Here is a 111,980-nt window from a genome sequence, read left to right as displayed (position 1 = left end):
CCCGGCCGGGACGTTGGCGGCGGCGGAAAGAGGAGCAGCGTATGGCCGATGCCGAGCATGATCAGGTCTGGAAAGAATTCAGCGAGGCGGTCAACATGACCCCGTTCGAGCTGGAGAAGTGGCTCAAGACCGACGAGAGCAAGGAGTCCGGAACGGGCGTCGGCCATGACTCGGGCGAACGCATCGTCGCGATCAAGCACAAGAAGAAGGCAGAGCTGACCGACGACGACTATGCACATATGAAAAAGGTGGTCGGCTATGTGCATCGCCACCTCGCCCAGGGTGGGCCGGACGAGGACAAGGCGCAGTCCGCCTGGCGCTATTCACTGATGAATTGGGGGCATGACCCGCTGAAATAGGCGGGCTTCCGCCCCGGTCGATGCCGGGGCGGGGGGATGGCGATCGCCCTCAGGCGGCGATGTCGTAGGGCTTGATCTCGCCGGCGAGGTAGAGGTTGCGCGCCTTGGCGCGGCTCAGCTTGCCCGAGGAAGTGCGCGGCAGCGTGCGCGGCGGGATCAGTTCGATCACGCAGTTCATGCCGGTGACCGAGCGCACCCGCTCCCGGATCGCGTCGCGCAGCCGGCCCCGCTCGGCATCGTCGCTGCTCCGGCACTGGACCAGCACCGCTGGCGTCTCCTCGCCGCCCGGCGTGGTGATCGCGAAGGCGGCGATGTCGCCGGCCTTGAACCCGGGCAGCTGCTCCACCGCCCATTCGATGTCCTGCGGCCAGTGGTTCTTGCCGTTGACGATGATCATGTCCTTGGCGCGGCCGACGATGTAGATGTAGCCGTCCGACATATAGCCCATGTCGCCGGTATCCAGCCAACCATCGGCCATGCACGCCTCGGTCGCGGCGGGATCGCGGAAATAGCCGACCATCACCGACGGGCCCTTGCACCAGACCTTGCCGATCGCGCGCTCGGGCAGCGGCGTGCCGTCCTCCTCGCGGATCTCGACGGTCATGTCGCGCACCGGCTTGCCGCAGTTGACGATCGCGCGGAAACGCTGGGGCCGGTTGCCGTCGCGGTCGGCGCCCGACAATTCGGTCTCCTCGACCAGTTCGACGCGGATGCCCTCGCCCGGCGGCATCAGCGATACCGCCAGCGTCGCCTCGGCCAGGCCATAGGAGGGCAGGAAGGCGCTGGCCTGGAAGCCGGCATCGGCGAAGGCGTCGACGAACTTCTGCATGACGTCGGGGCGGATCATGTCCGCGCCATTGCCGGCGACGCGCCAGCGCGACAGATCGAAGCGCTCCGACGCCTTGGTCTGCGACGACATGCGGCGCGCGCAAATGTCATAGCCGAAGGTCGGCGAATAGGAGAGGGTGGTCCCCTGGTTGCGGCTGATCAGGTCGAGCCAGGCGAGCGGCCGGCGCGCGAAATCCTCGGTCTTCAGATAATCGGTCGAGACCTGGTTGGCGACCGGCGACAGGAAGCAGCCGACCAGCCCCATGTCGTGATACCAGGGCAGCCAGGACACGCAGCGGTCGGTCGGACCGATCGCCATGCCATGGCTGTGCGCCGCCAGGTTGTTGAGCAGCGCCTCGTGCGTGATCGCGACGCCGTGCGGGAAGCGGGTCGAGCCGCTGGAATATTGCAGATAGGCGATCTCGTCCGCCGTCGCTTGCGGAAGCGCGACGTTGGGCGCGGGCTGTTCGGCGAAGCTGGTCCAGTCGGTTCCCGCGACGCCGCAGGCCTCGGCCGCCGCCTTCGCCATATCGGCGAGCTCGGGCGGGTAGATCAGCATCTTGGGGTTGCAGCTGCCGAGCTGGACGCGCAACTGGTCGATGTACGAGTCGCGGCCGCCGAACGAGGTCGGCAGCGGCAGCGGAACCGGCCAGGCGCCGGCATAGACCACGCCGAAGAACAGCGCGGCGAACTCGGCCGAGGTCTCGGCGACGAGCGCGATCCGGTCCTGGGGAGCGACGCCCGCCGCGATCAGCCGGCGCGCCATGGTCATCGCGTCGTCACGCAATTCTGCAAAAGGATAGGGGCGGACCAGCGTGCCCCGCGCGTCGTGGAAGTTCAGTCCGCGCACGCCCGTGGCGGCATAGTCGAGCGCCTCGCCCAGCGTCGCGAAATTCGCATAGCGACGCGGCAGCGCGTCCTCGGTCGGCGTCGCAATCGGCGCGGACTGGGGGTTGGGAGCGGTCGTCATCTAGGCCAAGGTCCTTCGGGGGCAATTCGTCACGCTATCTCTTCCTTAGGCTATGTGGCACAATCAAGGCGAATGCCGCCAAGAGGGTCCCGAACGCGTACGCCACCGCCGCCGCTCGACGCGGCGGCGCTCGATCGCCTGGCGCTCCGCTATGTCGAGCGGTTCGCCACGACCCGCGGGAAACTGGCCGATTATCTGCGCCGCAAGATTCGCGAGCGGGGCTGGCAGGGCGATCCGGTCGACCCGGCGGCGGTGGCCGAGCGGATGGCGGGGCTGGGCTATGTCGACGATCGCCTCTACGCCGAGAGCAAGGCGGCGGCGCTGACCCGACGGGGGTTCGGCGCGAATCGCGTCGCCGATGCGCTGCGCCAGGCGCGGGTCGACGAAGCCGATGCCGCTCCCGCCCGGAGCATCGCCGCCGAAGGGGAGGGGGCAAGTGCGCTGGCCTTCGCGCGGCGCAAGCGGATCGGTCCCTTCGCCGCCGAACCCCCCGACCCCGCCCGCCGGCAGAAGCAGATCGCCGCAATGGTGCGGGCAGGCCACGGCTTCGCGCTTGCCCGCCGGATCGTCGAGACGCCGCCCGGCGCGCTGCCGGAAATTAACGATCTCGCAACGCTTGTGCATTGCGACGAAGGCGAACCATGGTAGCAAGGCACCGTCAGGGGTGACTTATGCAATTGGACACGCAAGGTGGGAGCGTGCCCGACAGGGGCAACGTAGCGAGTGACGGATCGGCCAGCGCTCCGGTCGAGGATGACGGGGTCGCGATCAGCGGCGTCATCAAATGGTTCGACGTGACGCGCGGGTTCGGCTTCGCCGTGTCCGACGATCCGTCGATCGGAGACGTGCTGGTCCATTTCAGCGTCCTGCAGGCGCATGGCCGCCGCAGCCTGCCCGAGGGGGCGCGGGTCGAGGCGCGGGCGGTGCAGCGCGGGCGCGGCTATCAGGCGCGGGAGGTGCTGGCGATCGACCTGTCCGAGGCGGTGGAGGAGCCCGCCGCGCCGCGGCCGCGCGCGGGCACGGACCGGGTCGATCCGGTCGGGCTGATCGACCGCGCCGGGCCGTTCGAGGCTACAATAGTCAAATGGTTCAACCGGTTGAAGGGCTACGGCTTTCTTGTCCGGGCCAGCGACGGCGCGGATGTCTTCGTGCACATGGAGACGTTGCGGCGCGGCGGCGTGATGATGGTGGAGCCGGACCAGCCGCTGCGCGCGCGCGTGGTCGATGGCCGCAAGGGACCGCTCGCCGTGCTGGTCGAACCGGTCGAGGCGTGATCCGACCTCGTCGGCATCCACGCCACGTGGGGCTGGCGCTGGCGGCGGCGCTGCTCGGCCCGTCGGCCTGTCGCGGGACTACGGGCGCGCAGGAGGCGGGCGCGCAGGAGGACGCCACGCTCGCGACGATCCCCGTCACCATCACGGGTTCGGGCGGCCGTCATGTCTTCCGGGCCGAACTCGCGCGCACGGCGGCGCAGCAGGAGCAGGGGCTGATGTACCGCACCGGCCTCGGCCCGGACTTCGCGATGCTGTTCTCGCCCTATCCGCCGGATGGCGGCCCGCCGGTTCCGACCAGCTTTTGGATGAAGAACACGCCATCGTCGCTGGACATCGTGTTCATCCGGCCCGACGGCACCATCGCCAGAATCGCGGAGAACACCGTGCCGCTCAGCGAAGCGCCGATCTCGTCGGGCGAGCCGGTGGCGGCGGTGCTGGAAGTGCGCGGCGGTCGCATGGGCGAGCTCGGCCTGGGTGAAGGCGACCGGGTGGAGTGGACGCTGCCGGCTTCGGCGCATGCTGGTGGTTGAAGCGGCGGGCTGGGCGCGGTAAGCGCGTGGCATGGGCATCAACCTCAATCCCTTCACCTGGTGGAACGGCGCCTCCTGGGGCACCATGCTTTACGGCCTGCGCGGCAAGGCGCGCGTCGGCGAGGACGAGCTGGGCAACGTCTATTACGAAGGCGGCACGGACACCGCCGGCAATCCGCGCCGCTGGGTGATCTACCAGGGCTCCAACGATGCCAGCCGGGTGCCGCCCGACTGGTTCAGCTGGCTGCACCACCAGATTGACGACGTGCCGTCCAAGGCGCTGCCGCCGATCCGCCCGTGGCAGAAGCCGGCGCTGCCGAACCTGACCGGGACGCCGCTCGCCTATCGTCCGTCGGGCGCGCTGGAAAAGGGCGGCGTTCGCGCCGCTGCCACCGGCGACTATGAAGCTTGGACGCCGGAGGGATGATTCGCTGGATCGCCGCGGCCCTGGTGGCTGTGGCGCTGGCGATTGGCGGCTGGTTCGGCTGGCGCGCCTATCAGGACCGTCGCACGCCCCTGCCTGGCGGTCACCGGATCGAGCAGATCCTGCCCGAATCAACCCGTAGCGACATCGAGACGGTCGACGCCGCCGGCAAGGATGCCGCCGCGTCGGGCGTCACGCCGATGGCGCAGCGGGTGGCGGTGATCGGCCTGCTCAACAAGCGCAACGGCGAGAGCCGCGACGTGACGATGCGGCCGGGCGACGCCAAGCGGACCGGTGACGTGGTGCTGCGTCTGCGAGCCTGCGAGCGCACCGCGCCTTGGGAGCAGGACCAGCTCACCGGCGCGTTCATGCAGGTGGATGTGCGCGGCGCCGACAAGGTCTGGCGGCGGCATTTCTCCGGCTGGCTGTTCAAGGAACGGCCGGCGCTCAACGTCGTCCAGCACCCCGTCTACGATGTCTGGGTCAAGAGTTGCACGATGTCCTTCCCCGAGACGGGCGCGGAGACCGATACCCCGTCGGCGCCGGACAAGCGGTCGAGCGCGCCGAAATCGCCACCGCCGGCTGCCGAGCCGGACGAATCGGCCGGCGAGGATCGTGGCACGTCGCCCAGCGCGGTGCCCAGCAACGCCATATAGTCGGCGCGGTCGATCTCCACCGCGCCCATTGAGGCGAGGTGGGTGGTCTGGAACTGGCAGTCGAGCAGGGTGAAGCCGCCGACGCGCAGCCGCGCGACCAGCCAGGCGAGCGCGACCTTGGACGCGTCGGTCGCGCGGCTGACCATGCTTTCGCCGAAAAAGGCGCGACCCAGCGCCAGGCCGTACAGGCCGCCAACCAGCCGGTCGTCAAGCCAGCATTCGATCGAATGCGCCAGCCCACGCTGGTGCAGGTCCAGGAACACCTGCTCGATCGGATGGCTGATCCAGGTCTCCGGGCGATCCGCCGCGCTTTCGGCGCAGAGCCGGATCATCCGCTCGAACACAGTGTCGGCGGTAACGCGAAACCGGTCCTGCGCGATCGTCTTGCGCAGCGAGCGGGACAGATGGAAGCCGTCCAGCGGCAGGATCGCACGCCGCTTGGGCTCGACCCAATAGCATTGGTCCGCCTCGCGATCGTCCGCCATCGGGAAAACGCCCACCGCGTAGGCGCTGAGCACGAGAAGCGGGTCGAGGCGGTCCATGGTTCGGTCCATGGTGGCGCTATCGACCCGCTCTTTCAAGCATTCGAACCGGATAGCACCCGCCGGAGACGCAAAGCACGAGTGGCAAAAGGCCGGCGGTTCGCACCGCCGGCCCGGACAGGATCGACTCTAGGCCGTCCTCAGACGTGGCAGGACAGACCCTTCTTGCCCGGCGCGGTCAGCGTGACGGTCTTCTCGTCGCCGCTCAGCGTCCAGCCGCCCTCGGCGGTGTAGGGCTTGCCGGCTTCCGGCGCGGTCAGGCGGGTGGCCGTCGCGGTCGACGGTGCGCGGACCAGCACCTGCTTGTCGCCCTGGAAGAAGGTGACGCCGACGAGCGAGCCGTCCGAGCAGCGGAAGGTCTTGTCGGCGCGGATCGCGGGCGGCAGCTCGACCGGCGCGGCGTTGGCGATCTGGTTCGCCATGGGATCGGGGTTGGCATCGATCACTTCCGGCTTGGTCGGCTGCGAGTTGCAGGCGGCGAGAGCCATCAGCGGGGCGGCGAGAAGGGGAAGGAAGCTTTTCATAGCGGCCTGCGCTTCGCCAATGCAGCACGACGCGTCAAGTATTGTTGCGTCGGCAATCGTTATTCCCTCCCGAAGCTGGGCGGCCGGGCCCGAGTCGCTGTTTCGTACGGGATACGACTCGGTGCGGCGGCGGTGGGCGTGCGGCATTAGCCTTGCTTGTCCGCGACAAAGCCGCCCTCGCTTGGCCCGGTCACGTGGGGAGCCTATGGCGCGGCATGGCCATTATTCCTGACACGCTGTCCCTTATCGGCAATACCCCGCTCGTCCGGCTGAAGGGCCCGAGCGAGGCGGCCGGCGGCGAGATCTTCGGCAAGTGCGAATATGCCAATCCCGGCGCGTCGGTGAAGGATCGCGCCGCGCTGGCGATCATCGAGGATGCCGAGGAGCGCGGCGCCCTGCTACCCGGCGGGACCATTGTGGAGGGCACGGCGGGCAATACCGGCATCGGCCTGGCGCTGGTCGCCAATGCCAAGGGCTATCGCACCGTCATCGTCATGCCCGAAACGCAGAGCCGCGAGAAGATGGACACGCTGCGCGCGCTCGGGGCGGAGCTGGTGCTGGTCCCGGCCGCGCCCTATTCGTCGCCGTGCCATTTCGTTCATACCTCGCGCCGGCTGGCGGAGGAGACGCCCGGCGCGGTCTGGGCCAACCAGTTCGACAACATCGCCAACCGGCGTGCGCACATCACCGGCACCGCCGAGGAGATCTGGGCGCAGATGGATGGCCGCATCGATGGCTTCACCTGCGCGGCGGGCACCGGCGGCACGCTCGCCGGGGTCGGCATGGGGCTGAAGGCGCATGACGAGGGCATCCGGATCGCGCTGACCGACCCTCACGGCGCGGCGCTCTACGAATATTATGCCTGTGGCGAGCTGAAGGCGGAAGGCTCGTCGGTGGCGGAGGGGATCGGGCAGGGCCGGATCACCGCCAATCTCGAAGGCGCGCCGGTCGACACGCAGTTCCGCGTCTCGGACGCCGAGGGGTATCACTGGGTGCGCCGGTTGCTGGACGAGGAGGGGCTGTGCCTGGGCCTGTCCTCGGGCATCAACGTGGCTGGCGCCATCCTGCTGGCCAGGCAGATCGGGCCGGGGGCGCGAGTCGCGACGATCCTGTGCGACACCGGGTTCCGCTATCTGTCGACCCTTCACAATCCCGAATGGCGCGCGATCAAGGGATTGGCTTAGGACGGAATTGAGCCATCCGGTCGCGGCGGGTTGAGAATCGCCGCCTGAGACACTAGGTTGCACTGATACGATGAATGGTGCTCCCGAACCCTCGCAGACGGTGCAGCGCGTCAAGGTCGGCATGATCGGCCTGGCGGCGGTCGTCCTGCTCATCGCGCTGGCCAGTGCGATCATCGGCTCGGTGACGCGCGAGCGGCCGGTGCCCGGCGCGGCCCAGGCCAATCTGGTCGCCGAGATCGCCGCCGGCAACAGCGTCGCCGCAGCGCCCGCGACCGGCGAACCGCTCGCCGAGATGGGCGTCGCTCCCTCCACCGCCAACAGCCAGGCCGCCGCGCAATAGCCGCGGCTGGGCGACCCGGTCCGGGTCGATCCGGGGATTTCACGGGAACGTCCGCTCCAGCCAGTCTGGGGCGGGCGTTTTCGCATGGGCTCGGCTGCCAAGCCGGGACCTACGCATTTTCCCGTAGTTCGTCTTATTTCAACGATATGCGGGTAGCTTCCCCGGATTTCCCCAAAAATCCCGTTGCGGCCCCGCGACCGGCTTGGTACGTCGAGTCTCATTCAGGGGCATGCTCACCGCCGATGCGGAAGCACTGGAGAGGGGTGGTGATTCCCCTTTCCGGCGCGGCGGGGTCGTGCGCGCCAGAAGTGCGGAGTTGGCGTGTTGGACAGGGGGCGTTATCAGGGCGATGGCATCGGCCTTGTCGATGACAAGGGGCGGGTAGCCATACCTGCCGCGCTCCGCGCCACGCTCGCCGCCAACGCGCCCAAGGCCGACGGCAAGACCGGCGGCACCGTCATCATCGGCGCCCATCAGAAGAATCGCTGCCTGGTCGCCTACGACCCTGGCTATGTCGACATCCTGGCCGCGCGCCTCGACGCGCGCGAGGCGGCGAACACCGGCCCCGACGGCGAATATGACTATAACATCAAGCGCCGCGCCGCCGCCGGCGAGGCGGTGCCGTTCGACGGCTCCGGCCGCTTCATCATGCCGGCCTTTCCGCGCTTCTATGCCGGGATCGGCGAGCATGCCTTCTTCTACGGCGTGCTCGACTATGTCGAGATCTGGGACCCTAAGACGCTGATCGAGACCGAGGACATGCCACCCGTCGTCAAGGAGATGGCGCGTTTCTACATGATGCAGAAGGGAGTGACGCTGTGAGCGACGCCCCGCACGTCCCCGTTTTGCTCGACGAGGTGATCGCGGCGCTGGCCCCGGCACCCGGCGAGACCATGGTCGACGCGACCTTCGGCGCCGGCGGCTATACGCGGGCGCTGCTGGCACGGGGCGCGAGCGTCATCGCCTTCGACCGCGATCCCGACGCGATCACCGCCGGCCGCGCCGCCGCGATCGACGGGCTGACGCTCGTCCACGCCGATTTCTCGACCATGGAGCGGGCGATCGCCGCGCCGGTCGACGGCGTGACCATGGATATCGGCGTGTCGTCGATGCAGCTCGACCAGGCGGGGCGCGGCTTCTCCTTCCAGGCGGATGGCCCACTCGACATGCGGATGAGCCAGGACGGGATGAGCGCGGCCGACTTCCTCAACACCGCCGAGGAAGAGGCGATCGCCGACGTCATCTATCGCTATGGCGACGAGCCCAAGTCGCGCCGGGTGGCGCGCGCGATCGTCGCGGCGCGGCCCTTGTCGCGCACCGCGGAGCTGGCAGCGGTCGTGCGCCGCGCGCTGGGCCACAAGCCCCACGACAAGAAGGACCCGGCCACCCGGACCTTCCAGGCGATCCGCATCCATGTGAATCGCGAGCTGCACGAGCTGGTCGAGGGACTGGCGGCGGCGGAGCGGCTTCTGAAGCCCGGCGGCCGGCTGGCCGTCGTGACCTTCCACAGCCTGGAGGATCGGCTGGTCAAGCGCTTCCTGCGCGACCGGTCGGGCGGCGCGCCAGCGGGGTCGCGGCACTTGCCGCAAGCGGCGGCGGGCGCGGCACCCAGTTTCGAGGCGGTCGGCCGCGCGGTGCGTGCGGGCGACGAAGAACTGGCGCGCAACCCGCGCGCTCGGTCGGCAACATTGCGGATAGCCAGGCGGACGGCGGCGCCCGCCTGGAATGAGGAGATGAGCGTATGACGGCGGCCTATCGGTTGAAGGGCTTCGCCTGGTTCGGGGTCTCGGTCGCCGTGGTCCTGGGCTTCTACCTCGTGTCGCTGCAGGTGGCGAACGAGCGCAAGAAGCTGGAGCAGGTGAACCGCCGCATCGCCACGGCCGAGCGCGACATCCGCGCGTTGGAGACCGAGTTCGACACGCGCGCCAATCTGGCGCAGCTCGAACGCTGGAACGGCGATACGCTGGCCCTGTCGGCGCCGACCGCGCAGCAGTTCGTCGGCGACGAGGCCGCGCTCGCCGCGATCGACGTCCATGCCGCGCCGGCGCCGGGCGGGGACGGCGCGCCGGTCCGCACCGCCGCGCTGCTCGTCCCATCGGGCGTGCCGCCGCAGCCGGCGATGACGCTGGTCGCCGCCAATGCGCCCGCCCCGGTCGCGCCGGCCGCCGCGGCGCCGGTTCGCGGCACCGTCCGCGCCGCGACCGCCGGCAAGGGCCTTGACGTCGGCCTGGTGCGCACCGCCGCGGTGGCAGCCGCCACGACGGCCGCCGCCAAGGTCAAGCCGGACGCGGTGGCGCTGCTCGACCGCAAGCTGCTCTCCGAGCGGACGCTGGGCGACATCCTGTCGCGCGCGCGCACCGAGGCGAGCGGCAAACGGTGACCGCCCTGGTCGCCCGGACGACGGCGCAGCGCCGCAGCGCCAAGCAGCGCCACCAGCTCGTGGCGACCGCGCATACGCGGTTGATGATGCTGCTGTTCCTGTTCGGCGCGGCGGTGCTGCTGGTGATCGGCCGGCTGGGGATGCTGGCCGCCTTTTCGGGCAGCGAGGCGCGCGCCGCCGTCGCATCGCTGGCGGCGCGCGGCGACATCGTCGACCGCAACGGCGCGCCGCTCGCCCGCACGATCGACGCTTGGACGATCGGCGTCCATCCGAAGAAGATCATGGGCGACCGGATGGAGATCGCCGCGCGCCTTGCCGCGCTGATGCCCGATCGCGGCGACCAGGCCTGGTTCTACGCGCAGCTGACCAAGAACGCCTCCTTCGCCTATCTGCAACGCCGCGCCTCGCCGGCGCTGGTCGAGCAGGTCAATGCCATCGGCGAGCCGGCGCTGGTCTTCGCACGCGAGACGCAGCGCCTCTATCCGCAATCGACCATGGCCGCGCATGCGCTCGGCTTCCTGTCGACCGACGGGCGCGGGATGAGCGGCATGGAGCGCGTGCTCGACGCACGCCTGACCGACCCGACGCTGGCCAAGACGCCGGTCGCCTTGTCGATCGACGCCCGCGTCCAGGCGGCGATGGAAAGTGAACTGGGCCGCGCAATGACCACCTTCTCCGCGCGCGGCGGCGGCGGCATCGTGCTCGACGTCGCGACCGGCGAGGTGATCGCGATGGTGTCGCTGCCCACCTTCAACCCCAATCGGGTCGGCATGGCGGGCAGCGAGGAGCTGCGCAACATCACCACGCAAAGCGTGTTCGAGCTGGGCTCGACCTTCAAGCCGATCACCATGGCGACGGCGATCGACACGGGCGTCGTCACCTCGATGAACCGCCGGTTCGACGCGACGCACCCGCTGAAGGTCGGCGGCTATACGATCCATGACGAGCGCGGCGACCCGAAGCGCTGGCTCAACATGGCCGAGACGCTGATCTATTCCTCCAACATCGCCACCGCCCGCGTCGCCGACGAAGTCGGGCCGCAGCGGATGCAGGCGATGTTCAAGAAGCTCGGCTTCGACACCAAGCCGGATATCGAGCTGCGCGAGAAGGGCCGGCCACTGCTGCCGACCTATTGGGCGCGGACCACGACGATGACCACCGCCTATGGCCATGGCATCGCGGTGACGCCGCTGCATCTGGCCAGCGCCTATGCCGCGCTGGTCAATGGCGGCATCTGGCGCCCGGCGACCCTGCTCAAGGTCGAGCCCGGCCATGCCGCGGTCGGCCGTCGCGTCATCAGCGAGGCGACGAGCGCGCGGATGCGCCAGATGCTGCGATTGATCGTGCTGCGCGGCACGGGCCGCAAGGGCGATGCGCCGGGCTATCGCGTCGGCGGCAAGACGGGTACGGCGGAAGCGGCGGTCGCGGGCGGCTATGACCATAGTCGCAACGTCGCCACCTTCGCCGCGGCCTTCCCGATGGATGCGCCGCGCTATGTCGTCCTGGCGATGCTCGATTCGCCGCTCGGTACCAAGGAGACCTACGGTTGGAAGACCGCTGCCTGGAACACTGCCCCGGTCGTCGGCCGTACGATCGCGCGCGTCGGGTCGATGCTGGGCGTGGTGCCCGACGAGCATCGGGACATCGATGTGTCCGACATCACGCCAACCTTGTGGCAGGACCCATCCGTGAAGACCGCGAGCGGCGGACATTGAGGACCGGCCGATGAAGCTGGGCCAGTTGACCGGCGGGACGGAGGAGGCGAGCGTCACCGGCTTCGCGATCGATCATCGCAAGGTGGCGCCGGGCACGGTGTTCGGCGCATTCCAGGGGGCGCGGGTGAATGGCGAGGATTATATCGCCGACGCGATCCGGTCGGGCGCAGTCGCGGTCGTCACCCGGCCGGGAGTCGCGGTCGAGGGCGCGGTGCATATCGTCCATGACGAGCCGCGCGCCTGCTTCGCCCGGCTTGCGGCCCGCTTCTTCGGACCGTTCCCGCCTGTCGCGGTCGCCGTCACCGGCACCAATGGCAAGACCTCGACGGTCGAGATGACCCGTCAGCTCTGGCGGATGGCGGGCGAACATGCCGCCTCGATCGGCACGCTGGGCGTCACCACCGCCGACGACCGCACCTATACCGGACTGACCACGCCCGATGTCGTCACCTTCCTGTCGAATGTCGCCGGGCTGGCGCGCGAGGGGGTGACCCATGTCGCGTTCGAGGCGTCGAGCCACGGACTGACGCAGTATCGGACCGAGGGGCTGCGGGTGGCGGCGGCGGCCTTCACCAACCTGTCGCGCGACCATCTCGACTATCACGGGGACATGGGCGCGTATCTAACCGCCAAGATGCGCCTCTTCTCCGAGGTGCTGGCGCCGGACGGCACGGCGGTGGTCTGGGCCGACGATGCCGAGAGCGCGCGGGTGATCGACCTGGCGCGGGCGCGCGGCAATGCGCTGATCACGGTCGGCGAGCGCGGCGCGACGCTGAGGTTGGTCGGGCGGGACCCGACGCTGCTGGGCCAGGGGCTGGCGATCGAGGCGGAGGGACAGGTCCACCGCGTCCAGCTGCCGCTGATCGGCGGATATCAGGCGGCGAACGCGCTGGTCGCGGCTGGTCTGGTGATCGCCACGGGGGCGCCCGTCGCGCCGACGCTTCAGGCGCTGGCACGGCTGCAACCCGTGCGCGGACGGCTGGAACGGGCGGTGATCGCGCGCAGCGGCGCGCCCGTCTATGTCGACTATGCCCATACGCCCGACGCGCTGGAAGCGGCGATCGCCGCGCTCAAGCCGCATGCGGGCGGGCGGCTGATCGTGGTGTTCGGCGCGGGCGGCGACCGCGACGCGGGCAAGCGCGAGCCGATGGGCCAGGTCGCGCAACTCTATGCCGACCGGGTGATCGTGACCGACGACAATCCGCGCAGCGAGGACCCGGCGGCGATCCGTCGCGCGGTGCTGGCCGGCGCGCCCAATGCGATCGAGATCGGCGACCGCCGCGCCGCGATCGCCGCCGCCATCGCCGAGGCGGGGCCGGAGGATATCGTGCTGATCGCCGGCAAGGGCCATGAACAGGGCCAGATCGTCGGCACGCTGGAGCTGCCGTTCGACGACGTCACCGTGGCGCGGGAATGCGCCGCATGAAGCGCCGGATCGTCGTTCCGCCCGAGAAGCGGCCGGTCGCACCCGCCGCCGGCGCCGATCCCCAGCCGCGCGAGCGGCGCAAGCTGGGGCTGAAATATGGCGGCGACGCGCCGGCCGGGGAGCATGTGTCGTGAGCCTCTGGACCGCCGAGGCGATCGCCGCCGCGACCGGCGGCGCCGCCAGCGCCGGCTTCGCCGTCTCCGGCGTCGCCTTCGACAGCCGCGAGGTGGGCGCTGGCGACCTGTTCGTCGCGCTGTCGGGCGAGGCGACCGACGGCCATCGCTTCCTCGATCAGGCCTATGCACAGGGCGCCGCCGGCGCGCTGGTGTCGCAGGCCGAGGAGCGGTCCCATGTCCGCGTCGCCGACACCTTCGCGGCGCTGGAGGATCTCGGCCGCGCCGCCCGCGCGCGCACCGCCGCGCGGATCGTCGGCATTACCGGTTCGGTCGGCAAGACCAGCGCCAAGGAGGCGCTCTACGCCTGTCTGGAACGCGGCTGGCGCGGCGCGGTGCATCGTTCGGTCAAGAGCTACAACAACCATACCGGCGTCCCGCTCAGTCTCGCGCGGATGCCGGCCGAGGTGCGGGCCGGCGTGTTCGAGATGGGGATGAACCATCCGGGCGAACTGGCGCATCTGACCACGCTGGTCCGCCCGCACGTCGCCCTCATCACCGCCATCGCGCCCGCGCATACCGAATTCTTCCCCGACGAGTCGGCGATCGCCGATGCCAAGGGCGAGATCTTCCAGGGGCTGGAGCCGGGCGGCGTGGCGATCGTGCCCTTCGACAGCCCGCATCGCGACCGACTGATCGCGGCGGCGCGCCCCCATGCGGAGCGGATCGTCACCTTCGGGCTCGACAAGGCGGCGGACGTCCATGCGCTGGAGATGATGCGCGTCGCCGCCGGCACCTATGTGACGGCGCGGCTCGGCGGCCGCGAGCTGAGCTTCACCCTGTCGCAGCCGGGTCTGCACTGGGTCTCGAACGCGCTGGGCGTGCTGGCGGCGGTGGACGCCGTCGGCGGCGACCTGGGGCTCGCTGGCCTGGCGCTCGCCGACCTGGGCGGCCTCGCCGGACGCGGCGCGCGGTTCACGGTCGCGGCGGGCGAGGGCCAGGCGACGGTGATCGACGAGAGCTACAACGCCAATCCGGCCTCGATGCGCGCGACCCTGGCGGTGCTGGCGCAGGAGCCGGGCCGGCACCTGGCGGTGCTGGGCGAGATGCGCGAGCTGGGCGAGGGATCGGCCGGCTATCATGCCGGGCTGGCCGAGCCGGTGCGGGCGGCGAAGGTCGAAACGGCCATATTGGTCGGCGAAGCGATGCGGCCGCTGGCCGAGGCTCTTGCCGCACAGGTGGACATCGTCCATGTGCCCGACGCTTCGACGGCCCTCGACACGCTGCGCGCGACGATCGCGCCGGGCGATGTGGTGCTGGTCAAGGGTTCCAACGGCGTAGGGCTGTCGCGACTGGTCGCGGCGCTCAGGGGCGGCTGAATGCTATACTGGCTTGCGGAGCAGCTTGGATTTCCCGGGCTGCTCAATCTTATCCGTTATCAGTCGTTCCGGACGGGCGCGACGGTGGCGACGGCGCTGTTCATCGGCCTGCTGATCGGCCCGCGCTTCATCGGCTGGCTGCGCGTCCGCCAGGGCAAGGGGCAGCCGATCCGTGCCGACGGGCCGCAGACGCACTTGGCCAAGCGCGGCACCCCGACCATGGGCGGGCTGATGATCCTGACCAGCATGGTGCTGGCGGTGATCGTCTGGATGAACGTCTTCAACCCTTATGTCTGGGCGTGCCTGTTCGTGACGCTGGGGTTCGGCGCGATCGGCTTCCTCGACGATTACGACAAGGTGCGGAAGGCCTCGACCGCGGGCGTCTCCGGGCGCACCCGGCTGCTGCTGGAATTCGCCATCGCGGGCGTCGCCGCCTGGATCATCATGGGGCAGAACGGGCCGCACCTCTACCTGCCCTTCACTTCGCGCATGTATATCGACCTGGGCTATTTCTATCCCGTGTTCGCCGCCTTCACGATCGTCGCCTTCGGCAACGCCGTGAACCTGACCGACGGGCTGGATGGCCTCGCGACGATGCCGGTGATCATCGCCAGCGTGGCGTTCATGGTGATCGTCTACCTGGTCGGCAATTTCAAATTCGCCGAATATCTGGGCATCGCGCATGTGCCGGGCGCGGGCGAGCTGGCGATCTTCTGCGGCGCGGTGGTCGGGGCGGGGCTTGCCTTCCTGTGGTTCAACGCGCCGCCGGCAGCGGTGTTCATGGGCGATACCGGCAGCCTGGCGCTGGGCGGCGCGCTCGGCACCATCGCGGTGGTCGCGCATCACGAGATCGTGCTGGGCATCATCGGCGGCCTGTTCGTGGTCGAGGCGATGTCGGTCATCATCCAGGTGTTCTTCTACAAGCGCACCGGCAAGCGGGTGTTTCGCATGGCCCCCATCCATCATCATTTCGAGCAGCTCGGCTGGTCGGAGCCGACCGTCGTGATCCGCTTCTGGATCATCGCCTTCGTGCTGGCGCTCGCCGGCCTGTCGACGTTGAAGCTGCGATGATCGTCGCGCGCGCCTGGGGCGGGAAACGCTATGCGGTGCTGGGGCTGGCGCGGTCGGGCCTGGCGACCGTCAAGGCGCTGGCGGCGGCCGGTGCTCATGTCGTCGCATGGGATAGTGACGAAGCGGCGCGGGACGCCGCCGACGCGATCGATGGCGTGATCGTCCATGATCCGATGCTGCTCGACCTGACGGGCGCGGCCGGGCTGGTCGTGTCGCCGGGCGTGCCGCTGAACACGCATCCGCTGGTCGCCCGCGCGCGTGAGGCGAAGGTGCCGGTGATCGGCGATATCGAGCTGTTCGCCGAGGCCCGCGCCGAGCTGCCGCCGCACCACGTCGTCGGCATCACCGGCACCAACGGCAAGTCGACCACCACCGCGCTGGTCCGCCACCTGTGCGAGACGGCGGGGCGGCCGAACCTCATGGGTGGCAATATCGGCTTGCCGATCCTGGGGCAGGACCCCTTGCCGGAGGGCGGGGTCTATGTGCTGGAGCTGTCCAGCTACCAGATCGACCTGACGCACAGCCTGGACTGCGACGTGGCGGTGCTGCTCAACGTCACGCCCGACCATCTCGACCGCTATGACGGGTTCGACGCCTATGCCGCCTCCAAGGCGCGGCTGTTCGCGATGCAGTCGGCCGGCCATGACGCGGTGATCGGCATCGGCGACGCGCCCTCGGCGGCGATCGCGCGCGGCCTGTCCGCGAAGGGCGAACATCTGACCAAGATCGCGCCGGGCGTCTGCATGGACCAATCGCGCTGGCCGTCGCTGCAAGGCCCGCACAATGCGCAGAACGCGCTGGCGGCGATCGCCGTGGCGCGGGCGCTCGGACTGAGCGAAGCCGATATCGGTCGCGGGCTGGAAAGCTTCACCGGTCTGCCGCACCGCATGGAGCGGGTGGCGGAGCGGAACGGCGTCGCCTTTGTCGACGACAGCAAGGCGACCAATCCCGAAAGCGCCGCGCCGGCGCTGGGGGCGTTCGCGCGCATCCACTGGATCGTCGGGGGACGGGCCAAGGGCGACGATCTGGACGCCTGCGCGCCCTGGTTCGGCCATGTCGTCCGCGCCTATACGATCGGCGAAGCGGGAGCCCGCTTCGCCGCGGTGCTGTCCGGCAAGGTGCCGGTCGAGGAAGCCGGTACGCTGGAGGTGGCGGTCGCGCGCGCGGCGGCGGCGGCCGGGCCCGGCGAGGTGGTCCTGTTGTCGCCCGCCTGCGCCAGCTTCGACCAGTTCCGCGACTATGAGGATCGCGGCCGGGCGTTCCGCCGCGCGGTGGAGGCGCTGGCATGACCGACGCACGGGCGACCGACGCGGTGGAAGCGAAACGCTCCGCCCGGCTGATCGCGCAGATGAAGAAGCGCGGCGGCCGCGGCGACCGGTCGCCGCTGGGCACCTGGTTCTGGGACATTGACCGGATGCTGCTGCTGCTGACGCTGTGCCTGATCGCAATCGGGCTGATCGCGGTCGCGGCGGCGAGCCCGGCGACCGCGGTCCGCTATTCGGGCGAGCATCACAAGCTGACCCCGCTCTATTATTTCTGGCGGCAGGTGATGTGGGTCGGCGTTTCGCTGCCCGTGCTGTTCGGCGTGTCGATGTTGCCGGTGCCGGTCGCCAGGCGGCTGGCGCTGACCGGGGCGGGCGTGCTGGTCGTGCTGCTGGCGCTGACCCCGCTGATCGGCGTGAACGTCAACGGCGCGAAGCGCTGGATCGGCTACGGCTTCGCGCAGTTCCAGCCCTCCGAGTTCCTGAAGCCGATGTTCATCGTGACCGTCGCCTGGCTCCTGTCGCTGAAGGGCAAGGACGAGAGCCTGCCGACCGTGCTCATCACCGGCGCGCTGACCGGCGGGATCGCGGTGCTGCTGATGCTCCAGCCGGATTTCGGGCAGACGGTGATCTTCTGCACCGTGTGGATGGCGCTGCTGATGATCGCGGGCACGCCGATGCGCGTGCTGGGCGCGATCGTCGGCATGGTGCCGGTGGGGCTGGTCGCCGCCTATCTGTTCTATGGCACGGCGCGGGCGCGGATCGATGCCTTCCTGTTTCCCGATGTCGAGGGCGAGGGGGCGGCAGACCATTTCCAGGTCGACGCCGCGCACCGCACGCTGACCGCCGGCGGCTGGACCGGCACCGGCCCCGGTGGCGGCTCGGCCAAGTTCGGCCTGCCCGAAGCGCATACCGATTACATCTTCTCGGTGATCGGCGAGGAGTTCGGGCTGATCGCGTGCATGATCATCGCGCTCGTCTTCCTGGCGATCGTGGTGCGGGTGTTCGTCAAGCTGCTGGACGAGCAGGACGAGTTCAAGCTGCTCGCCGCCTCCGGCCTGGCGGTGCAGTTCGGCGCGCAGGCGCTGGTGTCGATGGCGGTGAATACCGGCCTGGCTCCCTCCAAGGGCATGACGCTGCCGTTCATCAGCTATGGCGGGTCGTCGATGATCGCGCTCTCGATCGGCATGGGCTTGCTCCTGGCGTTCACGCGGCGCAATCCGTTCCTGACGCGGAGCCCTTACGTCGTCCGCTGGAGCGGTGAGTGATGAAACATTACGTCCTGGCGGCCGGCGGCACCGGCGGCCACATGGTGCCCGCCGCCGCGCTGGCGGCCGAGCTGATGCGGCGCGGCCACCGGGTGGCGTTGGTGTCCGACGCGCGCGGCGTGCGCTTTCCCGGCCTGTTCGACGGGGTGCAGACGCATGTCCTGCCGGCCGGCCGCTTCCAGGTGAAGAAGCCGCAGGGCTGGGCCTCGGCGGTGCGCGAGATGTGGCGCGGCCGGGCGATGGCGCGGCAGCTCTATCAAACCTTCAAGCCGGCGGCGGTGATCGGTTTCGGCGGCTATCCGGCCTTTCCGGCGTTGCTTGCCGCCTTCGCCGACGGGATTCCGACCGCCGTGCACGAGCAGAATGCGGTGCTCGGCCGGGTCAACCGCGTCGTCGCGCGGCGGGTCGATGCGATCGCCACCTCCTATGAGGAAACGGCGCGCCTGTCGCCGCGCCATGCCGACAAGACGCACTTGGTCGGCAATCCGGTGCGCGAGGCGGTGCTGGCGCTGCGGGCGCGACCCTATCCGCTGCTGGAGGAGGACGGCATCTTCCGCGTGCTGGTGACCGGCGGCAGCCAGGGCGCCAACATCCTGAGCCGGGTGGTGCCCGACGGGCTGGCGATGCTGCCGCCCAATTTCCGCCGCCGTCTGCAGGTGACGCATCAGGCGCGGGTCGAGGATATCGATGCGGCGCGCGCGCAATATGCCGCGCACGACATCCCCGCCGAACTCGCCACCTATCTGCCCGACATGCCCGAACAGCTCGCCTGGGCGCATCTGGTGATCGGACGGGCGGGGGCCTCGACCATCGCCGAGCTGACCGCCGCCGGCCGCCCCGCGATCCTGGTGCCGCTGCCCAGCGCCACCGACGATCACCAGACCGCGAACGCGCGCGAGATGACGAAGGCGGGCGGCGCGCGGACGATCGCGCAAGGCGATTTCACCGCGGTCGAACTGGCCAAGCAGATGCAGAAGCTGGGGCTGGACCCGGCGGCGATGGAGAATGCGGCGGGTCGCGCGCGCAGCGTGGGTCGCCCCAATGCGGTCAGCGATCTCGCCGACCTGGTCGAGAGCCTGGATGCGCCGCGCGTCCGCCTGCCCAAGGTGCAGAAGGCGTCCAAACCGGCATTCGCATGACGATGATGAGGAAGTATCAGGCATGAAGGGTGTCGCCACCGATATCGGCACGATCCATTTCGTCGGCATCGGCGGGATCGGCATGTCGGGCATCGCCGAGGTGATGAAGAATCTGGGCTACCGGGTGCAGGGGTCCGACGTGGCGGAGGGCTATGTCGTGCAGGGGTTGCGCGACAAGGGGATCCCGGTCGCGATCGGCCATGCCGCCGCCAATATCGGCGACGCGGCGGTGGTGGTCGTCTCGACCGCAATCACCCGCACCAACCCGGAGGTCGAGGCGGCGCTGGAACGGCGCGTGCCGGTGGTGCGCCGGGCCGAGATGCTGGCCGAGCTGATGCGGCTCAAATCGACCGTCGCGGTCGCCGGCACGCATGGCAAGACAACGACGACCTCGATGGTCGCGGCGTTGCTGGATGCCGGCGGCGTCGACCCCACCGTGATCAATGGCGGCATCATCAACAGCTACGGCTCCAACGCGCGTCTCGGCGCGAGCGACTGGATGGTGGTGGAAGCGGACGAGAGCGACGGCAGCTTCCTGCGGCTGGACGGCACGATCGCGGTCGTCACGAATATCGATCCCGAGCATCTCGACCATTATGGATCGTTCGAGGCGGTGAAGGACGCGTTCGTCGAGTTCGTCGAGAACGTGCCCTTCTACGGCGCGGCCCTGCTCTGCCTCGACCATCCGGAAGTGCAGAACGTCCTGCCACGCGTTCGCGACCGGCGCGTCGTCACCTATGGCTTTTCGGCCCAAGCCGATGTGCGCGGCGTCAACGTCACCCCGATCCCCGGCGGCAACCGGTTCGAATGCATCGTTCGCCAGCGCGATGGATCGACCCGCTCGATCGAGGGGATCGAATTGCCGATGCCCGGCCGCCACAATGTCCAGAACGCGCTGGCCGCGATCGGCGTGGCGCTGGAAATGGGCATCCCGGATGCCACGATCCAGAAGGGGTTCGAGGCGTTCGGCGGCGTCAAGCGGCGCTTCACCAAGGTCGGCGCGGTGCCGGTCGATGGCGGCGCGGCGACGATCATCGACGATTACGGCCATCATCCGGTCGAGATCCGCGCCGTGCTGGCGGCGGCGCGCGAAGGTGCGCGCGGGCGGGTGATCGCGGTCGTTCAGCCGCACCGTTATTCGCGGCTGGGCAATCTGATGGAGGATTTCCAGACCGCCTTCAACGATGCCGACCGGGTGCTGGTCACGCCGGTCTATGCGGCCGGCGAGGCGCCGGTCGAGGGGGTCGATGCGGATGCGCTGGTCGCCGGTCTCAAGCGGCGCGGCCATCGCCATGCGGCAACGGTCGCCGATGCCGGGGCGTTGGCGCGGGAGCTGGCCGGCGACCTGCGGCCGGACGACATGGTGGTCTGCTTGGGCGCGGGCGACATCACCAAATGGGCCGCCGGCCTGGCCAGCGCCATCGGAGACGTGACGTGACCGATTGGTTCAAATCCTCGATCGACCTACAGAAGCAGATGCTCGACGCGCAGCGTCAGGCGCTCGGCGTCGGCCAGAAGATGGTCGATTCGGGCGAGGCCTTGGCCAAGGCGCAGGATGCCTCGATCAAGGCCGCGCAGGCCAATGCCGAGGCGTGGCAGGCCTGGATGCGGATTTGGGGCGTCGGTCCGTGGTGACGGCGGCGGCCGCGGCCGACCTGCCGGCGGTGCGCGGCCGGCTTACCCCGGCCGCGCCGCTGGCCCCGCTCGTCTGGTTCAAGAGTGGCGGCGCGGCGGACTGGCTGTTCGAGCCGGCCGACCGCGACGACCTGTCCGCCTTTCTGGCGGCGCTCGATCCCGCCATGCCCGTTTATCCCTTGGGTCTCGGCTCCAACCTGATCGTGCGCGACGGCGGCATGCCGGGCGTGGTGATCCGGCTGGGCAAGCCCTTCGCCCGGGTCGAGCGGGCGGATGCGGTGACGCTGCGCTGCGGCGGCGGGGCGAGCGGCATCCTGGTCTCGTCCACCGCGCGCGACGCGGGGATCGCCGGCACCGAATTCCTCCGCTCGATCCCCGGCACGGTCGGCGGCTTCGTACGGATGAACGGCGGGGCCTATGGCCGGGAGGTGTCGGACATCCTGGTCGAGGCGACGGTGGTGCGGCGCGACGGCGCGGTCGAGGTCTGGCCCGCCGCGCGGCTCCACTACCGCTACCGACATTCCGACCTGCCCGAGGGGGTGGTCGTGGTCGAGGCGCTGTTCCGCGGGCATCCGGGCGAACCCGCCGCGATCGGCGCGGAGATGGACCGGATCGCCGCCGAGCGCGAGGCGTCGCAACCCTTGCGCAGCCGCACCGGCGGTTCGACCTTCAAGAACCCGGAAGGGCACAAGGCGTGGGCGCTGGTCGATGCGGCGGGCTGTCGCGGCCTGACCCGGGGCGACGCGCAGGTGTCGGAGAAGCATTGCAATTTCCTGCTCAACCTGGGGCAGGCCAGCAGCGCCGAGATCGAGGCGTTGGGCGAAGAGGTGAGGGCGAGAGTGAAGGCGCAGTCGGGCGTGAGCCTGGAATGGGAGATCCAGCGCGTGGGAGTGGCGAAATGACGGATGGCACGACCCCTCTCCATGTCGCGGTGCTGATGGGCGGCTGGTCGGCGGAGCGACCGGTGTCGCTGATGTCGGGCGCGGGCGTCGCCCAGGCGCTCGAGTCGCTCGGCCATCGGGTGACCCGGATCGACATGGACCGCGACGTCGCCGCGCGGCTGGCCGAGGCGCGGCCCGACCTGGTGTTCAACGCCCTGCACGGCTCGCCCGGGGAGGATGGCACGGTGCAGGGGCTGATGGACCTGATGGGGCTGCGCTACACGCATAGCGGCCTCGCCACCTCGGTCATCGCGATCGACAAGGTGCTGACCAAGCAGGCGCTGGTGCCGCACGGCGTGCCGATGCCCGGTGGTCGCATCGTGCGCTCCGCCGACATCCACCAGGCCGACCCGCTGGCGCGCCCCTATGTGCTGAAGCCGGTCAACGAGGGGTCGTCGGTCGGCGTCGCGATCATCACCGAGGAGGGCAATTACGGCAATCCGATCGCGCCCGATGCCAAGGGCCCGTGGCAGGAATTCGAGGAACTGCTCGCCGAGCCATATATCCGCGGGCGCGAACTGACCACGGCGGTGCTGGGCGACCGGGCGCTGGGCGTGACCGAGCTGATCCCGAAGAACGGCTGGTATGATTTCGACGCCAAGTACACCGACGGGCTGACCGAGCATGTCTGCCCGGCGCGCATTCCGGACGAGATCGCCGAAGCGTGCAAGGCGCTGGCGCTGGAGGCGCATCGACTGCTCGGATGCCAGGGCACCAGTCGCTCCGACTTCCGCTGGGACGACGAGCGCGGCGTCGACGGGCTGTTCCTGCTGGAGGTCAACACCCAGCCGGGCATGACCCCGCTCAGCCTGGTGCCGGAACAGGCGCGCCACATCGGCATGGGCTATGCCGAACTGGTCCAGGCGATCGTCGACGAGGCGTTGCGGCGTCCGCACGGGGAGCGGCCGGGATGAGTCGCACGATCAAGCGCGGGCCGCCGCCCAAGCGGCCGGCCCCGCGCCGCCGCCAGCCGGTGAAGAAGGTATCGATCGGCGAGAAGCTGGTCGCGCGCCTGCCGGTCAGCGAGGCGACGGTGAAGAAGGCTGTCACCTGGTCGATCACCGGGCTGGCGGGCGGGGCGATCATCGGCATCGCCACCTGGATCGGCGTGCCCGGCATGATCGGCGCGGCGGTGGCCAGCACCGCCGGCCAGGCTGGCCTGCGCGTCGAGCAGGTCGAGATCACCGGGCTGAAGCGGATGGACCGGATGACGGTCTATGCGATCGCGCTAGAGGACAAGCAGAACCGCACCTCGATGCTGGCGGTCGACCTCCCCGCGATCCGCGACCGGCTGCTCCGCTACGGCTGGATCGCGGATGCGCATGTCTCGCGCCGGCTGCCCGACACGTTGCTGATCGACATCGTCGAGCGCACGCCGGCGGCGGTGTGGCAGGATCGCGGCGAGCTGACGTTGATCGACAAGGACGGCGTGCTGCTGGAGCCGGTGCAGCCCAATGCGATCCCCAATCTGCCGCTGGTGATCGGGCCCGGCGCGGACCGGCAGGAGGCGGGCTATCAGGCGCTGCTCGCCGCCGCCCCCCAGCTTCGCCCCAAGATCAAGGCGGCGACCTGGATCGGCAATCGTCGCTGGGACCTGACCTTCGCGACCGGCGAGGTGCTGGCGCTGCCCGAGGACGGGGCGGGGCGGGCGCTGGCGCGCTTCGCGGAGCTGGACGGCAACCGGCCGCTCCTGGGCCGGGGCTGGATGCGGTTCGACATGCGCGACCCTGCGAAGCTGGTTGCGCGCAAGCCCGGCATGAACCAGAACCATGCGCTGGCCGATCCCGCGCAAATGGGGGCGGCCGTCGCGCCCGAGACCGACGGCGCGGCGAACGCGGTCGCAGGCGATGGCGGCCCGGAGTCCGGGGCGGCAGCCGACGCTGCGCCGGGCGGGGGCGAGGGGTGAAGTAATGGCGAAAGTGGCACCGGAAGGTCTGATCACCGCGCTCGACATCGGGTCGTCCAAGGTGTCGGCGATGATCGCGCAGAAGGGCGATGGCGGCGAGCTGATCGTGCTGGGAACCGGCCAGCGCGAGAGCCGTGGCGTGAAGCGCGGCTATATCGCCGACATGGGGGCAACCGAGGCGGCGGTGCGCGAGGCGGTGGAGCAGGCCGAGCGGATCGCCGGGTTGAACATCGAGAATGTCTGGGTCGGCTTCTCGGCCGGCGGGCTGGTGTCCGACGTGGCCGAAGTCGAGTTCGAGCTGGGCGGGCACCAGGTCGAGCAGCAGGACATCGACGCGCTGCTGGCGGCGGGCCGCCAGTCGATCGACCCGCAGGGGCGGATGGTCCTGCACGCGCAGCCGGCGCTCTACACGCTGGATGGGCTGACCGGCGTCAAGAAGCCGCTCGGCCTTCACGCCGACAAGCTGGGCGTGCACATCCATGTCGTCGCGGCCGACGGATCGCCGGTGCGCAACCTGGACCTGTGCGTCCGCTCGGCGCACCTGGAGGTGAAGTCGATCATCGCGGCACCGGTCGCGACGGGGCTCGCCTGCCTGTCCGAGGAAGAGCGCGAGCTCGGCGTCGCGCTGGTCGAGATCGGCGCGGGCATCACCAATGTCTCGCTCTTCGCGGGCGGGATGCTGGTCGGCCTGTGCTCGATCCCGGTGGGCGCGCAGGACATCACCGACGACATCGCCTCCGCCTTCGGCACGCGCCGGGCGCTGGCCGAGCGGATGAAGTGCTTCCACGGATCGGCCAATGCGAGCCCTCGCGACAATCACGACATGATCCCGGTCACGCCGGTCGGCGCGGAAGATGATGTCCATGGCGGCACCCAGATCACCAAGGCCCAATTGATCGCGGTGATTCGCCAAAGACTGGAACATCAAATGAACGAGGTCCGTAAGGCCTTGACCCAGTTGAAGTTTGAAGGTCCGGTCGGGCGACAGGTCGTGCTCACAGGCGGCGGGGCCGAGTTGAAGGGGATTGCAGACTATGCGCAGCAGGCTCTAGGGCGTTCGGTACGACTGGGAAGGCCGCGCGGGTTGACGGGTTTGCCCGAGGCGCATGCCGGACCGGCGTTCGCGACGCTGGCGGGCCTGGCCTTCTACGCCGCGACCGATCCGATCGACCTGCGCGCCGTCGCCCCCAGCGGGCAGACGGTCCACCGGCCGAGCGGTCTGGGGCTGTTTCGCAAGCTTCTTCAAGCGGCGCGGGCAAATTACTGACGTTTTTCGGTGGCGGTCGGCGGATCGTCGCGTACATAGCAATAATCGATACCTGGGCGGGCGGTCACAAGGCTCGGGTGCGGCGGAGTAACATTGGCGATGAGCATCGAATTTCTGGCACCCGAGGTGGATGAGCTGACCCCGCGAATCGCGGTGATCGGCGTGGGCGGCGCCGGCGGCAACGCCATCGCCAACATGATGCGGGCCGATGTGCAGGGCGTCGACTTCCTGGTCGCCAACACCGACGCGCAGGCGCTGAAGCAGTCGACCGCGCCCAACCGCATCCAGCTCGGCGCGAAGATCACGCAAGGGCTGGGCGCGGGCGCCCGGCCGGAGATCGGTCGCGCCGCCGCCGAGGAGACGATCGAGAGCCTCGCCAAGCAGCTCGAGGGCTGCCACATGGTCTTCATCGCCGCCGGCATGGGCGGCGGCACCGGCACCGGCGCCGCGCCCGTCATCGCCAAGGCCGCACGCGACATGGGCATCCTGACCGTCGGCGTCGTCACCAAGCCGTTCGCGTTCGAGGGCAATCGCCGCTCCAAGGCGGCCGATGGCGGCATCGAGGAACTGCAGAAGTTCGTCGACACGCTGATCGTGATCCCGAACCAGAACCTGTTTCTGATCGCCAATGCCAACACCACCTTCAAGGAAGCGTTCGCGATGGCGGACGAGGTGCTGCAGCAGGGTGTGCGCGGCATCACTGACCTGATGGTCATGCCCGGCCTCATCAACCTCGACTTCGCCGACGTCCGTTCGGTGATGCAGGAGATGGGCAAGGCGATGATGGGCACCGGCGAAGCGTCGGGCGACAATCGCGCGCTGGAAGCGGCGCAGAAGGCGATCGCCAACCCGCTGCTCGACGGCGTGTCGATGCAGGGCGCCAAGGGCGTCATCATTTCGATCACCGGCGGCGACGACATGCGCCTGCTGGAGGTGGACGAGGCGGCGAACCACATCCGCGACCTGGTCGATCCCGACGCCAACATCATCTGGGGCTCGGCGTTCAACCCGGAACTGGAAGGCCGCATCCGCGTGTCGGTGGTCGCCACCGGCATAGAGGCGGTCGAGCGCGTGGTGCCCAGCCCGTCGCAGGGCGGCGACTCGGCGCGCTCCTTCTCCTTCGGCCTGGGCCGCAAGACCGACGAGACCACCTCCTTCCGCCCGACCGAAACGCCGGCCGCGTCGCAGCCTGCACCTGCGCCCGCCCCGCAACAGGCCGCGCCGGCGCCTGCGCCCCAGGCCGCCACGCCGCATTATGCCGCCCCGCAGCCGGCGGCCCAGCCGGCCGCGTCCGCGCCGGCCGCTCCCCAGGCGGCGGTGCCGCCGGCTCCCGCGACGCCCGCCGCCGATGACGAGCTGGTCCTCGGCGCCGACACGATGGTGAGCCCGCCGGTCACCCCGCGCGCGCCGGCCCAGCCGGCCCCCTATGCCGCGCCCGCGACCGGCTATGCGGCGCCGACTCCCGCCCCCGCGCCGGCGGCGGACGAGGGCGGCGCGCGGCGTCGCTGGCTGGCACCAGGCAGCGATACCGGCGCGGTCGAGCCGCCAGCCCCCGCACCGCGCGTGAAGCTGGGCGGCACCTTGTTCGAGCGCATGTCCAACGCCGCGCGCGGCACGCCGCGCGAGGAAGAGGCGAAGCCGGCCGATCCGCTCGACATCCCGCGTTTCCTGCACCGCCAGAACAACCAGTAAGGACATTGGGCGGGGAGGGCATGATCCTCTTCCCGTCCGTCCTCCCGCCCGTCGGACAGGCCCGCCGCCCGGCCAGGTCCGTGGCCGGGCGACGTGCGCCTGCAAAAGGCGTCGCCCGCCTGGTCGTCATCCCGGCCCGTTTCGTCGCGCCGGCGGGCCCATCGACATTGCCGGTTCATCCCGGCTGGGCTGTAGCCGGATCGATCCCATGAAGCCGCTTTTCCTCTCCACCGCCGCGCTTGCGCTTGCTGCCGCCCTCGCGCCCCTTCCCCTGGCCGCGCAGGCGGTGGTGCAGCCGCTGCACCGAACGCTGGCCGACGATCTCGGCGACGTGATGCGCCGGCTCGCCAGCAACCCGCGCGACCTGAACGCGCTGATCGAGGCGGGGGACCTGTCGATCCGCATGGGCGACCTGTCCGCCGCCGCCTCGCTGTTCGCCCGGGCCGACAAGATCGCCCCACGCGACGGCCGGGTGAAGGCCGGCATGGGTTCGGTGCTGGTCCGGTCGGAACGGCCGGGCGAGGCGCTGCGCTTCTTCCAGCAGGCCGAAAGCTTCGGCGTGTCGCCGTCGCGCTTCGCGGCCGATCGCGGTCTCGCCTATGACCTGATCGGCGAGCAGGCGCGCGCCCAGGCGGATTATCGGCTGGCCCTGGCCCAGGAGCGCGACGACGAGACGCTACGCCGCTATGCGCTGTCGCTCGGCATCTCGGGCCAGCAGGCGCAGGCGTTGGAGCAACTCGACCCGCTCGTCCGCCGCCAGGATCGCGCCGCTTGGCGCGCACGGGCGTTCGTAATGGCGATGAGCGGCGATACGGGCGGCGCGAACAAGATCGCGACGACGATGATGCCGGCGACGATGGCGCAAGGCCTTGGGGCGTTCTTCCAGCGGCTGCCGACCTTGCCCGCCGCCGACCGCGCGTTCGCGGTGCATTTCGGCGAGATCTTCGCGACGCCGGAGCGGGTCGCGGATGCTCGCCTGGTTCCGCCATTGCCGCCGATGCCGCGCGACACCAGCGCCCCGGTGCAGGTCGCCGCGACCAGCACGGTCCAGCCGGTCGAGAGCAGCCGCCGCCAGACCCGCCGTCGCGAACCGGTGGCAGGCCGGACCACCGCCAGCCGTCCCGTCTCGGTCGCCGCGGCGCCGGTGGTGACGATGGCGCCGGCGCGCGAGGTCGTGCAGCCGGTGCCAGCCCAGCCTGTCGTGCAGCCGATCGTGCCGCCCGTCGTCCGGTCCGCCCCCGTCACGGTCGCGGCGGTGCAGCCGGTCGCGCCGCCCCGGCCGAGCTTCGCGCCACGGTCGCCGGTCGTACAGCCCGTGCCGGTTCAGCCGGACCCCGTCGAGACCGCCGCCACGCCGCCCACGCGGGTCGCGCCGGTCGAATCGAGCGCGTCGACGCGGCGGACCGATGCGGTGCTTGCGCGGATCGTCGCAAGCCTGTCGATCCCCGCATCGGAGCTGGGGGTGGAGGAGCCGGTCCGGGCCGTCACCCAGACGCCCCGGCCGGAAGAGCCCGTCAACCTGGCGAAGGCGCCGGCCTCGGCGATCGGTCACCGCGTGGTCACCGAAGCGGTCGCCAAGGAGGCGCGCGATACCGCCGTCCGCCGCGTGGTCGCGGCACGGCTGACCGGCGACGCCGCCGCCGATGATGCGGCCCCCGCCAAGCCGCGCACGGCGGCGGAACGGCGGGCGGCGGAACGGCTGGCCAGGGCGGAGGCCGCGAAGACCCCGGCGGAACGTCGGGCCGCCGCGCGCCTCGCCAAGGCGGACGCGGATGCAGAGGCGGAGCCCGCGCCCAGGACGCCGGCCGAGCGCCGCGCCGCAGCACGCAAGGCGGAAGCGGAGAAGAAGGCGGCGGCTGAAAAGAAGGCGCTTGCCGACAAGGAGGCCGCCGAGAAGAAGGCGGCGCGCGCCAACCCGTCGCGCATCTGGGTGCAGGTGGCCGGCGGCGCGAATGCCGACGATCTGCCCAAGGCGTGGAAGGGCGCGCAGGGCAAGGCGTCGGCGCTGAAGAGCCGGACGGCTTATGCGACCAGGAACCGCGCCAGCAATCGCGTTTTGACCGGCCCCTTCAAGACCGAGGCGGAGGCGCGCGCCTTCGTGAATCAGCTTGCCAAGCAGGGTGTCTCGGCCTTTTCCTTCACCAGCGATGCCGGCCAGCCGGTGACCAAGCTGCCGGCGAAGTAAGCGCCGGCATCAACGGGGGACTGCAAGCGTGACGATCGCACCTTGGGCGTCGGACCCGGCGCGGAGCCGGGGGCGGCGGCATGACGAGCAGCGCGACGGCCAGGTGCGGGGCCCCCGCGATGCATTCCAGCGCGACCGCGACCGGATCATCCATTCGATCAGCTTTCGCCGGCTGCGCCACAAGACCCAGGTCTTCATGGCGCCGGACGGCGATCATTTCCGCGTCCGCCTGACCCACAGCATCGAGGTGGCGCAGATCGGCCGCACCATCGCGCGCGCGCTGGGCCTGAACGAGGATCTGACCGAGGCCTTGTGCCTCGCGCATGATATCGGTCACCCGCCATTCGGCCATGCCGGCGAGGACGCGCTGAAGGAAGCGATGTCGGGTGCGGGCGGCTTCGACCATAATGGCCATGTGCTGCGGGTCCTGACCGAGCTGGAAAGCCCCTATCCCTTGTGGAACGGGCTCAATCTCAGTTGGGAGACGCTGGAGGGGCTGGCCAAGCACAATGGCCCGGTCCGCCATCCCGGCTGGGCGCTGGCGCAGGCGGATGCGGACTTCCCGCTCGAACTGGCGCAGCATGCCTCGCTGGAGGCACAGGTCGCGGCGATCGCCGACGACATCGCCTATGACAATCACGACATTGACGACGGCCTGCGCGCCGGCCTGTTGACGCTGGATCAATTGCTGGCGGTGCCGGTGGTGGCGCAGACCTGGGACGGGGTGCGGCGGCGTTTTCCGGACGGGCATCCGGTGCGTCTGGCGCGCGAGCTGGTCCGTACGCAGATCGGCGCGATGGTCACCGACCTGCTCGCCGAGACCCAGGCGCGGATCGCCGATAGCGGCGTCGGCGACGTGGCGGACGTGCGCGCGGCGGGCCGGACGCTGGTCGGCTTCTCCGAGGCGATGCGGACGGCGGAGCGCGACCTGAAGCGCTTCATGTATGCCAATCTTTATCACCATCCGGTCCAGCTCGCCGCGGCGGACGCGGCGCGGGCGGTGGTGAGCGGGTTGTTCGCGACCTATTCGGCCGATCCCGCCGCCATGCCGCCCGAATGGCGCGAACGTCTGCCGGTCGAGGAGCCGGCGCGCAGCCGCCATATCGCCGACTTCATAGCCGGTATGACCGACCGTTACGCGATCACCCGCTATCGTGCGCTGGTCGGGCCGATCGACCTGCCGGAGGGTTTCTGAGCGACGCGCTGCTTGTGGTCGCGGGAAGGCGCGACGACGTGAAAAGCATCGGAACCGTGCAGAGGCCGCGCAGGGAGCCATCCGGCGGCACGGCGGCACCATCGGGCCGGCCTGGAAGACGATCCGGCGCGAGCGCGCCTGACTTCTACTCGTGATGTGCGCCGGTATGCGCGCCATCCCCCGTCTGCGTCGCGACCCGACGCTGGATAGCACGTCAACGGGACGAAGAAGGGGCGGCCAGTCACCCGGCAGCCCCTTGTGATCAAGCCGCCGGGTGCGCCGGCGGCCTGCGATGGGAGAAGGTCGACCTCAGAGCGCCGAGGTCGCATCCTTGGCGGCACCGGCGGCGTCGGCGACGCGGAAGGCGACCGGGGCCTCGCCCGACCGGCCGGTCACGCGGCCGTTGCGGACGACGAGGCGGAACGACTTGCCGTCCTCGACGCGGTGGCCCGAGATCACCTTGGCGCCATGCGCTTCGTCGGCGGTGTACACATAGGTCTGACCTTCATGCGTGAAGCGGTGCTCCAGCGGCGCGGCCGTCGCGACCGTGGCGGTGAAGGTGGCCGCAACCGCGGCGACGATGCTGATCTTGCGCATGATGTCTGTCCCCATGAAGAGAAGCGGGAAGGAGTGGCTGCCCGCCTCGTGACCGTTGCGGCCATGAATATTGCACCGCAGCAATCGCGCAACTGCAAAGGGTCCGAGCAAGATTGCAGGAAACGCAAGCGCGTTTGAGCCGCCGCCGCTTTGGCGCTAAGGGGCCAGGCTTCCACCCAGTATCGGACGACCATGACGCTCTACACCCGCTTCGCCGCCCATATCGATGCCGCGCTCGACACCCTGACCGATGGTGGCGTGCTGCCCGGCGGGATCGACCGCCGCAACGTGACGGTGGAGCCGCCGCGCGACGCGTCGCACGGCGATCTCGCGACCAATGCGGCGATGGTGCTGGCCAAGGCGGCGGGCGCCAAGCCGCGCGCGCTGGCGGAGGCGCTGGCGGCCGAGCTGGCCAAGCTGCCCGAGGTGGCGCGCGTCGACATCGCCGGTCCCGGCTTCATCAACATGGTGCTGACCGACGACAGCTGGCGCGGCGAACTGGCGGCGGTGCATGCGGCTGGGGCCGATTATGGCCGTTCGACGACGGGCAACGGCATCACCGTCAACATCGAATATGTCTCCGCCAATCCGACCGGGCCGATGCATATGGGCCATTGCCGGGGCGCGGTGGTGGGCGATGCGCTCGCCAGCCTGCTGGAGTTCGCCGGACACAGGGTGATCCGCGAATATTACGTCAACGATGCCGGCGGCCAGGTCGATGTGCTCGCCCGTTCGGTCCATTGCCGCTACCGCGAGGCGCTGGGTGAGACGGTGACCATCCCGGAGGGCCTGTATCCCGGCGACTATCTGGTGCCCGTGGGGCAGGCGCTGGCCGCCGAATATGGCGAGCGCTACGCCGCTGCGCCCGAGGGCGAATGGCTGGCGCTGTTCCGCACCCGCGCGGTCGCGGCGATGATGGACCTGATCAAGGCCGATCTGGCCTTGCTCGGAATCCATCACGACCTCTTCTCGTCCGAGGCCGAGTTGCAGGCGGCCGGCAAGCCCGAGGCGGCCGAGGCCGAACTGCGCGCGCGCGACCTGGTCTATGACGGCGTGCTGGAGGCCCCCAAGGGCGAGACGCCCGAGGATTGGGAGCCGGTGGAGCTGCCGTTGTTCCGTTCCACCGCCTTTGGCGACGATCAGGACCGGCCGATCAAGAAGTCGAACGGCAGCTGGACCTATTTCGGCGCCGACCTGGCCTATCACTACCAGAAGGCGCAGGGTGCCGACCAGCTCATCGACATCTGGGGCGCGGACCATGCCGGCACGGTCAAGCGCATCCAAGCGGCGGTCGCGGCGCTGACCGGCGGCAAGACGCGCTTCGACGTCAAGCTGATCCAGATGGTGCGGCTGCTGCGCGGCGGCGAGCCGGTCAAGATGTCCAAGCGCGCCGGCAATTTCGTCACGCTGGCGGATGTAGTGCGCGAGGTCGGCAAGGACGTGGTGCGCTTCACCATGCTGACCCGCCGCGCCGACGCCCAGATGGATTTCGACTTCGCCAAGGTGGTCGAGGCGTCGAAGGACAATCCGGTCTTCTACGTCCATTATGCCCATGCGCGCATCGCCTCGCTGCATCGTCGCGCCGCCGAGGCGGGGATCGGCGAGGGCGAGCCCGATCTCGCCCGGCTGGACGCGGAGGAACTGGCGCTGGTCAAGCTCGCGGCGCAATTCCCGCGCACCGTCGAGACGGCGGCGGCGACGCGCGAGCCGCATCGCATCGCCTTCTACCTCTACGACCTGGCCGCCGCCTTCCATGCGGCCTGGAATGTCGGCAACGACCGGCCGGACCGCCGCTTCCTGGTGGTGGAGGATGCCGAGGCGACGCGCGCGCGGCTTTTCCTGGCGGCCGGAATCGGGCAGATCATCCGCAATGGCCTGGCGATCATGGGCGTCGAGGCCGTCTCGGAGATGAACTGACTTATGGTCGACCACCTATCGCTGCGCGACGAGGACCGGCTGCCCTGGCTGGAGACCGTCGATCCCGACGAGGAGGAGGGATCGTCGATCTTGCGCTTCGTCGCCTATGTGGTGCTGGTGCTGGTGGTGGTCGCCGGCATCGCCTTCGCGGCGCTCAATATCTGGCACCGCACGGCGGGCGGCAATGGCGAGCTGATCGCGGCCGATCCCAACCCCTATAAGGTCAAGCCGGTCGAACCCGGCGGCCTGAAGGTGGAGGGCGAGGGCGATGCAGCGGTCGCGACCAGCGACGGCAAGGCCGCGGGCACCGGCGCGATCGACCTGAGCGCGATCCCGGAGGCGCCGGTCACCGCGACCCCCGCCGCGCAGGCCAGCCCGGCGTCCGGGGTGACGGCCGGCCGCAGCGCCAGCGCCGCGATCCCCGCGCCCGCCGGCAAGCTGGTCGCCGCCACGCCGATGAGCGAGCGTCCCGCTCCCGCCGGCCCCGCGCCCGGCGGATCGCTGGTCCAGCTCGGCGCCTATCCGTCGGAGAGCCTGACCAACGCCGCCTGGGACCGGTTCACCAAGCGGTTCGGCTATCTGGCGCAGATGGGCAAGGTGGTGCAGCCGGTGGCGAAGGACGGCAAGACGCTCTACCGCCTGCGGGTCAATGCCGGCAGCGCGAACCAGGCGGCGCAGCTCTGCGGCCGGTTGAAGGTCGCGGGCGAAAGCTGCTTCGTGGCGAGCTGATCCGGCCGGTTCGATGACGCCGATCATCGTCGGCCTGTCCGGCTCGCAGGTGACGCCTGACGAGCGCGCGGCCCTCCAGCGGGTCGCGCCGGCCGGGTTCATCCTGTTTGCACGCAATATTGTCGATCCCGTGCAGCTTCGCGCGCTGACCGACGATCTGCGTGACGCGAGCGGGCGCGATGACCTGCCGATCCTGACCGACCAGGAGGGGGGGGCGGTCGCGCGGCTCCGGCCGCCGCACTGGCCGGCGACGCTGGCGGCCGCCCGCTTCGCCGCCGCCTATGATCGTGCGCCGATGACTGCGATCCGCGCGATGCGCGCCCAGGGACAGGCGGTAGGACGGATGCTGGCGGCGGGGGGCATCACCATGAACGCCGCGCCGGTGCTCGACCTCGCTTGGCCCGGTGCGACGCCGGCGTTGGCGCAGCGATGCCTGGGCGCGACGCCGATGGCAGTGGCGGCGCTCGGTCGCGCGATGCTGGAGGGGCTGGCGGCGGGTGGCGTGACCGGCATCGTCAAGCACTGGCCGGGCCATGGCCGCGCGACGTCGGACCCGCATCAGGCGTTGCCGGTCGTCGACGCCGACGAAGGGGCACTGGCCGCCGACCTGTCGCCCTTCCACACGCTGGCCGGATCGGCGAAAGCCGGGATGACCGCCCACGTCCTCTATCCGGTCTGGGATATCGCGCGGCCGGCGACGCTGTCGCCGCTGATCGTGCAGCGGGTGATCCGTGAGCGGCTGGGATTCGACGGCCTGTTGCTGTCGGACGACCTGCACATGGGCGCGCTCGACGGGAATCTCCCGGCTCGGGCCCAGGGAGCGGTCGCCGCGGGTTGCGACCTGGCGCTGTGCTGCGCGGCGACGCCGGAGCAATGGACGATGCTGGCGGAGCGCCTGCCGCCCGTCGGCTCTGCGACGATGCGCCGCCTCGCGGCGGCCATGCCGCCGGCGGGGCAGGGCGAGGTGGCGGCGCTGATCGCCGAACGCGACGCGCTTCTCGCGGCGGCGTGACCGGGCCGTGGCCGAACCCGAGCAACTGACCCTCGACCTGGATGGATGGGAGGGGCCGCTCGACCTGCTGCTCAATCTTGCCCGGTCGCAGAAGGTCGATCTGCGCCGCATCTCGATCCTGGCGCTGGTGGAGCAATATCTCGCCTTCGTCGCGCGTGCGGCGGCGCTGCGGCTGGAGCTGGCGGCCGATTACCTCGTGATGGCGGCGTGGCTCGCCTATCTCAAGTCGGCGCTGCTGCTGCCGCGCGAGGCCGAGCCGGACCCCGATCCCGAGTTGCTGGCCCTGCAACTCCAGCTGCGGCTCGAACGGCTGGACGCGATGCGCGAAGCGGGCGCTCGGCTGGTCGCGCGGGACCGGCTGGGCCGCGACGTCTTCCCGCGCGGGATGCCGGAGGGGCTGCGCGCCGATCGCCGCGCCGACTGGCAGGTCGGCCTCTACCAACTGATCGCCGCCTATGGCGAGGTCTCGGTCCGCACGTGCCCGGTCTTCCATGTCGTTGCCGACCGGCAGGTGATGACGCTGGAGGCGGCGCTGGCGCGGGTGTCGACGCTGCTCGGCGTGACGCTCGACTGGCGCGCGCTGGACCAGTTCCTGCCGCCATCGGCCGGGGCGCTGCGGCGGTCGGCGGTCGCCTCCAGCTTCCTGGCGGCGCTGGAACTGGCGCGGCAGGGGCGGGTCGAGCTGCGCCAGGCGGGGCCGTTCGCGCCGCTCTATCTCCGCCGGCCGGCATGACCCCGCCCGATGATCTGGTCCGCGCGGTCGAGGCGGTGCTGTTCGCGGCCGAAGCGCCGCTGACGGTCGACGCGATCCGCGCGCATGTCGGGGCGGACCCGCGCCCGGCATTGGCCCGGTTGCAGGCGGATTATGCCGGGCGCGGCGTCCAGCTCGTCCGGCGCGGCGATCGCTGGCTGTTCCAGACCGCCGCCGACCTCGCGCATCTGCTCCGCCGCACCAGCGAGGAGCGGCGGTCGCTGTCGCGCGCGGCCGTCGAGACGCTGGCGATCATCGCCTATCACGAGCCCGTGACCCGCGCCGAGATCGAGGCGATCCGCGGCGTCCAGATCTCCCGGGGCACGCTCGACGTGCTGCTGGAGGCGGGCTGGATCCGGCCGGCCGGTCGCCGCGAGGTGCCGGGCCGGCCGCTCACCTATGCCACCACGCCCGGCTTCCTGACCCATTTCGGCCTCGCCAGCCGGCGCGACCTGCCGGGGATCGACGACCTGCGCGCCGCCGGCCTGCTCGATCCGGTCGATCTTTCGTCGGAGCGGCTGGAAAAGCCCGGCGATAGCGCGTAGATGCATTGCGTCTTCAGGAGTCACGCCAATGGGCAGCTTCAGCCCGATCCATCTGCTCGTCCTTGCCGTCGTTGCCATCCTGCTCTTGGGCGGCGGGCGATTCTCGAACCTGATGGGCGACGTCGCCAAGGGTGTGAAGAATTTCAAGAAAGGCATGGCCGAGGAGGACGAACCCGCCAAGCCGAGCAAGCGCATCGAGGCGCAGAGCAAGGCGGAGCCCGCCTTCGATCCCGACGGCAATCGCACCCGCGATACGCTGCGCGACGACCGCTGATATTGTCCTCTCCGCTGGGGCGCGGCTGAATGTTCGATATCGCGCCGACCGAGCTGATGCTCGTGGCCATCGTGGCGCTGGTGGTGATCGGTCCCAAGGACCTGCCCAAGGCGATGCGCGTGGTCGGCTATTGGGTCGGCCGCGCGCGCGGCGTCGCCCGCCAGTTCCGCTCCGGTTTCGACCAGATGGTCCGCGAGGCCGAGCTGGAGGAAATGGAGAAGCGCTGGGCGGCGGAGAATGAGCGGATCATGCGCGAACATCCCGCGCCGCCCGCCGCCGACCCCGTGTCGCCCGAGCCGGGGCATGGCGCCGTTCCGCACGACGATGGGTCCGGCCACCCCGCACCGGTGATGGTCGAGAAGCCCGAGGTCGCGCCGGCCGAAACGTCCGTGCCCGGCAAGTCCGAGGGGGCGGCGTCGTGAGCGACCATCTCGACGAGATCGACGCCAGCCGCGCCCCCCTGCTCGACCATCTAATCGAGCTGCGCCGCCGCCTGCTCTATTGCATCGCTGCGCTGGCGGTGGCCTTTGCCATCTCCTTCTATTTCGCCGACCGCATCTTCGCCTTCCTGGTCCAGCCGCTGCTGCGCGCCGGGCAGGGGACGGTGATCTATACGGAGATCTTCGAGGCGTTCTTCGTCCAGGTGAAGGTCGCCTTCTTCGCGGCGATGATGATCGCCTTCCCGATCATCGCCAACCAGCTCTGGCAATTCGTCGCGCCCGGCCTCTACCGCAAAGAACGGCGGGCGCTGCTGCCTTTCCTGTTCGCGACGCCGGTGCTGTTCGCGCTGGGCGCAGCGCTGGCCTATTACGTCGCCATCCCGATGGCGCTGCATTTTCTGCTGGGGTTCGACGGCGTGGTCGGGGGGGTGAAGCGCGAGGCGCTGCCGGCGATCGGCAACTACCTGTCGTTCATCATGCAGTTCCTGTTCGGCTTCGGCCTGTCCTTCCTGTTGCCGGTGCTGCTGATGCTGCTGGAGCGGGCCGGGATCGTCACGCGCCAGGGCCTGATCAAGGCGCGGCGCTATGCGATCGTCGGCGCGACCGCGATCGCGGCGGTGCTGACCCCGCCCGACCTGATGAGCCAGGTGCTGCTCGCGGTGCCCCTCATCCTGCTCTACGAGCTGGCGATAATCGGCATCTGGTTTACCGAACGTCGCCGCGCCCGGGAAAGCGGAACGGAGCTGGCGGAGGACTGAGACGGGTCGATATCCGATGCGGATGGGTGGACCTCCCTCGTGTCGGATATCCGTCGCAGAAGGCTGGCGGACGACCGGGCCAGCGGGACGCTCGCCCAACGAACCCGTGAACGACCAGGAACGGTGGGTCCCCGAACGGCCTGCCGTCGGGTGCGCCGGTCAGCCGCCCGCCTGGCTGTCGACCCGCACCGGTTCGGCGCGGCGTTCCTCGGTCAGAATCTGCCAGCCCGTCAGGAACAGCGCGCCGGCCAGCGGCCCGACCACGATGCCGCTCAGCCCGATCAGGTCAATGCCGCCCAGCGTCGTTACCAGCACCAGCCAGTCGGGCAGGCCGGTATCGCGCCCGACCAGCATCGGGCGCAGGATATTATCGGCCAGGCCGATCACGAACACGCCCGACAGCACGACCACCACCGCCTGCCAGACCGCGCCGGTGGCGAGCAGATAGATGGCGACGGGGGTCCAGATGATCGCCGGACCCACCGCCGGCAGCAGCGCCGCGATCGCCATTAGCACGCCCCACAGCAAGGCAGCCGGCACGCCGACGATCCAGAAGGTCGCCGCGCCCAATGCACCCTGCACCAGCGCGACGACGCCCGAACCCTTGATCGTGGCGCGGACGACGGCGACGAACTTGTCGCTCAGCCGCTCCGCGATGTCGCGGCGGAGCGGCAGGGCGCGGACGACGGCCGGCCCGATCGACTCGCCGTCGCGGAGCAGGAAGAAGGTGACATAGAGACCGACGCCGAACGCCAGCAGGAAGGAGGCGGCATTGGCACCGATCGACAGCGCCTGGCGCGCGATCGTGCTGACGCTGCTGCTCACCGCCTGGGTCAGCTTGGCCTGGACGCGTTCGAAGCTGTCGAAGCCCGACCGGTCGACCAGTTGCTGGATGCGGTTGGGCAGCCCGTCATGGACCTGGTGGAAGTAGCGCGCGAAGTCGATATTGCCCGTACGCATCTGCGCATAGACGCCGACCGACTGGTCGACGACCAGGCTGGCGACGATGATCGCCGGGATGACGACCGCCACGGTGATGACGAGCAGCGTCACCGCCGCCGCCAGCGTCCGCCGATCCGGCCAGCGGCGCAGCAGGCGCTGGAAAAGGGGCTGGAAGAGCAGGGCCGCCAGCGCCGCCCAGAGCAGCGCGCCGATGAAGCTGGAGACGATCAGCAGCAACCCGATGCTGGCTAGCACCAGGAAGAGGATCAGTCCGCCATGTTCGATCCGGCGTCCGTCGGTGGTCATTCGGCAGGGCCTTTCCAATAGGATTTGCGGGCGTCGGCAATCTGGCCCGGAAACGCAAGGAGCCTCCGGACCCCTACGGGCACGGAGGCTCCGGTCGTGGCGCTTGGGCGCTTACTTGGCGTCGTCGGCCGTCTTGGCAACGGTGCGGCCCGCCGAGCTCACATCCTTGCCTGCGCCCTCAATCGTGTTGCAGGCCGAGACGAGCAGGGCGCTGGCGACGAAAGCGAGACCAACCAGTTTACGCATAAGAACCTCCAGTATGTAGATGCCAGTAACGCAATGATCCGCCGACAATTTCGTTCCGCAGCCGATATGGGCAATACGGTGCGACGAGGCTTTGCGAAGGATTTGGAGGGCTGCCCAAACGTTAAAGGCCCGAAGGCATCACCGGGGGGGGGAGGGGTGATGCCTTCGGGCCTATGTCGTGGACCGCGAGAGCGGGGGGGGCATAAGGTCGCGATCCGGACTGTAGAACCCGCCTCGCTGCGGGTGGTTCCGCTACGTCGCGAAGTTTTTTTCAGTCCCGTCCGGTCACTGGGAAGGCGATCTCATAAGCGCCGGTCAGTGGATCGTGATGCAGCTTGGAGCGGAGCTGGCGCGACAGGCCCTCCATCACCCGACCATAGCGGGTGCCCGCCAGCTCGCGGAGCTGGTCGCCATCCACCAGCGCCCGAGACACCACGCGCAGCACCGCGCGCTCGGGCTGTTCGTCGGGCTTGATCGAGACGCGAATCTGCGCCGCCGGATCGCAGCTGGTCGCCAACTCGATCGTCTCGGTGATGAGGAAGGCAAGCGCCACCGCCACGTCCTGGTTGACCAGAAAGGCGTCGACATCCAGCGTGATGCCGATCGCATGCGCGCGTTCCGAGGCGGTGGCGCGGATATTGGACGCCAGCTCGCCGACCATGGTGCGTAAATTGAGGCCGCGATTGACCTCCATCTCCGCGAAATGGTGGCGGTGGACCACGGCCAGCGCGTCGACCCGGCGCTGGATCGACGCATAGGCGGCGGTGGCGTCCGGGCTGCGCGCGCCCCGCGCATGGAAGGCGATCAGGCTGGAGATCACCTGGAGGTTGTTCTTCACCCGGTGATGAACCTCGCGCGTCAGCTTGGTCTGGCGGCGCAATCCCTCCTCCAGCCCGGCCTCGTGATCGGCCACGGTCTGGCTGATCGAGCGGAAGGTCTCGCCAAGCTCGCGGATTTCCGGCGCGGGCAGGCTGGTCGCACGCGAATCTATCACCTCGCCGGGCACGTAGGCGGCGACGCTGGCGCGTAGCTGGCGCAGCGGACGCAGCAGCAGCCGGTCGACGACCAGCCACGCGATACCCGCCGCCGCCGCCCACATCAGCAACGGCAGCAGCAGGGCGACGATCAGCGACGAGGTGACTGGAGCGCTGGGCATTTCGGTGTGCAACTGCAAGTCGGCGATGCCGAGCGGTGTGCGCAGCTCTTCCCGCCGATGAAGCGCGCCGATGCCGGACGCCGGCTCCAGCGACAGAGTCTGGTCGTCGAGCAGCAGCTCGCTCGAGAAGATGGTTGCGCGGCTGGTCGGGCGGCCGAGCCGGCGCAGAAAGCTTTGCGGGAAGAAGGCGCGCGCGGTGATGTCCGACCGGCCGCCCGTCAGCGACAGGATCAGCCCCTTCCCGGGCAGGACGGCGGCGTTGACCGGGTCGTCGGCCTCCATGTCGACCGGTTGCGGCATACGGACGCCGCAAAGCAGGCGACCCTGTCGATCGGCGATCTCGAAGCGCGCGCCGGCGGATGCCTGTTGCGCGAAGACGCCCTGGGCGCGGGCGCAGCTCGGCGCGTCGGCCGGGTCGGTGCCCAGCGCGTTCACCGCCACCCGCAGAGCGTTCATGTCGCCGACCAACTCGATCGCGATCGCCCGCGCGCTCTCGTTGGCGGCGATGCGCAGGCGCGAGCGCGCCTCGGCATCCGTCACCCGCGTGATCTGAAGGGTCGCCACGATCGCGATCAGCACCAACGGCAGGAGCGCGCCGCTGAGGATCAGGAACAGCTTGGCCCCGGTCGGCAATCGACCCAGCCAATGGCCTTCCCCGGTCGCGCCGGGCTCGGCTGCGACGATCGGGGGCGTATCGGACTGGGGCGCCGTCAGGGAAGGGGCCGTAAGTATCTGGTCGGGCATCGCCCGGCGTTAGGACAGCTTGCCGAGCAGGTCGAGCAGGTCGTCTGGAATCTGTTCCTCCACGGTCTGCTGGTAGACGGAGCGCAGTGCCGTGCCCATCTCGCGATCCTTGGTATCGTCCGACTGCGCGATCCGGCCCGTCGTCCGACCGGTTCCAGGCGCATCGGCAGTCCTATCCCGCCCATCCTGTCGCTGGCTGGCTTCGCGCATCTCAGCCGGTTTCTCGCTATCCTGACCCAAACCGAAAACTTCCCCCTTGGCCCGCTCTGACCGAGGGGCATGCAGCGACGTGCCGAAATGTCGGCAATGGTCCGATATCGCCGTGAAACCAAACATGGTCTCGATGGTTCCAACAGCGTTCCGAAAAAGTCGGACGTTCGCAGACCCATTGCCACGGCATATCCTTCATGCACAGAAGGGCCGACCAGTCTCCAGGGAGTTTTTACCGCTCATGTCGCTTGGACAGCAACTCGCACCGCATCTTCCTTTCCTGCGGCGCTACGGCCGGGCGCTGACCGGCAGCCAGACCCATGGCGACCAATATGTCCGCGCCACGCTGGAGGCCATCGTCGCTGCGCCCGACCAGTTTCCGCGCGACGTTGATCCGCGCCTGGGCCTCTATCGCATGTTCCAGGGCATCTGGTCCTCCGCCAATTATGACGAGTTGGGTGACGAGCCAGAGGCGATCGGCGCCGAGGCGGTGACGCGCGCGCGTCTCGCCCGGATGACGCCGCTGTCGCGTCAGGCGCTGCTGCTGACCGCCATGGAGGGCTTCACGCCCGAGGACGCGGCCTATCTGATCGATGTCGAGACCGACGAGGTCGAGCGGCTGGTGTCCGAGGCACTGGCCGAGATCGAGCAGCAGACCCGCGCCCGCGTCCTGATCATCGAGGACGAGCCGATCATCGCCATGGATATCGAGACGATCGTCCGCGATCTCGGCCATGACGTGACCGGCGTCGCGGTGACCCGCGACGAAGCGGTCGGTCTGGCGATGGAGGATCGACCCGGCCTGGTGCTGGCCGACATCCAGCTGGCCGACGACAGTTCGGGCATCGATGCGGTCAAGGACATCCTGGCCGAGTTCGAGGTGCCGGTGATCTTCATCACCGCCTTCCCAGAGCGCCTGCTCACGGGCGAGCGGCCGGAGCCGACCTTCCTCATCACCAAGCCGTTCCAGCGTTCGACCGTCAAGGCGGCGATCAGCCAGGCGCTGTTCTTCGACCAGTCGACGGTGCCGGCCTGACTCCTGTCGGCCGGGGGCGGGCGATGAAGTCCGCCCCCGGCCCCATGGAAAAGGTGAAAGGGTTACGGAGCCAAAACGATATCGAGGGGTTTTATCATCATGGCCGATCCCGAAGACCGCATCCACGTAACCACCGAAGAGGCGCGCGCCGGGTCCACCCCGCATATGACGCGCTTCATCCTGCCGATTTCGCTGGCCTTGGTGATCGTGATCTTCGCGGTGATCGTCTTCCGCTAAACACGGATGCCGGCTGGTAAAGTCGGATCATGGTGACTATTTTCTGCCGGGGCGGTGAACCGTGCCGAGCTTTAAGATCGGATACGAATGACTCAAGCGATGCTGCGCGATGACGATGCCCATGAGCCGGTCGAGGCGCCGGTCGAGCATGTTTCGTTGTCCGACCCCGAGTTCAAGACGCAGTTGGCGCAGGTCATCCCGCACCTTCGCGCCTTTGGACGATCGCTGTCGGGTAGTCGCGATCTCGCCGACGACCTGGTGCAGGAAACGCTGCTGAAGGCCTGGGCGGCCCGCAAGCGGTTCCAGGCCGGCACCAACATGCGCGCCTGGACCTTCATCATCCTGCGCAACCTCTATCTGTCGCAGATGCGGCGTGCGCGCTTCAAGGGCGAGTGGGACGATCTGGTCGCCGACCGCATCCTCGCCGCGCCCGCCAGCCAGGATCGCCATGTCGAACTGGGCGACATGCAGCGTGCGCTGATGCATCTGCCGCAGCCCCAGCGCGAGGCGCTGATCCTCGTCGGCGCGGGCGGCTTCGCCTATGAAGAGGCAGCGGAAATCTGCCAGGTCGCGGTCGGCACGATCAAGAGCCGCGTGGCGCGCGGCCGCGTCGCCCTGGAAGCCCTGCTCAGCGAGGGCGCCCTGCCGTCGCGGCGCGATCATGACAGCGATCCGAACAAGACGGCGCTCGATTCGATCATGGGCGATGTGGACCATCTCAGCCGCGGGCGATAAGCGGCGCCCGACCCGTGCCGTCCACCTGGCATGGGTCGGTCGGGTGGGACTCTTGAAGCTCCATTCCCCTTACGTTCGCACCAACAAAGGACACCCTGAACAAGCGCCGTCGGCTCTAGGCCACCTCAATAGAGTGGCGATCACCGCAGCGATCGTCCTTGCATTCCGGCACTTGGTGCAAGTTCAATAGCGCCGGCATGTCGCGCCGGATGTTCCAAGACCCCGGCGTGGCCTGCCCCTGGCGGCGCGCGCTGACGATGCAAGGCTGACTATTGTAAGTCTGTGGCTCCGGTTGAGCGGTGTGCGGTCATCTTCCCGAAGGGCTTAAGGCTGCCCGAGGCTATCCACGGTCCTGGACGTCATCGATTAAGATGCAACGCCCAACACGATCGGCATCCGCAACCTGATTTCAGCTATTGAGCCGCACGCCGTTCATTCGTCGCAGCAGCCGCAACATGTCCTCGGGCGTCGCGACCGTTCCGCCATAGGCGTCGCGCAGCGCCGCGCCGATCGCATCGGCCGGACGTGGCCGGCGAACGATCTGTTCGCCGCCGCTGGTCTCCGCGAGCAAGGAACTGGTGGACATCATGGCGTCATAACGTGCGGAGTGGGTCTTCGTTGCGATCTGTGTCAGGTCGGGTGCGATGTTCGAATCGCTGCCGCCGGTCCTCGACGATCCCCGCCTGCCGCTCGCCCTGGCGCGGGCGCGCCGTCACTCACCCTTCCTCGCACTGCTCGCCGACCGGGAGCCTGCGATTGCGGAGGCCGCCTCGGCCGGTCGGCTCGATCCGGCGCTGCTGGTCTATGATCCGGACGCTCCGGTGGCGCAGGCGCTGCGACGCCAACGGCGGGCGCTGGCCCTGCACGTGGCGCTGGGCGACCTGGCGGGCGTGCTGGACCTCACCGCTGTCACCGCGGCGCTGACCGCTTTCGCCGATGCCGCGCTCGACCGCGCGATTCGCGCTGCGATCGCGGAACGCTATCCGGATGCCGAACCCGCCGGCTTCGCCGCCATCGCGCTCGGCAAGCAGGGGAGCGGCGAGCTGAACTATTCGTCCGATATCGATCCGATCCTGATTTTCGATCCTGCCACGCTGCCGCGCCGGGCGCGCGAGGAGCCGGAGGAGGCTGCGGTGCGGATTGCGCGGCGCGCGGTCGAGCTGCTCCAAGCGCGCGACGGCGATGGCTATGTCCTGCGCGTCGACCTGCGGCTTCGGCCCTCGCCGGAGGTGACGCCGATCGCGTTGCCGGTCGGCGGCGCGATCGCCTATTATGAAAGCCAGGCGCTGACCTGGGAACGCGCCGCCTTCATCCGCGCCCGGGCGGCGGCGGGGGATATCGCGCTGGGCCGGCGCTTCCTCGACGCGATCCGGCCTTTCGTCTGGCGGCGGACGCTCGACTTCGGCGCGGTGGGGGAAATCCGAGCGCTGTCGCATCGCATCCGCGACCACCATGCGCAGGGACAGGCGTTCGGCCCCGGCTATGACCTCAAGCGCGGGCGCGGCGGCATCCGCGAGATCGAGTTCTTCGCGCAGATCCACCAGCTCATCCATGGCGGCCGCGATCCCGTGCTGCGCGCGCCCGCGACGCGCGATGCGCTGACCGAACTGGCGATCGCCGGCTGGATCGAGGTGACCGATGCCGAGGCCCTGACCGAGGCCTATACGCTGCTGCGCACGATCGAACACCGCGTCCAGATGATCGACGATCGCCAGACCCATCGCCTGCCCATGGGCGAGGGGTTGGACGCGGTCGCGCGGCTGCACGGGCTGGTGGACGGCGCGGCGCTGCTCGACCGGCTGCGCCCGGCGGTGGAGCGGGTGGGCCGGGTCTATGACGCGCTGGACGACAGCAAGCGCGCCGGCCTGTCGCGCGATCCGCTGGCCCTGGGCGAAGCGCTGGCGGCGCGCGGCTTCGGCGACGGCGCGGTGGCGGCGGCGCAACGGATCGCGGCCTGGCGCGCCGGCCTCTACCCCGCGCTGCGCAGCGCCCCCGCGCGCGACGCCCTGGAGGCGGTGCTGCCGACCCTGGTCGAGGCGATCGGCCATGCCCCCGATCCGCAGGCCGCGATCACCAGGCTGGACGGCATGTTCGAACATATGCCGAGCGCGATCAACATCTTCCGCCTGCTGGAGGCGCGGCCCGGTCTTGCCGACCTGCTCGCCCGCATCCTCGCCCATGCGCCGCCGCTGGCGGACGAGCTGGCGCGCCGCCCGGCCTTGATCGACGGGCTGATCGACGCCTCCGCGCTGGACGATGTCGGCGATGGCGAGGCGCTGGTGGCGGCGATGCGCGGCGGCGACGTCGGCGATTACCAGCAGCGCCTGGACCATGTCCGCCGGGTGGTCGGCGAGACGCGCTTCGCCCTGGGCGCGCAGATCGTCGCGGGCGCGGCCGATCCGCTGGCCGTCGGCGCCGGTTATGCGCGCGTCGCGGAGGCGGCGGTGCGGGTGCTCGCGGAGGCGACGATCGCCGAGTTCGCACGCGCGCACGGGACCGTGCCGAACAGCGAATTCGTGGTGCTGGCGCTCGGCCGGCTGGGCGGCGGCGTGCTGACCCATGCCTCGGACCTCGACCTGGTCTATCTGTTCACCGGCGATTTCCATGCCGAGTCCGATGGACCGAAGCCGCTCGGCGCGACGCTTTATTATAATCGCCTGGCCAGCCGGATGACGGCGGCGCTGTCGGTGCCGACGGCGGCGGGACCGCTCTATCCGGTCGATACGCGGCTGCGGCCTTCGGGCGGGCAGGGGCCGCTCGCGGTCTCGCTCGACAGCTTCGCCCGCTACCAGCGCGAGGATGCCTGGACCTGGGAGCATATGGCGCTGACCCGCGCCCGGCCGGTCTTCGGCTCGGAGGCGGCGTGCGCCGCGACGCAAGCCATCATCGACGCGGTGCTGGCGGGGGACCGGCGGCCGCGCGACGTGATCGGCGATGCCCGCGCGATGCGGGCGGAGATGACGCGGCACAAGCCGGCCGCCGGGCCGCTCGACGTCAAGCTGCTGCCGGGTGGGCTGGTCGACCTGGAATTCGCCCTCCATGTCCGCCAGCTCGTCCATCACGCCGGACTCGACCCCAATCTCGGTCGCGCGGTGGAGCGGCTGGTGCCGGCCGGCCTGGCGCCGCCGGGATTGCCGGCCGCCTATCGCCTGCTCGCGCGGCTGCTGATCGCGATGCGACTGGTCGCCTCCGACGCGGCGGAGCCAGCGGAGGCGACGCGCGCGCTCATCGCCCGGGCGGTCGGCTGCGCGGATTGGGCGGCGGTAGTTGCGGAGCTGACGGTCGCGCGGCAGGAGGTCGCGACCTGGTGGGAGACGATCGCATGACCAAGATTCCGGCGCTGACGGTGGAGGGGCAGGACGGGCCGATCGCGCTCGACCGGATCGGCGCGCCGCTCGTCGTCTATTTCTACCCCAAGGACGATACGTCCGGCTGCACGCGCGAGGCGCTGGACTTCACGGCGCTGGCGGCCGAGTTCGTCGAGGCGGGCGTCCGCGTAATCGGCGTGTCGAAGGACAGTCTGGCGGCGCATGCGAAGTTCACCGCCAAGCACGGCCTGGCGGTAGAGCTGGCCAGCGATCCCGACGGCGCGGCGTGCGAGGCATTCGGCGTCTGGGGCGAGAAGAAGCTGTACGGCAAGACCTATATAGGGATCGAGCGCGCGACCTTCCTGTTCGATGCAAATGGCGATCTGGTGCGCGAATGGCGCAAGGTGAAGGTGTTGGGCCATGCCGAGGCGGTGCTGGCCGCGGCGCGCGAGCAGGACGCGTCGGCATGACGACGATCGCCGCCGCCTGCCGCCAGGTGCTAGACGCGGCCGAGCCGCGCGAGAAGGTGCGGCTGGCGCGCGCGGCGGCGCGGGCGTGGAAGCGGGGCGAGCTGGCCGCGCGGTTCGACGTGGCGATGCCCGACCAGCCGGCGCGGCCCGAGCGCCCTGAACTGCTGCCGCCCAACCGGATGCCCAAGCGCGGGCGCGGCGGGTCGGAGCGGGGGCGGATCGCGCTGCTCCACGCGCTGGCCCATATCGAATTCTCGGCGATCGATCTCGCCTTCGACGCGGCGGGGCGGTTCGGTGCGCAGTTCCCACGCCGCTATATCGATGACTGGCTGTCGGTCGGCGCCGACGAGGCGATGCATTTCGCGATCCTGGACCGTCGGCTGAAGGTGCTGGGCAGCCATTATGGCGCGCTGCCCGCCCATGCCGGGCTGTGGGAGTCGGCGGCGGAGACGGCGCACGACCCGGCGGCGCGGCTGGCGGTGGTGCCGATGGTGCTGGAGGCGCGTGGACTCGATGTCACGCCCGAGACGGTCGCGCGATTCGAGATGGCGGGCGACGTTGCCTCGGCCCGGATCCTTCACCGCATCTATACGGACGAGATCCGCCATGTCGGATTCGGGGCCAAGTGGTTCGGCTATCTCTGCGCGAATGCCGGGATTCTTCCCGCGCCGGAATGGCAAAGGCTGGTCGGCAGATTTTTCCGCGGCGTGATTAAGCCGCCGTTCAACGACTCGGCGCGCCAGTCTGCCGGTCTGACGCGGGACTTCTACGGCCCTATTGCCGCGAGCTGACACATCGGGTCACAAGGCGGGCGTTCGGCGAGCGGTGGGGCTGCAAGTCGATCAGGTGTTCCGAGCCGGTTCGCGGGAAGACGCGGACGCGGCGCTTCGCATTGGGGTTCGATGACCAATTCGTTTATGTCGGCCGCCGTTCTTCGCGCCGGTGTCCGTCGTTCGATGATGATCGCGGCGCTGTTCGGCGTCTCTGCTACCGGCGCCGCCCGCGCCGCCGAAGCGCCCGCCGCGCCGCCGCCGCCGTCGGGCGGCACCTTCATCCCCGCCGCCAGTGCCGAGGCCCTCGCCGACCTCAAGGCGGACGCCCAGTTCAAGTCGTTGTTCCAGACCTGGAAGAAGCTGGACCAGGGTGGCAACGGCGTCATCGCCATCCCCTCGGTCCAGCCGGTCAGCAGCCTGAAGTTCACCAGCAATTTCGGCATCCGCAGCGATCCGTTCCGGGGTACTGCGGCGATGCATGCCGGCGTCGACATTCCGGGCCCGACCGGCACCCCGATCTACGCCACCGCCGACGGCATCGTCGATCATGCCGACCGGCTGGGCGGGTACGGCAACATGGTCGAGATCAACCATGGCAAGGGCATCGCCACCCGCTATGGCCATCTCTCGAAAATCATCGTGCAGAACGGTGCCCGCGTCCACCGCGGCCAGCTGATCGCGCTGATGGGCTCGACCGGTCGTTCGACCGGCCCACACCTCCATTACGAGGTCCGCATCGACGGGCATGCGGTCAACCCGATCCCGTTCCTGACCACCGCCGACTATCTGCTGGCCTCGCAATCGGCGAGCGTGCATCAAATCCCGGTGTCGACTGACGGCCCGGCGGCGCAGGACTAATCTCGCCGTTTGGATGACGTCGCCGGCGATCGCGTCTGTCGTCTAGAAAGCGCCATCCACCCTGGCCTGTGGCGAGGCGAAGCACCCGGCGGGCGACCCCCTCGGCCCGGTTGCCCGATCGTTGGCCAAGTCTCACAAACGATCAGCCACACCGGCCGTCAGGTCGCGCCAGCCGCTGGTGATCCCGCCCGGATTCGAACCGGGGGCCTTCCGCTTAGGAGGCGGACGCTCTATCCTGCTGAGCTACGGGATCCGTGCCGGACGGCGCTCGGATTAGGCCCGCCGGGAGGTGAAATCAACCGGCTTGGCGCGGCCGCCACGGCGGTCGTTACCCCAGCGGAACAGAAGCGGGCACTTCGCCGTTTGCCATGTCGGAGCAGCGGAGGCGTGACGGCGTTGGTGGACGGGCAGGTAACGGCGAAATTCCTTCTCGGCCGACGCCGGGACCAGATGGACCCCGACGATATCGCAGCGCTCGAACGCTCGGTCAGCGCCATTCGCGACTTGCCGACCCGGCGGACGCTGATCCGCGCCGGCGAACCGGTCGTCGAAAGCACCTTGCTGCTCGAAGGTATATTGTGCCGCTACATGGACGACCGCGCCGGGCATCGGCAACTCGTCGCCATCCACGTGCCCGGCGACTTCGTCGATTTGCACGGCTTCCCCATGGGACGGCTGGATCATGACATCGCGACGATCGGCCCCGTCAAGGTGGCGGTGTGGAAGCACGGCGCGCTGGAGGACATCCTCGCGCCCCGTCCGAAGCTGCAACGGATGCTCTGGTTTTCCACCCTGCTCGACGCGGCGATGCACCGCGAGTGGATCTTCCGATTGGGGCGGCTGGGGGCCGATGGCCGCGTCGCGCACCTGATCTGCGAGTTGGAGGAGCGTCTTGCGATGGTCGGGCTGAGCCGCGGCGGCACCTATGGGCTGCCGTTGATCCAGGCCGATCTGGCGGAGGCGTGCGGGCTGACCAACGTCCATGTCAATCGCGTGCTGCGCGCCTTGCGCGAACAGGAGCTGATGACGTTCAGGGATGGCCGGGTGACGATCCTCAATCGTCCCCAGCTTCGCGTGCTCGGCGAGTTCGAGCCGGGCTATCTCTATGGCAATCATCCGGAAAAGGTGGCGGAGGCGCTGGCCGGAGCGGCGTAAGAGGCTTTCCCGGCGCGTTTCCGTCCCTATGCTGGCGGCGTGTACAGTCCGGGAGTGTCTGACCGACGATGCGTAATTTTCTGACGGTGGCAGGTGCCGCCACCCTGATGGCCTCTTCCGCCCTGGCCCAGGCGCCGGGAGCCCGAACCGCCCCGGCCCCGGCCGATGCCCCACCCAACGCTCGTGCCGATGCCGCCGCCAATCCGCTGCTCGCCGACTGGACCGGCCCCTATGGCGGGGTGCCGCCCTGGGACAAGGTGAAGCCGGAGTTGTTCCCCGGCGCCTTCACCGCGGCGCTGGCCGAGCGGCGCGCGGAATATCGCCGCATCGCCGACGACCCGGCCGCGCCGACCTTCGCCAACACCTTCGTGCCGATGCAACTCGCCGGGCAGCGGCTGAGCCGGGTCATGACGCTGTTCGGCGTGATGACCGGCAACATGAACAATCCCGCCTATCAGGCGCTGGATCGGGAGTGGTCGCCCAAGCTGGCGGCCGCGTCGGACGAGATCACCTTCAACCCCAAGCTGTTCGCGCGGATCGAGACGATCTGGAAGGCGCGGGCGACCAGCGGCCTGGACGCGCAGCAGCAGCGGCTGGTCACCCGCACCTATGACAGCTTCGTCCGCCAGGGTGCGAAGCTGAACGCCGCGCAGAAGACGGCGCTTTCCGCCTTCAACCAGGATCTGGCGGTCGCCTTCTCCGAATTCTCGCGGCGCCTGCTGGCGGACGAGGGCACGGCGACAATCGTCACCGACGAGGCACGGCTGGCCGGCTTGCCCGATAGTGTCCGGGCAGTGGCCCGCGCCGCGGCGCAGGAGCGCGGGCAGCAGGGGTGGGCGATCGTCAACACCCGTTCGGCGGTCGATCCGGTGCTGACCTTCGCGCAGGATCGGACCTTGCGCGAGCAGGTGTGGCGCGCCTTCGTGAAGCGCGGCGACAATGGCGACTCGAACGATACCAAGGCGACGATCGCGCGCATCGTCCGGCTGCGCGCCGACCGTGCCCATCTGCTCGGCTTCAAGACCCATGCCGACTGGCGGATGCAGGACACGATGGCCAAGTCGCCCGCCGCCGCCATGGCGCTGATGATGCGCGTCTGGCCCTATGCCAAGGCGCGCGTCGCCGAGGAGGTCCGCGACATGCAGGCGATCGCCGACAGGGAAGCTGCGGGCAAGAAGGGGGCCGGGATCCGCATCGAACCCTGGGACTATCGCTTCTACCAGGAGAAGGTGCGCAAGGCGCGCTACGACCTCGATCAGGCGCAGTTGAAACCGTATTTCGAGCTCAACAACATCATCCAGGGATCGCTCTACGCCGCCAACCGGCTCTATGGGTTGGAGTTCAAGGAGATCACCGGGACGGTGCCGGTGTTCGAGCCGAACATGCGCGTCTGGCACGTCACGCGGAACGGGCAGGAGGTCGGCCTGTTCTACCGCGACGATTTCGCGCGCACCGGCAAGCGGTCCGGCGCATGGGCGAATACCTATCGCGGCCAGCGCGGGCTGGCGCCGGCGCAGATGGTGCTGTCGTCCAACAACAACAATTTCGCCAAGGGCGCGCCCGGCGAGCCGATCCTGATCAGCCTGGACGATGCGCAGACGCTGTTTCACGAGTTCGGCCATGCCATCCATGCGATGTTGCAGAACGTCTATTATCCCGGTCTGGCCGGCACGCCGCGCGACTTCGTGGAATATCCCAGCCAGGTGAACGAGCATTGGCTGCTGACCCGCGACGTGCTGGACAAGTACGCGCGCCACTATCAGACCAAGCAGCCGATGCCGCAGGCCTTGCTCGACAAGATCGAGGCGTCGAAGACCTTCAACCAGGGCTTCGCCACGACCGAATATCTGTCCTCGGCGATCGTCGACATGAAGCTGCACACGCTGCCCGACGGCATCGTCGACCCGGCCAAGTTCGAGTCGACCACGCTGAAGGACATCGGCATGCCGACTGAGCTGGTGATGCGGCACCGCCTGCCGCAGTTCAATCACCTCTTCTCCTCCGACTCCTATTCGGCCGGCTACTACAGCTACCTGTGGTCGGAGACGATGGACGCGGACACCTTCGCCGCGTTCGAGGAGGCGGGCAGCCCCTGGGACAAGGCAACGGCGGACCGCTTCGCGCGCATCCTGCTGTCGACCGGCAACGAAACCGACCGGGCCGAGGCGTATCGCGCCTTCCGGGGCCGCGATCCGGCGATCGAGGCCCTGCTGGCCAAGCGCGGCTTCACGGCGAACTGATGGACGAGGGGGCGTCGCTCGCTGCGGACGCTCCCGGCTTGGATCAGGCGAAGGCGACGCTGGTCGCGCGACGACGATAGCGGCCCGCGCTCGCCACCATGGCGAAGCCGACCAGCATCATCGCCCAGGTCGCCGGCTCCGGCACGGCGGCGGCCGAGAAGCTGACGGCGGTCGGCCCGCCGGTCACCGAGGTGGTGAACCATTGATTGCCCGTCAACTGGTAGGTGAAGGCCTCGAAGTCATAGCTGCCGGCCGCGAGGTAGAGCGAGGCGGTGGAAGGCAGGCGGATGGTTGGGTAGTTATGGAAGGTCGCTTCGACAATGGCGCGGCCATCGATGCTGATCCGGGCCGCATCGTCGCCGCGAACCGCGAAGGTATATGTGCCGGATTGATCGATATTAATCTTACCGGAGTAAATTGCGGCCTCGAAAAGGTTCAGGTTTGTACTGAAGCCACTGGCGGGTACGATGATTTCGCTGACGGATGCCGGTCGCATCGCGGCGATCAAAGCACGCTCTCGCGTGATGGTATCCGAACTTGGAAAATAATCGTTGTCTGGGATGTTCGTATAGCGCGCAAGGCGGAGTGAAGATGCGGCCGTGGCGTCGCTGCTGATGCCCATGACAGTCAATGCAATTGCGACGGCATAGATTAATCTCTTCATGATCGCTACCTATATCTCCGGTGATTGATAGGGCGACCAATATTTGGTTAATCAAAGGCCGACTATACGTACAACCCCGCAGATGCCTCCATTTGCCACTGTGATTGTTCGCGAAGTCGTAGGTTGCGGTCGATAGCTGTCGTAGACGAATTGCCCATGATCCTGATATCGAAAGAGAAGATATACGGGCGGAAAAGCAAAAATATTTTCGCTTGCTGCCAAAGGCGGCATTCGCTGTGGCCTCCTTATCGCGCCGAACACATTGCATAACCGAAGGCCGGCAACGTCACGGTCAGACTGCCCGGCGCGGCTGCCGTCGCCGGGCATGCGCCGGCCAGCGTCGCGAAGCGGGTGGAGGCCGTCTCGATCTGCACCGCCTGGCTGATCGGCGTGGGGGCGGTGTTGAAGGCGATCACCACCTCGTGCCCGTCGCGTGGATCGAAGCGTGAGACGGCGAACAGGCCGGGGCCGTCGCCGCGCTGGCGCGTCACCTGGCGGCCGCGGGTCAGCGCCGGGGTGGCGGTGCGGAGGCGCGCAAGGATCGCAATGGCCCGGTAGAGCGGATGGTCGGGGTGGAAATTGTCCTCGGCGGTCGTGCGCGTCGTGCCGACCAGGCGATTGTCGTTGTAGCTGGCGACCCGGCTGGCGAACAGGTCCTCGCGCGCATCCTGGTCGTTGCCGTCGCCGGCGAACCCCTGTTCGTCGCCCGAATAGAGCGTCGGCACGCCACGCAAGGTCAGCAGCATGGCATGGCCCAGTTCGACGCGCTTCAGCACCTCCGCGTCCGACGCGGCGGGATTGGCCAGCCGTACCCAGCGCGCGAAGCGACCCTGGTCGTGGTTGCCGAGGAAGGTCGGCAGGATCTCGGCGGTCGCCTCGCCCTTGGCGTAGAGCACGTCGCCCTCGAACAGGTCGGCCATGACGCTGGTCGGCTTGTTCTCCGCCACGACCTGCATGACCGCATTCTGGAAGGCGAAGTCGAGCACCGCCGGATAGCCGGCGATCTTCGTCCAGCGGGCCAGATAGCCCGGCTCCATCCCCGCCGTGACCTCGCCGAAGATGTGGAAGTGGGGAATGCCGCGCGCGGCAGCGCGCGCCTGCATCGCTGGCACGAAGCTCCGCCAGAATTCGGGGTTCACATGCTTGGCGGTGTCGATGCGGAAGCCGTCGATGCCGAACCGGTCGATCCACCCGCCATAGATGTCGATCATCCCCGCGATGACGCGCGGATTCTCGGTCATCAGGTCGTCCAGCCCAGAGAAATCGCCGCTTTGCGAGCTTTCGGTGCGGAACAGCGAGTCGCCGCGATTATGATAATAGATCGGGTCGTTGAGCCAGGCCGGCACCTTCACCTGCCGCTCGGCGGCGGGGACGTAGGGGGTGTAGGCCCAGGTCGGATCGGTCAGCCGCGCGAAATTCTCCGGCGTCTGCACATCGTCACCCCGGAAGCCGGGGTTGATCGGCCGGCCGGCCACGCCGCCTTTCCGTTGATAGGGATAGGTGGCGCGGTCCCGGTACGGGCACGGCTTGCCCTCACCGCACTCGCGATACTGGATCACGTCGGCGGTGTGGTTGGCGATGATGTCCATATAGACCTTCATCCCCCGCGCATGGGCCGCATCGACCAGCGCGCGGAAATCGGCCTCGGTACCGAAATGCGGGTCGACGCGGGTGAAGTCGGTGATCCAATAGCCATGATAGCCGGCGGATTCCTGCCCCTTGGCGCCTTGCACCGGCTTGTTCCGGAAGATCGGCCCGACCCAGAGCGCGGTCGCGCCCAGGCCCTGGATATAGTCGAGCCGGCGGATCAGCCCCTTCAGGTCGCCGCCATGGTAGAAGCCCTTGGCGGTCGGATCGAAGCCGGTCGCCAGCCGGTCGCCGGACAGGCCGCCGCGATCGTTGCCGGGATCGCCATTGTCGAACCGGTCGGGCAGCACGAAATAGATGACCTCGTCCTGCGGCAGGCGCTGGCGATACTCCTGCGCGATGGCGGGAGCGACCCAGCTTGCAAGGGCAGCGGCGGCGGCGAGCAGGGCGGTCTTCATGCGGTTCGGCTTTCGGTAGGGGGCGGGGCGGCGCAGTGGCGCGCCACGAAGTCGGCATGGTCGGGCAGGCGGGCGGCGACCGCCTCGGCATGGCGGGCGGCGATCGCGACCAGCGCCTCGCGCTCGGCCAGGGGCAGGGCGGCGACCAGCGGCGAATGGGCCTGCGGCACCACGCCTTGCCCGATCAGGATCTGGAGCCAGCCGATTTCGGTGAACAGCTCGTCGCCATGGCGCAGGATGCGGCCGGACTCGCGGAACAGCGCGATCCGCTCGGCCAGGCTGTCGGGGATCGCGGCTGCGCGGCGTTCGCGCCAAAAGGCTTCGTCGCGCGCATTGGCGTGGTAGTGGAGGATCAGCGCGTCGCGGATCGCCAGCCATTCGGCTTCGCTGCGCTGGTTGAAGGCGGCGATGCCCTGCGGCGCGAAGCGGCGGTCGGGCCAGAATTCCAGCAGCCGCGCGATGCCCGACTGGACCAGATGGATGCTGGTCGATTCCAGCGGCTCCATGAAGCCGGCGGCGAGCCCCAGGGCGACGCAATTGCCCATCCAGGCTCGGCGGCGCCGGCCGGTGGTGAAGCGTAGCGGTCGGGGATCGGCGAGCGGCCGGCCGTCCAGATGCGCGAGCAGCAGCGCGGCCGCGGCATCGTCGGACAGATGGTTGGATGCATAGACCAGTCCGTTGCCGGTGCGATGCTGGAGCGGGATGCGCCATTGCCAGCCGGCCTCGCGGGCGGTGGCGCAGGTGAAGGGATGGAGCGGTGCGGTGCGTTCGGTCGGCACCGCCAGCGCCCGGTCGCAGGGCAGGTGCGCCGACCAGTTGTCGAAGCCGCTGCCCAACGTCTCCTCGATCAGGAGGCCGCGAAAGCCGGAACAGTCGATGAAGAGGTCGCCTGCGACCGCTCGCTCGCCCGCCAGCCGGACGGCGGCGACATGGCCGGTTTCGCCGTCGCGCTCGACGCCGACGACGCGCCCCTCGATCCGTTCGACCCCGCGCGCCTCGGCGTGGCGGCGCAGAAAGGCCGCATAGAGGCCCGCGTCGAAATGATAGGCCCAGGCGAGGCCGCTCGGCAGGTTGGGGCGGCCGGGATCGGGGGCGAACCGGTCCGCCCGCGCCGCGCGCGCGCTTGCCGAACACTCCCAGAGGTCGGTCGTGCCGCCGCTTTGATGATGCGCGAGCCAGTAATGATGGAAGGGGAGCAGCCCTGCAGCCCGGCCGATCGTGCCGAAGGCGTGAATGTAGCGGCTGCCCGGCCCGGACCAGCCGTCGAAGCGGATGCCCAGCTTGAAGCTGCCGCCCGTCGCGCGGACGAAGGCGGCCTCGTCGATCCCCAACGACTGGTTGAACAGGCGGAGCTGGGGGATCGTCGCCTCCCCGACGCCGACCGTGCCGATCGCGTCGGACTCGATCAGCCGGATCGCGGTGCCCGGCGGCAGGAAGCGCGACAGCGCCGCCGCCGCCATCCAGCCGGCGCTGCCGCCGCCGACGATGACGACGCTCCGGATGGCGGCGGCGGTCATGATGCGCTCCGCAACCGGGCCGCCCGCAGACGAGGACGGGCGGCCGGCATGGATCAGAACTTCATCGTGAAGCCGGCCAGATAGCGGCGGCCGTAGCGCTGATAGTCGATGATCTGGAGATCCTGTCCGGGGTTCTGCGTCACGAACGGCGTGTTGGTCAGGTTCTGTCCCTGGAGGTAGACGGACAGGCCCTGGAGGAAGCCGTTGGTGAAGTCATAGCCGATCTGACCATCGACGATCAGCTCGCCGCGCGCATTGCGGTTGACCCGGTTGGCGGCAAGCCCCGACACCTCGCCCACGAAGCTCGACCGGTAGCGGACCGAGCCGCGCGCCGAGAAGCCCCATTTCTCGAAGAAGGCGGTGCCGTTCGCCACCCAGCGCGAATAGCCCGGCAGGTCGGTGGCGGTCGCGCCCGGATAGGCCACGATCTCCGACTTGGTGTAGGAGCCGCCACCCGTCAGGCCGAAGCCGTCGAGGAAACCGACCACCTCGCCGAGCGGCAGCGTGCCGGCCAGCTCGACGCCGTAGAGCTGCCCGCCCTTGACGTTGTAGGGCTGGGTGATGACGCCGATCGGCGAGACGTAATTGGCCGCGTTCGGGTTGCTGGTCTGGAACCCGCCGCTCAGCGGCAGGCCGGTATAGTCATAGACCTGGTCCTGGAGATTGCGGTCCACGACATAGTTGATCAGCTTCTTGTAGAAGAACTGCGCCGCCAGATAGCCCTTGTTGCCGAAATACTTTTCGAACGTCAGGTCGGCGGCGTTGGCGCGGAACGGCCGCAGGAAGGGGTTGCCGCTGCTGCCCGCGATGATGCCGCGGGTCTGGTCGACGCCGTAGGACAGGCCGAGCCGCATCGAGTCCATGCGCGGCCGCATCACCTGCCGCGCCAGGGCGGCGCGGATGACGAAGTCGTTGGCGGTGCGCAGCGACAGGTTGAGCGACGGCATCACGTCCCAGTAATCCGCACCCTGCCGGATCGGTACGATCCCGCTGTTGGTCGGATTGATGTAATAGCCGCTGGTATGCTGCGAGGTGTTGACGGCCTGCACGCCGATATTGCCGGTCAACTGCGCGCTGCCGATGTCCTGACGAATGTTCGTCTGCAGGTACATCGTCATCAGGTCTTCGCTGATCGCATAGGCCTTGGCGCGGACATCGTTGTTCGCGTTGTTCGACGACAGCCGATAGACGCCGCCGTTCAGCAGGTCATAGGGATCGTAGCTGATGACCGGACCCAGCCCCAGATAGGTCTGGTCGCTCGGCGTCTTCAGATACTGGCTGGGCACCGGCTCGATCACCTTGCCGCTGGCGAGCTGGACGAGCGCCTCGTTCGGGGTCAGCGACTTGTCGTGGTTGGTGTAGTTCACGCCCGCCTGTACGCTGGAGAAGACGCTGTCCTCGATCTCCTTCTCCACCTCGGCGCGGTACTGCCAGATCCGGTCAGAGATGGCGCGGTCGTTGAAATAGCCGGCCTGCACGTTCGATCCGCCCCAGCCGAGCGGGTCGGTGAGCTGGATCAGGCCCGGGTCGGAATAGTTGAGCGTCGGGCTGAACACCGTGCCCTTGGACGAGGAGACGAAGCCGATCGTATCGGTGACCCCCAGCGCCCGGCCATAACCGGTGCCGGCATAGGTCTCGAAGATCGTCTCGTTCCGCTTCGTCTTGGAATAGCTGAGGTCGAAGGTCGCGTTCCAGCCGTCATCGCCCTTATACTGGTTGTTCCAGCCAAAGGCGTAGAGCTTGGCGTCGCGACGCTCGCTGTTGTTGCGGATCACGCCCTGCACGTTGGTGAAGGTGCCCGACACATAGGTGCCGTTTGCGATCTGCCCGGCGGCGGGGTTGAAGCGCGCGCCGTTGTTCGCCGGATCGGTGACGCTGAGGCCGTTCTGCCCGTCGAAGCCGAGCGGCAGCTCGATGCCGCGCTTGATCGCGTGATCCTTGAAGTCGGAATAGAAGCCGTCGAACGTCGTGGTGAAATTCTCTACCGGGCGGAACTCGACCGTGCCGGTCACGCCCAGCCGGCGCAGCGAGTTGGAGGTGATGTACGACTTCGACCCGCCGATCAGCGCGGCGTTGCTGGGACCGGCATTGGCATAGCCCCAGGCGTTGAACTCCTGCGTCTGGTACGGCTCGTCGGTATAGCTGGCGGACAACGCCACGCCCAACCGCTTGTCGAGGAACTGGTCCACATAGGTGCCGTTGACGCGATAACCATATTGCTTGGAATCGGCGTTCAGCTTGCCGATATCGGCGTCCACGCCCCGCGCGCCGACCGAGATGACGCGGCGGCCGAATTCCAGCGGGCGGATGGTGCGCAGGTCGACCGTGCCCGACAGACCCTGGCCGATCACCGAGGCCGTGCCCGTCTTGTACACCACGACCTGGTTCACGACCTCGGACGGATACTGGTCATATTCGACCGCGCGATTGTCGCCGGTCGAGGTCTGCTCGCGGCCGTTGAGCAGGGTGGTCGAGAAATCGGGCGCGAAACCGCGGATTGAGATCGAGTTGGAGCGGCCCTGGATCCGCTGCGAGGTCAGGCCGGGCAGGCGCGCGATCGATTCCGCGATCGAGGCGTCGGGCAGCTTGCCGATGTCCTCTGCCGAAACCGACTCCACGATCTGGTCGCGGTTCTTCTTCTCGGCGACGGCATTTTCCAGGCTGCGGCGGAAGCCGGTGACGACGATGTCGGCCTGTTCGGGCGATGCGCCCGCATCCTGCGCGGCGGCGCCGGCGGACTGGGCAACCGCTTCGTTGGCGGCGGGCGTGATGTCGCCGGTCTGGGCGGCGTTGCTCGCCTTGGCATCCTCGGCGCTGCCGGCCTCATTCGGGTTGGCGGCGGTGGAGGAGCTGGCGGCGGGATCGGGCACCTTGCTGCCGGCGGACACCTGAGCCGCATCGGGCACGCTGGTCTGCGCCATCGCGCCGGTGGTGCCGATCAGCAACAGGCCTGCGCCCAGCGCCGCGCCGCTGGCCGACAGCTTCAGGATGGTGCGCGCCGACACGGCCGGCGCACGGTCGGAACCGTACATGAATCTCTCCCCAAAAAGCCCCGTTTGCGTCTGCCGCGCCGTGGGCCGGATTTCTGTTTGCGTAATGAAATCAATTGCGCGCCACGCCAATCGATCGACATACGTATTCAAATCGTGAACAAACCGATTGTGGCTTTCCGGTGACAATCGCCGCGCCCGCACCACCGCCGTTGACGCTGGCGGAGGATTGGAGTTTGTCGTTTCCAGGCATCCGCCATGGTGGCGTGGGCGGCGGGAGAGTGGTGGCACGTGGCGGGGCAGCGCAAGGCGACTTCGTTTGATATCGCCCATCTCGCCGGCGTGTCGCAGCCGACCGTGTCGCGCGCGCTGCGCGGCAGCCCGACGGTCAGCCCGGCGACGCGCCAGCGGATCGAGGCGATCGCCAAGCAGCTCAACTATACGGTCGACCGTGCCGCCTCCGGCTTGCGCTCCGGGCAGACCCGCACGCTGGCCCTGCTGCTGTTCCGCGATCCCAGTCCGGACGACACGCTGATCAACCCCTTCTTCCTGGCGATGCTGGGCTCGATGATGAGCGCCTGCGCCGAGGCCGGCTACGACCTGCTCGTCTCCTTCCAGCAGCCGTCATCCGACTGGCAGACCGATTACGAGAAGAGCCACCGCGCCGATGGGCTGATCCTGCTCGGCTATGGTGACTATGCCGATTATCGCCAGCGGCTGGTCGACATGGTCGATCGCGGCACCCATTTCGTCCGCTGGGGCCATGTCCAGGCCGGCCAGCCGGGCCTGACGATCGGCTGCGACAATGTCGCGGGCGGCCGGTCGGCGGCGGAGCATCTGGTCGCGCAAGGGCGGCGACGCATCGCGTTCCTGGGCGATGCGACCGATCATTATCCGGAGTTCCACGACCGTTACCGTGGCTATGTCGCGGCGCTGGAGGCAGCGGGCCTCGCGATCGAACCGCGCCTGCAGGTGCCGGCGATCTCGACCGAGGAGGCGGGGACGCGCGCGGCGGAGGATCTGCTCGACCGGGGTGATCCGTTCGACGCCATCGTCGCCGCCAGCGACCTGATCGCGCTGGCGGCGATGCGCGTCTTGGTCAATGTCGGCCTGCGCGTGCCCGAGGACGTCGCCATCGTCGGCTTCGACGACATTCCGGCCGCCAGCCTCGCCAACCCGCCGCTGACCACCGTGGTGCAGGATGCCGGCGCGGCGGGGCGTCGCCTGATCGACACGCTGCTGGCGCGGATTCGCGGCGAGCCGACGCAAAGCGTGGTCCTGCCCACCCGTTTGGTGGTACGTCGCTCCTCGGTCTGACCCGCGACAGGCCCGAAATCAACGACATGCGGGCGAGAGAGGATAAGGGATGCGGGACAAGCCCCGTCAGAATTTCGCCGGACTGTGGAACATCTCCTTCGGCTTCTTCGGCATCCAGATTGGCTTCGCGCTCCAGAATGCCAATATGAGCCGCATCTTCCAGTCGCTGGGCGAGCGGGTCGACGACCTCGCCATCTTGTGGATCGCGGCGCCGCTGACCGGCCTCCTGGTGCAGCCGGTGATCGGCTATTTCTCCGACCGGACCTGGGGCCGGTTCGGGCGGCGGCGGCCTTATTTCTTCGGCGGCGCGGTGCTGGCGACGCTGGCGCTGTTCGGCATGCCCAATGCGCCGGGCCTGTTCGCGGCGGCCATGCTGCTGTGGATGCTCGACGCCTCGCTCAATATCGCGATGGAGCCGTTCCGCGCCTTCGTCGGCGACATGCTGCGCCGCGACCAGCATACCGCCGGCTATGCACTCCAGACCGCGTTCATCGGCGCGGGCGCGGTGATCGGGTCGGCGACCCCCTTCCTCCTCGACCGGCTGGGCATCGCCAATGTGGCCGGCGGCGGCGGGGTGCCGGACACGGTGCGCTATTCCTTCTATCTCGGCGGCGCGGTGCTGTTCGCGGCGGTCGCCTGGACGGTGCTGACGACGCGCGAATACAGTCCGGCCGAACTCGCGGCGTTCGACGGCCTGGCGGCCGCGCCGCACGACCCGCCGCCGGCGCCGCCCGCCTCGACGCTGGGCGGGCTGGCCTGGATCGGGGCGGGCGGGGGCATCGCGCTGCTCGTGCTGCTGCTGCGGCTGGAGAAGGAGCTGGCGCTGCTCGGCGCCCTGGTCGCCCTCTATGGCGTGGCGCGGCTGGCGGCGGGGTGGCTCCATGCACGGGGGGCGAGCGACAATGTCCTGACCCATATCGTCGGCGACTTCGCCGGGATGCCGCCGATCATGAAGCGGTTGGCGCTGACCCAGTTCTTCACCTGGTCGGCCTTGTTCATCATGTGGATCTACACGACCCCCGTCGTGGCCCAATATGCCTTCGGCTCGGCCGATCCGGCGAGCGCGGCCTATAACGCCGGCGGCAACTGGGTCGGCATCCTGTTCGCCATGTACAATCTGGTCGCAGCGCTGACCGCCGCTTTCCTCCTCCAGCCGATGGCGCGACGATTCGGCAAGGGGCGGACCCATGCCGGCGCGCTGGTGATCGGGGCGATCGGCTTCCTGTCCTTCTTCGGCTTGCGCGATCCCTATGCGCTGCTGCTGGCGGAGGTGGCGATCGGCATCGCCTGGGCGTCGATCCTGGCCATGCCCTATGCGATCCTGGCCTCCAGCCTGCCGCAGCGGAAGCTGGGCATCTATATGGGCCTGTTCAACATCTTCATCGTCGTGCCGCAGCTCCTGGTGGCGACCGTGATGGGTACGATCGTCCGCCACTTTTTCCCGACCGAGCCGATCTGGACCATGGCCTTCGCCGCCGCGGTGATGCTGCTTGCGGCGCTGTCGATGCTGCGCGTGCGGGAAGGCGACGGGGGCGAGGGAGTCAGCGTGGCAGGATGATGGTCGCGACCAGCCCGCCGTCCGGCCGGTTCGCCAGCGTCACCTCGCCGCCCGCCTCGTTCGCGATCGCGCGCGCCAGCGCCAGGCCAAGGCCGATGCCGCCGGTGTCGCGGTTGCGGGAATGCTCCAGCCGGGTGAAGGGGTCGAACACATCCTCCAGCCGATCCGCCGGGATGCCGGGGCCCCTATCCTCGACCAGGATGGCGACCTGCCCGCCCGCGGGCGCAATCCGCACCGTTGCCGACACGCCGTACTTCACCGCGTTCTCGATCAGGTTCCGCACCGCCCGCCGCATCAGCGAAGGCCGGAGCCTCAGCGTGACCCGGTTCCCCTCGACATAATCGACCGGTGCGCCCAGGTCGCGGAAATCCTCCACCACCGCATCGACCAGCGCGCCCAGATCGACCTCGATCCGCGGTTCGGAGGGCCGGCCCAGCCGCGCCAGCGACAGGATGTCGTCCAGCGTCCGGTTCATCTCGGCGATCGTCTCCGCCATGCGCTGGCGGTCCGTCTCGTCCTCGACCGACTCGATGCGGACGCGCAGGGCCGCCAGCGGGGTGCGCAGGTCGTGGCCGATCGCGCCGAGCATCCGGTCCTTTTCGTCGAGCATCCCCGACACGCGCAGGCTGAGCCGGTGGAAAGCGGTGATCAGCGCCGCGACATCCTCCGGCCCCTCCGCCGACAGCGGCACCGGCTGTGCGCCCGGCCGGAATTGCTCGGCGGCGCGGGTCAGGTCACGCAACGGCCGCAGCATCCGCCGCACCGCCCAGAGCACCGGCAGCAGCACGACGATGTAGAGGATGAGCGTCTGCCCCACGAGCGCCCAGAAGATGCGCTTCTCCGGCCGGGGCCACGGCGCGACGATGGTCAGCCAGCCGCGCCCGGGCTGCTCGATCGCGATCAGCAAGGTCTCAAAGCTCGGCGGATCACGGAACCGTTCGGGCCTGGGGCCGGGCGGCGCATCCAGGTCGCCGGTTCGCAGGCCCGTATCGATCCGGCCGACCCGGATGCCCAGTTCGGCGAGCTGGCGGCGCAGTTCGGTCGCGACCTCGGGATGGCGTTCCGCCGGGGTGGCGGCGATCGGGTCGACGGGCAGGCGGCGCACCCGGCCGCGATCCGGGGCGAGCGCACGCTTGCCCTGCACCTCGCGGTCGAGCGCGTCGGCGATCCGCACCGCGACCGGCCGGGTCGCCTGCTCGAGGCGGAACTGCGCCCGGTCGCGCAGCACCAGCCCGAAATTGATCGCCTGGGCGACGAACAGCGCCAGAGCGATCAGCAACGCCATCTGTCCGGCGAAGCGGCGCGGCCAGATCCGCGTCAAAGCCGCGTGACCTCCGCCGCCAGCGTATAGCCGCCGCCCCACACGGTCTTGATGATCTCGGGCGCCTTGGGATCGGCCTCGATCTTCTTGCGCAGCCGGCTGATCTGGTTGTCGATCGCCCGGTCGAAGGCGGCGGCCTCGCGCCCTTGCGTCAGGTCGAGCAGCTGATCGCGGGTCAGCACCTGGCGGGGCCGGGCGACCAGCGCCTGGAGCAGGTTGAACTCGCCGCTCGACAGGGCGACCGACACGCCGTCGCGGTCGACCAGCGCCCGCTCGCCCGCGCGCAGCACCCAGCCGGCAAAGGCGTAGGACCCGCCATCCGGTGCATGATGACGCGCGCCACCGCCGCGCAGGCGCCGGAGCACCACCTTGGCCCGCGTCGCCAGTTCGCGCGGTGAGAAGGGCTTCACGACATAATCGTCCGCGCCCATCTCCAGCCCGACGATGCGATCGGTCTCCTCCGCCTTGGCGGTGAGCAGGATCACGGGCACGTCGCTGGTCGCGGCGATGTGTCGGCAGAGCGACAGCCCGTCCTCGCCGGGCATCATGATGTCGACGATCGCCAGGTCGATCGCATAGGCGGCCAGCCGCGTCCGCGCGGAAGCGGCGTCGCCGACCTGGGTGACGCGAAAGCCCTGGCGGACCAGATATTGCGCCAGCGGCTCGCGGATCGATCGCTCGTCATCGACCAGCAGCAGGTGCGGCACGTCTCCCATCGGCTCGGCTTCTAGCATGGCAGGCGGCGCGGGGAAGGGGCCAGCGTCAGCGATCGGCCGGCGGGGTGCGCGCCTCGGTCGGCGGCAGGTCGCGCTTCCACGCGCGCCGCGCGACGCGCAGCTTCGCAATCTCGGCATTGTCGAGCCGGCCGTCATGATCGCTGTCCATCCGGTCGAACCGGGCGGCGGCGCGGGCGCGGAACTGCTCCGGCGTCATCGGCTGACTTTCCTCCTGGCGGCGGGGCGGGCCGCGCCGGCCAAGCCCCTGTGGATCGCGGGCCTGCGCGACATAGGCGCGGCGCTCGGCAGGGATGACCTGCCCGTCATGATCGGCGTCCATCTTCGCAAAGTCGAGATCGGCGGCGGTCAACGCTTCCTGGCGGGTGACGATGCCGTCGCCATCGGCATCGGCGCGCATCATCTGCTGGAGCGGCGGCGCGGATGGCGGCGGGGGCGGGGGCGGAGCATCCGCGCTGGTCTGGGCCAGCACGGCGGCGAGGATCAGGGCGAAGGGTTCCATCGGCGCATCTCCGGTCGGTGGGGGCGATCCCCGTCCAAGGTCCGATTCCTATCGCGCGCCCCTGTCGCGCAGCTATGTCGGCGGGCGGCGAAACTGTCGCAAAGCGTAACAATCGCCGCCCGGCCGGTGCAGCCTATCGCGCGTTCTGCCCGAACAGCATCTTGCGCGCTTCCTCGTCGGTGGCGAGGTTGCGCGTCTTCAGTCCCTCGGCCCGCGCATAGGCGGCGGCCGTCGCCGGACGCGCGGCGATCCGGTCGAACCAGCGGTGCAGATGCGGGAAATCCGTCAGCGCCTGACCCTGCGCCTCATGCGGCACGATCCAGGGATAGCAGGCCATGTCGGCGATCGAATAATCGCCCGCCACATAGTCCCGGTCGGCCAGCCGGCTGTTCAGCACGCCGTAAAGCCGCGCCGTCTCGCGCCGGTAGCGATCCTGCGCATAGGGAATCTTCTCCGGCGCATAGATGTTGAAATGATGGTTCTGGCCCAGCATCGGACCCAGCCCGCCCATCTGCCACATCAACCACTGCACCACCTCGGCCCGGCCGCGCGTGTCGGCGGGCAGGAACCGCCCGGTCTTCTCGGCCAGGTAGAGCAGGATCGCACCCGATTCGAACAGGCTGATCGGCGCACCGCCATCGGCCGGTTCATGGTCGACGATCGCCGGCATGCGGTTGTTGGGCGCGATCTTCAGGAAATCGGGCGCGAACTGGTCGCCCTTGCCGATATCGACCGGTACGATGCGGTAATCGAGTCCGGCCTCCTCCAGGAACAGCGTGATCTTGTGGCCGTTCGGGGTGGGCCAGTAATAGAGGTCGATCATCGGAAGGGGTCCTTGTCAGCGTCCGCCCGCGATGTAGGAGCGTGGGCCGCCACCGCAACGCCGCCGGGACGACGCGCTGTCGCGATCGTGTGGAGGCAGGACCATGGTGGCGCCGGGTCGAACCGCCGTCAGCCCGGTGGCGTGACGGCCATCCGGTCGTCGAACATGCCGTAGAGCAAGGTCGAGGCATACATGGCGATGGCGGTGGCGCGGGGCATGGTGGTGGCCCATTTGCGCATGTCGAACGCCGCGTTCTGGAGCGAGGTGAGCGCCTGCGCCGCGACCAGCGCGTCGACCGGGCGGCACGATCCTTCCGCTACGCCGTCCATCATCATGCCGGCATAGCGGCGCGCGATCCGGTTGGAGCGATCCACCATCGCCTCGCGCTCGCCCGCCGGCAGGCCGCTGAGCGCCGTGGTGCGCAGCAAGGGCGCGGCCTCGGCGAACTGCACGTCGAGCAGCGTGGCGATGCTGCTCGACAGCCGCTGCCAGTGGCTGCCGCCCAGCGCATCGGCGCGCGCCTGTCCTTGCGCGATGGTGTCGAAGCTGCGGCGATAGCAGGCCAGCACCAGCTCGTCCTTGGCGTCGAGATGGTGGTAGAAACTGCCCTTGGTCACGTTCAGCTCGGATGCGATCCGCTGCACCGACGCGCCGCGATAGCCGAGCTCGTTGATCAGCCGGGTGGCGGCGAGCAGGAAGGCGGCGCGGCCCGGTTCGGCCTCGTCATGCGCCAGGTCGAGCATCACCGGGCTCCACGGCGCGCCCGGCGCAGCGATGCCGTGCGCGAACACGTCCATCAGCCGCGCCTCGACCCGGTCATATTGGTCGAGATCGTAGCGCTGGAGCCAGATCGGCAGCCAGAAGGTGTTCTCCAGCAGCACATGCGCGCGGGCGCCGGCGAGGTCCTTGTGCGCGCGGCTGGCGGGCGGGCCCCAAAGTGCGCGGGTGTCGCGGAACACGCGCTGCCATCCGGTCATCAGCCGGGTGCGGATCGGGTCCTCGGTGGCGCGCAGGTCGGACAGGACGGCGAAGGCCTTCTCCTCGCCTGCCGCGATCCGCGCCAGCCGCGCCATGTTGAGCCGCAGGTAGCGGGCGACGCGCGCTTGCGGCGTCGGTTCACGCATCGCCTCCGCCAGCATCTCGCCCAGCCGGTCGAGCGTGTTCTCGAACGCGGCGGCGGCCAGATCCTCCTTGCGTTTGAAGTAATAGGTGACGCTGGTCGTGTTCAGCCCGACGCGGCGCGCCACGTCGGCGAAGGTCATGCCCTTGGCCGACTGCTCGTTGATCGCCTCCGCCGCCGCCGCCAGGATCGCGTCGCGCTTGGCGCGGAAACGGCGGGTGCCGCTCTCCTCGGCGGCCGGGGTCGGGGGGGTGTCCTGCTCCATCGCGATCTGTGTAGCAGCTTGAATTCGAAGAACCAGTCGCTTTGTTCAATCAGGCGATGACGGCTTTACCGAAGATACGGTACGGTATACCTCTCCCGTCGAATCACGGGATGGAGAGGTGCCATGGACTTCACGCTGACCGATCGCCAGGCGCACTTCCGCGACCGCGTCCGCGCCTTCATCGCGGCCGAGATCCTGCCCCGACACCCCGAGTACCTCGCGCAGAGCCACACCGGCGAACGATGGAAGGTGCTGCCGGTGATTGAGGAGGTGAAGGCGATCGCCAAGGCGCAAGGGCTGTGGAACTTCTTCATGCCGCCGCGCGCCGGCCGCGCCCATGTCGACGACAGCTTCCGGTTCGAGGGCGAGCAACTTTCCAATCTGGAGTATGCCCTGTGCGCCGAGGAGATGGGGCGGATCGGCTGGGCGTCGGAATGTTTCAACTGCTCCGCGCCCGACACCGGCAACATGGAGGTGTTCGAACGCTATGGCACCGTCGAGCAGAAGGAACGCTGGCTGCGGCCGCTGATGAACGGCGAAATCCGCTCCGCCTTCCTGATGACCGAGCCGCAGGTCGCCTCGTCGGATGCGACCAACATCCAGACCGCGATGGTGCGCGACGGCGACCATTATGTCGTCAACGGTCGCAAATGGTGGTCGTCGGGCGTCGGCGATCCGCGCTGCAAGGTCGCGATCCTGATGGGCAAGACCGATTTCGGCGCGGAGCGGCACCGCCAGCAGTCGATGATGATCCTCGACATGGACACGCCCGGCGTGACGATCGAGCGGATGCTGTCGGTCTATGGCTATGATCATGCGCCGCATGGCCATGGCGAGGTGACGCTGACCAATGTCCGCGTGCCCGTGGAGAACATGCTGCTGGGTGAGGGACGCGGGTTCGAGATCGCCCAGGGGCGGCTCGGGCCGGGGCGTATCCACCACTGTATGCGCACCATCGGCGTGGCCGAGGCGGGGATCGAGGCCATGGCCAAGCGGCTGCTGTCGCGAGTCGCCTTCGGCAAGCGGATCGCCGACCACAGCGTCTGGGAACAGCGGATCGCCAGGGCGCGGATCGATATCGAGATGACGCGCCTGCTCTGCCTGAAGGCCGCCGACATGATGGACAAGGCGGGCAACAAGGCGGCGCAGCTGGAGATCGCGATGATCAAGGTCGCCGCGCCGACCATGGCGCTCCAGGTGCTGGACGACGCGATCCAGGCGCATGGCGGCGGCGGCGTCAGCGCGGATTTCGCCCTGGCGCATGACTGGGCGAGCTTGCGCACGTTGCGCTTCGCCGACGGGCCCGACGAGGTCCACAACCGCGCCATCGCCCGCGCCGAGTTCGGCAAATATGGCGACTGGAAAGCCGAGCTGCCCGCGCGCTGATCCCGTATTCCCAAGGAGAACCCCATGAAGGCCGCCGTTCTGTTCGAAGCCAAGCAACCGCTGAGCATCGAGGAGGTGACCATCGCCAAGCCCGCCGCGCACGAGGTGCTGATCCGCACCGTCGCGGTCGGGGTGTGCCGGTCGGACCTGCATTTCGTCGACGGCGCTTATCCGCACGCCATGCCGACCATCCCTGGTCACGAGGCGGCCGGCGTGGTCGAGGCGGTGGGCGAGGAGGTGCGCTGCGTGAAGGTGGGTGACCATGTCGTCACCTGCCTGTCCGCTTATTGCGGGCAGTGTGAATATTGCGTCACCGGCCGCATGTCGCTGTGCATCGACGCCGCTGTCCGCCGGCCCAAGGGGGCGCCGCCGCGCCTGATGCTGGGTGACGTGCCGGTCGCGCAGATGCTCAACCTGTCCGCCTATGCCGAGCTGATGCTGGTTCATGAACATGCCTGCGTCGCGATCGACCGGGACATGCCGCTGGACCGCGCGGCCCTGCTGGGGTGCGCGGTGACGACCGGGGCGGGCGCGGTGTTCAACACCACCGACGTGACGCCCGGCGAGACGGTGTGCGTCGTCGGCTGCGGGGGCATCGGGCTGGCGGCGGTCAATGCCGCGAAGATCGCGGGGGCGGGCCGCATCATCGCGCTCGATCCCGTCCCCGAGAAGCGCGCGATGGCGGAGAAGCTGGGCGCGACGCACAGTTTCGACAGCGCGGCGGAGACGGTGGCCGATGAAGTGGTCGCGCTGACCCGGGGCGGAGTGCATCATGCGATCGAGGCGGTCGGCCGGCCGCAATCCGCCGCCACCGCGGTCAAGGTGTTGCGGCGCGGCGGCACCGCGACGATCCTGGGCATGATGCCGCTGGGCGAGAAGGTTGGCCTGTCGGCGATGGACCTGCTGGCGGGCAAGCGCTTGCAGGGCGGGCTGATGGGGTCGAATCGTTTTCCGGTCGATATCCCCCGCCTGGTCGATTTCTACCTGCGCGGGCTGCTCGACCTCGACACGATCATCGCGGACCGGCTGCCGCTCGACCGGATCAACGAGGCGTTCGACGAACTCCGCCGGGGCGAGACGACGCGTAGCGTGGTGACCTTCGGATGACCGTGGCGGAGAAGGATCGGCTTGATCTCGACCGGCTCGGCGATTGGATGGCCGGCGCGGTGCCGGGCTTTGCCGGGCCGATCCGGTACGACAAGTTCGCGGGAGGGCAGTCCAACCCGACCTATCGCCTGGATACGCCGGATCGCGCCTATGTGCTCCGGCGCAAGCCGTTCGGGCCGATCCTGCCTTCCGCCCATGCGGTGGAGCGCGAGTATCGCGTGATCGCCGGCTTGCATCCCACCGGCTTCCCCGTGCCGCGACCCTATGGTCTGTGCGAGGACGCCGGAGTGATCGGCGCGCCCTTCTACGTCATGGAGATGGTGGAGGGCCGGACGATCTGGGACGGCGCGATGCCGGGCGCGTCGCCGGTTGAGCGCCGCGCCCATTATGACGCGATGATCGACACGCTCGCTCGCCTCCACCAGGTCGATTACGCCGCGGCCGGCCTGTCCGACTATGGCAGGCCGGGCAATTATTTCGAGCGGCAGGTCGCGCGCTGGACGAAGCAATATCGCGCGTCGGAGACGGAGGTGATGCCGGCGGTCGATCGCCTGATCGACTGGCTGCCCCGGACCCTGCCCGAGCAGACGCGCACGTCGATCGTGCATGGCGACTACCGGATCGACAACATGATCTTCGCTGGCGGCGAGGCGCGGGTGGTGGCGGTGCTCGACTGGGAGCTGTCGACGCTGGGCGATCCGCTGGCCGATTTCTCCTATTTCCTGATGAACTGGGTGACGGAGCCGGAGGGGCGGTCGGGCGTCCGGGGCCTGACCGGGCCCGAGACGGGAATTCCGACGATCGAGGAGGTGGTGACCCGCTATTGCACGGCGACGGGCCGTGACGGGGTGCCGCAGCTCGACTGGTATTTCGCCTATAACCTCTTCCGACTGACCGGCATCGTCCAGGGCATCAAGAAGCGGATCATCGACGGCAACGCGTCGAGCGCACGCGCGGCGGAGACGGCGGCGCGCGTCCACGGCCTGGCGGACGCCGCCTGGGCCTTTGCGGAAAGGGCAGGAGCATGACCGACCTCTTCGACCTCACGGACAAGGTGGCGATCGTCACCGGATCGTCGCGCGGCATCGGCCGCGCCTCGGCGATCGAACTGGCCCGGCACGGCGCCCGCGTCGTCATCTCCAGCCGAAAGCAGGAGGCCTGCGACACGGTGGCGGCGGAGATCAACGGGCAGTTCGGCGAAGGCCGCGCGATCGCCATCGCCGCCTCCATCTCCGACAAGGCGCAGCTCGAAGCCTTGGTCGCGCGGACGCGCGATGCGTTCGGACGGATCGACATATTGGTCTGCAACGCCGCCTCCAATCCCTATTACGGGCCGCTCGCCGGCATCGCCGACGACCAGTTCCGCAAGATCTTGGACAACAATGTCCTGTCCAACCACTGGCTGATCCAGCTCGTCGCGCCCGAGATGCGCGAGCGCAAGCAGGGCTCGATCATCATCGTCTCCTCGATCGGCGGCCTGCGCGGCTCGCCGACGATCGGCGCGTACAACGTGTCCAAGGCCGCCGACTTCCAGCTCGCGCGCAACTATGCGGTCGAATATGGGCCGGACGGGGTGCGGGTGAACTGTATCGCGCCGGGCCTGATCAAGACCGATTTCGCCCGCGCGCTCTGGGAAGATCCGGAGCAGATCCGCCGTGCGAACCAGATGGTGCCGCTGCGCCGCATCGGCGAGCCGGAGGAGATCGCCGGCGCGGTCGTCTATCTCGCCAGCCGCGCGTCGGCCTTCATGACGGGGCAGGCGATGGTGATCGATGGCGGCGTGACGATCTGAAAGGAGCGGGATGATGGAGCAGCGGTTCCGGGACAAGTCGGTGATCGTGACCGGCGCGGGGTCGGGCATCGGCCGCGCCGCCGCCATCGCCTTCGCAGGCGAAGGCGCGCGCGTGATCGTCGCCGATATCAGCGGCGCGGAGGAGGAAACAGCGGCGGCGATCGGCCCGGCCGCGCGGGCGATCCGCGTCGATGCCGGCCACGAACCCGATGTCGCGCGCATGGTCGCGCTGGCGGAGGAAGCGCATGGCGGGATCGACGTGGTGTTCGCCAATGCCGGCATCTCGGGTGGCATGGCCAATATTTTCGACACCGATCCCGGGCTGTTCGCGGAGGTGCTGCGCGTCAACCTGATCGGCCCGTTCCTGGCGATCCGCCATGCCGCGCCGCGCATCGCCGCGCGCGGCGGCGGCGCGATCGTGCTGACCGCCAGCGTCGCAGGGCTACGTTCGGGCGCGGGGTCGCCGGCCTATTCGGCGTCCAAGGCCGGCGTGATCAACCTGGCGCAGGTCGCCGCGCAGCAGCTCACCGGATCGAAGGTGCGGGTCAACGCGGTGTTGCCCGGCCTGACCGAGACCGGCATGACACAGCCGGTGTTCGACCACGCCCGCGCCGTCGACAAGCTCGACCGGATCGGCCGGCTCAACCCGTTGCAGCGTGCCGCCCAGCCGGCGGAACTGGCGGCGGCGGTGCTGTTCCTGGCGTCGGACGATGCCAGCTATGTCAACGGACAGGCGTTGGCGGTCGATGGCGGCCTGTCGTCCAGCCATCCGGTGACCCGGCAGGCTTATGGAACCACTGCCGCGTGAGGATATGATTAGCTAAACGTTCACCGAATCTTAGCGGACGAAGCTCAAACGTTTCTCATGTCCGCCAGCCTGTTCCGCCACTCCTCGACCCATGCCGATCTCGCTGCCTTGTGGCGGGCGGTCGACGTCGCCCAGGTTGTGATCCGTTTCGCCACCGACGGCACCATCGTCTCCGTCAATCAACAGGCATGTGCATTGCTGCACGTCACGCCGGAGCAGCTGGTCGGCCGGCATTGCGGACATTTGTCGCCCGACCTGGAGGTCGGCAGCCCAGGCTTCCTGCGCATGTGGCAGTCGGTGCTGGCCGGCCGGGCGCTGAGCGGCGTGCATCGCGGCGTCGGCGGCGATGGCCGCAACGTCTGGGTGCGCGCCTCCTTCCAGCCGATCCTGGGCGAGGACGGCACGGCGGAGGGGGTGCTGCTGGTCGGCTCGGACATCACCGCTGCCACGCTCGCCGCCGAGGAAGCCGACCGGCGCATGGCGGCGATCGAGCTGACGCATCTGGTGGTCGAGTTCGACCTGGACGGACGGGTTCGCGATGCCAACGACCTGTTCCTCGAACGCATGGGCTATGCGCGCAGCGAGGCGATCGGCCTGCCGCATCACCGCTTCTGCGATGCGGACTTCGTCGCGTCGGACGGCTATGCCGATCTGTGGGCGAAGCTGCGCAACGGGCTGCACAGCGCCGGCCGCTTCCGCCGTGTCGCGCGCGATGGCACGCCGGTCTGGCTCCAGGCGACCTATACGCCGATCCTCGACGACCAGAAGCGGCCGTGGAAGGTGGTGAAGTTCGCCAGCGACGTGACCGACGAAGTGCATCTGCAGGAGGAGGTGCGGCTGCGCCTGGCCGAAACCCGCGCCTTCAGCGAGGAGGCGGCGGCGCGGCGGGCGGAGGCGGACCAGCTTGTCCTGCGGCTGGGCGAGATCGTCGAGACGATCGCCGGCATCGCCTCGCAGACCAACATGCTGGCGCTCAACGCCACGATCGAGGCGGCGCGGGCGGGCGACGCCGGCCGCGGCTTCGGCGTGGTCGCCGCGGAGGTGAAGAAGCTGGCGGACGGGACGCGCGCGGCGACCAATATGGCGCGCAAGATGATGGCGGGACGGTAGGTGCTGCTGGTCCTGTGGGTCGCGTGGCGGCTGAGGAAGCGTCGCGCGGGGATGCATGACGCGGTCACTCGCGACGCCGGATCAGCCCCTCCTGCGCGGAGCTGGCGACCAGCCGCCCGGCTCGCGTGAACACCCGCCCCCGGTTGAAGCCGCGCGCATGGCCGGCCCAGGGGCTGTCCATCGTGTAGAGCAGCCATTCGTCGGCACGGAACGGTTCGTGCAGCCAGAGCGCGTGGTCGAGGCTGGCGGTCTGCATCCCGGGCGTCATGAAGCCGACGCCGTGCGGCAGCATCGCCGTGCCGAGCAGCGCCATGTCCGACGCATAGGCCAGCACCGCGCGGTGCAGCGCCGGATCGTCGGCGATCGGCGCGCAGATGCGGAACCACAGATGCTGGACCGGCGCGTCGTGGCCCGGCTTGATCCAGCTGCGCGGGCCGACCGGGCGGATGTCGATCGGGCGGGGCCGGAGCAGCCAGGCGCGATGCCGCTCCGGCACCTGCGCCGCCATCGCGTGGCGCAGGTCGCGTTCGCTGACCAGCGTTTCGGGCGCCGGCACGTCGGGCATCGCATCCTGATGCGCCAGTCCGTCCTCCGGCGTCTGGAAGGAGCAGGCCATGTTGAGGATCGGCTGGCCCTGCTGCATCGCGATCACCCGGCGGGTGGCGAAGCTGCGCCCCTCGAAATCGCGCACCACGCGGTAGATGATCGGATGCGCCTCGTCGCCCGGCCGCATGAAATAGGCATGGAGCGAGTGCGCGACCTTGGGTGCGTCGGTCGAGCGCTGCGCCGCCTGCAACGCTTGGGCGATCACCTGTCCGCCGAAGACGCGGCCCTCGCCGCCGGGCTGGCGCGCGCCCCGGAACAGGTCGGTGTCGATCCGCTCGATATCGAGCAGGGCGACCAGCGTCTGGGCGAGCTGTTCGGGCATCGCGTCATGGGGCGTATCGGAATCCATGGCGCGTCTCTGCGGAAAAAGCCGCGCCCCCGCAATGCCCCCCGACCCGGTCAGCGCGCGGCGACCGCTTGGCGTCCCTCCTCACGCTCCAGCGCCGCGCCCGCATTGGCGAGGGCGATGTACATCGCCCCTTCCGGCACGACATATTCATTCTCGCCCCAGAAGAAGGGCCAGTCGTCGCGGTTCTCGGGATAGTCGGGCTTCAGCAGCAGCACGCCAGGGACCACGCCGCCGGGGATGAAGGTGAAGTCGGCCCGGTTGTTGCCATAGGCGACCTCCTTCGACAGCGCGCCGACCCCGGAGACGAAGGACCGGTCCGAGGCGGGATGATGGCCGTGCAGATAGTCGAGCGCGCGGCCGACGGCCGCTCCGTCGACCAGTTCCGGAAAGGCGCGGTGCAGCGCATAGCCGGTCAGGCCGAAGTTCAGCACCGCGCCATTGCCCGCCCAGCCGCCGGTGGTGATCGGCACGCCGAAGGGATTAGCCTTCTCGGTCGCGGCGGCTTCCGCCACCCAGGCCCGCACCGCCGGGACCAGCGCCGCGCGATATTCGGGCGGCATCGCCGGCAGCGCCTTGACCATGGTGGTGGCGCTGAATGCGAAGCCTTTCAGCATCGCCGGGGTCAGCGCCGTGACGCGTTCGGCATATTGGCGGTCGCCGGTCGCGAGCAGCAGCTCGACCGCGGCGCCGAACTCCTCCGCCTCCAGCGGGCCGCCGGTGGTGTTGCCGTGGCGGAACAGGTCGGGGGCGTGGCTGTGCTCGTCCTTCCAGACCTTCACCGCCCGGTCGAGGCACAGCTTCGCGAAGGCGTCGTCGCGGCCTTTCCATGCCCGGTAGGTCGCCGCCAGCGCCGCGGCCGAGCCATAGTCCAGCGCCGTCGCCTTGCTGGTGAAGGCCCAGCGATCGTCCGGCGTGCCGCTGCGCCCGCCATCCCGGTCATAGGCGCGCGCATAGGGCTTGAGGCTTGGGTCGTAGACCAGCCCGTCGGTCTTGCTCGCCGCGTCGCCCAGATGCGTGTACTGGCCGACATCGGGCTCGACGATGCCATGGATGGCATGGCCGACCGCGTCATATTGCGCCAGCAACTGCACGCTGCCGTGGCGGATCTGCTGGAGGATGTCGGGGGTGCCGTCGGGCACATGGATCTCGACGCGCCGCGTCGTCCAGTCGACCGCCACCGTATCGCGTTCCGGCCTATACTGTTCCCAGATGTCGACCAGTTCGCGCACGACCTGATATTGGGTCTGGGTGCGGATGTCGAAATCGCCCGCGTCCAGCCAGCCGCCGACCGCCAGGCCGGGGATATGCTCGCCGGGCTTGAACCGGGTGTCGGTGGTCGGCCCCTGGCGATAGAGGTCGATATGCTCGTGGTTGATCGGGGCCTGACGCGCATCGTCGCGATGGGGGTCGCCATGCCAGGTGCGATAGCCCTCGTTGACCGCCATATGGTCCATCGCGATCGGCAGGTAGACGTCGCTGCTCAGATGCCACGAGGTGTCGGTCAGCCCGGCGGCGATCGGGAAGGGGGCGGTGCGCGTGTCGCCATATTGCAGCACATAGGTGCCGGGCGTCTTCACCCCGCTGAAGTCGAAGCGGACATAGCGATAGCGCAGGTAGCGACCCCAGTCGCGCGCGGCCGGCGTGGCGACGGGCGTCATCCGGCCATCCCCGCCGACCCGCAGCAGGCGCGGCTGCTGGCTGCGGCGATCGTCGCGGTCCAGCTCGATCGTCGCCAGCTTGGGCGCGTCCGGCGCATAGCCGAGCTGCGAGTGGCCGATGACCGGCGGCCGGAGCCAGCCGGGCACGCTCGCCGCCTCCAGCGTCCACTCGACCACCTTTCCGGTCCGCCCGCCGGGCAGGAGCTGGCGGACGACATACCAGCCATTCTGCGCCTGGTTGCGGCCGTCATAGAGCGACAGGCTGCCGCTCGCCGTGGCGATGCCGACGCGGCGCGACGCATCCTCGGGCGAGAGCACCAGCCGCTGGCCGCTGGCGAAGGGCAGCGGCTCGGCGCCGGGCCCGTCGCTGCGGCCGCTGGCGGCATTGCGCTCGGGCGTCAGCGTCATCGCGTCGGCGGGGTGACGCGGGAACAGGCCGGGCTTGCCGTCGCTGGTGAAGGACCGGTGGAAATAGGCCGACGGCACGAATTCCAGGTTCAGCCCCGCCTTGCCCACCAGCTCCGCAGGCAGCGGTTGGTCGAGCAGCACCGACAGCACCACCGCGCTGCCCCGCCGCTCGGCGCGGACGGTGTAGCGGAAACCGGGATATTCCATCACCGCCTCGATCACCCCGGCCGCCTTGTCGACGCGGCGGCTGACGAACTGCGCCGCCGGGTCCCACTGGCCTGGCGTCGCGGACAGGCGCACATCGCCATTGGTGGCGGTGCGCAGGCCCTGCTGGATCAGCTCGACGCCGCTGATCTTGGCATCGGCGAACAGCCCTTCGTTGACATTGGAGAAGATCAGCCAGTCGACGCCCGGCGCCTCGAAATAATCGGCGCGATCGAGGCGGAGGGGCGTCTGCGCCGCAGCGGGGAGCGGCAGGCTGCCGAGCAGCGCGGCGAGCAGGATGCTGCGGCGAGGGGACATGGACATTCTCCTGAAGGCGCGAAGATGGGGAGGGCGGGTCACAGCGCGGCGTTGCGGGTGATCGTCAGGCGCCGGTCGCCGCACCAGCCGCAGTCCGGGCCGGCGAAGCGGGCGCGGGCGCTGGCGTCGCCCTTCAACTGCCAGTCGAGCCACTGGGTCACGACCTCCGCCGCCAGCCCGCCATGCGGCTGCATGTACGTGCCGCCATGGCCGACCGGGATGTCGACCAGGGCGGCGGGCACGCTCCGCAGCCGGCGAAAATCGTCGCTGCCATTGGCATGGGCGATGTCGTCCGGCCCGCCCAGTACGTAGAGGACCGGCGTGTGGAGCCGGCCGAGCAGCGCCTTGTCGGAGACGATGCCGGGGATCGGACTCTGGCCGTCATTGAAGAAGCCGGTGTTCATCGCCACCACCGTGCGGACGCGCGGGTCGGACCCGACCGCCAGCGCCTGGAGGCCGCCGCAGCTCCAGCCGGACACCGCGATGCGGTCCGTGGCGATGCGGCCCCGCAAGGGGCTGCCCGGCCGGACATTCTCCCGCGCCGCCCAGTCGATCGCGTCGGTCAACAGATGCGTCGCGGTCTGCGCCTGGAGTGGGCCGCCGGCCGCGCCGGCCTTCGGCTGGGCCTTGGGGATGGTGCCCGAGGCGATCACCAGATAGCCGTGCGAGGCGATCTCGAGCAGGTGGTTGCGCGAGCTGGTGCCGTCGGCGCTGCATCCGCCATTGCCGAAGATGTAGACGGGCAGGGCCGCGGGACCCGGCTTGGCGGGGCGATAGACGACATGATCGGGAAGCGTGGCGCGCTCCTCGAAGAGCGCGGGGAGGGGGCCGCTGCCTCGCTCGATCGGCGTGTAGGCCGCCATGGTCATGGTAGCGCTCACGAAGAGCGACACGCCTGTCAGGATCGTCATGCCGGAACGTGCCATCCGCCCCCTCCCATATTTATTGTCGGAGCATTATGCTGCTCCCTTGAGGCTGATCCTGCATGAGAAGCTGTTCAGGATCAACGGGGTAACGGGTAATTGCGATCAATCGGCCATGCGCGCCCCGGATGCGGATGGCGGCCGGGGGTCATCTGTTGTTGGACAAGTTGACGGCGAGCCGCGACCATGCCTAGGTTGCGCTACCACGGCTCAGGACCGGCGCGGGACAGCGTCGGCCTGGCACAGGGAGGATGAGAGGATGGCCAGGATCCTGATTGGAGGCGCGGTGCTGGCGGCGATGACCGTTCCGGCGGCGGCGCAGGACGCGCGGATGACGGTGATGGCCCCGCCCGCCGAGCCGGCGGCGATCCCGCTCGGCACCGGCCCCGGCCAGAGCGCTACGGCACCGGCGGAAAGCTGGTTCCGCCAGTATGGCGTGGCGATGACGCGCAACGTGTCGGTTGCGACGCTGACCCCGGTGCTACCCGATCCAGCGAAGGCGACGGGCGCGGCGGCGATCGTCGCGCCCGGCGGCGGCTTCCTGATGCTGTCGATGGAGAATGAGGGCTGGCGGGTCGCCCGCGCGCTCGCCGATCGCGGCATCGCCGCCTTCGTCCTCAAATACCGGTTGAAGCCGACCCCGGCCGACCTGCCCGGCTTCGAACGCGCGGTGAATGCGATGTTCGCCAGCGTCGGCCGCCCACGCACCCGGCTCGGCCCGGACGCGGCGGCGGCGGGACTGGCCGACCAGGTCGCCGATGCGCGGGCCGCCGTCCGGCTGGTGCGGGCCCGCGCCGCCGAATGGCAGGTCGCCCCCAACCGGATTGGCATGATCGGCTTTTCGGTCGGCGCGATGACGACGATGGTCACGGCCCTGTCGGCCCCCGACACCAAGCTGGCCTTCATCGCGCCCATCTATGGTTCGATGGAAGCGGTGATGGTGCCGAAGGCCGCGCCGCCGCTGTTCGCGGTGCTCGCCGCCGACGATCCGCTGTTCGCGCGCAAAGGCCTGGGCCTGATCGATTCCTGGCAGCAGGCCGGGCGGCCGGTCGAATTCCACCTCTACCAGGGCGGCGGCCATGGCTTCGGTCTGGGCAAGCCCGGCACCACCAGCCCCGGCTGGTTCGACGCCTTCACCCGCTGGCTGACGGTCAGCGGCATCACCCCCTCGGCCCCAACCGGCCAATCCTCGGGAGCAGCAGGATGAAGCGACGCGCCTTGTTACCGGGCCTGATCATGGCCCTGACCCCGGTCGCGGCGACCGCGCAGGCGCCGGCGGCCGGCCCCACGGCGGTGCCGCCGCTCGCCGATTTCTTCCAGCCCGCCACCGGCGGCGCGGTCGCGACGGACGAGGACGGCTTTCTCCGGCGCTGGCTGCTGCTCGAGCCGATCGCCAAACCCAATCCCACCAATGCCGTCTTCACCGGCACCTATGTCCGTCAGGCATTGTCGCCGCAAACCTATCCCGGTCGCTTCGCCGCCGTGCCGCGTGACGGGCAGATGGTGCGGGTCGACCGGCCGCTGCGCTGGCATGCGCTCGACTCGCGGCTCTGGGACGTCAAGCTGTTCAACTTCGCCCAGGCGCTCGGCCAACCCAAATATGGCGTGATCTTCTGGGCGGTGACGGTGGTGAACAGCCCGCGCGAGATGCGCGACGTGCGCCTTGCGGTCGGCTCCAACTCGGCGTCGCGCTGGTGGCTGAACGGCGATCTCGCGGTCGAGGCGTTCGACGACCGGCGGATGGTGATGGACGATGTCCTGTCCGACCGCATCACCCTGAAGAAGGGACGCAACGTGCTGCGCGGCGCGGTGATCAACGGGCCTGGCCTCAGCGATTTCGCGATCCGCTTCGTCGATGCGGCCGGCCAGCCGATCCGCGACATCACCAACGACGTGAAGTGAGGAAGCTCGTCATGACCAGGACCCTTGCCCTGCTGGCGGCCGGCGCCGCCGCGCTCGTCGCCGTGTCGCCCGCGCCCGCGCCCGCGCAGCTCGCCGGCAACGTCTTCATCCACGATCCCTCAACCGTCACCGAGTCGGACGGCAAGTGGTTCACCTTCGGCACGCGCGGCGGCGGGCTGATCTCAGACGACGGCTGGACCTGGCGGGGCGGCGCGGAGCGGCCCGGCGGCGGCGTCGCGCCCGACATCATCCATATCGGCGACCGCTATTATGTCGCCTATGCGGTCGGCGGCGGCGGCATGTCGGGCGGCCATGCCAGCCAGGTCAAGATCATGTGGACCAAGTCGCTCGATCCCCAGTCGCGCGACTTCGGCTATCACGATGTCGGCGTCGTCGCGGCGAGCGACGGGGTGGAGAACCAGGACGCGATCGACCCCGCCTTCCTCTATGTCGATGGCCGGCTGTGGCTGAGCTACGGCACCTATTTCGGCTCGATCCGCATCATCGAGCTCGACCCCAAGACGGGCCTGCGCGTCGCGGGCAACCAGCCGGTCGACATCGCCATCGACATGGAGGCGACCGCGTTGATGCACCGCGACGGCTGGTATTATCTGCTCGGCACGCACGGCACCTGCTGCGACGGGCCGAATTCGACCTACAATATCCGGGTCGGCCGGTCACGGAACGTGCTCGGGCCCTATGTCGATGCAATGGGCCAGCCGTTGCTGAAGGGCGGCGGCAAGCTGGTCGCCGGTGCCTATGGCCGGGTGCAGGGGCCGGGCCATTTCGGGCTGATCGACCTGGGCGGCGACACCCAGAAATTCTCGATGCATTACGAATCCGACCTCGACCGCGGTGGCCGCAGCGTCCTGGCGATCGAGCCCCTGCTCTGGCGCGACGGCTGGCCGGTGGCGGGCAGCAACGTGCGCGCCGGCGATTACGAGATCCAGTCCGAGCGGAGCGGCAATGCGCTGCAGCTCAAGGTCGATTTCGTCCGCATCCCCTTCGACGTGCGCGCCAGTTTCATGGCCAAGCCGACCGACCCGACCAGCCCGTTGCCCGATCAGCGGCTGGCGGACGTCGAGGGCCAGTGGCCGGCGGGGGCGACGCGGGTCGAGCTGGCGGCGCATATGAACCGTCCGAACCAGCGCTGGACGGTGACGCCGATGCCCGACAAGGGCGGCTGGTTCGGCGCGCCTTATTATCGGATCGGCATCACCGGCACCCAGCGCGTGCTGGCCACGACCCCGGCGGGCGAGGTGGAGGCGGCACCGGGCTATACGGGGGCGGATGCGCAGCTGTGGCGGATCGACCAGCTGACCGATGGCAGCTATCGGATCACGCCCAAGGTTCGCGCCAAGGGGCAGGACAGCGCCTTGATGGCGATCGGTACCAGTACCGTGTCGCTCGCGGCGTTCGATCCGCGTAGCGATGCCGGGCGGTGGCGGTTCCAGATGCCTTGAGCGGTTTCGAACGTAGCTGTTCCCCGGCGAAGGCCGGGGCCCAGTTGGGAAGGTCGATGTAACGGAGCGATGCCCTTCATCACCAGCGTCCCCAACTGGGGCCTGGCCTTCGCCGGGGAACGGAGACGTGAAACGCGACCTCTTCGCGCCTTCGCTGAACCAACGTCGATTCCGATACCGAAAAGGCCGCAACCCTTCACAGGATCGCGGCCTTTCGCTTGCTACCTCGGGCGTCGAAACGCCCGAAATGATCCCCTTACGCCGCCAGCTTGCGCAGCACGTACTGGAGGATGCCGCCGTTCAGGAAATATTCCAGCTCGTTGACGGTGTCGATCCGGCACCGGGTCTGGAACGTCTCGCTGCTGCCATCGGCGCGGGTCAGCGTCACCTCGACCTCCTGGCGCGGGCGCAGGCCAGCGACATTATGGATGGTGAAGGTCTCGGACCCGTCCAGCTTCAGCGACTTGCGATCGATCCCGGCCGCGAACTGGAGCGGCAGCACGCCCATGCCGACCAGGTTCGAGCGGTGGATGCGCTCGAAGCTCTCGGCGATCACCGCGCGCACGCCGAGCAGGTTGGTGCCCTTCGCCGCCCAGTCGCGCGACGAGCCAGTGCCATATTCCTTGCCCGCGACCACGACCAGCGGCGTGCCGTCGGCCTTGTAGCGCATCGCCGCGTCGTAGATCGGCATCACCTCGCCGTCATACTTGGACATGCCGCCCTCGACGCCCGGCACCATCTCGTTCTTGATGCGGATGTTGGCGAAGGTGCCGCGCATCATCACCTCGTGGTGACCGCGGCGCGCGCCATAGCTGTTGAAGTCGGCGCGGCTGACCTGATGCTCCTGCAGGTACTTGCCCGCCGGGCTGTCCGCCTTGATCGAGCCGGCCGGCGAGATGTGGTCGGTGGTGATCGAGTCGCCCAGGATCGCCAGCGGCTTCGCCTCGATGATGTCCGACACCGGCGCCGGAGTCATCTCCAGCCCGTCGAAATAGGGCGGGTTGGCGACATAGGTCGAACCGGCGCGCCACTGATAGGTGTCCGAGCCGGTCACGTCGATGCCCGACCATTTCGCGTCGCCCTGGTAGACATTGCCATAGCGGTTGCGGAACATCGCATCGTCGATGTTCGCGTTCATCAGCGAGGTGACTTCGTCGTTGGTCGGCCAGATGTCCTTCAGATACACGTCCTGACCATCCGACCCCTGGCCGATCGGCGTCGTGTTCATGTCGGTGGTGACCGTGCCCTTCAGCGCATAGGCGACGACCAGCGGCGGCGAGGCGAGGAAGTTGGCGCGCACGTCGGGCGACACGCGGCCCTCGAAGTTGCGGTTGCCCGACAGGACCGAGGCGGCAACCAGGTCGTTCTCGTTGATCGCGGCGCTGATCGGCGCGGGCAGCGGGCCCGAATTGCCGATGCAGGTGGTGCAGCCATAGCCGACCAGGTTGAAGCCCATGGCATCAAGGTCCTCGGTCAAGCCCGCCTTGTCGAGATAGTCGGTGACCACCTGCGATCCGGGAGCGAGCGAGGTCTTCACCCAGGGCTTGGGGGTCAGGCCGAGCGCCCGCGCCTTGCGCGCGACCAGACCGGCGGCGACCAGCACCGACGGGTTGGAGGTGTTGGTGCAGGAGGTGATCGCCGCGATCACCACGTCGCCGTCGCCGATGTCATGGTCGCGCTCGGCGACCGGCGCACGGACCGGGCGCTCCTTGTGGTACACCTTGAACAGGTCGCCGTTGAACACCTCGTCCACCTTGCCCAGCGACACGCGGTCCTGCGGACGCTTCGGCCCGGCGAGCGACGCGGTAACGGTGCCCATGTCGAGCTCCAGCGTGTCGGTGAAGATCGGGTCCGGGCTGTCGGCATGACGCCAGAAGCCGTTCTCCTTGGCATAGGCCTCGACCAGCGCGATATTTTCCTCCGACCGCGCGGTCAGGCGCATATAGTCGATGGTGCGCTCGTCGATCGGGAAGAAGCCGCAGGTCGCGCCATATTCCGGCGCCATGTTGGCGATCGTCGCCCGGTCAGCCAGCGTCATGCTGGCGAGGCCGGGGCCGAAGAACTCGACGAAGCGGCCGACCACGCCCTTGGCGCGCAGCATCTGGGTGACGGTCAGCACCAGGTCGGTGGCGGTGATGCCCTCGTTCAGCGCGCCGGTCAGCTTGAAGCCGACGACCTCGGGGATCAGCATCGACACCGGCTGGCCGAGCATCGCCGCCTCCGCCTCGATGCCGCCGACGCCCCAGCCCAGCACGCCCAGACCGTTGATCATCGTGGTGTGGCTGTCGGTGCCGACCAGCGTGTCGGGATAGGCGATCGCCGCCTCGCCCTTGGCATGCTCGCCGATCTCCTTGGACGACCAGACCGCCTGGCCGATATATTCCAGGTTCACCTGGTGGCAGATGCCGGTGCCCGGCGGCACGACCTGGAAGTTATCCAGCGCCTTGCTGCCCCATTTCAGGAACTCGTAGCGCTCGCCGTTGCGCTGATATTCCAGGTCGACATTGTCCTGGAACGCCTGGGGCGTGCCGAACTCGTCGACCATGACCGAATGGTCGATGACGAGGTGGACGGGGACCTGCGGATTGATCTTCTCGGCGTCGCCGCCCAGCTTGGTCATCGCGTCGCGCATCGCGGCGAGGTCGACGACGCAGGGCACGCCGGTGAAATCCTGCATCAGCACACGCGCGGGGCGATACTGGATCTCGCGGTTGGAGCGCGCGTCCTTCTGCCAGTCGACGATCGCCTGGATGTCGTCGCGCGTGACGGTGACGCCGTCCTCGAAGCGCAGCAGGTTCTCCAGCAGCACCTTCATCGAGAAGGGCAGGCGCGACACGTCGCCCAGCTGCTCCGCCGCCTTGGCGAGCGAGTAATAGTCATAGCTCTTGCCACCGACCGACAGGGTCGTGCGGGTGTTGAGCGTGTCCTGGCCGATGGCGGTCATAAGGATCCTTCTGCCTGTCTATGCCCCAGCGCGCCGGGGACGCGGGCGCAAGGACCGCAGGGGGCGCGAAGGGCAGGGGTGTGGCGCGCGATAGCAGCGCACCGGCTGGGGGGAAAGGGGGCGGCGCGGGGATTCTCCCTCGGGCCGCCCGGTGACGATGGTCTTCATCATAGCGGGTTTGCGCCTCGCGCGGGCGATGGTGCGCCATGCATCGCCCTAACCATTCCGGCGGCGGCAGGCGAAAATATAGACGCAAACATAATCAGCCGGATAGCCGGAGATCGTATAATATTCCTCTCTCCAGTGCTCGCGTCGCGCTGGTCGCCGCCTATGATGCATCCATTCTCCTCAAGATGCGGCGGACCAGTATAGATGACGATCCGGGCCAAGCTGATTGTGTGTCTGTCGTTGCTGGCGCTGGCCTTCGCCGGATTGACGCTGACGCTGCATCTGTCGCTTCACGCCAACCGGCAGGCGCTCGGACGCTTGATGACCGGACGGATCGCGCCCCTGCGCGACTTGAAGGTGGTCGCCGATAAATATGCGGTCGATATCGTCGACGCGGCGCACAAGGCGCGCAACGGCAACGTCACCATGGCCCAGTCGCTGGCGCACGTGCGCGATGGCCGGGCCGAGCTCGCCGCGCATTGGCGCGCCTATGCCGCGACCCGGCCGAGCGGGCATGAGGCGATCCTGGCGGCGATCGCCGAGCGGCGGATGCGGGCGGCGGACCGTCATGTCGCGACGCTGGAGGCGATCCTTGGCCGGGGCGACCGGCCGGCGCTCGACCGGTTCGTCACCGACACGCTGTACGGAACGATCGACCCCGTCTCGGCGGCGATGAGCGACCTGATCGACGAGCAGATCCGGCAGGCCGATGTGCAGGTCGCGTGGATCAGCACGGTGGACCGGGGCGCTGCGGTCACCGCCTGGGTGCTGGCGGCGGCCGCCGCGATCGTCTGGCTGGTGTCGCAGCGCGTGACGCAGCGCGGCGTTGTTCACCGCATCGACCGGCTCGCCGGGACCATGGAGGATCTGGCGGCCGAGCGTCCCGTCGACATTCCTGGTGTCGAGGATGCGGACGAGCTGGGCCGCATGGCGCGCGCCTGCGAGGTGTTCCGGGCTCGCGGCGCGGCGCGGATCGCGGCGGACCAGGTCCAGGCGGCGACGCAGGCACGAGTGACGCACGACCTGCAGCGGACGATCGCCGCGGTGTCGGAGGGCGACCTGACCTGCGAGATCCCGCCCGACTTCCCCGCCGACTATGCCGCGGTCGGGCGCGACTTCAACGCCGGGCTGGCGCATCTGCGCGGGCTGATCGGATCGGTGCGGATGAGCGCAGCCTCGATCCGGACCGGATCGAGCGAGATCGCGCTCGCCTCCGAGGACCTGGCGCGTCGCACCGAGCAGAGTGCCGCGAACCTGGAATCGACCGCCGCCGAGATCGGCCGGATCGAGGCGCGCGTCGTCGCGTCCGAACGGTCGGCCGAGGAGATGGTGACCAAGGCCGGCGACGCGATCGCAACCGTCGGCAATGGCCGCGCCGTCGCCGACGAGGCGGTTGCGGCGATGCAGCGGGTTTCGGCCAGCGCGCGCGGCATCGACATGGTGATCGAGGGGCTCGACAAGATCGCCTTCCAGACCCGCGTGCTGGCGATGAACGCCGCGGTCGAGGCGGGGCGCGCCGGCGAGGCGGGGCGGGGTTTCGCCGTGGTCGCCGACCTCGTCTCCGCCCTGGCGATGCGCGCCGAAGAAGAGGCGAAGCGGGCGCGCTCGCAGCTCTCCGTCACCCAGAGCGAGATCGTATCCGCCGTCGATCTGGTGCAGCGGGTCGACGGCGCGTTGTCCGACATCGCCGGCGATGTCGGTCTGGTGCATGGTCTGGTCGGCCGGATGGCGGCGGACAATCAGGCGCAGGCCACCGCGATCGGCCAGATCGCGCGCAACGTCACGGCGATGGACGGCGCGACGCAGCAGAATGCGGCGATGGTCGAGCAGACGTCGGCCGCCGCGCGGACCCTCTCGCACGAAGTGGAAGGGCTGGCGCGGCAGGCGGAGAGCTTCGCTGTCGAGATGCCGCAGCGGCCGGGCGCGGCGAACGCGACTCCGGCCGGCATGATGCTGGAACTCACCTGACAGCCAGCAAAAAACGGCGTCGGTCGAGAGGATCGACCGACGCCGCCAGGGCAGGGGAATGCCACCCCGGAAGGGGTCCGGGGCAACCTGGGAAAAGGGTCAGAAGCGCGCGCGCACGCCGACGCGGTAGAAGCGGCCCAGCGTGTCGTAGAGCGCCGGATTGACGTCGAGCCCGGTGTTGGTCTGCGGCGACGGGGTCGGGTCGCGGTCGAACAGATTATCGACCTTGAAGAACATCGCCACTTCCTTGGTCACATTCACCGACCCGCCGATATCGACATAGAAGGCGCCCTTCATCCGGTTATAGTCGATCGTCGGGTTGTTGGCGGTCGAGACCGGGCAGTTGCCGGCCGAGCAGACGACATATTGGTTGCCGAACACGCCGTCGCTGAACCAGCGCTCCTGGACCAGCAGGCTGAACCGGTCATTGTCATAGGTCTGGATGGCCAGCCACTTCCAGTCGGGCGTGGCGCCCGAATTGGCGCCGGCCGAGTCGACCGGGATGGTGCCGGGCAGGCCGGGATCGGTGATGAAGTCGATCACGTGCGTGCCGAGACCGCGCAGCGTGAAGTTGCCGTCCAGGCCCAGCGGGTTGCGCCACTGGTAGCTGGCCTCGATGTCGAAGCCGCGGGTCCGGATCGAGGCGAGGTTGAACGACTGAACGTTGACGAACTTGAAGTCGCTGTCGAGGTCGAACGCGCCGCAGGTGGCCGGGATGTTTTGGACCACGCACAGATTGACGATCTGCTGCGCCGACAGGCTGGAGACGACGTCCTTCACCTTGATGTTGTAATAGTCGAACGACAGGCTGAGCCCGGGCAGCCAGGACGGCCGCGCATAGACCACGCCCGCCTCGGTGCTGCGCGCAGTTTCCGGGCGGAGCTGCGAATTGCCGATCGTGTTCTGGATGATCAGCACCTGCCGCCCATTGGGGAACTGCGCCGAGGTGCGCGGATCGGTGAAGTTGGGCACGGTGGTGGTGGTCGGCGCGGCGAACAGCTCCGACAGGTTGGGTGCGCGCACGTCGCGCGAGGTGACGGCGCGCAGGCGCAGCCCGTCGAGCGGCGTCTCCCAGGTGCCGCCGACCTTCCAGGCATAGATCAGGCCCGAGGTCGAATAGCGGGTGGCGCGGCCGGCGAGATTGACGTTGGCCTTGCCCAGGACTTCCGAGTCGAGCACCGGCAGGTTGAGTTCCAGGAAGCTTTCCAGGACGTGGTACTTGCCCGACCCGTTCTTGTAGTTGCCGGCGTACCAATTGCTGCCGGTCGCCGAATTGAGGATCGGGTCGACCGGGTACAGGTCCGAATTCGGGCTGATCGCGGAGACGCCCGCACCGTAAGGGTCGGCGTTCACGCGGTAGAATTCACGGCGATATTCCGCACCGAAGGCGACCGCGAGCGGCCCGGCCCACAGCTCCAGCGGCGTTCCCGACACGCTGATCGCGGCGGCGTCCTGGGTCTGCTTAGTATGCTGGAAGGGACCGTTCTCCGGAACGATATACGACAGTGCGCCGGCCGACGGCGTGAAGCCGCCGAAGATGTTGATCGGTTGGCAGCCATTCGCCCGCGCGACGGCGTCGGCGCAGACGATCTGGCCGTTGATCCGGGTCGCATTGATCGCCTGGTCGTAGCGGCGGGTCAGCAGGATGTTGTCGACATTGATGTCGGTGATGTTGATGCCATGTTCGTAATAGGCGTCATAGGACCAGTTGGTCCCGCCCAGATCGGCCTTGCCCTTCAGCCCGCCGACGAAGCGATACTGGCGACGATCGGTATGGACCTTGATGTTGGGCAGGATCGCGCTGCTCAGGCCATATTGGAACGAGGTGATGCCGTTCGCCGCGCAGGCCGCGGTGATCGACTCGGGCAGATAGGGATTGGCGCATTGGATGGTCAGGCCGCTGCGTGCCGCGCCCGGATTGGGCTGGTTGCTCGACTTGACCTGCGCGACGTTGACGGTGGCGTAGATCTCGGTGTCGGGCGCGATGTCATAGCCGATCCGCGTATAGCCGTTCAGCCGCTGGAGCGCGGATTGCAGCGAGGTGCCCGAGCCGACATGGCCCGACTGGTCGCCGCCGACGCAGAAGCCGACATAGCAGCCGATCACGCTGCCGCCGGCGTTCTTGGCGGGCACGCCGTTCGAGCCGTAGTTGAACTGGAAGGGGACGCCGTTCACGTCGAACGCGGTGCCCTGCAACGGTCCGTTGCTGATCAGGCCGTAGCGGGTGTATTGATACGCCTGCGCATGGTCGCGGTAGTTGAACTGGGGCGATCCGTTGTTGCGGATGCCGGTGTCGACCAACGTGCTGGCGCGATACCAGTCGCGGCTGCCGGCCAGGTCCTCGCCGAAAAAGCCCGGGCCGACGCCCTGGTCCTTGGCATATTCGCCGCTCAGGATGACGTGCAGCTTGTCGTCGGCGAATGCCTTGCCGACCGCGGCTTGGGCCAGCACCTGCCCGCCATCGCCGTAATTGGTGACGCCGGTCTGGAGGTTCCCCTTGAACCCGGTGAAGCGCGTATCGGTGATGAAGTTGATGACGCCGCCGACCGCGTCCGATCCATAGGAGGCGGAAGCGCCGCCGGTGACGATGTCGACCCGCTTGATCAGCAGCTGCGGGAACTGGCTGATGTCGGGCACGCCGGTCACATTCGCGCCGACCACGCGTTGCCCGTCGAGCAGCGTCAGGGTGCGGATCGTGCCCAGGCCGCGCAGCGAGAAGGAGCTGAGGCCCTGGGTGCCGCTCGACGTGCTGAACGTGCCGGTCTGCGCGCCGGTCGAGCCCTGGAGCGATGGCAGCTGCGCGACCGTGTTGAAGATGTTGGGCTGCGCGTTCTTGAGGATCTGGTCCTCGCCGATCACCGTGGTCGGCGTCGGCGCGTTGAAGCCGGTGGCGGTGATGCGCGTGCCCGTGACGACGATGTCCGCGCCGGTGGTCGGCGCCTGTTGCGGCTCGGCGGTGCCGTCGGTGGTGGTCTCGGGCGCGATCAGCTGGTCCGGCGCGGCAGGATCGGCGGAGCGGGTCGAGTCCGGAACGCCGGCCTGGTTCTGCGGCGCGGCCGGTGCCGCCTCCTGCGCCAAGGCCGGGCTGGCGATCAGCGCGGCGGCCAGCACGATCAGGCTGGTAGCGTTATCATAAACCCGCGAACCTCGTGTCCGCCCGCGACTGCCCTTCGTCATCATCCATCCCCTTGGTCGTTGGGGCCGCCCGTTCGATCGGACCGGTCCCCTGGTCGGTGGCGATCCTTTTACGCCAACCGGGCGCGCCGGGCATCTACGACCAAAGTCGCAGCGGTCGACGTCGCTTCGGGGAAGGGGCGGGCAACGGCTGCGCCAGCCGCGCTTACAGGAGGGAAGACCTCGCCCCGATCGTGCACACGCCTACCTGGCGCGGCCGGCGAAGCGCGTGGAGCGGATCGAGGAATGCAATGGGCCGTGCCAAGCCGCGCCCCCGCGACCGGTACACCCCTGTGCCGCACCGTCGGCCTGCTACCGCTCCGTGTAGGAGGGGATTGGAGCGAGGCCGATTGGCTGGAGAATCACCGCGCCGCCGACACCCGCCAGATCGCGTTGCCGACATCGTCCGCCACCAGCAGCGCGCCGCTGCGATCGGTGATGACGCCGACCGGCCGGCCCATCGCGTCGCCCTTGGCGTCGAGGAAGCCGGTCAGCACGTCGACCGGCTTGGCCCCTTTCACCGGATAGCCGGTCGGGCCGAACGGGACATAGACGACCTTGTAGCCCGACACCGGCTTGCGGTTCCACGAGCCATGCTCGCCGACGAACGCGCCGTTCGCCCAGGCGTCGCCCAGCCGGGCGCTGTCGGCGAAGGTCAGGCCGAGCGCGGCGACATGCGGTCCCAGCGCATAATCGGGACGCTTGGAATATTCCTGCAATTGCGGGTTCTTGGGCTCGACCCGGTTGTCGGGATAGCCGCCCCAATAATACCAGGGCCAGCCGAACTGATCGCCGAATTCGACCTGGGTCAGGTAATCGGGCGCGAGGTCGGAGCCGAGCATGTCGCGCTCGTTGACCACGGTCCAGAGCTGCTTGTTGATCGGGTTGATCGCCATGCCGTTGGGGTTGCGCAGGCCGGCGGCATAGATGCGCCAGTTGCCGTTCGGCCAGACCTGGAGGATGTTGGCGCGGTACTTCTCGCGCTCGATCCCCTCGTCGGCGATGTTGGTGCGCGATCCGACCGAGACGAACAGCGTCTTGCCGTCGCCCGACACGATCACGTTGCGCGCCCAGTGATTGCCGCCGCCCGACAGCGCCATGACCTTCACGGGTCGGGCGGTGATCCGCGTCTCGCCGTCGCGATAGGGGACGCGGACCAACGCATCGGTGTTGGCGACATAGAGCTGCCCGTTCAGCAGCGCCATGCCGAAGGGCGAGTTGAGCCCCTGCATGAAGACGTGACGCTCCTCCGCGATCCCGTCGCCATTGGCGTCGCGCAGCAGCGTGATCCGGTTGGCCGAGGGCACGCCCGCGCCGACCTTGCCGAACAGGTGGCGCATCACCCAGCCCTGGAGGCCGCCGCCCGAGCGCGGCGGCGAGTTGGTCTCGGCGACCAGCACGTCGCCATTGGGCAGGCGATAGAGCCAGCGCGGATGATCGAGCCCGGTGGCGAAGGCCGCCACCGCCAGTCCGGGCGCGGGCTTCGGCGTCACGCCCTTGGGCCAGCCGACCGCGTCGGCGACCTTGACGGTCGGGATGGTCTGGACGCGCGGCGCGGTGATGTCGGGGCGGGCCCCCGCCACCTGATCGACCGACAGCTTCGCCTCGTCGGGCCAGGCAATATAGACGACGAACCCGATCGCCACGACGAGGACAAGCGCGAGGACGCGCAGGACGTGCTTCAACATGCCGGCAAGTTAGGCGCTCCGCTCGCCGAACGGAAGGGCCGATGGCATGGCCATCGACCCATCCGGACCCTCAGGCCTCTTCCAGCGTCGCCTGTTCGGCGGGCGGGTGGAGGCGCAGCCGGTGGATGCGGCGTTCGTCGGCGTCGATGATCTCGAACGTCCAGCCCGAGGGGTGGACGACGCATTCGCCGATCGCCGGGACATGGCCGGCCAGCACCGCCGCGAGGCCGCCCAGCGTATCGACATCGCTGTCCGCCTCGCCCAGCCGTTCGTCGATCGCCTCGGCGGCGTCCTCCAGTTCGGCGCGCGCGTCGGCGTCCCATCCGCCATTGTCGAGCGGGATCAGCAGCGCCTGGGGCGCCTCGTCATGCTCGTCCTCGATCTCGCCGACGATCTCCTCGACCAGGTCCTCGATCGTCACCAGGCCCTCGGTGCCCGAATATTCGTCGAGCACGATCGCCAGATGAACGCGCTTCGAGCGCATGTCGGCGAGCACGTCGAGTGCGCCGCGGCTCATCGGTACATAGAGCGGTTCGCGGATCAGCGACGCGATCGAGGCGGGCTGCGGCCCGCCCCGCGCCAGGATCGCGAACACGTCCTTGATATGGACCATGCCGATGATCGTATCGAGCTTCTCGCGATAGACGGGCAGGCGGCTGTGGCCGGCCTCCGCGAAGATCTGGACCAGATGCGCGAAGCTGGTCCGCTCCTCCACGGCGACGATATCGGCGCGCGGTACGCCGACATCGCCGGCGTCGCGCTCGCCGAAATGCAGCAGGTTGCGCACCATCTGCCGCTCCAGCGGCGACAGATCCCCCTTGGCGTCCGGCGCGGGATCGTCCTCGTGCCGGTCGATCGCCTCTTCCAGCTGCTCGCGCAGCGATTCCTCGGCCCCGTTGCCGAAGATGAGGCTTTTCAGGCCGCGCCAGATGCTTTCATCGTGCGCGGCGCTACTTCGGTCGTCGGCCACGGTCAGTCCTCACGTATCAGATAGGGATCGGCGATGCCGAGCGTGGCGAGCGCCTGGCGCTCCAGTTCCTCCATCGCCTCGGCCGCCTCGTCGTCGTCGACATGGTCATAGCCTAGCAGATGGAGCACGCCGTGCACCATGAGATGGGTGGCATGGTCGGTCACCGGGATGCCGCGCTCCGCCGCCTCGGCCGCGCACACGCCATGCGCCAGCACGATGTCGCCCAGCAGCAGCTCGCCATCGTCGCTGTTCTGGCTGACCGTGTCGATCAGGTCGGGCTGCACCATCGGGAAGGACAGGACGTTGGTCGGCTTGTCCTTCTGCCGGTACTGGCGGTTGAGCGCCTGGACCTCGGCATCGTCGGTCAGCCGGACGCTGATCTCGACCAGCGCGGGCGTGGTGATGAGCGGCCCCTGCGGCGTCCGCTCGATCGCGGCGCGGGCGGCGCGCTCGGCGATCGCCTGCCAGTCGCCGTCCGGCCATGGCTCTTCGCGGGAAAGTTCGATCTGGATCATGCCCGGTCCTTAGCCGAGATGGGGAGGGGGGAACAGCACGCCCGTGGTGACCGGGCGTGCCGCGCGTCAGGCGTTCGGGCCCTCATAGGCCTCGACGATGCGGCCGACGATCGGATGGCGGACGACATCGGCGGCGGTGAATCGGCTCATCGCGATCCCCTCCAGCCCTTCCAGACGGCGCACCGCGTCCGCCAGGCCGGAAGCGGCGACGCCGCCGGGCAGATCGACCTGGTTGGGATCGCCACAGATCACCATCCGGCTGTTCTGGCCGAAGCGGGTCAGGAACATCTTCATCTGCGCCGGCGTGGTGTTCTGCGCCTCGTCCAGGATGACGAAGGCGTCGCCCAGCGTCCGGCCGCGCATGAAGGCGATCGGCGCGATCTCGATCTCGCCGCTGGCGATCCGCCGCTCGACCTGTTCGGCCGGCAGGCAGTCGTAGAGCGCGTCGTAGAGCGGGCGAAGGTAGGGATCCACCTTCTCCTTCATGTCGCCGGGCAGGAAGCCCAGCCGCTCGCCCGCCTCGACCGCCGGGCGCGACAGGATCAGCCGCTGCACCGACCCGGTGATCAGCTGCGCCACCGCCTGGGCCACCGCCAAATAGGTCTTGCCGGTGCCCGCCGGCCCCAGCGCAAAGATCATGTCGTTGGCGACCAGTTCCCGCATGTAATGCGCCTGGGCCGGGGTGCGCGGCACGATCGTCTTCTTGCGCGTGCGGATCATCACGCCGGGGCCGCGCTGTCCCTCGGCTGAGACGATGCCGTCGAGCGTCGGCTCGGCCGCCATCGCGATCGCGGCGTCGACCAGCCCGGTATCCACCGGCTCGCCGCGCTCGACCCGGTTATAGAGATCTTGGAGCACGTCACGGGCCAGCGCCACCTGCTCGGCGGTGCCCTCCAGCCCGATGCGGTTGCCCCGCGCGGTGATGTACACTCCCAGCCTGTTCTCCAGCGCGACCAGATTCTGGTCGTACTGGCCGAACAGCAACGCCAACGCCTGTGGGCGGTCGAACACCAATTCGGTGCGGGAACGCTCGCCCAGGCGGGCGGGGACGGGCTTGCGGCTCATGCGGTCCTTTCAGTGTCAGCGAGTCGAGGGTGAATGTGGGACGCCGACGCCCGAAAGGAAAGATGTCATGCGGCCTCGGCCATTTGCACCACGCCGGACAGGGAGACCGGGCCGGCGGCGGTAAGCGTCACCTCGACCAGGTCGCCGATCGCATGGTCGCCCATGAAATGGACCGATTGCAGCCAGGGCGACTTGCCGAGCATCTGCCCGGGCAGCTTGCCGCGCCGCTCGACCAGCACCTGGCAGCGGCGGCCGACGGTCGCGGCGTTGAACGCCTGCTGGTCGCGGCCGAGCGCGGCCTGGAGGCGCTGGAGCCGATCGTCCATCACCGCCGCCGGCACCTCGTCGGTCAGGCCCGCGGCGGGGGTGCCGGGGCGCGGGCTGTATTTGAACGAGAAGGCCTGGGCATAGCCGACCTCGCCGACCAGGCTCAGCGTGTCCCGGAAATCCGCCTCGGTCTCCCCTGGAAAACCGACGATGAAGTCGCCCGACAGCGCAATGTCGGGCCGCACCGCGCGCACCCGGTCGAGCAGGCGGAGATAGTCGTCGCGGCCATGGCTGCGGTTCATCGCCTTCAGGATGCGGGTCGCGCCGGATTGCACGGGCAGGTGCAGGTAGGGCATCAGGCTCTCCACATCGCCATGCGCGTCGATCAGGCCCTGTCGCATGTCGTTGGGATGGCTGGTGGTGTAGCGGATCCGGGCCAGGCCGGGGATGCGGTCGAGCGTGCGGATCAGGTCGTGGAGCCCACGACCATCATCGTCCCAGGCGTTGACGTTCTGGCCGAGCAGCGTGATCTCGCGCGCACCCGCCTCGACCAGCGCCCGCGCCTCGACGACCAGATCGTCGAAGCCGCGCGAGACCTCGGCGCCGCGGGTGTAGGGCACGACGCAATAGGTGCAGAACTTGTCGCAGCCCTCCTGCACGGTCAGGAAGGCCGAGGGGCCGACCTTCCGCCGCGCGGGCAGCTTGCCGAACTTGGAGGCGAGCGGCATGTCGGTGTCGAGCGCGGGCGCGCCCGCCGCCGCCCTGGCGACCAGGTCGGGCAGGTTGTGATAGGCTTGCGGCCCGACCACCACATCGACCTTGGCGCGCGCGACGATCTCCTCGCCCTCGGCCTGGGCGACGCAGCCGGCGACCGCGATCATCGGCTTGCGGCCGTGCTTGCGCAGGCGGCCGATGTCCGAATAGACCTTCTCCGTCGCCTTCTCGCGGATGTGGCAGGTGTTGAGCACGACCAGATCGGCGCTGTCCGCATCGGCGGCGGTCAGCCCCTGCGCGGCCATGAGTTCGGCCATGCGCTCGCCGTCATAGACGTTCATCTGGCAGCCGAACGACTTGACGTGGAAGGTCTTCGGGAGGGAGTGGGGGAGGTCTTTGCTGGGCGCGGTCATCCCGCGCCGTTACCAGAAGCCGGCGCGAAAGGGGAGGGGGCCGCCATGTCGTCCGCCGCCCTCAGCGCCGCGACCGCCGCCTGGGCCTCAGCGGCGATGGTCTTGCGATGGCCCTGTGGCAGAAAGGGCGCGCCGAAGCGCAGGGTCGGGCGGAAGCGGCCGGGCCGGCGCAGCACGCGCAGCGCATGGGTCAGGCCGGTTTCGTCACCCCAGATCAGGTCGCGCGCCGCGCCATAGTCGATCCGCACCGGCTGCACGCACAGCCCCCGCGGCGGCGGGGCGAGCGCGCCGAGCAAGGCGGGCTTGAACGGCAGCAGCGTGATGCCGTCGCCCGTCGTCCCCTCCGGGAAGATCACGATCGGCCAGGGGCGGGCGAGCGCTCCGCGCAGCCGCTCGACCTGGTCGGCGACGCCCAGCCGGTCGGCCCGGTCGACGAAGAGCGTGTGGTTGAGGCTCGCCAGCCAGCCGACCAGCGGCGTGGCCTGCAACTCGGCCTTGGCGACGAAGGCCGCCCCGGTCTCGCCCGCGAGCAGCAAGATGTCGATCCAGCTCAGGTGGTTGGCCAGCATCACCGTCTGCGCGCCGGCCGGCGTGCCGATCACGACCGGACTCGCCCCGATGATCCGCGCGCAGCGCCGCAGGAAGCGACGCGGCCAGGGCGAAGGGCGGCCCGCCAGTCGCCACAGACCGTGGAGCGGCAGCGCGACCAGCAAGGCGCCAGCCATCCCGGCGACGCGCGTCGCGAGCCGGAGATCGGCGATCACGCGCGCCGCCCCGTCCGGATCACGGCTTACGGTCGAGGCGGACCCCGTAGAGTTCCATGCGATGGTCGACCAGGCGGAAGCCCATCCGCTCGGCGATGGCCTTTTGCAGCAGTTCCAGCTCGGGATCGACGAATTCCAGGACGTTGCCGGTCTCGACATCGATCAGGTGGTCATGATGCGCCTCGGGCGACGGTTCGTAGCGCGCGCGCCCGTCGCCGAAATCGTGGCGGTCAAGGATGCCGGCCTCCTCGAACAGCCGCACCGTGCGATAGACGGTGGCGATCGAGATGCCCTTGTCGATGGCGGAGGCGCGCTCATACACCTTCTCGACATCCGGATGGTCCTCCGCCTCGGACAGGACGCGGGCGATGATCCGGCGCTGTTCGGTGATGCGCAGCCCTTTTTGCTGGCACAGGGCTTCCAGGTCGATCTTGCGCGCCATCTTGTCACTCCTTGATGAGGACGCATTAGGCGCGTTCGCTTGTTGCGAAAAGAGGATACCGACTCGCAATAAGCTAGATGTACGAATCAGATGGCGCGCGAATAGGTGTGCGCGTCGAATGCCTCGCCGTCCCGGCCACGATAATAGGCGCGGCGTTCGCCTACTTTGGCGAAGCCCGACTGGCCGTAGAGCGCCAGCGCCGGATTGCCGGCCCGCACCTCCAGGTGCAGCGTCCTGACGCCCGCCCGCTCGCACTCGGCGATCACCGCGCCTAGCAACGTGCCGCCAATGCCGTGGCGCTGATGCGCCGGCGCGACTGCCAGCAACAGCAATTCCGCCTCGTCGGCGACGATCCGGGTCATGGCGAATCCGGCCGGCTGGTCGTCGACACAGGCGATCATCAGCGACACGCCCGGCATCGCCAATACGCCCAGGCACTGGCTGCGCGTCCAGGCCTCGCCGAAACGGGGATCGAAGGCGGCCGCCATCAGCTCGTCGACGATCCAGGCGTCGCGCGTGTCGCCAGGCCGCAGGGTGAGCATCCGGGTCGCCATCATTGCGGCAGCTTGGCGTCTGGCGCCCGCCCGTACAAGGGGCGGGGCGGCAGGTCGGCAAGCGCGGTCGGCAGCAACAGCACGTCCGCCGCATCGGGCAGCGCCGCGCGCCGATCGCCAACGAGCCCCTCCAGCCGGTGGACGCCGTTGCCGACCGCCGGCGCGTCGCCGATCAGCGCCGCTGCCTGGTCCGGTGGCAGGGACCGGACCTCGTCGAGCGGCGACAGCATGGCGTCGAAGCGCTGAAGGAACACTTCACCATGACCCGCTTCCAGCACGGCGGCGATGAACGCCCCGCCGGCCGGCAGGGGGCGGTCTCTCAAAGCGGCCGCCGCGACCAGCGCCAGCGAGGAGAAGCCCCCGACGCTGGCGCCCCAGCCCAGCTTCAGCCCGCGCGCCGCGGCGATGCCCACGCGCACGCCGGTGAAGCTGCCCGGCCCCACATCGACCAGCACCCGCTCGGCCCGGCCGCCCTCGGGCAGCTCGGCGATCATCGGCACCAGCCGCTCGGCATGGCCGCGCCCGACCACCGCATGACGCGCCGCCACCAGCCGCCCGTCCGCGACCAGCGCGACCGAACAGCTTTGGGTCGCGGTCTCGATCACCAGCGTCCGCATCGGTTCAGACCGGTCCGCTCATGCGATCCGGTTGAATGTCTCGAAGGCCGGGCGCGGCGACCGGCCGTGCAATGTGGCGGGGTCGCCATGCCCCAGCGTCGTGATGAAATTGGTCTTCACCGCGGGCTGGTCGGCGAAGAACGCCTTGTCCACCGCGCCGGCGTCGAAGCCCGACATCGGGCCGGTGTCCAGCCCCAACGCGCGCGCCGCCATGATCAGATACGCGCCCTGCAGGGTCGAGTTGCGGAAGGCGGACGCCTGGCGCAGCTCGGCGTTGCCGTCGAACCAGCTCTTCGCGTCGGTATGCGGGAACAGCACGGGCAGATGCTCGTGGAACTCCGTGTCCATCGCCACGATCACCGTCACCGGTGCCTTCAGCACCTTGTCGCGATTGCCCTCCGAACAGCAGGCGGCCAGCTTTGCCTTGGCCGCCTCCGACGTGCACCAGACGAAGCGGGCCGGCAACTGGTTGGCAGAGGTCGGGCCCATCTTGAGCAGGTCCCACAACGCGCGAAGGTCGTCATCCGACACTGGCTGATCGGTATAGTGATTGTAGCTGCGCGCTTCGAGGAAGAGCTGGTCGAGCGCGGCCTGGTCGAGCGTCGCCATCAGACCGCCCTCACTTCGGTCACTTCGGGGACATAGTGGCGCAGGAGCTGCTCGATGCCGTTCTTGAGCGTCGCCGAGGAGGAGGGGCAACCGGCGCAGGCGCCCTGCATCCGCAGATAGACCTTGCCCTTGTCGAAGCCGCGATAGACGATGTCGCCGCCGTCATTGGCCACCGCCGGGCGGACGCGCGTGTCGATCAGCTCGCGGATCTGCGCGACGATCTCCGCGTCGGCGGGGTCATCGGCGAAGCTCTCCGCCTCGGCCGGCACCGCGAAGTCGGCGCTGGCGCTGCGGAACAGCGGCATGTGCGCGGAGAAATGGTCGAGCAGGATCGACAATATGTCGGGCTTGGCGTCGCGCCAGTCCGCGCCCGGCGCGATCGTCACCGAGACGAAGTCGCGGCCGAAGAAGACGCCGGTGACGTCGCCCAGGCCGAACAGCGCCTCGGCCAGCGGGCTCGCCTCCGCTTCCTCGGGGGTGGCGAAATCGCGCGTGCCGGCGTCCATCACGACGCGGCCGGGCAGGAACTTGAGCGTCGCCGGGTTCGGCGTGGCTTCGGTTTCGATCAGCATGGGCGGCATGTGGCGCGCGCCGGCCGCCGGATCAAGCGCCGTGTCGGGAAACGCCGCGTTGCCGGGCTTGCACCGATCAGCCGCCGGTCAGCGCGCGGTAGGTATCGAGCACCGCCTGGTTGGCGGTGTCCCAGCGATACGCGGCGGCGCGGGCATGGCCGGCCCGGCCCATCGCGGCGCGCCTGGCCGGATCGGCGACGATCGCGGTGATGGCATCGGCATAGCCGGCGATGTCGCGCGGCTCGACCAGATAGCCCGTCTCGCCCGGCACGACCAGGTCGACCGCGCCGGTCGCGCGTGCGGCGACCACGGGAACGCCCGCCGCCATCGCCTCGGTGGTGACGTTGCCGAACGTCTCGGTGACGGAGGGGTTGAAGAACACGTCCATCGACGCGACCGCGCGGCCCAGATCGTCGCCGCTCTGGAAGCCGGCGAAGATCGCTTCGGGCGCCTGTTCGGCAAACCAGTCCTTCGCCGGCCCCTTGCCGACCACCAGCACCTTGTGCGGCACCCCGCGCTGGCGGAGCGCGGCGATCACGTCGGCGAACACGTCCAGCCCCTTTTCCTTGACCAGCCGCCCCAGGAACCCGACCGCCACGTCGCCATCCGCGATGCCAAGCGACCGCCGCCATGCCAGGCTGCGCCGGTCGGGGCGGAACCGGTCATGGTCGATCCCGCGCGACCAGATGCCGATCGGCGCGGCGACGCCCCATTGGTGCAGCAAGTCGATCATGCTGGGGCTGGGCACCAATACCCGGTCGAACTTGTCGTAGAAGCGCGTCATCAGCCGCACGAACAGCGGCTCGAGCGCACCGAGGCCATAATAGCGCGGATAGGTCTCGAAGCGTGTGTGGAAGGAGGCCACGGTGGCGATGCCGCGCCGCTTGGCCCAGCGCACCGCCGCATGGCCGAGCAGTTCGGGCGCGGAGACATGGACGATGTTCGGCACGAACGCCTCCAGATCCTGCGCGACCCGCCGGGGCAGGCCGCGTGCGATCCGATATTCGGCGCGCCCGAACGGCATCGGGATGGCGGGCACGTCGACCAGGTCACCGGTCGGCGCGAAGGCCGGCTTGGGCAGGGTCGGCGAATAGACGCGCACCGCGACGCCCGCCGCCAGCAGATAGCCGACCAAAAGGTTCAGCGACTGGTTGGCCCCGTCGCGCGTATAGTTGTAGTTGCCGCTGAAAAGGGCGACGCGAAGATCGGTGGCCTGCATGGACCGGGGGCCATAGCCGCGTGGGCGGCGAATGACCATAAGCCGTGGCGCAGGGCTTGGCGTTCCTGTCCTGTTCCCTTATGTCGCACCCATGGCCAAGATCCAGAAACGCTATGTCTGCCAGTCCTGCGGATCGGTGTCGCACCGCTGGCAGGGGCAATGCGTCGATTGCTCCTCCTGGAACACGCTGGTCGAGGAAGCCGGGACAAGCGCCACGCCGTTCGCCGCCAAGCACAACCTGCAGGGCGGGGGGCGGATGATCCTGATGAGCGGCCTCGACGCCGAGGTCGCGCTGCCCGAGCGGATGACGACCGGCATCGCCGAGCTCGACCGGGCGCTGGGCGGCGGTTTCGTCGAGGCGTCGGCGACGCTGATCGGCGGCGATCCCGGCATCGGCAAGTCGACCCTGCTGCTCCAGGCGGCGGCGCAGATGGCGATGCAGGGCAAGTCGGTCGCCTATGTCTCGGGCGAGGAGGCGGCGGATCAGGTACGGCTGCGCGCGCAGCGGCTGGGGCTGGGGTCCGCGCCGGTGCAGCTTGCGTCGGCCACCTCGACTCGCGACATCCTGACCACCCTGTCGTCCGGCACGCCGCCCGACCTGCTCATCATCGACTCGATCCAGACCATGCACAGCGATCTGATCGAGGGCGCGCCCGGCACTGTCAGCCAGGTACGGGCTTCCTCGCAGGAACTGATCCGCTTCGCCAAGGAGCGCGGCACCGCGTTGGTGCTGGTCGGCCATGTCACCAAGGATGGCAGCATCGCCGGTCCCCGCGTACTGGAGCATATGGTCGACACGGTGCTGGCCTTCGAGGGCGAGCGCAGCCATCAGTATCGCATCCTGCGCGCGATCAAGAACCGGTTCGGCGGGACGGACGAGATCGGCGTCTTCTCGATGCAGAGCGAGGGGCTGACCGAGGTCGGCAATCCGTCCGCCCTGTTCCTGACCCAGCGCGACGAGGGGGTGACGGGCGCGACCGTCTTCCCGGCGCTGGAGGGGACGCGGCCGGTGCTGGTCGAGATCCAGGCGCTGGTCGTGCGGCTGGCGAGCGGGGCGACGCCCCGCCGTGCGGTGGTCGGCTGGGACAGCGGGCGGCTGGCGATGATCCTGGCGGTGCTGGAGGCGCGGTGCGGCCTCAGCTTCTCGACGGCGGAAGTCTATCTGAACATCGCCGGCGGCTACCGCGTGCAGGACCCAGCGGCGGACCTAGCGGTGGCGGCGGCGCTGATCTCGGCCCTGTCCGAACGGCCGGTGCCGGCGGATGCGGTGGCGTTCGGCGAGGTGGCGCTGTCCGGCGAGGTGCGGCCGGTCGCGCATGGCCCGCTCCGGCTGAAGGAGGCGGGCAAGCTGGGGTTCGAGCGTGCGATGGTGCCGATCGCCATGGCGAAGGACGAGGGGCCGCTGCGCCTGTCGGGGTTCCGCACGCTGGGCCAGTTCGTTGACCATATGCTGGGCCGGGGCTAGTCGAAGGGCGAAGCCGCGCGGGCGCGGCGCTCGATCGTTCAGCGGAGACAGCGTGACCCAGCCAGCCGTCCTGATCCTAGAAGGCGAGGGGCCAGGCGCATGGCGCTGACCTCGCTGGACGTGATCGTGCTGCTCGCGGTCGGCGGCGCGGCGGTGCTGGGCGGCATCCGGGGCTTCGTCACCGAGGTGCTGTCGCTGTTCGCCTGGGTGGCGATCGTCGCGGCGCTGAAGCTGTTCCACATCCCGCTGGCGCAATCGCTGACCGGGGTGATTGGCACCGTGTCGGGCGCGGCGGTGCTGGCCTTCGCGATCATCGCGGGGGTGACCTATTTTGGCGGCAAGTTGGTCGCCCGGGCGATCGGGGCGCGCACCCGGACGTCGATCCTGGGACCGGTCGACCGCGCGCTGGGCTTCGGTTTCGGCGCGCTCAAGGGGCTTATCCTCGCCAGCCTCGTCTTCCTGCTTGCCGCCCTGGTGGTCGACACGGTCAGCGGCGGGCCGTCGCGCCGGCCGCTCTGGATGACGCAGAGCCGCACCTATCCGCTGCTCAACGCGACCAGCGCCGGCATCGCCGATTTCGTCGACCGCCGTCGCCGTGGCTTGCCAGTGTTCGGCGCGCGACCCAAGCCCGCCGCCGCCGAGCGAACGAGTACCGATCCATGACCGAGACGCTGTACAATACCGAGATCCTGCGGCTCGCCGCCTCCATCCCCCATCACGTGCGGCTCGCCGACCCGCAAGGGTCGGCCGAACGCCGCTCGCCGATCTGCGGCAGCCGGGTGACGGTCGACATCGACTTGGGCCCGGACGGCCGAGTCGCCGCGATCGGTGTGCTGGCGCGCGCCTGCGCGTTGGGGCAGGCCTCGACCGCGCTGCTCGCCCGCGCGGTGATCGGCCGCACGCCCGCCGAACTGGCGGCGGCGCGCGACGCCCTGACCGACTGGCTGGCGGCGGGGCAGGGCGATCCGCCCGCCTGGCCGGGCCTGGCGCTGTTCACGCCCGCCCTGGCCTATAGCGCGCGCCATCCCTCGATCCGCCTCGCCTTCGAGGCGGCGGCGGAGGCGGCGGCGCAGGCGCAGGCCAAGGCCACGGCGGTCGATGCATAACGACGTGTCGCTGCTGCGCGATGGCGCGATCCTGCTTGGGGTCGGCCTCGCCTTCGTGCTGGTGTTCCGCCGCCTGGGGCTGGGTGCGACGCTCGGCTATCTGGTCGCGGGGGCGGTCGTCGGCCCGCATGTGCTGGGGCTGGTCGACGGCGCGGAATCGAAGATGGGGATCGCCGAGCTTGGCATCACCCTGCTGCTGTTCATCGTCGGGCTGGAGCTGAACCCGTCGCGGCTCTGGCGGATGAAGCACGAGATCTTCGGGCTGGGCCTGCTCCAGGTGCTGGCCTGCGGGCTGGCGGTGACGGGCGTGGTGTGGCTGGCCGGATTCAGCGGCCCGGCCGCGCTGGCGCTCGGCCTGCCGCTGGCCCTGTCCTCCACCGCGCAGGTGCTGCCGATGCTGCAATCGGCGGGGCGGCTGCGCACGCCGTTCGGTGAGCGGACCTTCGCCATCCTGCTGTTCCAGGACCTGTCGATCGTCCCGCTGATTACCATCGTCGCCGCGCTCAGCCGCAATCCCGCCGACGCCCATGCACCGCCGGGCTGGCTGCTCGGCGTCTATACGTTGGTCGCGGTCGTGGGTCTGATCCTGGCCGGGCGTTTCCTGTTGCGGCCGCTGTTCCGGCTCATCGGCAATCTGGGCGAGCGCGAGATGTTCGTGTTCGCGGCGCTGTTCACGGTGATCGCCTCGGCGGCGGTGATGGAGTATTTCGGGCTGTCGACCGCGCTTGGCGCGTTCGTCGCGGGCGTGATGCTGGCGGACAGCCCCTATCGCCACGAGCTGGAGGCGGATGTCGATCCGTTCCGCTCGATCCTGCTCGGCCTGTTCTTCCTGGCGGTGGGGATGATGCTGGACCTGGGCGCGATCGCCGAGCGACCGGCCTTCGTCTTCGCGATGGCGGCGGCGCTGATCGCGACCAAGGCGGTGGTGATCGTCGGCATCGGCATGGCCTTTGGCATGACGTGGCGCAACGCGTTGGCGCTCGGCCTGCTGCTCAGCCAGGGTGGGGAGTTCGGCTTCGTGCTGTTCGCCCAGGCGCAGGACGGATTGCTCGTCGCGCCCGAGGCGGCAAGCCTGTTCGGCGCGATCGTCACCCTGTCCATGGCGACCACGCCGTTCCTGATAGGCGCGACCAAGCGGTTCCGCGAGGCCCCTGTCCAGCCGCGCCAGGCGCCCGACGGCCCGAAGACCGACGGCGCCAACGCCATCGTCGTCGGCTATGGCCGGTTCGGGCAGACGGTCGCGCAGATGCTGATCCTGCAGGACATCCCGGTGACGCTGATCGATCGCGACATCGAGATGATCGAGATCGCCGGCAGCTTCGGCGCGACCGTCTATTATGGCGACGGCACCCGGCTTGACCTGCTGCGCCAGGCCGGCGCGGCGGAGGCGGAGCTGATTCTATTCTGCATCGACGGCGACCAGCTCGAGCCGGACATGCTGGAGGGCGTCCATGCCGCCTTCCCGCAGGCCACTCTGTTCGTCCGTGCCTATGATCGGCGCGCGCTCATCAAGCTGCGCGACGCGCCGGTCGAATATGTGGTGCGCGAGGTGATGGGTTCGGCCATCGAGATGGGCCGCCGCGCGCTGAAGTCGCTGCGCGTCGATGGTGCGGCGATCGATCGGGCGGAGGAGGAATATCGCCACCGCGACCGGGAACGGCTGCGCGAGCAGCGCGCCACCGGCGACTTGCGCGCGGCGCTTGACCGGATCGTGACTCAGAAGGCGAGGGACTGATGCTGGGACTGTTCGCAGGGCTGGCGGGCGCGCTGGCGGTGGCGGCGGGCGCGTTCGGCGCGCATGGAGCGCAGGGCCAGGCGGCGGAATGGCTGCGCACCGGTGGGCAGTATCAGCTGATCCACGCCGTCGCCGCGCTCGTCGCGCTGCGGCTGGAGGCGCGGGGGCCGGGCTGGCTGTTCGTGGCGGGCGGAGCGATCTTCGCGTTGACGCTCTACGCCATGGCGCTGGGCGCGCCGCGCTGGCTGGGAGCGGTGACGCCGATCGGCGGGGCGATGCTGATCGGCGGCTGGCTGTGGCTGGCCTGGCGGCTGCGCGGCTAGGCGGGTGCGGGCGGAGCGTTCCGCACGCCCCCGGTGGCTTGATCAGGCGAAACGCGCCGCGACGCTGCGGCGGCGATAGCGGGTCGCCGCGCCGACCAGGCCGAAGCCGACCAGCATCAGCGCCCAGGTCGCGGGCTCGGGAATGGCGGCCACCGCGACGTTGGTGAAACCCAGGTCCTGGCTGATCGTATTGTTGGTCGCGATATTCGCGAACCTGATGACCGTGCTGGTCGACCGGACGACGAAGTCGAGCATCGCCATGCGCAGCGCGGTGCTGGTCGTCGCGAAGCTGTTCGTGGCCAGCACCAGCGCCGAGCCGGCATCCGCCGCACTGGCGGCGATCGACTGGTTGCCGTTCGAGATGACCGCATAGCTGAAGGTCAGTCGATAGGCGCCGCCCGCCAGGGTGGCGATGGTCTGCCACAGGTCGCCTTTCGGCCGGCTGTCGCCACCGTTGAAGACGGCGACTTTCGTGCCGTTCGTTCCGGACGTTATGCCGTAATAGGGCAGCGCCGCGACGTGCACATTGCCGCTGGCCGTCCAGCCAGTCAGGCCGTTGCTGAAATCGCCATTGGTGAAGAGCGCGGCCTGCGCCGGCATAGCCGGGGCAGCACTGAACACCACCGCCGAAGCGATGGACAGGATGTGATGGATCTTCATGATATTTCACCGCGTCACGCCCGGATCGGCCGACGCAGTGGGCCTACCGCCTATGACATGGCTGATACACGTCAATCATATTTGTCACATACCGACATGAGACATTCGCGTGATCAACGAAGGTCCGAAATGGCGGCCAGCACGCGTCCGACCCATTCCGGCCGGCAGATCAGGAGGTCGGGCAGCAGCGGGTCGGCGCAATTATAGACCAGCGGGCTGCCATCGATTCGCGACGCGTGGAGGCCGGCCGCCAGAGCGACGGCGGCAGGGGCGCAATTGTCCCATTCATATTGGCCGCCGTCATGCAGGTAGATGTCGGCGCGGCCATCGATCACCGCCATGGCCTTGGCCCCGGCCGAACCCATCGGCACCAATTCGGCATCCAGCGCCCGGCCGACCGCCAGCGCGATGTCGGGGCAGCGGCTGCGGCTGACCACCACGCGCGGACGGGGCGGCGCGGGCTCGGTGGCGGCGCGGGCATGGTCGGTGCACCAGACGCGGTCCAGCGCCGGCACCGCCACCGCGCCGAACGCCGGTCGGCCATCGACCGCGAGCCCGATATGCACCGCCCATTCGTCCAGCCCGCCGGCATATTCGCGCGTGCCGTCCAGGGGGTCGACGATCCAGACGCGGCTGGCGGCGCAGCGGCGGCGATCGTCCAGCGACTCCTCCGACAGGATGAAGTCGTCAGGCCGCGCCGCGGCCAGCCGCCGCAGGATCAGCGCATTGGCCTCTCGGTCGCCGCGATCGCCCAGCGCCTTGCCATCCTCGCGCGCCTCGGCCCGAATGGCGAGCAGCAGCGCACCGGCGTCGCGCGCGATGTCGGCGGCCAATCGGGTATCGTTCACAGTTCGTGGCTCCACACGCCGATGACATGTTCGACGATCCGCTCGGCGGCCGCTTCCGGCGTCTCCCGCAGCGTGTCGACGCGGATCTCCGGCCGGTCGGGTGCTTCATAGGGACTGGAGATGCCGGTGAAGTCTGCAATCTCGCCCGCCCGCGCCTTGGCATAAAGGCCTTTCACGTCGCGGCGCTCGGCCACGTCGAGCGGCGTGTCGATGAAGATCTCGACGAACTCGCCAGGCGGCAGCAGCCCGCGCACCATGTCGCGCTCGGCGCGGAACGGCGAGATGAAGGCGGTCAGCACGATCAAGCCGGCATCGGCCATCAGCCGCGCCACTTCGCCGATGCGGCGGATATTCTCGATCCGCCCCGCCTCGGAAAAGTCGAGGTCGCGGTTCAGGCCGTGGCGGATATTGTCGCCGTCGAGCAGGAAGCTGTGGCGGCCGAGCGCGTGCAGCTTCTTTTCGACCAGATTGGCGATGGTCGACTTGCCCGAGCCGGACAGGCCGGTGAACCACAGCACGCGGGGCGACTGGCCCTTCTGTGCGGCATGGGCCTCGCGCGTCACGTCGATCGACTGCCAATGGACGTTGCCGGCGCGGCGCAGCGGCTGGTCGATCATGCCGGCGGCCACGGTCGCGTTGGTCGCGCGGTCGATCAGGATGAATCCGCCCAGGTCCGTGCTATCCCGATAGGGTTCGAACACGATCGGCCGGTCGCAATAGACCTCCGCGACGCCGATATCGTTCAGCGCCAGCGTCGGCGCGGCGAGATGGCCCTGGGTATTGACGTCGACGACATGGCGCGGCGGCTGGACGGTCGCGTTGACCGTCTGCGTGCCGAGTTTCAGCCAATAGCCGCGTCCCGGCGCCAGCGGCTGGTCCGCCATCCATACGATGGTGGCCACGAACTGGTCGGCGACTTGCGGCGGATCGCCGGCGGCGGCCAGCACGTCGCCGCGCGAGCAATCCACCTCGTCCGCCAGCGTCAACGTCACCGATTCGCCCGCGGTGGCGGTCTGCCGCACGCCGTCCGGCCCCAGGATCGTGGCGATGGTGGTGATCCGGCCCGAGGGGACGACGCGCACCCGCTCGCCGACCGACACGGTGCCGGCGGCGATCTGTCCGGCGAATCCCCGGAAATCGAGATCGGGCCGGTTGACCCACTGCACCGACATCCGGAATGGCCACGACGCCTGACGCGCATCGTCGACCGGCAGCGCCTCCAGATGCGCGAGCAGGCTTGGTCCCGTATACCAGTCCATGGCGTCCGACGGGCCGGTGACGTTCGCGCCGGTCAGGCCGGACAGCGGGATGGCGGTGAATTCGTCGATCCCGATCGTGCTGGCGAAGCCGGCATAATCGGCGACGATCTGCGCGAACACGCCCTGGTCGTGGTCGACCAGGTCCATCTTGTTCACCGCCAGCACGATATGGCGGATGCCGACCAGATGGGCGAGATAGGAGTGGCGGCGCGTCTGGGTCAGGATGCCCTTTCGCGCGTCGATCAGGATCACGGCGGCGTCGGCGGTCGAGGCGCCGGTGACCATGTTGCGGGTATATTGCTCGTGGCCGGGCGTGTCGGCGACAATGAACTTGCGTTTTTCGGTCGAGAAGAAGCGATAGGCGACATCGATGGTGATGCCCTGCTCGCGCTCGGCGGCGAGGCCATCGACCAGCAGCGCGAAGTCGATGTTCGACCCTTGCGTGCCGACGCGCGCCGAATCCGCCTCCAGGGCGGCGAGCTGGTCGGCGAAGATCGCGCGACTGTCATAGAGAAGCCGGCCGATCAGCGTCGACTTGCCGTCGTCGACCGAGCCGCAGGTGATGAAGCGCAGCATCGACTTGGCGGCATGGCCGGCAAGATAGGCGTCGATATCCTCGGCGATCAGGTCGTCGGGGCGATAGGCGAGGTCGGACACGGCACCGGACATCAGAAATACCCCTCGCGCTTTTTCTTCTCCATGCTGGCGGCCTGGTCGTGGTCGATGGCGCGGCCCTGGCGTTCGGAGGTTGTGGTGAGCAGCATCTCCTGGATCACCGCCGACAGCGTGTCCGCCTCGCTCTCCACCGCGCCGGTCAGCGGATAGCAGCCGAGCGTACGGAAGCGGATCGAGCGTTCGACCGGCACCTCGCCGGGGCGCAGGCGGAAGCGCTCGTCATCGACCATCAGCAGCATACCGTCGCGCTCCACGGTGGGGCGCGGCGCGGCGAAATAGAGCGGCACGATCTCGATCCCCTCGGCCACGATATATTGCCAGATGTCGAGCTCGGTCCAGTTCGACAGCGGGAAGACGCGCAGGCTCTCGCCCTTGTGCAGCCGGGCATTGTAGAGGTGCCAGAGCTCGGGCCGCTGCGCCTTGGGATCCCAGCCGTGCGAGGCGGAGCGGAAGGAGAAGATGCGCTCCTTGGCGCGGCTCTTCTCCTCGTCGCGCCGCGCGCCGCCGAATGCCGCGTCGAAGCCGTGGAGGCTCAGCGCCTGTTTCAGCCCCTCGGTCTTCCACATGTCGGTATGGCGGCCGCCATGATCGAAGGGATTGATGCCCAGCGCCTCGGCTTCCGGATTGCGGTGGACGATCAGCCGCATCCCCGCGTTCTCCGCAGCCCGGTCGCGCAGGGCGTACATGGCGCGAAACTTCCACGTCGTGTCGACATGGAGCAGTGGGAAGGGCGGTCGGCCGGGCGCGAATGCCTTCTTGGCCAGGTGCAGCATCACCACCGAATCCTTGCCGATCGAATAGAGCATCACCGGGTTGGCCGCCTCGGCGACGACCTCGCGCAGGATGTGGATGCTTTCGGCTTCGAGCCGTTGAAGATGGGTGAGCCCGCTCATGACGGTGCCGATGTAATGATCGCACGCGCCGTGGCGACGAAGTTATCCTGTCACGCGCTCAAGTCGCTCCCGCTCGATCGAGTCGAGGATGCGCGCGCCGGCCATGAACACCGCGACCGGGCAGCAGGCGAACAGCAGCCAGCCGGCATAGCCGGGATATTGATGCAGGTACTGGACGCCGCGCTGCGTCGCCCCGACCGCCAGGCCGTAGATGACCAGAAAGGCCTCGAACTTGGTCTTGATGACGAACAGGCGGAGCAGCTTCTGGAACATGCCCGATGGTTACGCAAGACGCGCGCCAGTGGCGGAAAACCGTCGATCCCGGTTTAACGCACAGGGTTAACTGTCAATAAACCCGACAGCGCAGAAATCCGCCGTTGTTCCCCGCTTGTTCGGGAAAACGGGGCTCAAAATCGCCTCGGGAGCGCGGTGGATTGGAAAACCGCCATCGTCCCCGCATACCCCCAGGGGAGGGCGGCGTGAGCGAGGTGTACCCCACCCTAAAGCTGCCAGTGCCGCGTGCCGGCGAATGGATCGACTTCTTCGTCGCACCGATGAAGGCGCGCTTCTGTCTCTACTGGCGGATCAACGACGGTGATCGCGACGACCCTGACACGGTCCAGTTCGGCTTCATCTCCGCGCACAAGTCAGACAGCGCCGCTCGTGAAAAGATGCGTTGGCTGACGGGCGAGTATGCGCGTCAGGGGAGGGCGGCGTGACATGGCTCTACGTACCCTCAGCATCTGTGCCGGTGTCGGAGGACTTGACCTCGGAGTCCGCATCGCTCGACCCGACGCGCGCTGCGTCGCTTTCGTGGAGAGGGAAGCATCAGCCGCCGCAAGCCTGGTCGCGAGCATGGAAGCGGGGCGGCTTCATCCGGCTGCTATCTGGTCTGACCTGCGAACCTTCGACGCTGGCGAGTGGTGTGGCGCGGTGGATTGCGTCCTGTCGGGCGATCCCTGCCAAGGCAACAGCGTCGCCGGAAAGCGCCTCGGTGCCGACGATGACCGATGGCTGCTCGACCGCGCCATTGAGGTCTTCGACCAAAGCGGGGCTCACGCCTTCTTCCGCGAGAACGTACCGGGGAATCTCGCCGGGCAACTCGCCGTCGCTATCCCCGCACTGGAGCGATTGGGCTGTCGCGTTGCGGCTGGAATATTCAGCGCGGCCGAGGCCGGAGCGAGCCACCGACGCGAACGGTTCTTTATCTTGGCCGATCGTTCGCACCTCCGACACCAACGGGGCGGGAGTGCACGGAGACGGGGGCATGGATCTTCGCACGGCTACTGCCACTTGGGAGACGCCGAGCGTAGCAGTGACCGCCGGAACCAGGCTGACGCGAAGCGGGGATCGATCGTCGGAGTTGCTGCTCAGCGGGCAGGCAGTGGCGGTGTCGTCGCACTGGCCAACGCCGATGGCGGGCTCGGCCGGCACGGACACCTACAACGCAGCCGGCAACAGCGACTTCAGCCGCAAGGCGATGGAACTGGCGGCGGGCATCCGCGCCCTCGCTATGACCGACCTTTCGCTCCCGGACCGTCCGACCCCATCTGGGGAAAAATCATCCGAGACGCTCCGTCGCTTGAACCCGCTGTTTGTGGAGTGGCTCATGGGGTGGCCGGAAGGATTGAGCGGCTTCGACACTGCGGGAACGGCGTCGTGCCACTCGCCGCAGCCCTCGCTTGGGTGCGGCTGCATGGACTGCTGGCTGACGAGGCAGCGGGAGGCTCTTTCCGAGCTGCTGACGATCGCACCGCCAGCGCAGGGCAGTCTGCTGTGAGGGCCGCAGCATGACCACCGCAGGTATCCCGGACACTACCCAGGATGGACAAGTGCGCAGGCCGTTCCTGCACGGTTTAGGTGGCTCGATTGCCTGTCGGGTATTGAATGGTTGTTCCAACCGGCGTTGATGCATCATTGTAGACCTTAATATCTGTTCGATGATTAACGCCAAATATGTCGGTATATTCAGCGTAGCCGAAAACTACCAATCTAAGTTTACCTGTTCTATAAAGATGGTCGAGAAATGGCGTCCAGAGCGTTCCAAGACGCGGGTACGCGTGGCCCGATGCCCCTGGCGACAACGTCGAGGGCGTAGGGTTTGTGTTTTGAGCAGTAAGATTTATATCTTGGTCAAAAGTTTGATCAAACGTCGCATAGGTTACAATATCAAATTTGTAAGCTGGCGTCTGACCAAAGTTACGCATCTTTACGTTGCATCGAACATAAGCGCCAACCAATATATTTTCAAAGCCAATCGAATCTATCGAAACGTAAGCTCTAAGTTGCTGAGATGCAGTTCGTCGAGCGATCCGGTTTGCATCTAATGCCATGTAAAGGGCAGCAACAACAGCAATGGTGCTAAGTATACCGCTAATGCTAGCCCATTTTGCCCAGTTAGAACTGGTCTCTGCCGCAGATGCCGCCTTCCACTGAGCGCAAAGATCAGACTCTTCTCGGCTATGAGGCGTTATACATGGGGCGTGCACACCCTCTGAGTTGGTTTGGTTGCTGGCGTAATATGAAGGAAAAAGTGCCTGCGAAACCTTTGACGATTTGCCCCAAACCACCCCTAATCCTGCAGCTAACGCTATAGAAATAATAATTCCAATGACGGGAAACAGCCAATTTGGTGCTTCTTTTTCAGCATTGCCATTATGCACGATCTATAAACCATTTGAAAGATTTGACCCTTGTTCCTTTACGGTGAAACGGGTGTTCGGCCAAGACCTGTCATCAGGCTGCCAGCATTCCTTGGACAACCTGCAACGCCGCATACAGTAACCCCATGACCCCGATCCTTCTCGCCCTAGCCTAAACAGCCATGGATCAAGGGGAGTGGTGGGTTGCTGTGGGGGGGGTGACGTGCTCCCCTGGAATGTGACCGCGATGAGGTAGAGTCCGCCTCGACAGGAGAAGGACAGATGAAGCGGAGCAGGTTTTCGGACGAGCAGATCATCGCGATTGTGAAGGAGCAGGAGGCCGGCGCGAAGACGGCAGACGTGTGCCGCACGCACGGGATTAGCGACGCGACCTTTTACAAGTGGAAGGCCAAATATGGCGGCCTGGAGATATCTGAAGCTCGACGGTTGAAGGCGCTGGAGGACGAGAATGCGCGCCTGAAGCGGCTGCTGGCGGACGCCATGCTCGACAACGCGGCACTCAAGGAGATCGCGGGAAAAAACTGGTGACGCCCGACGCGGAGCGGCGGGCGGTCCATCTCATCCGCGAGAAGCTGAACCTGAGCGAGCGGCGCGCCTGCGACATCGTCGGCGTAGCGCGTCGGGTCGTCCGGTACGAGCCGGTGCGGTCCGACGACGGCACCCTGCGCCAGCGCCTGCGGGAACTGGCGACGGAACGTCGCCGGTTCGGCTATCGGCGACTAGGCTACCTCCTCGCCCGGGAGGGGCTGGCGCCCAACCACAAGAAGCTGCTGCGGATTTACCGCGAGGAAGGGCTGAAGGTGCGCCGGCGTGGCGGACGCAAGCGGGCGCTCGGCACGCGCGCACCGATGACGGTGCCGCAGGAGCCGAACCAGCGCTGGAGCCTCGACTTCGTATCAGACGCCTTCGTCTGCGGGCGGCGCTTCCGCATCCTGGCAGTGGTCGATGACTTCAGCCGGGAGTGCCTGGCCTTGGTGGCGGACACGTCGCTGTCCGGCGCCCGTGTCGCACGCGAGCTGACGGCGCTGCTTGGTGAGCGTGGCAAGCCGCTCCTGATTGTCAGCGACAACGTCCTATGTCGGGAAGCAGCGGCGGGTTTTGGCCAGCAGATATCCATGCGCCGACAATCATCGGCGCGGCATGCAATCTGAGCCAG

At 68.8% G+C, this 111,980-nt stretch carries 104 protein-coding genes, 1 tRNA gene and 3 pseudogenes; 66 read left to right on the top strand and 42 right to left on the bottom strand.

Annotated elements, in window-relative coordinates; genetic code table 11:
• Positions 1 to 41 precede the first annotated feature (41 nt).
• The gene (locus GGQ96_RS14415; RefSeq protein ID WP_184115995.1) at positions 42 to 359 is read left to right on the top strand and encodes a DUF3140 domain-containing protein; all 318 of its coding nucleotides are present in this window, start codon (positions 42 to 44) and stop codon (positions 357 to 359) included.
• A 49-nt stretch (positions 360 to 408) separates the two neighbouring features.
• On the opposite strand, the gene GGQ96_RS14410 is transcribed toward GGQ96_RS14415, so the two are convergent.
• Entirely contained in the window at positions 409 to 2,157 is a 1,749-nt protein-coding gene (locus tag GGQ96_RS14410; RefSeq protein WP_184115993.1) for a fatty acyl-AMP ligase, read from the bottom strand.
• 72 nt (positions 2,158 to 2,229) lie between these two features.
• On the opposite strand from GGQ96_RS14410, the gene GGQ96_RS14405 reads away from it, so the two are divergent.
• From GGQ96_RS14405 to GGQ96_RS21785, 5 genes and pseudogenes are all read left to right on the top strand, one after another.
• A complete protein-coding gene (locus tag GGQ96_RS14405) occupies positions 2,230 to 2,805 on the top strand; it encodes a regulatory protein RecX (protein ID WP_184115991.1) in 576 nt (191 codons plus the stop codon).
• A 50-nt stretch (positions 2,806 to 2,855) separates the two neighbouring features.
• Complete coding sequence (locus GGQ96_RS14400; RefSeq protein WP_343059070.1) at positions 2,856 to 3,431, top strand: cold-shock protein; 576 nt, start codon at positions 2,856 to 2,858, stop codon at positions 3,429 to 3,431.
• Positions 3,428 to 3,961 (top strand): DUF192 domain-containing protein, encoded by a 534-nt coding sequence (locus GGQ96_RS14395; RefSeq protein WP_343059069.1) that lies wholly within the window; start codon positions 3,428 to 3,430, stop codon positions 3,959 to 3,961. Before GGQ96_RS14400 ends, GGQ96_RS14395 begins: the two co-directional genes overlap by 4 nt.
• Positions 3,962 to 3,992: 31 nt before the next feature.
• Complete coding sequence (locus tag GGQ96_RS14390) at positions 3,993 to 4,388, top strand: NADH:ubiquinone oxidoreductase subunit NDUFA12 (protein ID WP_184115988.1); 396 nt, start codon at positions 3,993 to 3,995, stop codon at positions 4,386 to 4,388.
• Positions 4,385 to 4,819 (top strand): annotated as a pseudogene (locus tag GGQ96_RS21785) (DUF2155 domain-containing protein); the annotation flags it as partial. The gene GGQ96_RS14390 and the pseudogene GGQ96_RS21785, both read left to right, overlap by 4 nt.
• A gap of 35 nt (positions 4,820 to 4,854) precedes the next feature.
• Here GGQ96_RS21785 and aat read toward each other — a convergent pair.
• Positions 4,855 to 5,583, bottom strand: a complete 729-nt coding sequence (gene aat, locus GGQ96_RS14380; RefSeq protein WP_184115987.1) for a leucyl/phenylalanyl-tRNA--protein transferase — start codon at positions 5,581 to 5,583, stop codon at positions 4,855 to 4,857.
• 140 nt (positions 5,584 to 5,723) lie between these two features.
• A complete protein-coding gene (locus tag GGQ96_RS14375) occupies positions 5,724 to 6,107 on the bottom strand; it encodes a hypothetical protein (protein WP_184115986.1) in 384 nt (127 codons plus the stop codon).
• Between the two features lie 215 nt (positions 6,108 to 6,322).
• Between GGQ96_RS14375 and GGQ96_RS14370 the strand changes: the two genes are divergently transcribed.
• The 22 genes from GGQ96_RS14370 (at position 6,323) to GGQ96_RS14270 (ending at position 30,205) form a co-directional block, all read left to right on the top strand.
• Positions 6,323 to 7,291 (top strand): cysteine synthase A, encoded by a 969-nt coding sequence (locus GGQ96_RS14370; RefSeq protein ID WP_184115985.1) that lies wholly within the window; start codon positions 6,323 to 6,325, stop codon positions 7,289 to 7,291.
• 70 nt (positions 7,292 to 7,361) lie between these two features.
• Positions 7,362 to 7,631: a hypothetical protein gene (locus GGQ96_RS14365; RefSeq protein ID WP_221239988.1), complete on the top strand. Its 270-nt coding sequence runs from the start codon at positions 7,362 to 7,364 to the stop codon at positions 7,629 to 7,631.
• Positions 7,632 to 7,952: 321 nt separating this feature from the next.
• On the top strand, positions 7,953 to 8,453 hold the full coding sequence (locus GGQ96_RS14360; protein WP_184115984.1) for a division/cell wall cluster transcriptional repressor MraZ: 501 nt from the start codon (positions 7,953 to 7,955) through the stop codon (positions 8,451 to 8,453).
• Positions 8,450 to 9,376, top strand: a complete 927-nt coding sequence (gene rsmH / locus GGQ96_RS14355; RefSeq protein ID WP_184115983.1) for a 16S rRNA (cytosine(1402)-N(4))-methyltransferase RsmH — start codon at positions 8,450 to 8,452, stop codon at positions 9,374 to 9,376. Before GGQ96_RS14360 ends, rsmH begins: the two co-directional genes overlap by 4 nt.
• Positions 9,373 to 10,011: a hypothetical protein gene (locus GGQ96_RS14350; RefSeq protein WP_184115982.1), complete on the top strand. Its 639-nt coding sequence runs from the start codon at positions 9,373 to 9,375 to the stop codon at positions 10,009 to 10,011. Before rsmH ends, GGQ96_RS14350 begins: the two co-directional genes overlap by 4 nt.
• Positions 10,008 to 11,726 carry a penicillin-binding transpeptidase domain-containing protein gene (locus GGQ96_RS14345; RefSeq protein ID WP_184115980.1) on the top strand — a complete coding sequence of 573 codons (1,719 nt, stop codon included), beginning with the start codon at positions 10,008 to 10,010 and terminating at the stop codon, positions 11,724 to 11,726. Before GGQ96_RS14350 ends, GGQ96_RS14345 begins: the two co-directional genes overlap by 4 nt.
• 10 nt (positions 11,727 to 11,736) lie before the next feature.
• On the top strand, positions 11,737 to 13,152 hold the full coding sequence (locus tag GGQ96_RS14340) for a UDP-N-acetylmuramoyl-L-alanyl-D-glutamate--2,6-diaminopimelate ligase (RefSeq protein WP_184115978.1): 1,416 nt from the start codon (positions 11,737 to 11,739) through the stop codon (positions 13,150 to 13,152).
• Positions 13,149 to 13,286, top strand: coding sequence for a hypothetical protein (locus GGQ96_RS21495; RefSeq protein WP_246360607.1), 138 nt, complete (start codon positions 13,149 to 13,151; stop codon positions 13,284 to 13,286). The genes GGQ96_RS14340 and GGQ96_RS21495 overlap by 4 nt, the downstream gene beginning before the upstream one ends.
• On the top strand, positions 13,283 to 14,644 hold the full coding sequence (locus GGQ96_RS14335; protein ID WP_343059067.1) for a UDP-N-acetylmuramoyl-tripeptide--D-alanyl-D-alanine ligase: 1,362 nt from the start codon (positions 13,283 to 13,285) through the stop codon (positions 14,642 to 14,644). The genes GGQ96_RS21495 and GGQ96_RS14335 overlap by 4 nt, the downstream gene beginning before the upstream one ends.
• Positions 14,645 to 15,715, top strand: coding sequence for a phospho-N-acetylmuramoyl-pentapeptide-transferase (gene mraY / locus GGQ96_RS14330; protein ID WP_184115974.1), 1,071 nt, complete (start codon positions 14,645 to 14,647; stop codon positions 15,713 to 15,715).
• On the top strand, positions 15,712 to 17,004 hold the full coding sequence (gene murD, locus GGQ96_RS14325; protein ID WP_184115972.1) for a UDP-N-acetylmuramoyl-L-alanine--D-glutamate ligase: 1,293 nt from the start codon (positions 15,712 to 15,714) through the stop codon (positions 17,002 to 17,004). The genes mraY and murD overlap by 4 nt, the downstream gene beginning before the upstream one ends.
• Positions 17,001 to 18,245, top strand: a complete 1,245-nt coding sequence (locus GGQ96_RS14320) for an FtsW/RodA/SpoVE family cell cycle protein (protein ID WP_425506705.1) — start codon at positions 17,001 to 17,003, stop codon at positions 18,243 to 18,245. The genes murD and GGQ96_RS14320 overlap by 4 nt, the downstream gene beginning before the upstream one ends.
• Positions 18,245 to 19,384, top strand: a complete 1,140-nt coding sequence (gene murG, locus GGQ96_RS14315) for an undecaprenyldiphospho-muramoylpentapeptide beta-N-acetylglucosaminyltransferase (RefSeq protein ID WP_184115970.1) — start codon at positions 18,245 to 18,247, stop codon at positions 19,382 to 19,384. The genes GGQ96_RS14320 and murG overlap by 1 nt, the downstream gene beginning before the upstream one ends.
• A gap of 22 nt (positions 19,385 to 19,406) precedes the next feature.
• A complete protein-coding gene (murC, locus tag GGQ96_RS14310) occupies positions 19,407 to 20,822 on the top strand; it encodes a UDP-N-acetylmuramate--L-alanine ligase (RefSeq protein WP_184115968.1) in 1,416 nt (471 codons plus the stop codon).
• Positions 20,819 to 21,019, top strand: a complete 201-nt coding sequence (locus tag GGQ96_RS14305) for a hypothetical protein (protein WP_343059066.1) — start codon at positions 20,819 to 20,821, stop codon at positions 21,017 to 21,019. Before murC ends, GGQ96_RS14305 begins: the two co-directional genes overlap by 4 nt.
• The gene (murB, locus tag GGQ96_RS14300) at positions 20,998 to 21,921 is read left to right on the top strand and encodes a UDP-N-acetylmuramate dehydrogenase (RefSeq protein WP_246360606.1); all 924 of its coding nucleotides are present in this window, start codon (positions 20,998 to 21,000) and stop codon (positions 21,919 to 21,921) included. Before GGQ96_RS14305 ends, murB begins: the two co-directional genes overlap by 22 nt.
• The gene (locus GGQ96_RS14295; RefSeq protein ID WP_184115964.1) at positions 21,918 to 22,874 is read left to right on the top strand and encodes a D-alanine--D-alanine ligase; all 957 of its coding nucleotides are present in this window, start codon (positions 21,918 to 21,920) and stop codon (positions 22,872 to 22,874) included. The genes murB and GGQ96_RS14295 overlap by 4 nt, the downstream gene beginning before the upstream one ends.
• Positions 22,871 to 23,866, top strand: coding sequence for a cell division protein FtsQ/DivIB (locus tag GGQ96_RS14290; protein ID WP_184115962.1), 996 nt, complete (start codon positions 22,871 to 22,873; stop codon positions 23,864 to 23,866). Before GGQ96_RS14295 ends, GGQ96_RS14290 begins: the two co-directional genes overlap by 4 nt.
• A 4-nt stretch (positions 23,867 to 23,870) precedes the next feature.
• Positions 23,871 to 25,133: a cell division protein FtsA gene (gene ftsA / locus GGQ96_RS14285; RefSeq protein ID WP_184115960.1), complete on the top strand. Its 1,263-nt coding sequence runs from the start codon at positions 23,871 to 23,873 to the stop codon at positions 25,131 to 25,133.
• A gap of 99 nt (positions 25,134 to 25,232) precedes the next feature.
• On the top strand, positions 25,233 to 26,825 hold the full coding sequence (ftsZ, locus tag GGQ96_RS14280) for a cell division protein FtsZ (RefSeq protein ID WP_184115958.1): 1,593 nt from the start codon (positions 25,233 to 25,235) through the stop codon (positions 26,823 to 26,825).
• 208 nt (positions 26,826 to 27,033) lie between these two features.
• Positions 27,034 to 29,010 (top strand): SPOR domain-containing protein, encoded by a 1,977-nt coding sequence (locus tag GGQ96_RS14275; RefSeq protein WP_184115956.1) that lies wholly within the window; start codon positions 27,034 to 27,036, stop codon positions 29,008 to 29,010.
• Positions 29,011 to 29,038: 28 nt separating this feature from the next.
• Positions 29,039 to 30,205, top strand: coding sequence for a deoxyguanosinetriphosphate triphosphohydrolase (locus tag GGQ96_RS14270; RefSeq protein ID WP_184115954.1), 1,167 nt, complete (start codon positions 29,039 to 29,041; stop codon positions 30,203 to 30,205).
• A 309-nt stretch (positions 30,206 to 30,514) separates the two neighbouring features.
• Here GGQ96_RS14270 and GGQ96_RS14265 read toward each other — a convergent pair whose 3' ends face one another.
• Entirely contained in the window at positions 30,515 to 30,802 is a 288-nt protein-coding gene (locus GGQ96_RS14265) for a hypothetical protein (RefSeq protein ID WP_184115952.1), read from the bottom strand.
• 192 nt (positions 30,803 to 30,994) lie between these two features.
• On the opposite strand from GGQ96_RS14265, the gene argS reads away from it, so the two are divergent.
• Genes argS through tatC form a run of 8 tightly spaced genes read left to right on the top strand, consistent with a single transcriptional unit; the run spans position 30,995 to position 37,228 of the window.
• Positions 30,995 to 32,719, top strand: a complete 1,725-nt coding sequence (argS, locus tag GGQ96_RS14260) for an arginine--tRNA ligase (protein ID WP_184115950.1) — start codon at positions 30,995 to 30,997, stop codon at positions 32,717 to 32,719.
• Between the two features lie 3 nt (positions 32,720 to 32,722).
• Positions 32,723 to 33,448 (top strand): SPOR domain-containing protein, encoded by a 726-nt coding sequence (locus GGQ96_RS14255; protein ID WP_184115948.1) that lies wholly within the window; start codon positions 32,723 to 32,725, stop codon positions 33,446 to 33,448.
• A 13-nt stretch (positions 33,449 to 33,461) separates the two neighbouring features.
• The gene (nagZ, locus tag GGQ96_RS14250) at positions 33,462 to 34,460 is read left to right on the top strand and encodes a beta-N-acetylhexosaminidase (RefSeq protein ID WP_184115946.1); all 999 of its coding nucleotides are present in this window, start codon (positions 33,462 to 33,464) and stop codon (positions 34,458 to 34,460) included.
• Between the two features lie 7 nt (positions 34,461 to 34,467).
• Entirely contained in the window at positions 34,468 to 35,193 is a 726-nt protein-coding gene (locus GGQ96_RS14245) for a segregation/condensation protein A (protein ID WP_184115944.1), read from the top strand.
• Positions 35,190 to 35,756, top strand: a complete 567-nt coding sequence (gene scpB, locus GGQ96_RS14240; protein WP_184115942.1) for an SMC-Scp complex subunit ScpB — start codon at positions 35,190 to 35,192, stop codon at positions 35,754 to 35,756. Before GGQ96_RS14245 ends, scpB begins: the two co-directional genes overlap by 4 nt.
• A gap of 28 nt (positions 35,757 to 35,784) precedes the next feature.
• Positions 35,785 to 36,030, top strand: coding sequence for a twin-arginine translocase TatA/TatE family subunit (locus GGQ96_RS14235; RefSeq protein ID WP_184115940.1), 246 nt, complete (start codon positions 35,785 to 35,787; stop codon positions 36,028 to 36,030).
• 29 nt (positions 36,031 to 36,059) lie between these two features.
• Positions 36,060 to 36,452 (top strand): Sec-independent protein translocase protein TatB, encoded by a 393-nt coding sequence (tatB, locus tag GGQ96_RS14230; protein ID WP_184115938.1) that lies wholly within the window; start codon positions 36,060 to 36,062, stop codon positions 36,450 to 36,452.
• A complete protein-coding gene (gene tatC, locus GGQ96_RS14225) occupies positions 36,449 to 37,228 on the top strand; it encodes a twin-arginine translocase subunit TatC (RefSeq protein WP_184115936.1) in 780 nt (259 codons plus the stop codon). The genes tatB and tatC overlap by 4 nt, the downstream gene beginning before the upstream one ends.
• Positions 37,229 to 37,387: 159 nt before the next feature.
• Here tatC and GGQ96_RS14220 read toward each other — a convergent pair whose 3' ends face one another.
• The 4 genes from GGQ96_RS14220 to GGQ96_RS21490 form a co-directional block, all read right to left on the bottom strand.
• Positions 37,388 to 38,476, bottom strand: a complete 1,089-nt coding sequence (locus tag GGQ96_RS14220) for an AI-2E family transporter (protein ID WP_184115934.1) — start codon at positions 38,474 to 38,476, stop codon at positions 37,388 to 37,390.
• Between the two features lie 111 nt (positions 38,477 to 38,587).
• Entirely contained in the window at positions 38,588 to 38,722 is a 135-nt protein-coding gene (locus GGQ96_RS14215; RefSeq protein ID WP_184115932.1) for an entericidin A/B family lipoprotein, read from the bottom strand.
• A 271-nt stretch (positions 38,723 to 38,993) separates the two neighbouring features.
• Positions 38,994 to 40,622, bottom strand: a complete 1,629-nt coding sequence (locus GGQ96_RS14210; RefSeq protein WP_184115930.1) for a sensor histidine kinase — start codon at positions 40,620 to 40,622, stop codon at positions 38,994 to 38,996.
• A 9-nt stretch (positions 40,623 to 40,631) separates the two neighbouring features.
• A complete protein-coding gene (locus tag GGQ96_RS21490; protein ID WP_246360604.1) occupies positions 40,632 to 40,721 on the bottom strand; it encodes a NepR family anti-sigma factor in 90 nt (29 codons plus the stop codon).
• Positions 40,722 to 41,073: 352 nt separating this feature from the next.
• Here GGQ96_RS21490 and GGQ96_RS14200 point away from each other — a divergent pair, with 352 nt between their 5' ends.
• The 3 genes from GGQ96_RS14200 to GGQ96_RS14190 all read left to right on the top strand — a co-directional run bounded on the left by GGQ96_RS14200 (position 41,074) and on the right by GGQ96_RS14190 (position 42,840).
• Entirely contained in the window at positions 41,074 to 41,868 is a 795-nt protein-coding gene (locus GGQ96_RS14200; protein ID WP_184115926.1) for a response regulator, read from the top strand.
• Between the two features lie 99 nt (positions 41,869 to 41,967).
• Complete coding sequence (locus GGQ96_RS14195; protein ID WP_184115924.1) at positions 41,968 to 42,105, top strand: hypothetical protein; 138 nt, start codon at positions 41,968 to 41,970, stop codon at positions 42,103 to 42,105.
• A gap of 87 nt (positions 42,106 to 42,192) precedes the next feature.
• The gene (locus GGQ96_RS14190; RefSeq protein WP_184115922.1) at positions 42,193 to 42,840 is read left to right on the top strand and encodes a sigma-70 family RNA polymerase sigma factor; all 648 of its coding nucleotides are present in this window, start codon (positions 42,193 to 42,195) and stop codon (positions 42,838 to 42,840) included.
• A gap of 409 nt (positions 42,841 to 43,249) precedes the next feature.
• On the opposite strand, the gene GGQ96_RS14185 is transcribed toward GGQ96_RS14190, so the two are convergent.
• Positions 43,250 to 43,426: a hypothetical protein gene (locus tag GGQ96_RS14185; RefSeq protein WP_184115920.1), complete on the bottom strand. Its 177-nt coding sequence runs from the start codon at positions 43,424 to 43,426 to the stop codon at positions 43,250 to 43,252.
• Positions 43,427 to 43,484: 58 nt separating this feature from the next.
• Here GGQ96_RS14185 and GGQ96_RS14180 point away from each other — a divergent pair, with 58 nt between their 5' ends.
• The 4 genes from GGQ96_RS14180 to GGQ96_RS14165 all read left to right on the top strand — a co-directional run bounded on the left by GGQ96_RS14180 (position 43,485) and on the right by GGQ96_RS14165 (position 48,249).
• Positions 43,485 to 46,166 (top strand): bifunctional [glutamine synthetase] adenylyltransferase/[glutamine synthetase]-adenylyl-L-tyrosine phosphorylase, encoded by a 2,682-nt coding sequence (locus tag GGQ96_RS14180; protein WP_184115918.1) that lies wholly within the window; start codon positions 43,485 to 43,487, stop codon positions 46,164 to 46,166.
• Complete coding sequence (locus tag GGQ96_RS14175) at positions 46,163 to 46,618, top strand: peroxiredoxin (RefSeq protein WP_184115916.1); 456 nt, start codon at positions 46,163 to 46,165, stop codon at positions 46,616 to 46,618. The genes GGQ96_RS14180 and GGQ96_RS14175 overlap by 4 nt, the downstream gene beginning before the upstream one ends.
• Positions 46,615 to 47,409 carry a ferritin-like domain-containing protein gene (locus GGQ96_RS14170; RefSeq protein ID WP_184115914.1) on the top strand — a complete coding sequence of 265 codons (795 nt, stop codon included), beginning with the start codon at positions 46,615 to 46,617 and terminating at the stop codon, positions 47,407 to 47,409. The genes GGQ96_RS14175 and GGQ96_RS14170 overlap by 4 nt, the downstream gene beginning before the upstream one ends.
• A gap of 111 nt (positions 47,410 to 47,520) precedes the next feature.
• Complete coding sequence (locus GGQ96_RS14165) at positions 47,521 to 48,249, top strand: M23 family metallopeptidase (RefSeq protein WP_246360602.1); 729 nt, start codon at positions 47,521 to 47,523, stop codon at positions 48,247 to 48,249.
• 176 nt (positions 48,250 to 48,425) lie between these two features.
• Here GGQ96_RS14165 and GGQ96_RS14160 read toward each other — a convergent pair.
• A tRNA-Arg gene (locus GGQ96_RS14160) sits at positions 48,426 to 48,502 on the bottom strand.
• Positions 48,503 to 48,699: 197 nt separating this feature from the next.
• Between GGQ96_RS14160 and GGQ96_RS14155 the strand changes: the two genes are divergently transcribed.
• Complete coding sequence (locus GGQ96_RS14155; RefSeq protein ID WP_184116280.1) at positions 48,700 to 49,404, top strand: Crp/Fnr family transcriptional regulator; 705 nt, start codon at positions 48,700 to 48,702, stop codon at positions 49,402 to 49,404.
• Positions 49,405 to 49,472: 68 nt separating this feature from the next.
• Entirely contained in the window at positions 49,473 to 51,644 is a 2,172-nt protein-coding gene (locus GGQ96_RS14150; RefSeq protein WP_184115912.1) for a M3 family metallopeptidase, read from the top strand.
• A 43-nt stretch (positions 51,645 to 51,687) separates the two neighbouring features.
• Here the strand turns inward: GGQ96_RS14150 and GGQ96_RS21485 are convergent, their stop codons facing one another.
• The 4 genes from GGQ96_RS21485 to GGQ96_RS14130 form a co-directional block, all read right to left on the bottom strand.
• Positions 51,688 to 52,308 (bottom strand): PEPxxWA-CTERM sorting domain-containing protein, encoded by a 621-nt coding sequence (locus GGQ96_RS21485; protein ID WP_246360601.1) that lies wholly within the window; start codon positions 52,306 to 52,308, stop codon positions 51,688 to 51,690.
• 245 nt (positions 52,309 to 52,553) lie between these two features.
• Positions 52,554 to 54,353, bottom strand: coding sequence for an alpha-amylase family glycosyl hydrolase (locus GGQ96_RS14140; protein ID WP_184115910.1), 1,800 nt, complete (start codon positions 54,351 to 54,353; stop codon positions 52,554 to 52,556).
• Entirely contained in the window at positions 54,350 to 55,870 is a 1,521-nt protein-coding gene (locus GGQ96_RS14135; protein WP_184115908.1) for a tryptophan halogenase family protein, read from the bottom strand. Before GGQ96_RS14135 ends, GGQ96_RS14140 begins: the two co-directional genes overlap by 4 nt.
• 53 nt (positions 55,871 to 55,923) lie before the next feature.
• Complete coding sequence (locus GGQ96_RS14130) at positions 55,924 to 58,902, bottom strand: TonB-dependent receptor (protein ID WP_246360600.1); 2,979 nt, start codon at positions 58,900 to 58,902, stop codon at positions 55,924 to 55,926.
• Between the two features lie 249 nt (positions 58,903 to 59,151).
• Here GGQ96_RS14130 and GGQ96_RS14125 point away from each other — a divergent pair, with 249 nt between their 5' ends.
• Both GGQ96_RS14125 and GGQ96_RS14120 read left to right on the top strand, forming a co-directional pair.
• Positions 59,152 to 60,177, top strand: a complete 1,026-nt coding sequence (locus tag GGQ96_RS14125; RefSeq protein WP_184116273.1) for a LacI family DNA-binding transcriptional regulator — start codon at positions 59,152 to 59,154, stop codon at positions 60,175 to 60,177.
• Between the two features lie 49 nt (positions 60,178 to 60,226).
• Positions 60,227 to 61,735: an MFS transporter gene (locus GGQ96_RS14120; protein ID WP_184115906.1), complete on the top strand. Its 1,509-nt coding sequence runs from the start codon at positions 60,227 to 60,229 to the stop codon at positions 61,733 to 61,735.
• Here GGQ96_RS14120 and GGQ96_RS14115 read toward each other — a convergent pair.
• The 5 genes from GGQ96_RS14115 to GGQ96_RS14095 all read right to left on the bottom strand — a co-directional run bounded on the left by GGQ96_RS14115 (position 61,719) and on the right by GGQ96_RS14095 (position 66,500).
• A complete protein-coding gene (locus GGQ96_RS14115; RefSeq protein WP_184116271.1) occupies positions 61,719 to 63,020 on the bottom strand; it encodes a sensor histidine kinase in 1,302 nt (433 codons plus the stop codon). The genes GGQ96_RS14120 and GGQ96_RS14115 overlap by 17 nt on opposite strands.
• Positions 63,021 to 63,052: 32 nt before the next feature.
• On the bottom strand, positions 63,053 to 63,772 hold the full coding sequence (locus tag GGQ96_RS14110; RefSeq protein WP_184116269.1) for a response regulator: 720 nt from the start codon (positions 63,770 to 63,772) through the stop codon (positions 63,053 to 63,055).
• 46 nt (positions 63,773 to 63,818) lie between these two features.
• Positions 63,819 to 64,292: an EF-hand domain-containing protein gene (locus GGQ96_RS14105; RefSeq protein WP_184115904.1), complete on the bottom strand. Its 474-nt coding sequence runs from the start codon at positions 64,290 to 64,292 to the stop codon at positions 63,819 to 63,821.
• Positions 64,293 to 64,425: 133 nt separating this feature from the next.
• The gene (locus GGQ96_RS14100; RefSeq protein WP_184115902.1) at positions 64,426 to 65,115 is read right to left on the bottom strand and encodes a glutathione binding-like protein; all 690 of its coding nucleotides are present in this window, start codon (positions 65,113 to 65,115) and stop codon (positions 64,426 to 64,428) included.
• A gap of 128 nt (positions 65,116 to 65,243) precedes the next feature.
• Positions 65,244 to 66,500: a TetR/AcrR family transcriptional regulator gene (locus GGQ96_RS14095; RefSeq protein ID WP_184115900.1), complete on the bottom strand. Its 1,257-nt coding sequence runs from the start codon at positions 66,498 to 66,500 to the stop codon at positions 65,244 to 65,246.
• Positions 66,501 to 66,623: 123 nt separating this feature from the next.
• Between GGQ96_RS14095 and GGQ96_RS14090 the strand changes: the two genes are divergently transcribed.
• The 6 genes from GGQ96_RS14090 to GGQ96_RS21190 are packed head-to-tail and all read left to right on the top strand — an operon-like array spanning position 66,624 to position 72,703.
• Positions 66,624 to 67,886, top strand: a complete 1,263-nt coding sequence (locus GGQ96_RS14090) for an acyl-CoA dehydrogenase family protein (RefSeq protein ID WP_184115898.1) — start codon at positions 66,624 to 66,626, stop codon at positions 67,884 to 67,886.
• Between the two features lie 24 nt (positions 67,887 to 67,910).
• Positions 67,911 to 68,993 (top strand): Zn-dependent alcohol dehydrogenase, encoded by a 1,083-nt coding sequence (locus tag GGQ96_RS14085; protein WP_184115896.1) that lies wholly within the window; start codon positions 67,911 to 67,913, stop codon positions 68,991 to 68,993.
• A complete protein-coding gene (locus tag GGQ96_RS14080) occupies positions 68,990 to 70,021 on the top strand; it encodes a phosphotransferase family protein (RefSeq protein WP_184115894.1) in 1,032 nt (343 codons plus the stop codon). Before GGQ96_RS14085 ends, GGQ96_RS14080 begins: the two co-directional genes overlap by 4 nt.
• The gene (locus GGQ96_RS14075) at positions 70,018 to 70,785 is read left to right on the top strand and encodes an SDR family oxidoreductase (RefSeq protein ID WP_184115893.1); all 768 of its coding nucleotides are present in this window, start codon (positions 70,018 to 70,020) and stop codon (positions 70,783 to 70,785) included. The genes GGQ96_RS14080 and GGQ96_RS14075 overlap by 4 nt, the downstream gene beginning before the upstream one ends.
• A 13-nt stretch (positions 70,786 to 70,798) precedes the next feature.
• Positions 70,799 to 71,593 carry an SDR family NAD(P)-dependent oxidoreductase gene (locus GGQ96_RS14070; protein ID WP_184115891.1) on the top strand — a complete coding sequence of 265 codons (795 nt, stop codon included), beginning with the start codon at positions 70,799 to 70,801 and terminating at the stop codon, positions 71,591 to 71,593.
• 57 nt (positions 71,594 to 71,650) lie between these two features.
• Complete coding sequence (locus GGQ96_RS21190) at positions 71,651 to 72,703, top strand: methyl-accepting chemotaxis protein (protein ID WP_221239985.1); 1,053 nt, start codon at positions 71,651 to 71,653, stop codon at positions 72,701 to 72,703.
• A gap of 64 nt (positions 72,704 to 72,767) precedes the next feature.
• Here the strand turns inward: GGQ96_RS21190 and GGQ96_RS14060 are convergent, their stop codons facing one another.
• From GGQ96_RS14060 to GGQ96_RS14050, 3 genes are read right to left on the bottom strand one after another with little or no spacing between them, the layout of a single operon-like run.
• Positions 72,768 to 73,658, bottom strand: a complete 891-nt coding sequence (locus GGQ96_RS14060; protein WP_184115889.1) for an acyl-CoA thioesterase — start codon at positions 73,656 to 73,658, stop codon at positions 72,768 to 72,770.
• Positions 73,659 to 73,708: 50 nt separating this feature from the next.
• Positions 73,709 to 76,246, bottom strand: a complete 2,538-nt coding sequence (locus GGQ96_RS14055; RefSeq protein ID WP_184115887.1) for a glycoside hydrolase family 9 protein — start codon at positions 76,244 to 76,246, stop codon at positions 73,709 to 73,711.
• A gap of 38 nt (positions 76,247 to 76,284) precedes the next feature.
• A complete protein-coding gene (locus GGQ96_RS14050; protein WP_221239984.1) occupies positions 76,285 to 77,172 on the bottom strand; it encodes an alpha/beta hydrolase in 888 nt (295 codons plus the stop codon).
• Between the two features lie 256 nt (positions 77,173 to 77,428).
• Between GGQ96_RS14050 and GGQ96_RS14045 the strand changes: the two genes are divergently transcribed.
• The 3 genes from GGQ96_RS14045 to GGQ96_RS14035 are packed head-to-tail and all read left to right on the top strand — an operon-like array spanning position 77,429 to position 80,534.
• Positions 77,429 to 78,376: an alpha/beta hydrolase gene (locus GGQ96_RS14045; protein ID WP_184115885.1), complete on the top strand. Its 948-nt coding sequence runs from the start codon at positions 77,429 to 77,431 to the stop codon at positions 78,374 to 78,376.
• Positions 78,373 to 79,071 (top strand): acetylxylan esterase, encoded by a 699-nt coding sequence (locus GGQ96_RS14040; protein WP_184115883.1) that lies wholly within the window; start codon positions 78,373 to 78,375, stop codon positions 79,069 to 79,071. Before GGQ96_RS14045 ends, GGQ96_RS14040 begins: the two co-directional genes overlap by 4 nt.
• 11 nt (positions 79,072 to 79,082) lie before the next feature.
• Positions 79,083 to 80,534 carry a family 43 glycosylhydrolase gene (locus GGQ96_RS14035; RefSeq protein ID WP_184115875.1) on the top strand — a complete coding sequence of 484 codons (1,452 nt, stop codon included), beginning with the start codon at positions 79,083 to 79,085 and terminating at the stop codon, positions 80,532 to 80,534.
• A 256-nt stretch (positions 80,535 to 80,790) separates the two neighbouring features.
• Here the strand turns inward: GGQ96_RS14035 and acnA are convergent, their stop codons facing one another.
• Positions 80,791 to 83,478: an aconitate hydratase AcnA gene (acnA, locus tag GGQ96_RS14030; RefSeq protein ID WP_184115873.1), complete on the bottom strand. Its 2,688-nt coding sequence runs from the start codon at positions 83,476 to 83,478 to the stop codon at positions 80,791 to 80,793.
• A gap of 372 nt (positions 83,479 to 83,850) precedes the next feature.
• Here acnA and GGQ96_RS14025 point away from each other — a divergent pair, with 372 nt between their 5' ends.
• Positions 83,851 to 85,614 carry a methyl-accepting chemotaxis protein gene (locus GGQ96_RS14025; RefSeq protein ID WP_184115871.1) on the top strand — a complete coding sequence of 588 codons (1,764 nt, stop codon included), beginning with the start codon at positions 83,851 to 83,853 and terminating at the stop codon, positions 85,612 to 85,614.
• A gap of 99 nt (positions 85,615 to 85,713) precedes the next feature.
• Here GGQ96_RS14025 and GGQ96_RS14020 read toward each other — a convergent pair whose 3' ends face one another.
• The 13 genes from GGQ96_RS14020 to GGQ96_RS13960 all read right to left on the bottom strand — a co-directional run bounded on the left by GGQ96_RS14020 (position 85,714) and on the right by GGQ96_RS13960 (position 99,197).
• Positions 85,714 to 88,794: a TonB-dependent receptor plug domain-containing protein gene (locus tag GGQ96_RS14020; protein WP_221239983.1), complete on the bottom strand. Its 3,081-nt coding sequence runs from the start codon at positions 88,792 to 88,794 to the stop codon at positions 85,714 to 85,716.
• A 356-nt stretch (positions 88,795 to 89,150) separates the two neighbouring features.
• Entirely contained in the window at positions 89,151 to 90,476 is a 1,326-nt protein-coding gene (locus GGQ96_RS14015; protein ID WP_184115867.1) for a PQQ-dependent sugar dehydrogenase, read from the bottom strand.
• 70 nt (positions 90,477 to 90,546) lie between these two features.
• Positions 90,547 to 91,446 carry a transporter associated domain-containing protein gene (locus GGQ96_RS14010; protein ID WP_184115865.1) on the bottom strand — a complete coding sequence of 300 codons (900 nt, stop codon included), beginning with the start codon at positions 91,444 to 91,446 and terminating at the stop codon, positions 90,547 to 90,549.
• A gap of 2 nt (positions 91,447 to 91,448) precedes the next feature.
• Positions 91,449 to 91,961 (bottom strand): rRNA maturation RNase YbeY, encoded by a 513-nt coding sequence (gene ybeY, locus GGQ96_RS14005; RefSeq protein WP_184115863.1) that lies wholly within the window; start codon positions 91,959 to 91,961, stop codon positions 91,449 to 91,451.
• 66 nt (positions 91,962 to 92,027) lie between these two features.
• Positions 92,028 to 93,026, bottom strand: coding sequence for a PhoH family protein (locus GGQ96_RS14000; protein ID WP_184115855.1), 999 nt, complete (start codon positions 93,024 to 93,026; stop codon positions 92,028 to 92,030).
• Between the two features lie 65 nt (positions 93,027 to 93,091).
• Entirely contained in the window at positions 93,092 to 94,420 is a 1,329-nt protein-coding gene (gene miaB / locus GGQ96_RS13995) for a tRNA (N6-isopentenyl adenosine(37)-C2)-methylthiotransferase MiaB (RefSeq protein WP_184115853.1), read from the bottom strand.
• Positions 94,417 to 95,184 carry a 1-acyl-sn-glycerol-3-phosphate acyltransferase gene (locus tag GGQ96_RS13990; protein ID WP_184115851.1) on the bottom strand — a complete coding sequence of 256 codons (768 nt, stop codon included), beginning with the start codon at positions 95,182 to 95,184 and terminating at the stop codon, positions 94,417 to 94,419. Before GGQ96_RS13990 ends, miaB begins: the two co-directional genes overlap by 4 nt.
• Positions 95,185 to 95,203: 19 nt before the next feature.
• Positions 95,204 to 95,626 (bottom strand): Fur family transcriptional regulator, encoded by a 423-nt coding sequence (locus tag GGQ96_RS13985; protein ID WP_125994556.1) that lies wholly within the window; start codon positions 95,624 to 95,626, stop codon positions 95,204 to 95,206.
• An 86-nt stretch (positions 95,627 to 95,712) separates the two neighbouring features.
• Positions 95,713 to 96,180: a GNAT family N-acetyltransferase gene (locus GGQ96_RS13980; protein WP_184116264.1), complete on the bottom strand. Its 468-nt coding sequence runs from the start codon at positions 96,178 to 96,180 to the stop codon at positions 95,713 to 95,715.
• Positions 96,180 to 96,797 (bottom strand): tRNA (adenosine(37)-N6)-threonylcarbamoyltransferase complex dimerization subunit type 1 TsaB, encoded by a 618-nt coding sequence (tsaB, locus tag GGQ96_RS13975; protein WP_184115849.1) that lies wholly within the window; start codon positions 96,795 to 96,797, stop codon positions 96,180 to 96,182. The genes GGQ96_RS13980 and tsaB overlap by 1 nt, the downstream gene beginning before the upstream one ends.
• An 18-nt stretch (positions 96,798 to 96,815) precedes the next feature.
• A complete protein-coding gene (locus GGQ96_RS13970; RefSeq protein ID WP_184115847.1) occupies positions 96,816 to 97,406 on the bottom strand; it encodes a malonic semialdehyde reductase in 591 nt (196 codons plus the stop codon).
• Positions 97,406 to 97,978: a NifU family protein gene (locus tag GGQ96_RS13965; RefSeq protein WP_184115845.1), complete on the bottom strand. Its 573-nt coding sequence runs from the start codon at positions 97,976 to 97,978 to the stop codon at positions 97,406 to 97,408. The genes GGQ96_RS13970 and GGQ96_RS13965 overlap by 1 nt, the downstream gene beginning before the upstream one ends.
• Positions 97,979 to 98,054: 76 nt before the next feature.
• The gene (locus GGQ96_RS13960) at positions 98,055 to 99,197 is read right to left on the bottom strand and encodes a glycosyltransferase family 4 protein (protein ID WP_184115843.1); all 1,143 of its coding nucleotides are present in this window, start codon (positions 99,195 to 99,197) and stop codon (positions 98,055 to 98,057) included.
• 91 nt (positions 99,198 to 99,288) lie between these two features.
• Between GGQ96_RS13960 and radA the strand changes: the two genes are divergently transcribed.
• From radA to GGQ96_RS13935, 5 genes are all read left to right on the top strand, one after another.
• A complete protein-coding gene (gene radA / locus GGQ96_RS13955) occupies positions 99,289 to 100,662 on the top strand; it encodes a DNA repair protein RadA (RefSeq protein ID WP_184115842.1) in 1,374 nt (457 codons plus the stop codon).
• Positions 100,663 to 100,761: 99 nt separating this feature from the next.
• Positions 100,762 to 101,325, top strand: a complete 564-nt coding sequence (locus tag GGQ96_RS13950; RefSeq protein WP_184115841.1) for a CvpA family protein — start codon at positions 100,762 to 100,764, stop codon at positions 101,323 to 101,325.
• Entirely contained in the window at positions 101,322 to 101,768 is a 447-nt protein-coding gene (locus GGQ96_RS13945; protein WP_184115840.1) for an iron-sulfur cluster assembly scaffold protein, read from the top strand. The genes GGQ96_RS13950 and GGQ96_RS13945 overlap by 4 nt, the downstream gene beginning before the upstream one ends.
• Entirely contained in the window at positions 101,761 to 103,503 is a 1,743-nt protein-coding gene (locus GGQ96_RS13940; RefSeq protein WP_184115839.1) for a cation:proton antiporter domain-containing protein, read from the top strand. Before GGQ96_RS13945 ends, GGQ96_RS13940 begins: the two co-directional genes overlap by 8 nt.
• A complete protein-coding gene (locus GGQ96_RS13935) occupies positions 103,503 to 103,826 on the top strand; it encodes a DUF423 domain-containing protein (RefSeq protein ID WP_184115838.1) in 324 nt (107 codons plus the stop codon). Before GGQ96_RS13940 ends, GGQ96_RS13935 begins: the two co-directional genes overlap by 1 nt.
• Positions 103,827 to 103,868: 42 nt before the next feature.
• On the opposite strand, the gene GGQ96_RS13930 is transcribed toward GGQ96_RS13935, so the two are convergent.
• From GGQ96_RS13930 to GGQ96_RS13910, 5 genes are all read right to left on the bottom strand, one after another.
• Entirely contained in the window at positions 103,869 to 104,486 is a 618-nt protein-coding gene (locus GGQ96_RS13930) for a PEPxxWA-CTERM sorting domain-containing protein (RefSeq protein WP_184115837.1), read from the bottom strand.
• Positions 104,487 to 104,599: 113 nt separating this feature from the next.
• The gene (locus GGQ96_RS13925; RefSeq protein ID WP_184115835.1) at positions 104,600 to 105,334 is read right to left on the bottom strand and encodes an inositol monophosphatase family protein; all 735 of its coding nucleotides are present in this window, start codon (positions 105,332 to 105,334) and stop codon (positions 104,600 to 104,602) included.
• The gene (gene cysN, locus GGQ96_RS13920) at positions 105,331 to 107,262 is read right to left on the bottom strand and encodes a sulfate adenylyltransferase subunit CysN (protein WP_184115833.1); all 1,932 of its coding nucleotides are present in this window, start codon (positions 107,260 to 107,262) and stop codon (positions 105,331 to 105,333) included. Before cysN ends, GGQ96_RS13925 begins: the two co-directional genes overlap by 4 nt.
• Entirely contained in the window at positions 107,262 to 108,161 is a 900-nt protein-coding gene (gene cysD, locus GGQ96_RS13915; RefSeq protein ID WP_184115831.1) for a sulfate adenylyltransferase subunit CysD, read from the bottom strand. The genes cysN and cysD overlap by 1 nt, the downstream gene beginning before the upstream one ends.
• A gap of 42 nt (positions 108,162 to 108,203) precedes the next feature.
• A complete protein-coding gene (locus GGQ96_RS13910) occupies positions 108,204 to 108,434 on the bottom strand; it encodes a hypothetical protein (RefSeq protein ID WP_184115829.1) in 231 nt (76 codons plus the stop codon).
• Between the two features lie 206 nt (positions 108,435 to 108,640).
• Here GGQ96_RS13910 and GGQ96_RS13905 point away from each other — a divergent pair, with 206 nt between their 5' ends.
• The 3 genes and pseudogenes from GGQ96_RS13905 (at position 108,641) to GGQ96_RS21470 (ending at position 109,941) form a co-directional block, all read left to right on the top strand.
• Positions 108,641 to 108,880: a hypothetical protein gene (locus tag GGQ96_RS13905; protein WP_184115827.1), complete on the top strand. Its 240-nt coding sequence runs from the start codon at positions 108,641 to 108,643 to the stop codon at positions 108,878 to 108,880.
• Positions 108,855 to 109,334, top strand: a pseudogene (locus GGQ96_RS21855) (DNA cytosine methyltransferase); the annotation flags it as partial. The gene GGQ96_RS13905 and the pseudogene GGQ96_RS21855, both read left to right, overlap by 26 nt.
• 94 nt (positions 109,335 to 109,428) lie before the next feature.
• Positions 109,429 to 109,941 carry a hypothetical protein gene (locus tag GGQ96_RS21470; RefSeq protein ID WP_246360598.1) on the top strand — a complete coding sequence of 171 codons (513 nt, stop codon included), beginning with the start codon at positions 109,429 to 109,431 and terminating at the stop codon, positions 109,939 to 109,941.
• 76 nt (positions 109,942 to 110,017) lie between these two features.
• Here GGQ96_RS21470 and GGQ96_RS13895 read toward each other — a convergent pair whose 3' ends face one another.
• Positions 110,018 to 110,824 carry a hypothetical protein gene (locus GGQ96_RS13895; RefSeq protein ID WP_184115823.1) on the bottom strand — a complete coding sequence of 269 codons (807 nt, stop codon included), beginning with the start codon at positions 110,822 to 110,824 and terminating at the stop codon, positions 110,018 to 110,020.
• Positions 110,825 to 111,085: 261 nt separating this feature from the next.
• On the opposite strand from GGQ96_RS13895, the pseudogene GGQ96_RS13890 reads away from it, so the two are divergent.
• Positions 111,086 to 111,894, top strand: a pseudogene (locus GGQ96_RS13890) (IS3 family transposase); the annotation flags it as partial.
• Between the last annotated feature and the right edge of the window lie 86 nt (positions 111,895 to 111,980).

The organism is Sphingomonas abaci, assembly GCF_014199625.1.
In the GTDB taxonomy this organism is placed as follows: domain Bacteria; phylum Pseudomonadota; class Alphaproteobacteria; order Sphingomonadales; family Sphingomonadaceae; genus Sphingomonas; species Sphingomonas abaci.
Note: the sequence above shows the minus strand (reverse complement) of the source record. Positions and strands in the feature narration are given on the sequence as shown.

Excerpts from the sequence above, each read along its gene's own strand:
- GGQ96_RS14415 (WP_184115995.1), top strand. The coding sequence starts at position 42 with ATGGCCGATGCCGAGCATGATCAGGTCTGGAAAGAATTCAGCGAGGCG.
- GGQ96_RS14410 (WP_184115993.1), bottom strand. The coding sequence starts at position 2,157 with ATGACGACCGCTCCCAACCCCCAGTCCGCGCCGATTGCGACGCCGACC.
- GGQ96_RS14405 (WP_184115991.1), top strand. The coding sequence starts at position 2,230 with ATGCCGCCAAGAGGGTCCCGAACGCGTACGCCACCGCCGCCGCTCGAC.
- GGQ96_RS14390 (WP_184115988.1), top strand. The coding sequence starts at position 3,993 with ATGGGCATCAACCTCAATCCCTTCACCTGGTGGAACGGCGCCTCCTGG.
- aat (WP_184115987.1), bottom strand. The coding sequence starts at position 5,583 with ATGGACCGCCTCGACCCGCTTCTCGTGCTCAGCGCCTACGCGGTGGGC.
- GGQ96_RS14375 (WP_184115986.1), bottom strand. The coding sequence starts at position 6,107 with ATGAAAAGCTTCCTTCCCCTTCTCGCCGCCCCGCTGATGGCTCTCGCC.
- GGQ96_RS14370 (WP_184115985.1), top strand. The coding sequence starts at position 6,323 with ATGGCCATTATTCCTGACACGCTGTCCCTTATCGGCAATACCCCGCTC.
- GGQ96_RS14365 (WP_221239988.1), top strand. The coding sequence starts at position 7,362 with ATGAATGGTGCTCCCGAACCCTCGCAGACGGTGCAGCGCGTCAAGGTC.
- GGQ96_RS14350 (WP_184115982.1), top strand. The coding sequence starts at position 9,373 with ATGACGGCGGCCTATCGGTTGAAGGGCTTCGCCTGGTTCGGGGTCTCG.
- GGQ96_RS14340 (WP_184115978.1), top strand. The coding sequence starts at position 11,737 with ATGAAGCTGGGCCAGTTGACCGGCGGGACGGAGGAGGCGAGCGTCACC.
- GGQ96_RS21495 (WP_246360607.1), top strand. The coding sequence starts at position 13,149 with ATGAAGCGCCGGATCGTCGTTCCGCCCGAGAAGCGGCCGGTCGCACCC.
- mraY (WP_184115974.1), top strand. The coding sequence starts at position 14,645 with ATGCTATACTGGCTTGCGGAGCAGCTTGGATTTCCCGGGCTGCTCAAT.
- murD (WP_184115972.1), top strand. The coding sequence starts at position 15,712 with ATGATCGTCGCGCGCGCCTGGGGCGGGAAACGCTATGCGGTGCTGGGG.
- GGQ96_RS14320 (WP_425506705.1), top strand. The coding sequence starts at position 17,001 with ATGACCGACGCACGGGCGACCGACGCGGTGGAAGCGAAACGCTCCGCC.
- murG (WP_184115970.1), top strand. The coding sequence starts at position 18,245 with ATGAAACATTACGTCCTGGCGGCCGGCGGCACCGGCGGCCACATGGTG.
- murC (WP_184115968.1), top strand. The coding sequence starts at position 19,407 with ATGAAGGGTGTCGCCACCGATATCGGCACGATCCATTTCGTCGGCATC.
- GGQ96_RS14295 (WP_184115964.1), top strand. The coding sequence starts at position 21,918 with ATGACGGATGGCACGACCCCTCTCCATGTCGCGGTGCTGATGGGCGGC.
- GGQ96_RS14290 (WP_184115962.1), top strand. The coding sequence starts at position 22,871 with ATGAGTCGCACGATCAAGCGCGGGCCGCCGCCCAAGCGGCCGGCCCCG.
- ftsA (WP_184115960.1), top strand. The coding sequence starts at position 23,871 with ATGGCGAAAGTGGCACCGGAAGGTCTGATCACCGCGCTCGACATCGGG.
- ftsZ (WP_184115958.1), top strand. The coding sequence starts at position 25,233 with ATGAGCATCGAATTTCTGGCACCCGAGGTGGATGAGCTGACCCCGCGA.
- GGQ96_RS14275 (WP_184115956.1), top strand. The coding sequence starts at position 27,034 with ATGAAGCCGCTTTTCCTCTCCACCGCCGCGCTTGCGCTTGCTGCCGCC.
- GGQ96_RS14265 (WP_184115952.1), bottom strand. The coding sequence starts at position 30,802 with ATGCGCAAGATCAGCATCGTCGCCGCGGTTGCGGCCACCTTCACCGCC.
- argS (WP_184115950.1), top strand. The coding sequence starts at position 30,995 with ATGACGCTCTACACCCGCTTCGCCGCCCATATCGATGCCGCGCTCGAC.
- GGQ96_RS14255 (WP_184115948.1), top strand. The coding sequence starts at position 32,723 with ATGGTCGACCACCTATCGCTGCGCGACGAGGACCGGCTGCCCTGGCTG.
- nagZ (WP_184115946.1), top strand. The coding sequence starts at position 33,462 with ATGACGCCGATCATCGTCGGCCTGTCCGGCTCGCAGGTGACGCCTGAC.
- scpB (WP_184115942.1), top strand. The coding sequence starts at position 35,190 with ATGACCCCGCCCGATGATCTGGTCCGCGCGGTCGAGGCGGTGCTGTTC.
- GGQ96_RS14235 (WP_184115940.1), top strand. The coding sequence starts at position 35,785 with ATGGGCAGCTTCAGCCCGATCCATCTGCTCGTCCTTGCCGTCGTTGCC.
- tatB (WP_184115938.1), top strand. The coding sequence starts at position 36,060 with ATGTTCGATATCGCGCCGACCGAGCTGATGCTCGTGGCCATCGTGGCG.
- GGQ96_RS14220 (WP_184115934.1), bottom strand. The coding sequence starts at position 38,476 with ATGACCACCGACGGACGCCGGATCGAACATGGCGGACTGATCCTCTTC.
- GGQ96_RS14215 (WP_184115932.1), bottom strand. The coding sequence starts at position 38,722 with ATGCGTAAACTGGTTGGTCTCGCTTTCGTCGCCAGCGCCCTGCTCGTC.
- GGQ96_RS14210 (WP_184115930.1), bottom strand. The coding sequence starts at position 40,622 with ATGCCCGACCAGATACTTACGGCCCCTTCCCTGACGGCGCCCCAGTCC.
- GGQ96_RS21490 (WP_246360604.1), bottom strand. The coding sequence starts at position 40,721 with ATGGGCACGGCACTGCGCTCCGTCTACCAGCAGACCGTGGAGGAACAG.
- GGQ96_RS14200 (WP_184115926.1), top strand. The coding sequence starts at position 41,074 with ATGTCGCTTGGACAGCAACTCGCACCGCATCTTCCTTTCCTGCGGCGC.
- GGQ96_RS14195 (WP_184115924.1), top strand. The coding sequence starts at position 41,968 with ATGGCCGATCCCGAAGACCGCATCCACGTAACCACCGAAGAGGCGCGC.
- GGQ96_RS14190 (WP_184115922.1), top strand. The coding sequence starts at position 42,193 with ATGACTCAAGCGATGCTGCGCGATGACGATGCCCATGAGCCGGTCGAG.
- GGQ96_RS14185 (WP_184115920.1), bottom strand. The coding sequence starts at position 43,426 with ATGTCCACCAGTTCCTTGCTCGCGGAGACCAGCGGCGGCGAACAGATC.
- GGQ96_RS14180 (WP_184115918.1), top strand. The coding sequence starts at position 43,485 with ATGTTCGAATCGCTGCCGCCGGTCCTCGACGATCCCCGCCTGCCGCTC.
- GGQ96_RS14175 (WP_184115916.1), top strand. The coding sequence starts at position 46,163 with ATGACCAAGATTCCGGCGCTGACGGTGGAGGGGCAGGACGGGCCGATC.
- GGQ96_RS14170 (WP_184115914.1), top strand. The coding sequence starts at position 46,615 with ATGACGACGATCGCCGCCGCCTGCCGCCAGGTGCTAGACGCGGCCGAG.
- GGQ96_RS14165 (WP_246360602.1), top strand. The coding sequence starts at position 47,521 with ATGACCAATTCGTTTATGTCGGCCGCCGTTCTTCGCGCCGGTGTCCGT.
- GGQ96_RS14155 (WP_184116280.1), top strand. The coding sequence starts at position 48,700 with ATGGACCCCGACGATATCGCAGCGCTCGAACGCTCGGTCAGCGCCATT.
- GGQ96_RS14150 (WP_184115912.1), top strand. The coding sequence starts at position 49,473 with ATGCGTAATTTTCTGACGGTGGCAGGTGCCGCCACCCTGATGGCCTCT.
- GGQ96_RS21485 (WP_246360601.1), bottom strand. The coding sequence starts at position 52,308 with ATGAAGAGATTAATCTATGCCGTCGCAATTGCATTGACTGTCATGGGC.
- GGQ96_RS14140 (WP_184115910.1), bottom strand. The coding sequence starts at position 54,353 with ATGAAGACCGCCCTGCTCGCCGCCGCCGCTGCCCTTGCAAGCTGGGTC.
- GGQ96_RS14135 (WP_184115908.1), bottom strand. The coding sequence starts at position 55,870 with ATGACCGCCGCCGCCATCCGGAGCGTCGTCATCGTCGGCGGCGGCAGC.
- GGQ96_RS14130 (WP_246360600.1), bottom strand. The coding sequence starts at position 58,902 with ATGTACGGTTCCGACCGTGCGCCGGCCGTGTCGGCGCGCACCATCCTG.
- GGQ96_RS14120 (WP_184115906.1), top strand. The coding sequence starts at position 60,227 with ATGCGGGACAAGCCCCGTCAGAATTTCGCCGGACTGTGGAACATCTCC.
- GGQ96_RS14115 (WP_184116271.1), bottom strand. The coding sequence starts at position 63,020 with ATGGCGTTGCTGATCGCTCTGGCGCTGTTCGTCGCCCAGGCGATCAAT.
- GGQ96_RS14110 (WP_184116269.1), bottom strand. The coding sequence starts at position 63,772 with ATGGGAGACGTGCCGCACCTGCTGCTGGTCGATGACGAGCGATCGATC.
- GGQ96_RS14105 (WP_184115904.1), bottom strand. The coding sequence starts at position 64,292 with ATGGAACCCTTCGCCCTGATCCTCGCCGCCGTGCTGGCCCAGACCAGC.
- GGQ96_RS14100 (WP_184115902.1), bottom strand. The coding sequence starts at position 65,115 with ATGATCGACCTCTATTACTGGCCCACCCCGAACGGCCACAAGATCACG.
- GGQ96_RS14095 (WP_184115900.1), bottom strand. The coding sequence starts at position 66,500 with ATGGAGCAGGACACCCCCCCGACCCCGGCCGCCGAGGAGAGCGGCACC.
- GGQ96_RS14090 (WP_184115898.1), top strand. The coding sequence starts at position 66,624 with ATGGACTTCACGCTGACCGATCGCCAGGCGCACTTCCGCGACCGCGTC.
- GGQ96_RS14085 (WP_184115896.1), top strand. The coding sequence starts at position 67,911 with ATGAAGGCCGCCGTTCTGTTCGAAGCCAAGCAACCGCTGAGCATCGAG.
- GGQ96_RS14080 (WP_184115894.1), top strand. The coding sequence starts at position 68,990 with ATGACCGTGGCGGAGAAGGATCGGCTTGATCTCGACCGGCTCGGCGAT.
- GGQ96_RS14075 (WP_184115893.1), top strand. The coding sequence starts at position 70,018 with ATGACCGACCTCTTCGACCTCACGGACAAGGTGGCGATCGTCACCGGA.
- GGQ96_RS14070 (WP_184115891.1), top strand. The coding sequence starts at position 70,799 with ATGGAGCAGCGGTTCCGGGACAAGTCGGTGATCGTGACCGGCGCGGGG.
- GGQ96_RS21190 (WP_221239985.1), top strand. The coding sequence starts at position 71,651 with ATGTCCGCCAGCCTGTTCCGCCACTCCTCGACCCATGCCGATCTCGCT.
- GGQ96_RS14060 (WP_184115889.1), bottom strand. The coding sequence starts at position 73,658 with ATGGATTCCGATACGCCCCATGACGCGATGCCCGAACAGCTCGCCCAG.
- GGQ96_RS14055 (WP_184115887.1), bottom strand. The coding sequence starts at position 76,246 with ATGTCCCCTCGCCGCAGCATCCTGCTCGCCGCGCTGCTCGGCAGCCTG.
- GGQ96_RS14050 (WP_221239984.1), bottom strand. The coding sequence starts at position 77,172 with ATGGCACGTTCCGGCATGACGATCCTGACAGGCGTGTCGCTCTTCGTG.
- GGQ96_RS14045 (WP_184115885.1), top strand. The coding sequence starts at position 77,429 with ATGGCCAGGATCCTGATTGGAGGCGCGGTGCTGGCGGCGATGACCGTT.
- GGQ96_RS14040 (WP_184115883.1), top strand. The coding sequence starts at position 78,373 with ATGAAGCGACGCGCCTTGTTACCGGGCCTGATCATGGCCCTGACCCCG.
- GGQ96_RS14035 (WP_184115875.1), top strand. The coding sequence starts at position 79,083 with ATGACCAGGACCCTTGCCCTGCTGGCGGCCGGCGCCGCCGCGCTCGTC.
- acnA (WP_184115873.1), bottom strand. The coding sequence starts at position 83,478 with ATGACCGCCATCGGCCAGGACACGCTCAACACCCGCACGACCCTGTCG.
- GGQ96_RS14025 (WP_184115871.1), top strand. The coding sequence starts at position 83,851 with ATGACGATCCGGGCCAAGCTGATTGTGTGTCTGTCGTTGCTGGCGCTG.
- GGQ96_RS14020 (WP_221239983.1), bottom strand. The coding sequence starts at position 88,794 with ATGATGACGAAGGGCAGTCGCGGGCGGACACGAGGTTCGCGGGTTTAT.
- GGQ96_RS14015 (WP_184115867.1), bottom strand. The coding sequence starts at position 90,476 with ATGTTGAAGCACGTCCTGCGCGTCCTCGCGCTTGTCCTCGTCGTGGCG.
- ybeY (WP_184115863.1), bottom strand. The coding sequence starts at position 91,961 with ATGATCCAGATCGAACTTTCCCGCGAAGAGCCATGGCCGGACGGCGAC.
- GGQ96_RS14000 (WP_184115855.1), bottom strand. The coding sequence starts at position 93,026 with ATGAGCCGCAAGCCCGTCCCCGCCCGCCTGGGCGAGCGTTCCCGCACC.
- miaB (WP_184115853.1), bottom strand. The coding sequence starts at position 94,420 with ATGACCGCGCCCAGCAAAGACCTCCCCCACTCCCTCCCGAAGACCTTC.
- GGQ96_RS13985 (WP_125994556.1), bottom strand. The coding sequence starts at position 95,626 with ATGGCGCGCAAGATCGACCTGGAAGCCCTGTGCCAGCAAAAAGGGCTG.
- GGQ96_RS13980 (WP_184116264.1), bottom strand. The coding sequence starts at position 96,180 with ATGGCGACCCGGATGCTCACCCTGCGGCCTGGCGACACGCGCGACGCC.
- tsaB (WP_184115849.1), bottom strand. The coding sequence starts at position 96,797 with ATGCGGACGCTGGTGATCGAGACCGCGACCCAAAGCTGTTCGGTCGCG.
- GGQ96_RS13970 (WP_184115847.1), bottom strand. The coding sequence starts at position 97,406 with ATGGCGACGCTCGACCAGGCCGCGCTCGACCAGCTCTTCCTCGAAGCG.
- GGQ96_RS13965 (WP_184115845.1), bottom strand. The coding sequence starts at position 97,978 with ATGCTGATCGAAACCGAAGCCACGCCGAACCCGGCGACGCTCAAGTTC.
- GGQ96_RS13960 (WP_184115843.1), bottom strand. The coding sequence starts at position 99,197 with ATGCAGGCCACCGATCTTCGCGTCGCCCTTTTCAGCGGCAACTACAAC.
- radA (WP_184115842.1), top strand. The coding sequence starts at position 99,289 with ATGGCCAAGATCCAGAAACGCTATGTCTGCCAGTCCTGCGGATCGGTG.
- GGQ96_RS13950 (WP_184115841.1), top strand. The coding sequence starts at position 100,762 with ATGGCGCTGACCTCGCTGGACGTGATCGTGCTGCTCGCGGTCGGCGGC.
- GGQ96_RS13945 (WP_184115840.1), top strand. The coding sequence starts at position 101,322 with ATGACCGAGACGCTGTACAATACCGAGATCCTGCGGCTCGCCGCCTCC.
- GGQ96_RS13940 (WP_184115839.1), top strand. The coding sequence starts at position 101,761 with ATGCATAACGACGTGTCGCTGCTGCGCGATGGCGCGATCCTGCTTGGG.
- GGQ96_RS13935 (WP_184115838.1), top strand. The coding sequence starts at position 103,503 with ATGCTGGGACTGTTCGCAGGGCTGGCGGGCGCGCTGGCGGTGGCGGCG.
- GGQ96_RS13930 (WP_184115837.1), bottom strand. The coding sequence starts at position 104,486 with ATGAAGATCCATCACATCCTGTCCATCGCTTCGGCGGTGGTGTTCAGT.
- cysN (WP_184115833.1), bottom strand. The coding sequence starts at position 107,262 with ATGTCCGGTGCCGTGTCCGACCTCGCCTATCGCCCCGACGACCTGATC.
- cysD (WP_184115831.1), bottom strand. The coding sequence starts at position 108,161 with ATGAGCGGGCTCACCCATCTTCAACGGCTCGAAGCCGAAAGCATCCAC.
- GGQ96_RS13910 (WP_184115829.1), bottom strand. The coding sequence starts at position 108,434 with ATGTTCCAGAAGCTGCTCCGCCTGTTCGTCATCAAGACCAAGTTCGAG.
- GGQ96_RS21470 (WP_246360598.1), top strand. The coding sequence starts at position 109,429 with ATGGATCTTCGCACGGCTACTGCCACTTGGGAGACGCCGAGCGTAGCA.